This window comes from Arthrobacter globiformis (assembly GCF_030815865.1).
Classification (GTDB): Bacteria; Actinomycetota; Actinomycetes; order Actinomycetales; family Micrococcaceae; genus Arthrobacter; species Arthrobacter globiformis_B.
On sequence record NZ_JAUSXI010000001.1, the window covers coordinates 4442175 to 4553482 of the forward strand.

General features: G+C 66.2%; 118 protein-coding genes (2 of these 118 cut by a window edge). 75 read left to right on the top strand and 43 right to left on the bottom strand.

From position 1 onward, the window contains the following. Positions 1–198: the 5' portion of a hypothetical protein gene (locus QFZ33_RS20685; RefSeq protein ID WP_307030519.1), read on the bottom strand. Its footprint begins 495 nt before the window's first position; only the first 198 of its 693 coding nucleotides appear in the window; it begins with the start codon at positions 196–198; the stop codon falls past the left edge of the window. Between the two features lie 269 nt (positions 199–467). On the opposite strand from QFZ33_RS20685, the gene QFZ33_RS20690 reads away from it, so the two are divergent. Further along, the gene (locus QFZ33_RS20690; RefSeq protein WP_307030521.1) at positions 468–3074 is read left to right on the top strand and encodes a bifunctional lysylphosphatidylglycerol flippase/synthetase MprF; all 2607 of its coding nucleotides are present in this window, start codon (positions 468–470) and stop codon (positions 3072–3074) included. Between the two features lie 84 nt (positions 3075–3158). On the opposite strand, the gene QFZ33_RS20695 is transcribed toward QFZ33_RS20690, so the two are convergent. Next, positions 3159–3893, bottom strand: coding sequence for an SDR family NAD(P)-dependent oxidoreductase (locus QFZ33_RS20695; RefSeq protein ID WP_307030523.1), 735 nt, complete (start codon positions 3891–3893; stop codon positions 3159–3161). A gap of 257 nt (positions 3894–4150) precedes the next feature. Between QFZ33_RS20695 and QFZ33_RS20700 the strand changes: the two genes are divergently transcribed. The 5 genes from QFZ33_RS20700 to QFZ33_RS20720 all read left to right on the top strand — a co-directional run bounded on the left by QFZ33_RS20700 (position 4151) and on the right by QFZ33_RS20720 (position 8858). Next, entirely contained in the window at positions 4151–5191 is a 1041-nt protein-coding gene (locus tag QFZ33_RS20700) for an NAD(P)-dependent alcohol dehydrogenase (RefSeq protein ID WP_307030525.1), read from the top strand. 112 nt (positions 5192–5303) lie between these two features. Further along, on the top strand, positions 5304–6587 hold the full coding sequence (locus tag QFZ33_RS20705) for an MFS transporter (protein ID WP_373427306.1): 1284 nt from the start codon (positions 5304–5306) through the stop codon (positions 6585–6587). Positions 6588–6749: 162 nt separating this feature from the next. Then, a complete protein-coding gene (locus tag QFZ33_RS20710) occupies positions 6750–7775 on the top strand; it encodes a hypothetical protein (protein ID WP_307030527.1) in 1026 nt (341 codons plus the stop codon). A 493-nt stretch (positions 7776–8268) separates the two neighbouring features. Then, a complete protein-coding gene (locus QFZ33_RS20715; RefSeq protein WP_307030529.1) occupies positions 8269–8439 on the top strand; it encodes a hypothetical protein in 171 nt (56 codons plus the stop codon). Beyond that, the gene (locus QFZ33_RS20720; protein WP_307030531.1) at positions 8439–8858 is read left to right on the top strand and encodes a nuclear transport factor 2 family protein; all 420 of its coding nucleotides are present in this window, start codon (positions 8439–8441) and stop codon (positions 8856–8858) included. Before QFZ33_RS20715 ends, QFZ33_RS20720 begins: the two co-directional genes overlap by 1 nt. A 19-nt stretch (positions 8859–8877) precedes the next feature. On the opposite strand, the gene trxB is transcribed toward QFZ33_RS20720, so the two are convergent. From trxB to QFZ33_RS20740, 4 genes are all read right to left on the bottom strand, one after another. Continuing rightward, positions 8878–9855: a thioredoxin-disulfide reductase gene (gene trxB, locus QFZ33_RS20725; RefSeq protein WP_307031926.1), complete on the bottom strand. Its 978-nt coding sequence runs from the start codon at positions 9853–9855 to the stop codon at positions 8878–8880. An 81-nt stretch (positions 9856–9936) separates the two neighbouring features. After that, positions 9937–10371, bottom strand: coding sequence for an arsenate reductase ArsC (locus QFZ33_RS20730; RefSeq protein ID WP_307030533.1), 435 nt, complete (start codon positions 10369–10371; stop codon positions 9937–9939). A gap of 283 nt (positions 10372–10654) precedes the next feature. Further along, positions 10655–11365 (bottom strand): aquaporin, encoded by a 711-nt coding sequence (locus tag QFZ33_RS20735; protein WP_307030535.1) that lies wholly within the window; start codon positions 11363–11365, stop codon positions 10655–10657. After that, positions 11362–11712 carry an ArsR/SmtB family transcription factor gene (locus tag QFZ33_RS20740; protein WP_307031928.1) on the bottom strand — a complete coding sequence of 117 codons (351 nt, stop codon included), beginning with the start codon at positions 11710–11712 and terminating at the stop codon, positions 11362–11364. Before QFZ33_RS20740 ends, QFZ33_RS20735 begins: the two co-directional genes overlap by 4 nt. Positions 11713–11967: 255 nt before the next feature. Here QFZ33_RS20740 and QFZ33_RS20745 point away from each other — a divergent pair, with 255 nt between their 5' ends. From QFZ33_RS20745 to QFZ33_RS20755, 3 genes are read left to right on the top strand one after another with little or no spacing between them, the layout of a single operon-like run. Further along, positions 11968–13620, top strand: a complete 1653-nt coding sequence (locus QFZ33_RS20745; protein WP_307030537.1) for a serine hydrolase — start codon at positions 11968–11970, stop codon at positions 13618–13620. Positions 13621–13659: 39 nt separating this feature from the next. Further along, the gene (locus QFZ33_RS20750) at positions 13660–14682 is read left to right on the top strand and encodes an ATP-dependent DNA ligase (protein WP_307030538.1); all 1023 of its coding nucleotides are present in this window, start codon (positions 13660–13662) and stop codon (positions 14680–14682) included. A 50-nt stretch (positions 14683–14732) separates the two neighbouring features. After that, the gene (locus QFZ33_RS20755; protein ID WP_307030539.1) at positions 14733–15416 is read left to right on the top strand and encodes an SGNH/GDSL hydrolase family protein; all 684 of its coding nucleotides are present in this window, start codon (positions 14733–14735) and stop codon (positions 15414–15416) included. A gap of 118 nt (positions 15417–15534) precedes the next feature. Here QFZ33_RS20755 and QFZ33_RS20760 read toward each other — a convergent pair whose 3' ends face one another. After that, a complete protein-coding gene (locus tag QFZ33_RS20760) occupies positions 15535–16542 on the bottom strand; it encodes a LacI family DNA-binding transcriptional regulator (RefSeq protein WP_307030541.1) in 1008 nt (335 codons plus the stop codon). Between the two features lie 139 nt (positions 16543–16681). Between QFZ33_RS20760 and QFZ33_RS20765 the strand changes: the two genes are divergently transcribed. Further along, complete coding sequence (locus QFZ33_RS20765; RefSeq protein WP_307030543.1) at positions 16682–18148, top strand: sugar porter family MFS transporter; 1467 nt, start codon at positions 16682–16684, stop codon at positions 18146–18148. A gap of 78 nt (positions 18149–18226) precedes the next feature. On the opposite strand, the gene QFZ33_RS20770 is transcribed toward QFZ33_RS20765, so the two are convergent. The 3 genes from QFZ33_RS20770 to QFZ33_RS20780 all read right to left on the bottom strand — a co-directional run bounded on the left by QFZ33_RS20770 (position 18227) and on the right by QFZ33_RS20780 (position 19453). Beyond that, complete coding sequence (locus QFZ33_RS20770; RefSeq protein WP_307030545.1) at positions 18227–18637, bottom strand: VOC family protein; 411 nt, start codon at positions 18635–18637, stop codon at positions 18227–18229. A 30-nt stretch (positions 18638–18667) separates the two neighbouring features. Continuing rightward, entirely contained in the window at positions 18668–19036 is a 369-nt protein-coding gene (locus tag QFZ33_RS20775; RefSeq protein WP_307030548.1) for a VOC family protein, read from the bottom strand. A 147-nt stretch (positions 19037–19183) separates the two neighbouring features. Further along, positions 19184–19453, bottom strand: coding sequence for a hypothetical protein (locus QFZ33_RS20780; RefSeq protein WP_307030550.1), 270 nt, complete (start codon positions 19451–19453; stop codon positions 19184–19186). Positions 19454–19515: 62 nt separating this feature from the next. Here QFZ33_RS20780 and QFZ33_RS20785 point away from each other — a divergent pair, with 62 nt between their 5' ends. The 5 genes from QFZ33_RS20785 (at position 19516) to QFZ33_RS20805 (ending at position 23078) form a co-directional block, all read left to right on the top strand. After that, positions 19516–19737 carry a hypothetical protein gene (locus tag QFZ33_RS20785; protein ID WP_307030552.1) on the top strand — a complete coding sequence of 74 codons (222 nt, stop codon included), beginning with the start codon at positions 19516–19518 and terminating at the stop codon, positions 19735–19737. A gap of 782 nt (positions 19738–20519) precedes the next feature. Beyond that, positions 20520–20948, top strand: a complete 429-nt coding sequence (locus tag QFZ33_RS20790; RefSeq protein WP_307030554.1) for a hypothetical protein — start codon at positions 20520–20522, stop codon at positions 20946–20948. 171 nt (positions 20949–21119) lie between these two features. Beyond that, on the top strand, positions 21120–21551 hold the full coding sequence (locus QFZ33_RS20795; protein WP_307030556.1) for a response regulator transcription factor: 432 nt from the start codon (positions 21120–21122) through the stop codon (positions 21549–21551). An 81-nt stretch (positions 21552–21632) separates the two neighbouring features. Further along, complete coding sequence (locus QFZ33_RS20800) at positions 21633–22517, top strand: sulfurtransferase (protein ID WP_307030558.1); 885 nt, start codon at positions 21633–21635, stop codon at positions 22515–22517. Between the two features lie 183 nt (positions 22518–22700). Continuing rightward, entirely contained in the window at positions 22701–23078 is a 378-nt protein-coding gene (locus tag QFZ33_RS20805) for a VOC family protein (RefSeq protein ID WP_307030560.1), read from the top strand. Positions 23079–23643: 565 nt separating this feature from the next. On the opposite strand, the gene QFZ33_RS24060 is transcribed toward QFZ33_RS20805, so the two are convergent. After that, the gene (locus QFZ33_RS24060) at positions 23644–23934 is read right to left on the bottom strand and encodes an ArsR/SmtB family transcription factor (RefSeq protein ID WP_373427307.1); all 291 of its coding nucleotides are present in this window, start codon (positions 23932–23934) and stop codon (positions 23644–23646) included. Between the two features lie 332 nt (positions 23935–24266). Here QFZ33_RS24060 and QFZ33_RS20810 point away from each other — a divergent pair, with 332 nt between their 5' ends. Together QFZ33_RS20810 and QFZ33_RS20815 are read left to right on the top strand one after the other, a co-directional pair. After that, positions 24267–24980, top strand: coding sequence for a GAF and ANTAR domain-containing protein (locus QFZ33_RS20810; RefSeq protein WP_307030562.1), 714 nt, complete (start codon positions 24267–24269; stop codon positions 24978–24980). 223 nt (positions 24981–25203) lie between these two features. Then, a complete protein-coding gene (locus QFZ33_RS20815; protein WP_307030564.1) occupies positions 25204–25359 on the top strand; it encodes a hypothetical protein in 156 nt (51 codons plus the stop codon). Positions 25360–25389: 30 nt separating this feature from the next. Here the strand turns inward: QFZ33_RS20815 and QFZ33_RS20820 are convergent, their stop codons facing one another. The 3 genes from QFZ33_RS20820 to QFZ33_RS20830 form a co-directional block, all read right to left on the bottom strand. Continuing rightward, positions 25390–26853 carry a protein adenylyltransferase SelO gene (locus QFZ33_RS20820; protein WP_307030566.1) on the bottom strand — a complete coding sequence of 488 codons (1464 nt, stop codon included), beginning with the start codon at positions 26851–26853 and terminating at the stop codon, positions 25390–25392. A 66-nt stretch (positions 26854–26919) separates the two neighbouring features. Beyond that, complete coding sequence (locus QFZ33_RS20825) at positions 26920–27666, bottom strand: GAF and ANTAR domain-containing protein (protein ID WP_307030568.1); 747 nt, start codon at positions 27664–27666, stop codon at positions 26920–26922. Positions 27667–27843: 177 nt separating this feature from the next. Next, a complete protein-coding gene (locus QFZ33_RS20830) occupies positions 27844–28113 on the bottom strand; it encodes a GlsB/YeaQ/YmgE family stress response membrane protein (protein ID WP_307030569.1) in 270 nt (89 codons plus the stop codon). A gap of 140 nt (positions 28114–28253) precedes the next feature. On the opposite strand from QFZ33_RS20830, the gene QFZ33_RS20835 reads away from it, so the two are divergent. The 10 genes from QFZ33_RS20835 to QFZ33_RS20880 all read left to right on the top strand — a co-directional run bounded on the left by QFZ33_RS20835 (position 28254) and on the right by QFZ33_RS20880 (position 35111). Further along, positions 28254–29114, top strand: coding sequence for a hypothetical protein (locus QFZ33_RS20835; protein ID WP_307030571.1), 861 nt, complete (start codon positions 28254–28256; stop codon positions 29112–29114). Beyond that, positions 29111–29542, top strand: a complete 432-nt coding sequence (locus tag QFZ33_RS20840) for a phage holin family protein (RefSeq protein WP_307030574.1) — start codon at positions 29111–29113, stop codon at positions 29540–29542. Before QFZ33_RS20835 ends, QFZ33_RS20840 begins: the two co-directional genes overlap by 4 nt. Further along, positions 29539–30180 (top strand): DUF3618 domain-containing protein, encoded by a 642-nt coding sequence (locus QFZ33_RS20845; RefSeq protein ID WP_307030576.1) that lies wholly within the window; start codon positions 29539–29541, stop codon positions 30178–30180. The genes QFZ33_RS20840 and QFZ33_RS20845 overlap by 4 nt, the downstream gene beginning before the upstream one ends. Positions 30181–30186: 6 nt before the next feature. Further along, complete coding sequence (locus QFZ33_RS20850) at positions 30187–30612, top strand: MarR family winged helix-turn-helix transcriptional regulator (protein ID WP_307030578.1); 426 nt, start codon at positions 30187–30189, stop codon at positions 30610–30612. 106 nt (positions 30613–30718) lie between these two features. Beyond that, positions 30719–31783 carry an iron-containing redox enzyme family protein gene (locus tag QFZ33_RS20855; RefSeq protein ID WP_307030580.1) on the top strand — a complete coding sequence of 355 codons (1065 nt, stop codon included), beginning with the start codon at positions 30719–30721 and terminating at the stop codon, positions 31781–31783. After that, on the top strand, positions 31780–32835 hold the full coding sequence (locus QFZ33_RS20860; RefSeq protein WP_307030582.1) for a glycosyltransferase family 2 protein: 1056 nt from the start codon (positions 31780–31782) through the stop codon (positions 32833–32835). The genes QFZ33_RS20855 and QFZ33_RS20860 overlap by 4 nt, the downstream gene beginning before the upstream one ends. Beyond that, positions 32825–33067: a CDGSH iron-sulfur domain-containing protein gene (locus tag QFZ33_RS20865; protein WP_307030584.1), complete on the top strand. Its 243-nt coding sequence runs from the start codon at positions 32825–32827 to the stop codon at positions 33065–33067. Before QFZ33_RS20860 ends, QFZ33_RS20865 begins: the two co-directional genes overlap by 11 nt. Before the next feature lie 205 nt (positions 33068–33272). After that, positions 33273–34031 carry a GAF and ANTAR domain-containing protein gene (locus tag QFZ33_RS20870; RefSeq protein WP_307030586.1) on the top strand — a complete coding sequence of 253 codons (759 nt, stop codon included), beginning with the start codon at positions 33273–33275 and terminating at the stop codon, positions 34029–34031. Between the two features lie 103 nt (positions 34032–34134). Then, entirely contained in the window at positions 34135–34887 is a 753-nt protein-coding gene (locus QFZ33_RS20875; protein ID WP_307030588.1) for a GAF and ANTAR domain-containing protein, read from the top strand. Next, positions 34884–35111, top strand: a complete 228-nt coding sequence (locus QFZ33_RS20880; RefSeq protein WP_307030590.1) for a hypothetical protein — start codon at positions 34884–34886, stop codon at positions 35109–35111. Before QFZ33_RS20875 ends, QFZ33_RS20880 begins: the two co-directional genes overlap by 4 nt. Before the next feature lie 131 nt (positions 35112–35242). Here the strand turns inward: QFZ33_RS20880 and QFZ33_RS20885 are convergent, their stop codons facing one another. Together QFZ33_RS20885 and QFZ33_RS20890 are read right to left on the bottom strand one after the other, a co-directional pair. Next, entirely contained in the window at positions 35243–35584 is a 342-nt protein-coding gene (locus QFZ33_RS20885; RefSeq protein ID WP_307030593.1) for a hypothetical protein, read from the bottom strand. Positions 35585–35682: 98 nt separating this feature from the next. After that, the gene (locus QFZ33_RS20890; protein WP_307030595.1) at positions 35683–36195 is read right to left on the bottom strand and encodes a DUF2243 domain-containing protein; all 513 of its coding nucleotides are present in this window, start codon (positions 36193–36195) and stop codon (positions 35683–35685) included. A 261-nt stretch (positions 36196–36456) separates the two neighbouring features. Here QFZ33_RS20890 and QFZ33_RS20895 point away from each other — a divergent pair, with 261 nt between their 5' ends. The 7 genes from QFZ33_RS20895 to QFZ33_RS20925 all read left to right on the top strand — a co-directional run bounded on the left by QFZ33_RS20895 (position 36457) and on the right by QFZ33_RS20925 (position 42738). Continuing rightward, positions 36457–37632 carry a glutamate--cysteine ligase gene (locus QFZ33_RS20895; protein ID WP_307030597.1) on the top strand — a complete coding sequence of 392 codons (1176 nt, stop codon included), beginning with the start codon at positions 36457–36459 and terminating at the stop codon, positions 37630–37632. A 21-nt stretch (positions 37633–37653) separates the two neighbouring features. Next, positions 37654–39042, top strand: a complete 1389-nt coding sequence (locus QFZ33_RS20900; protein WP_307030599.1) for a M20/M25/M40 family metallo-hydrolase — start codon at positions 37654–37656, stop codon at positions 39040–39042. Between the two features lie 51 nt (positions 39043–39093). Then, complete coding sequence (locus QFZ33_RS20905) at positions 39094–40242, top strand: zinc-dependent alcohol dehydrogenase (protein ID WP_307030601.1); 1149 nt, start codon at positions 39094–39096, stop codon at positions 40240–40242. Between the two features lie 14 nt (positions 40243–40256). After that, positions 40257–40823: a hypothetical protein gene (locus QFZ33_RS20910; protein WP_307030603.1), complete on the top strand. Its 567-nt coding sequence runs from the start codon at positions 40257–40259 to the stop codon at positions 40821–40823. A gap of 124 nt (positions 40824–40947) precedes the next feature. Next, the gene (locus QFZ33_RS20915) at positions 40948–41559 is read left to right on the top strand and encodes a Rho termination factor N-terminal domain-containing protein (protein WP_307030605.1); all 612 of its coding nucleotides are present in this window, start codon (positions 40948–40950) and stop codon (positions 41557–41559) included. After that, positions 41546–41971 (top strand): hypothetical protein, encoded by a 426-nt coding sequence (locus QFZ33_RS20920; protein WP_307030607.1) that lies wholly within the window; start codon positions 41546–41548, stop codon positions 41969–41971. The genes QFZ33_RS20915 and QFZ33_RS20920 overlap by 14 nt, the downstream gene beginning before the upstream one ends. Positions 41972–42063: 92 nt before the next feature. After that, a complete protein-coding gene (locus tag QFZ33_RS20925; RefSeq protein WP_307030609.1) occupies positions 42064–42738 on the top strand; it encodes a DUF6766 family protein in 675 nt (224 codons plus the stop codon). 7 nt (positions 42739–42745) lie between these two features. On the opposite strand, the gene QFZ33_RS20930 is transcribed toward QFZ33_RS20925, so the two are convergent. The 3 genes from QFZ33_RS20930 to QFZ33_RS20940 all read right to left on the bottom strand — a co-directional run bounded on the left by QFZ33_RS20930 (position 42746) and on the right by QFZ33_RS20940 (position 45132). Further along, positions 42746–43033 carry a DUF6221 family protein gene (locus tag QFZ33_RS20930; RefSeq protein ID WP_307030611.1) on the bottom strand — a complete coding sequence of 96 codons (288 nt, stop codon included), beginning with the start codon at positions 43031–43033 and terminating at the stop codon, positions 42746–42748. A gap of 74 nt (positions 43034–43107) precedes the next feature. Continuing rightward, positions 43108–43659 carry a universal stress protein gene (locus QFZ33_RS20935; protein WP_307030613.1) on the bottom strand — a complete coding sequence of 184 codons (552 nt, stop codon included), beginning with the start codon at positions 43657–43659 and terminating at the stop codon, positions 43108–43110. A 318-nt stretch (positions 43660–43977) separates the two neighbouring features. Continuing rightward, entirely contained in the window at positions 43978–45132 is a 1155-nt protein-coding gene (locus QFZ33_RS20940) for an alkaline phosphatase family protein (protein WP_307030615.1), read from the bottom strand. Positions 45133–45346: 214 nt separating this feature from the next. On the opposite strand from QFZ33_RS20940, the gene QFZ33_RS20945 reads away from it, so the two are divergent. From QFZ33_RS20945 to QFZ33_RS20965, 5 genes are all read left to right on the top strand, one after another. Beyond that, positions 45347–45970: an arsenate reductase/protein-tyrosine-phosphatase family protein gene (locus QFZ33_RS20945; protein ID WP_307030617.1), complete on the top strand. Its 624-nt coding sequence runs from the start codon at positions 45347–45349 to the stop codon at positions 45968–45970. 54 nt (positions 45971–46024) lie between these two features. Continuing rightward, complete coding sequence (locus QFZ33_RS20950; protein WP_307030619.1) at positions 46025–47128, top strand: LCP family protein; 1104 nt, start codon at positions 46025–46027, stop codon at positions 47126–47128. A 25-nt stretch (positions 47129–47153) separates the two neighbouring features. Beyond that, positions 47154–47318 carry a hypothetical protein gene (locus tag QFZ33_RS20955; protein WP_307030621.1) on the top strand — a complete coding sequence of 55 codons (165 nt, stop codon included), beginning with the start codon at positions 47154–47156 and terminating at the stop codon, positions 47316–47318. 250 nt (positions 47319–47568) lie between these two features. Further along, a complete protein-coding gene (locus tag QFZ33_RS20960; RefSeq protein ID WP_373427308.1) occupies positions 47569–48375 on the top strand; it encodes a histidine phosphatase family protein in 807 nt (268 codons plus the stop codon). Beyond that, complete coding sequence (locus QFZ33_RS20965) at positions 48359–49342, top strand: ADP-dependent NAD(P)H-hydrate dehydratase (RefSeq protein ID WP_307030623.1); 984 nt, start codon at positions 48359–48361, stop codon at positions 49340–49342. The genes QFZ33_RS20960 and QFZ33_RS20965 overlap by 17 nt, the downstream gene beginning before the upstream one ends. Before the next feature lie 75 nt (positions 49343–49417). On the opposite strand, the gene QFZ33_RS20970 is transcribed toward QFZ33_RS20965, so the two are convergent. Further along, positions 49418–50836: an ABC transporter substrate-binding protein gene (locus QFZ33_RS20970; RefSeq protein ID WP_307030626.1), complete on the bottom strand. Its 1419-nt coding sequence runs from the start codon at positions 50834–50836 to the stop codon at positions 49418–49420. Between the two features lie 557 nt (positions 50837–51393). Here QFZ33_RS20970 and QFZ33_RS20975 point away from each other — a divergent pair. Then, the gene (locus QFZ33_RS20975) at positions 51394–51816 is read left to right on the top strand and encodes a hypothetical protein (protein WP_307030628.1); all 423 of its coding nucleotides are present in this window, start codon (positions 51394–51396) and stop codon (positions 51814–51816) included. Positions 51817–51976: 160 nt separating this feature from the next. Continuing rightward, the gene (locus tag QFZ33_RS20980; protein ID WP_307030630.1) at positions 51977–52393 is read left to right on the top strand and encodes a CBS domain-containing protein; all 417 of its coding nucleotides are present in this window, start codon (positions 51977–51979) and stop codon (positions 52391–52393) included. Here QFZ33_RS20980 and QFZ33_RS20985 read toward each other — a convergent pair. After that, a complete protein-coding gene (locus tag QFZ33_RS20985; protein ID WP_307030632.1) occupies positions 52387–53310 on the bottom strand; it encodes an FRG domain-containing protein in 924 nt (307 codons plus the stop codon). The two genes, QFZ33_RS20980 and QFZ33_RS20985, sit on opposite strands and share 7 nt — an antisense overlap. Before the next feature lie 110 nt (positions 53311–53420). Here QFZ33_RS20985 and QFZ33_RS20990 point away from each other — a divergent pair, with 110 nt between their 5' ends. The 3 genes from QFZ33_RS20990 to ctaD all read left to right on the top strand — a co-directional run bounded on the left by QFZ33_RS20990 (position 53421) and on the right by ctaD (position 56216). Next, a complete protein-coding gene (locus tag QFZ33_RS20990; protein WP_307030634.1) occupies positions 53421–53789 on the top strand; it encodes a LuxR family transcriptional regulator in 369 nt (122 codons plus the stop codon). Positions 53790–53869: 80 nt separating this feature from the next. Further along, positions 53870–54334, top strand: coding sequence for a DUF4383 domain-containing protein (locus QFZ33_RS20995; RefSeq protein ID WP_307030636.1), 465 nt, complete (start codon positions 53870–53872; stop codon positions 54332–54334). A 130-nt stretch (positions 54335–54464) separates the two neighbouring features. Continuing rightward, complete coding sequence (ctaD, locus tag QFZ33_RS21000) at positions 54465–56216, top strand: aa3-type cytochrome oxidase subunit I (RefSeq protein WP_307030638.1); 1752 nt, start codon at positions 54465–54467, stop codon at positions 56214–56216. Positions 56217–56376: 160 nt separating this feature from the next. Here the strand turns inward: ctaD and QFZ33_RS21005 are convergent, their stop codons facing one another. Further along, entirely contained in the window at positions 56377–56715 is a 339-nt protein-coding gene (locus QFZ33_RS21005; protein WP_307030640.1) for a hypothetical protein, read from the bottom strand. A 646-nt stretch (positions 56716–57361) separates the two neighbouring features. On the opposite strand from QFZ33_RS21005, the gene QFZ33_RS21010 reads away from it, so the two are divergent. From QFZ33_RS21010 to QFZ33_RS21025, 4 genes are all read left to right on the top strand, one after another. After that, positions 57362–59602: a S9 family peptidase gene (locus tag QFZ33_RS21010; protein WP_307030642.1), complete on the top strand. Its 2241-nt coding sequence runs from the start codon at positions 57362–57364 to the stop codon at positions 59600–59602. A gap of 197 nt (positions 59603–59799) precedes the next feature. Beyond that, positions 59800–60621, top strand: a complete 822-nt coding sequence (locus QFZ33_RS21015; protein WP_307030644.1) for a peptidoglycan-binding protein — start codon at positions 59800–59802, stop codon at positions 60619–60621. 7 nt (positions 60622–60628) lie between these two features. Next, the gene (locus QFZ33_RS21020; RefSeq protein ID WP_307030646.1) at positions 60629–63331 is read left to right on the top strand and encodes a hypothetical protein; all 2703 of its coding nucleotides are present in this window, start codon (positions 60629–60631) and stop codon (positions 63329–63331) included. A gap of 218 nt (positions 63332–63549) precedes the next feature. Then, positions 63550–64356 (top strand): class I SAM-dependent methyltransferase, encoded by an 807-nt coding sequence (locus QFZ33_RS21025; protein ID WP_307031932.1) that lies wholly within the window; start codon positions 63550–63552, stop codon positions 64354–64356. A 31-nt stretch (positions 64357–64387) separates the two neighbouring features. Here QFZ33_RS21025 and QFZ33_RS21030 read toward each other — a convergent pair whose 3' ends face one another. Further along, on the bottom strand, positions 64388–64762 hold the full coding sequence (locus tag QFZ33_RS21030; protein ID WP_307030648.1) for a DUF7793 family protein: 375 nt from the start codon (positions 64760–64762) through the stop codon (positions 64388–64390). A 135-nt stretch (positions 64763–64897) separates the two neighbouring features. Here QFZ33_RS21030 and QFZ33_RS21035 point away from each other — a divergent pair, with 135 nt between their 5' ends. Then, on the top strand, positions 64898–66619 hold the full coding sequence (locus tag QFZ33_RS21035) for an ATP-binding response regulator (RefSeq protein ID WP_307030649.1): 1722 nt from the start codon (positions 64898–64900) through the stop codon (positions 66617–66619). A 73-nt stretch (positions 66620–66692) separates the two neighbouring features. On the opposite strand, the gene QFZ33_RS21040 is transcribed toward QFZ33_RS21035, so the two are convergent. Then, the gene (locus QFZ33_RS21040; protein ID WP_307030651.1) at positions 66693–66851 is read right to left on the bottom strand and encodes a hypothetical protein; all 159 of its coding nucleotides are present in this window, start codon (positions 66849–66851) and stop codon (positions 66693–66695) included. Between the two features lie 212 nt (positions 66852–67063). On the opposite strand from QFZ33_RS21040, the gene QFZ33_RS21045 reads away from it, so the two are divergent. Genes QFZ33_RS21045 through QFZ33_RS21055 form a run of 3 tightly spaced genes read left to right on the top strand, consistent with a single transcriptional unit; the run spans position 67064 to position 70088 of the window. After that, entirely contained in the window at positions 67064–68131 is a 1068-nt protein-coding gene (locus QFZ33_RS21045; protein WP_307030654.1) for a hypothetical protein, read from the top strand. After that, the gene (locus tag QFZ33_RS21050; RefSeq protein WP_307030656.1) at positions 68132–68563 is read left to right on the top strand and encodes a DUF7793 family protein; all 432 of its coding nucleotides are present in this window, start codon (positions 68132–68134) and stop codon (positions 68561–68563) included. Continuing rightward, positions 68553–70088: a putative bifunctional diguanylate cyclase/phosphodiesterase gene (locus tag QFZ33_RS21055; RefSeq protein ID WP_307030657.1), complete on the top strand. Its 1536-nt coding sequence runs from the start codon at positions 68553–68555 to the stop codon at positions 70086–70088. The genes QFZ33_RS21050 and QFZ33_RS21055 overlap by 11 nt, the downstream gene beginning before the upstream one ends. A 245-nt stretch (positions 70089–70333) precedes the next feature. On the opposite strand, the gene QFZ33_RS21060 is transcribed toward QFZ33_RS21055, so the two are convergent. Further along, on the bottom strand, positions 70334–71491 hold the full coding sequence (locus QFZ33_RS21060; RefSeq protein ID WP_307030659.1) for an acetate kinase: 1158 nt from the start codon (positions 71489–71491) through the stop codon (positions 70334–70336). 8 nt (positions 71492–71499) lie between these two features. Further along, positions 71500–73620: a phosphate acetyltransferase gene (gene pta, locus QFZ33_RS21065; protein ID WP_307030661.1), complete on the bottom strand. Its 2121-nt coding sequence runs from the start codon at positions 73618–73620 to the stop codon at positions 71500–71502. Positions 73621–73873: 253 nt separating this feature from the next. On the opposite strand from pta, the gene QFZ33_RS21070 reads away from it, so the two are divergent. The 6 genes from QFZ33_RS21070 to QFZ33_RS21095 all read left to right on the top strand — a co-directional run bounded on the left by QFZ33_RS21070 (position 73874) and on the right by QFZ33_RS21095 (position 78640). Continuing rightward, a complete protein-coding gene (locus QFZ33_RS21070; RefSeq protein ID WP_307030663.1) occupies positions 73874–74263 on the top strand; it encodes a hypothetical protein in 390 nt (129 codons plus the stop codon). A 178-nt stretch (positions 74264–74441) separates the two neighbouring features. Next, on the top strand, positions 74442–75194 hold the full coding sequence (locus QFZ33_RS21075) for a CPBP family intramembrane glutamic endopeptidase (protein ID WP_307030665.1): 753 nt from the start codon (positions 74442–74444) through the stop codon (positions 75192–75194). A gap of 36 nt (positions 75195–75230) precedes the next feature. Further along, the gene (paaI, locus tag QFZ33_RS21080; RefSeq protein WP_307030667.1) at positions 75231–75674 is read left to right on the top strand and encodes a hydroxyphenylacetyl-CoA thioesterase PaaI; all 444 of its coding nucleotides are present in this window, start codon (positions 75231–75233) and stop codon (positions 75672–75674) included. Between the two features lie 10 nt (positions 75675–75684). Further along, the gene (gene paaK, locus QFZ33_RS21085; protein ID WP_307030669.1) at positions 75685–77037 is read left to right on the top strand and encodes a phenylacetate--CoA ligase PaaK; all 1353 of its coding nucleotides are present in this window, start codon (positions 75685–75687) and stop codon (positions 77035–77037) included. A gap of 83 nt (positions 77038–77120) precedes the next feature. Further along, positions 77121–77753: a TetR/AcrR family transcriptional regulator gene (locus tag QFZ33_RS21090; RefSeq protein WP_307030671.1), complete on the top strand. Its 633-nt coding sequence runs from the start codon at positions 77121–77123 to the stop codon at positions 77751–77753. Between the two features lie 53 nt (positions 77754–77806). Further along, positions 77807–78640, top strand: coding sequence for a DUF427 domain-containing protein (locus QFZ33_RS21095; protein WP_307030674.1), 834 nt, complete (start codon positions 77807–77809; stop codon positions 78638–78640). A gap of 150 nt (positions 78641–78790) precedes the next feature. Here QFZ33_RS21095 and QFZ33_RS21100 read toward each other — a convergent pair whose 3' ends face one another. Next, a complete protein-coding gene (locus QFZ33_RS21100) occupies positions 78791–79198 on the bottom strand; it encodes a VOC family protein (RefSeq protein WP_307030676.1) in 408 nt (135 codons plus the stop codon). Positions 79199–79358: 160 nt separating this feature from the next. Then, a complete protein-coding gene (paaZ, locus tag QFZ33_RS21105) occupies positions 79359–81470 on the bottom strand; it encodes a phenylacetic acid degradation bifunctional protein PaaZ (protein ID WP_307030678.1) in 2112 nt (703 codons plus the stop codon). Positions 81471–81607: 137 nt separating this feature from the next. Here paaZ and QFZ33_RS21110 point away from each other — a divergent pair, with 137 nt between their 5' ends. From QFZ33_RS21110 to QFZ33_RS21125, 4 genes are all read left to right on the top strand, one after another. Then, positions 81608–82066: a PaaI family thioesterase gene (locus tag QFZ33_RS21110; protein WP_373427309.1), complete on the top strand. Its 459-nt coding sequence runs from the start codon at positions 81608–81610 to the stop codon at positions 82064–82066. Positions 82067–82125: 59 nt separating this feature from the next. Then, complete coding sequence (locus tag QFZ33_RS21115) at positions 82126–82875, top strand: ABC transporter permease (RefSeq protein ID WP_307030680.1); 750 nt, start codon at positions 82126–82128, stop codon at positions 82873–82875. 118 nt (positions 82876–82993) lie between these two features. Further along, positions 82994–84322, top strand: a complete 1329-nt coding sequence (locus tag QFZ33_RS21120; protein WP_307030682.1) for a hypothetical protein — start codon at positions 82994–82996, stop codon at positions 84320–84322. 163 nt (positions 84323–84485) lie between these two features. Further along, complete coding sequence (locus tag QFZ33_RS21125; RefSeq protein ID WP_307030684.1) at positions 84486–84782, top strand: antibiotic biosynthesis monooxygenase family protein; 297 nt, start codon at positions 84486–84488, stop codon at positions 84780–84782. A gap of 99 nt (positions 84783–84881) precedes the next feature. Here QFZ33_RS21125 and QFZ33_RS21130 read toward each other — a convergent pair whose 3' ends face one another. Together QFZ33_RS21130 and QFZ33_RS21135 are read right to left on the bottom strand one after the other, a co-directional pair. Beyond that, positions 84882–87080, bottom strand: a complete 2199-nt coding sequence (locus tag QFZ33_RS21130) for a S1 family peptidase (RefSeq protein WP_307030686.1) — start codon at positions 87078–87080, stop codon at positions 84882–84884. Next, positions 87077–87784: a tyrosine-protein phosphatase gene (locus QFZ33_RS21135; protein WP_307030688.1), complete on the bottom strand. Its 708-nt coding sequence runs from the start codon at positions 87782–87784 to the stop codon at positions 87077–87079. Before QFZ33_RS21135 ends, QFZ33_RS21130 begins: the two co-directional genes overlap by 4 nt. 154 nt (positions 87785–87938) lie before the next feature. Here QFZ33_RS21135 and QFZ33_RS21140 point away from each other — a divergent pair, with 154 nt between their 5' ends. The 3 genes from QFZ33_RS21140 to QFZ33_RS21150 all read left to right on the top strand — a co-directional run bounded on the left by QFZ33_RS21140 (position 87939) and on the right by QFZ33_RS21150 (position 89563). Next, entirely contained in the window at positions 87939–88787 is an 849-nt protein-coding gene (locus tag QFZ33_RS21140) for an SGNH/GDSL hydrolase family protein (RefSeq protein WP_307030690.1), read from the top strand. Between the two features lie 79 nt (positions 88788–88866). After that, complete coding sequence (locus tag QFZ33_RS21145) at positions 88867–89298, top strand: SRPBCC family protein (RefSeq protein ID WP_307030692.1); 432 nt, start codon at positions 88867–88869, stop codon at positions 89296–89298. A gap of 34 nt (positions 89299–89332) precedes the next feature. After that, positions 89333–89563 (top strand): DUF6480 family protein, encoded by a 231-nt coding sequence (locus QFZ33_RS21150; protein ID WP_307030694.1) that lies wholly within the window; start codon positions 89333–89335, stop codon positions 89561–89563. 39 nt (positions 89564–89602) lie between these two features. On the opposite strand, the gene QFZ33_RS21155 is transcribed toward QFZ33_RS21150, so the two are convergent. From QFZ33_RS21155 to QFZ33_RS21175, 5 genes are all read right to left on the bottom strand, one after another. Then, positions 89603–90457, bottom strand: coding sequence for a 3-hydroxyacyl-CoA dehydrogenase family protein (locus QFZ33_RS21155; RefSeq protein WP_307030696.1), 855 nt, complete (start codon positions 90455–90457; stop codon positions 89603–89605). Beyond that, positions 90457–91233 (bottom strand): enoyl-CoA hydratase/isomerase family protein, encoded by a 777-nt coding sequence (locus QFZ33_RS21160; protein ID WP_307030698.1) that lies wholly within the window; start codon positions 91231–91233, stop codon positions 90457–90459. Before QFZ33_RS21160 ends, QFZ33_RS21155 begins: the two co-directional genes overlap by 1 nt. 44 nt (positions 91234–91277) lie before the next feature. Further along, entirely contained in the window at positions 91278–92489 is a 1212-nt protein-coding gene (locus QFZ33_RS21165) for a thiolase family protein (protein ID WP_307030700.1), read from the bottom strand. Between the two features lie 187 nt (positions 92490–92676). Beyond that, positions 92677–93366: a pentapeptide repeat-containing protein gene (locus tag QFZ33_RS21170; protein ID WP_307030701.1), complete on the bottom strand. Its 690-nt coding sequence runs from the start codon at positions 93364–93366 to the stop codon at positions 92677–92679. Then, positions 93366–93824 (bottom strand): SRPBCC family protein, encoded by a 459-nt coding sequence (locus tag QFZ33_RS21175; protein ID WP_307030702.1) that lies wholly within the window; start codon positions 93822–93824, stop codon positions 93366–93368. Before QFZ33_RS21175 ends, QFZ33_RS21170 begins: the two co-directional genes overlap by 1 nt. A 200-nt stretch (positions 93825–94024) precedes the next feature. On the opposite strand from QFZ33_RS21175, the gene QFZ33_RS21180 reads away from it, so the two are divergent. Beyond that, positions 94025–94201 (top strand): CsbD family protein, encoded by a 177-nt coding sequence (locus QFZ33_RS21180; RefSeq protein ID WP_307030703.1) that lies wholly within the window; start codon positions 94025–94027, stop codon positions 94199–94201. 180 nt (positions 94202–94381) lie between these two features. Continuing rightward, positions 94382–94657 (top strand): dienelactone hydrolase family protein, encoded by a 276-nt coding sequence (locus QFZ33_RS21185; RefSeq protein ID WP_307030705.1) that lies wholly within the window; start codon positions 94382–94384, stop codon positions 94655–94657. A gap of 119 nt (positions 94658–94776) precedes the next feature. Here QFZ33_RS21185 and QFZ33_RS21190 read toward each other — a convergent pair whose 3' ends face one another. Together QFZ33_RS21190 and QFZ33_RS21195 are read right to left on the bottom strand one after the other, a co-directional pair. Next, a complete protein-coding gene (locus tag QFZ33_RS21190) occupies positions 94777–96237 on the bottom strand; it encodes an amino acid permease (protein ID WP_307030707.1) in 1461 nt (486 codons plus the stop codon). A gap of 259 nt (positions 96238–96496) precedes the next feature. Then, positions 96497–96874 carry a VOC family protein gene (locus QFZ33_RS21195; RefSeq protein ID WP_307030709.1) on the bottom strand — a complete coding sequence of 126 codons (378 nt, stop codon included), beginning with the start codon at positions 96872–96874 and terminating at the stop codon, positions 96497–96499. Between the two features lie 386 nt (positions 96875–97260). Between QFZ33_RS21195 and QFZ33_RS21200 the strand changes: the two genes are divergently transcribed. Beyond that, positions 97261–97548 (top strand): hypothetical protein, encoded by a 288-nt coding sequence (locus QFZ33_RS21200; RefSeq protein ID WP_307030710.1) that lies wholly within the window; start codon positions 97261–97263, stop codon positions 97546–97548. Next, positions 97545–99323, top strand: coding sequence for a hypothetical protein (locus tag QFZ33_RS21205; RefSeq protein ID WP_307030712.1), 1779 nt, complete (start codon positions 97545–97547; stop codon positions 99321–99323). The genes QFZ33_RS21200 and QFZ33_RS21205 overlap by 4 nt, the downstream gene beginning before the upstream one ends. Positions 99324–99419: 96 nt before the next feature. Here the strand turns inward: QFZ33_RS21205 and QFZ33_RS21210 are convergent, their stop codons facing one another. After that, positions 99420–101135 (bottom strand): ABC-F family ATP-binding cassette domain-containing protein, encoded by a 1716-nt coding sequence (locus QFZ33_RS21210; protein ID WP_307030714.1) that lies wholly within the window; start codon positions 101133–101135, stop codon positions 99420–99422. Positions 101136–101402: 267 nt separating this feature from the next. Between QFZ33_RS21210 and QFZ33_RS21215 the strand changes: the two genes are divergently transcribed. The 5 genes from QFZ33_RS21215 to QFZ33_RS21235 all read left to right on the top strand — a co-directional run bounded on the left by QFZ33_RS21215 (position 101403) and on the right by QFZ33_RS21235 (position 105811). Then, positions 101403–102164: a CPBP family intramembrane glutamic endopeptidase gene (locus QFZ33_RS21215; protein ID WP_307030716.1), complete on the top strand. Its 762-nt coding sequence runs from the start codon at positions 101403–101405 to the stop codon at positions 102162–102164. A 51-nt stretch (positions 102165–102215) separates the two neighbouring features. After that, positions 102216–102656, top strand: a complete 441-nt coding sequence (locus QFZ33_RS21220) for a VOC family protein (protein ID WP_307030718.1) — start codon at positions 102216–102218, stop codon at positions 102654–102656. Positions 102657–102677: 21 nt separating this feature from the next. Then, a complete protein-coding gene (locus QFZ33_RS21225; RefSeq protein ID WP_307030720.1) occupies positions 102678–103631 on the top strand; it encodes a 1,4-dihydroxy-2-naphthoyl-CoA synthase in 954 nt (317 codons plus the stop codon). A 60-nt stretch (positions 103632–103691) separates the two neighbouring features. After that, entirely contained in the window at positions 103692–104843 is a 1152-nt protein-coding gene (locus QFZ33_RS21230) for an AMP-binding protein (RefSeq protein WP_307030722.1), read from the top strand. Between the two features lie 86 nt (positions 104844–104929). Further along, complete coding sequence (locus QFZ33_RS21235; protein ID WP_307030724.1) at positions 104930–105811, top strand: 1,4-dihydroxy-2-naphthoate polyprenyltransferase; 882 nt, start codon at positions 104930–104932, stop codon at positions 105809–105811. 22 nt (positions 105812–105833) lie between these two features. Here the strand turns inward: QFZ33_RS21235 and QFZ33_RS21240 are convergent, their stop codons facing one another. Beyond that, positions 105834–106157 carry a DUF4229 domain-containing protein gene (locus tag QFZ33_RS21240; RefSeq protein WP_307030726.1) on the bottom strand — a complete coding sequence of 108 codons (324 nt, stop codon included), beginning with the start codon at positions 106155–106157 and terminating at the stop codon, positions 105834–105836. 199 nt (positions 106158–106356) lie between these two features. Between QFZ33_RS21240 and QFZ33_RS21245 the strand changes: the two genes are divergently transcribed. After that, positions 106357–106860, top strand: coding sequence for a PLD nuclease N-terminal domain-containing protein (locus QFZ33_RS21245; RefSeq protein WP_307030728.1), 504 nt, complete (start codon positions 106357–106359; stop codon positions 106858–106860). Between the two features lie 519 nt (positions 106861–107379). On the opposite strand, the gene ccsB is transcribed toward QFZ33_RS21245, so the two are convergent. The 4 genes in view from ccsB to QFZ33_RS21265 are tightly spaced (at most 6 nt apart) and all read right to left on the bottom strand, a layout consistent with a single transcriptional unit that may run on beyond the window. Continuing rightward, the gene (gene ccsB / locus QFZ33_RS21250) at positions 107380–108489 is read right to left on the bottom strand and encodes a c-type cytochrome biogenesis protein CcsB (RefSeq protein WP_307030730.1); all 1110 of its coding nucleotides are present in this window, start codon (positions 108487–108489) and stop codon (positions 107380–107382) included. After that, the gene (gene resB / locus QFZ33_RS21255) at positions 108489–110234 is read right to left on the bottom strand and encodes a cytochrome c biogenesis protein ResB (RefSeq protein WP_307030732.1); all 1746 of its coding nucleotides are present in this window, start codon (positions 110232–110234) and stop codon (positions 108489–108491) included. Before resB ends, ccsB begins: the two co-directional genes overlap by 1 nt. Beyond that, the gene (locus tag QFZ33_RS21260) at positions 110234–110989 is read right to left on the bottom strand and encodes a cytochrome c biogenesis CcdA family protein (protein WP_307030734.1); all 756 of its coding nucleotides are present in this window, start codon (positions 110987–110989) and stop codon (positions 110234–110236) included. Before QFZ33_RS21260 ends, resB begins: the two co-directional genes overlap by 1 nt. Before the next feature lie 6 nt (positions 110990–110995). Next, positions 110996–111308 carry the 3' portion of a TlpA family protein disulfide reductase gene (locus QFZ33_RS21265; RefSeq protein WP_307030736.1) on the bottom strand. Its footprint extends 299 nt past the window's final position, so only the last 313 of its 612 coding nucleotides appear in the window; the start codon falls outside the window, past its right edge — the gene reads right to left on this strand; the stop codon is at positions 110996–110998.

Below are 111308 nucleotides of genomic sequence, written 5' to 3' on the forward strand. Positions count from 1 at the left end.
CCCTGCCGTGCACAAGGCTCCAAGCAGAACCAGCCTGCCTTTTTGCTTCTTCTGTTTCACCGGGGAACGTACTGCGTGCGTTGCGCTGTCGGGCGGTGCCGGGGCAGGTGCGGCTGGGGACATGATGATGCCTTTCAAGGGGATGCCGGCGTTGCAGCCGGCGGATGGCCCACCGTGCAGCGATGCGACGTCGGCCATGCGAGGGGAGAGTATGGTGCGCTGGTTAGGTAAACCTAAATTGGGAGATTACAGGCCGCGGACTGAATTAGGCAAACAAAATGTTCGCTAATTTCTCCATCGGTTTTGCTAAGTGCTTCCGGCTGGTTTTGCCACACCCCTGACGACCTTTGGCCCAACTGGCTAGCAGTTGTTGTCGTTTTGAACGCTCATAACGACAACAACTGCTGGTCAGTTGGGCTGCGGCATGTGGAACAATCGAATAGCCCTTCGAAAGGAGCCCTCCACCCATGCGGCAGCCGGACCAGGGACGACGGGTACTCTCCGGCTACCGGACGCCTGCGGGGTGGGCCCGGATACTGCACGGCTCCCCCGCCACCCTCATCTTCGTTGTTCTCTTCTGGGCCACGGGAGCGTTGTCCGCCAGCATCCGGTTCGGCCCGCCGTCGCTCCTTCTGCCCCACGTTGCTGCCACTTCGCACTCAATCCCCGATCACTGGTGGGCCCTGATGCTCTCCGCGTTCTGGGAGCGGGATCTGGCCGGGTACGTGGTGGGCACGCTCGTGGTGCTTCTTGCCGGGCTGCCGCTGGAGCGCCGCCTCGGGTCCCTGAAGTTCACGATATCCGCGCTCGGCGGGCACGTGCTGGGGATCGTGGCGACGCTCGCGTTCCTCGCCGCCGCCCGCGGCCTGATGGGTAGCTGGATCCGCGACCTAAGCGGGCACTTCTTTGTGGGGCCGAGCGCACTGGCCTGCGCGGCCGCGATGGCTGCGACGGCAGCCCTTTCCACCCTGTGGCGGCGCCGGATCCGCGTGGTCCTCCTCGCCGTGCTGCTGCTGTTTGCGATGTACGCCGGCGGCTTCGAGGACCTCGTCCGGCTCGGGGCGGCCGCGGCAGGAGGGCTGCTTGGCCCGGTGCTGCTGGGCCGCCGGCCACGCTTCGGCAGGCCCGCCGTCTCCCGGCACGAGGCCCGGATCCTTGTGGCACTGCTCCTGACGGTAGCGGCTGTGGGACCGGTGGTGGCAGGGCTGGCACCGCACGCCGTCGGACCTCTTTCTGTGCTGAAGTTCCTATTCACCAACATCCAGCCGGTGGACCCCGTGGCGCTGCAGGCGTCCTGCTCCCGCCCGGCCGGCCTCAGGGACTGTGCCGCCGCCCAGCTGCAGCTGCGGGCGGGGGCAGGTGGAATTTTCATGGCCATCCTGCCGTCGTTCCTGCTGCTCCTGTTCGCTGACGGCCTGCGGCGGGGGCGGCGGTTCGCGTGGGCGGGCGCACTCCTGATCCAGGCAACGCTGTCCCTGCTGGCAGCCGTCACCATCGCCGGCGTGCTGCTGCCGCCGCCCGGCCCGGGCTTGCCCGCCCGTGAGGGTGTGGGCGGGATCGAGCTGTCGGGCTACTCGCATCCGCTCAGCCTGGTGCTGCCGATGCTCCTGCCCGTCTTCCTGGCGGTGCTCCTGCTGGCCGGCCGGAACCTGTTCCCGGTGCAGGCTCCGCGCGGAACGTACCTGCGGCTGGCGCGCCGCGCGCTGGTTGCCCTTGTTCTGCTGAGCCTCGCCTACGTGGGCCTGGGCCTGGTTTTGGCCTCCGGATTTACTCCGGTGCCGGGCCTGCCCCAGCTTCTGGCCGACGTCCCGGACAGGTTCCTTCCCCTCGGCTTCCTGGTGGACCGCTCACCGGCGTTCTTCCCCGAAAGCACCGCCGCCGTCGTCCTTTACGAAAGCATCGGCGTCGTATTCTGGGCGTGGACCGGAGCCCTGCTGCTCCGCACGTTCCTGCGGCCGGCGCACGGCCGGCACAGCGCGGACGAGGAGCGTGCCCGGCACATCCTGAAGACCCACGGCGGCGGCTCGCTGTCCTGGATGACCACGTGGAACGGGAACAGCTACTGGTTCACCGGTTCGAGCTTCATCGCATACCGCGTGCTCAGCGGGGTGGCCGTAGCGCTCGGGCCACCGGTGGGACCGCCGGCCGGCCGGGAAGCCGCGTTCACGGAGTTCGCCCGTCACTGCCGGTTCAACGGATGGACGCCTTGCTTCTACTTCGTGCCCGACGAGCTCCGCGGCATGGCCGGATCGCTGGGCTGGGGCTCGGTGCAGGTGGCGCAGGAAACCGTGCTGCGGCTGGACGAGGTGTCCTTCCGCGGCAAGAAGTTCCAGGACATCCGCACGGCGCTGAACCGGGCGGCGAATGCAGGAATCCGCGCGGAGTGGACGTCGTTTGCCCAGGCACCGATCGCCGTGCAGGCCCAGATCGAAGCCATTTCGGAGGAGTGGGTGGCGGACAAGAAGGTTCCGGAGATGGGTTTTACGCTGGGGAGCCTGGACGAGCTGGACGACCCCGAAGTCCGCTGCCTGCTCGCGATCGATTCAGACCACACCGTGCACGCGGTGGCGTCGTGGCTGCCGGTGTACCGCAACGGATACGTGGTTGGCTGGACGCTCGACTTCATGCGGCGGCGCGGTGACGGTTTCCGCGCGAGCATCGACTTCCTCATCGCGTCGGCCGCGCTGAGCCTGCAGGACGAGGGCTGCGAATTCATGAGCCTGTCCGGGGCGCCGCTAGCGCGGGTGCCTGCTTCGTCCGTTGGGGGCGGGGCCTCCGGCGTCAGGTCCGCTGCTTCTGCGTCCGCCGGTGGTTCCTCCGCCGGGCCTGATGCGAACGGCGCCCTAGACCGGATGCTCGACTGGCTCGGCGCAGCGCTGGAACCGGTGTACGGGTTCAGGTCACTGCTGGCGTTCAAGGCGAAGTTCAAACCGGACTACGAGCCCATGTACCTGCTGTATCCGGACGCGGCTGCCCTTCCCGCGATCGCCAACGCCATCACCCGCGCCTACCTGCCGTCGATCAACCTGGGCCAGGGCCTCACCCTGGTGCGCGGCCTCCTCAGCCGCCGCTGACCCAGCTCACCCAACTAGGTAGCAGCTGAGGGCGTTCCCAGCGCTGAGAACGCCCTCAGCTGCGACCTGGTTGGGCTGGCGGGCCTACTTGAGTGCGAAGCCCGTGTGCTTCTCCAGCGCGTCGAGCAGCTCAGCCTGGAACGCCGCGTCATTCACGGCCGGATCGGGCTGCCGGCGCTGCTGGTGGAACCAGTAGCCTCCGGAGGCGCGGCCGTCACCCGCGTCCCGGGTGGCCAGCCACACCTGCGTGACGTGCCCCAGCTCCAGGTCATCGGGCGCACTGCGTCCGCCCATCCGGGTTGGTACCCAGCCTGGATCGACGGCGTTGCTTTCGACGTCCGGCCAACGCTCGGCCACTGCCGCCGAGAGCGCAGTGACGTACAGCTTGCTGTCCGAGTAGGCCGCCGGCCGCGTGGCCGCGTTCGTCCAGTCGATTCCCTGGAGGTCAGGCGTGCCGGACCGGTGCATGCCGCTGCTGATATACACAATGCGGCTCGGCTTCCCCATGAGCGCGGTCAGGAGGTACGGCGCGACGGTGTTCACCGCAAAGATCTGATTGCCGCTGTACACGCCCGCGTTATGGATGACGGCATCGAACGGGCCAAACTGGTCGGCCTGTTCCGCCACACGTGCCGTCTCGGTGAGGTCGGCCAGGTCTCCGACGACGGTCCCCAAAGCCTCGTCCCTGACCGCGCCGGCGTTCGCGAAGCGCGATTCATCCCTGGCGTGCAGCACCACTTCGTGGCCCTGCTGAAGCAGCGCCCGGGCAGCATTCAGCCCCAGTCCGCCGGCAGAGCCCGTGATGAATATTCTTGCCACTGTTTCACCGTAGTCGTAGGTCCAGGCGTCTGGCAGGTACTGACAGGGCCTCCCTCTGCAGCCACAGTCTCAGTAGGGTGGATATGAACAAAATCCCGTGCTGTCCGCCACAGTCGGGAAGAGACTTGGGGGTCCCTGTGGTTACCCCTTACAGCAGGGTCTGCCTCACGCCACGGCGATGGGGTTTAGTAGATGAAAGAAACGGCCGATCCCTTTCATCTGTGGCCCGTTCCACCACACCGACAAACAGGAGAACTATGCCTACCGTCAACGCTTACGCCGCGCCCTCCGCTTCCGAGGACCTCATCCCCACCACCATCGAACGCCGCGTAGTGGGCCCGCGCGACGTCCTCATCGAAATCAAGTACGCCGGCATCTGCCACTCCGACATCCACACAGTCCGCGGCGACTGGGGCCCGCAGCAGTACCCGCTTGCACCCGGCCACGAAATCGCCGGCATCGTCACCGAGGTCGGCTCCGAGGTGACCCGCCACAAGGTTGGCGACCGGGTGGGCGTCGGCTGCATGGTCAACTCCTGCAAGGAGTGCGCCAACTGCCTGGCCGGCGAGGAGCAGTACTGCCTCAAGGGAATGACCGGCACCTACGGCGCCGTTGACCGCGACGGCACCATCACCCAGGGCGGTTACTCCACGCACGTGGTGGTTACCGAGGAGTTCGTCGTCACCATTCCTGAGGGCATTGAGCTCGACGTCGCCGCTCCCCTCCTGTGCGCGGGCATCACCACCTACTCCCCGCTGCGCCGTTGGGGCGCCGGCCCCGGCAAGAAGGTCGCCATCGTCGGCCTTGGCGGGCTTGGCCACATGGCCGTGAAGCTCGCGCACGCCATGGGCGCCGAGGTCACCGTGCTGTCCCAGTCCCTCAAGAAGCAGGAAGACGGGCTGCGACTGGGCGCGGACCACTACTACGCCACGAGCGACGCCGGCACCTTCGAGACCCTCGCCGGCAGCTTCGACCTGATCATCAACACGGTCAGCGCCTCGATTGACATCAGCTCCTACCTGCAGCTGCTGTCCCTCGACGGCACGCTGGTCAACGTCGGTGCCCCGGCCGAGCCGCTCCCGGTCAACGCGTTTGCGCTGATCGGCGGACGCCGGGCCTTCGCCGGTTCCATGATCGGCGGCATCCGCGAAACCCAGGAGATGCTTGACTTCTGCGCCGAACACGGCATCGGCGCCGAGATCGAGGTCATCCCGGCCGACAAGATCAACGAAGCCTACGAGCGCGTCCTCGCCTCGGACGTGCGCTACCGCTTCGTGATTGACACCGCCACCCTCTAAGGCGATAAACGCTCGACGGCGGGCCGGTCCCTTAAGGGGGCCGGCCCGCCGTCGGCCGTTCAACCGGGGCAGCGGACAAGCGACACCAAATACGAAACTTTCAGGAACATACGTGACCCACGAACTCTCCGGCTCCGAAACACCGACGCAGACCCCACGCAGTAAATCAGCCACCCGCTCCGACGCATCCAATCCACCGGCCCGCACCGCACGGATCCCGCGAGCGGGCCTGCTCATCCTGGCCATGGCCGGGTTCACCGCCGTCACCACCGAACTCCTGCCGTCCGGGCTCCTCCCCCAGATCAGCCGCGACCTGGGCGTGGACGAATCGGCCGTCGGCTCGCTGACCGCTGCCTACGCCGCCGTCATCGTTATCACGGCACTGCCCCTGTCGAGGTTCCTCGGTGCGCGGATGCCACGCAAGACCCTGCTGATCGTGACCGTGCTTGCCTTCGCACTGAGCAACGTGCTGCTGGCCGCCAGCCCCAACCTGAGCCTGGCCATTGCCGCCAGGCTCCTCGGCGGCGTGGCCCACGGCCTGCTGTGGTCCAGCATGGCCCCTTATGTTGCACGGATCGTGCCTGCGCATTCTGTTGGCAAGGCCATGGCGATCGTGTTCAGCGGCAACAGCGTCGCCCTCGCCGTCGGTGCTCCGCTCGGCACGATGATGGGGTCGGTGCTGTCCTGGCGTGCCTCTTTCCTTGTGCTGGCGGGTGTCGCAGCGCTTCTCGCTTTGCTGGCCATTAAGCTGCTGCCCCCGGCTTCCGACGCCGACCGGGACTCGGCGCCCTCAATGCGCGCAGCCATGGCGCTGCCGGGGGTCATCGCGGTCGCGACCGCCTGGCCGCTGCTGCTCCTGGGCCACTTCGCCCTGTTCACCTACATCGCCCCGTTCCTCCTGGCCGCAGGCCTGCCCGACACCGCCACCGGCATCTCGCTGTCCGTCATCGGCGTCGCCAGCCTGGTGGGGATCTGGATTGCCGGCCTCACGGCGGACGCCCGTCCCCGGGGATCGGTCCTGACCGGGGTGGCACTGCTCCTGACCAGCTTCGCCCTCCTGCCCGCGCTCGGCGGCACGTGGACTGGGGCACTAGCGCTCCTGACCCTGTGGGGCATCACCTTCGGTGCGACCGGAATCTACAACCAGGCGGCAATCCTCCGTGCGGGCGGAGAGCACAAGGACGCCGCCAACGGGCTCGCCGTGGTGACCATCCAGCTGGGAATCGCCGTCGGCGCGGCGTACGGTGCCCTGGCCCTGAACACCGTCGGCGCGCTGCTGGTGCCACTCGCGGCGGCAGTTCCGCTGGCTGTGGCGCTGGTGATCATCTTCGTGAGTCGCCACTGCGGGTACCCGTCGGGCCCCCGCGAAGGGCGTCTGGCCCGCTCACCCAAGTAACTGGCAGTTGTTGTCGCTTTGAGCGCTGAAAACGACAACAACTGCGAGCCAGTTGGGCTGCCTCAAACTCTTGCGCAGATCTTGTGGCTACAGTGCCCGCTTCTTGAGTCTGGTGCTGAACGATCCTTTTACAGCATCGTGTGGCGTCAACGAGGAGGTCCGATGGAGTCGGTGCGGCGGAGCAGCCGGACGGAGACGGAAGCCGTAGGCGCCTTCTGGCGGTGGTGGTCCGTAGCGGGAGCCGGCCTTATCACTGCAGCCGTCATGAGCGGCGTTTACGGCGACCTCCCGGAAATCATCGGTGCCATGGTGATGGCCATTCACCCCGAGCTGCGTTGGGAGACCGGCCCGGGCGCCCGATCGCAGCATCGGCTCTGCATCACGGGCGGTGGCGACCCCCGGCTGCGGGTTCTGGCCGAGCGATGGCGGAGGGCGGCTCCTCCGCCCACTGAGTCCTGGGAATTCGCCGCGGCCAGGGAGCCTCAACCCGGCATGGTCACTGGCCCCCTCGAAGGTCTGGCGCAACCGGTGGACCTGGGGCTGGCCCGGATTGCCGTGGACTGGGACGACCGAAGCGCCCTGGCCGAACTGACGGTTTACCACCCCGCTTTCACGCGGATGAGCACCAACGACTGTCGCCTGGCGGGCCGCCTGCTGGCCGACTGGCTCCTCGGAGAAGACGATGTCCAGCGATGGGTAGGCGCCCTCAACGTGGCCCGGACCGATCCCCGGGATAGCCAGCCCGCCGCCGTCGTACCCGAATTCATCCAGGCCGTGGCAACCCGGAACGCGAACCCCCGCTGGACGATGCGGGAAGCCCAAACTTCCTCGGGGCAGAGGGTGATTGTCTGCACCCTGCGGCCATTGCGGTGGGTTGATCATCCGCTGCTGGACCTGCACACCGCGGTCCGCATCGGCTATCGGCGGACCGGGCCGGACGGGCTGCCGGACGGCGACGCACTGAGGGGGCTCCGACATCTCGAAGCGGACCTCGGCGCGTTGCTGGGCTCACGCGGCGAGCTAGTGGCCTCAGAGACGTGCAACGGGCTTCGGATCCTGCACTACTACAGCGACTCCGAGGACCAGAACGGACGCGAAAGCTTCGACCGCTTTGCCCGGGCCCGAAAGGAAGTCCAGGTGACCCACACCGGCGATCCGGGGTGGGCCCGGGTACAGAAGTTTATCTAGGGCACATGAACGGCAGCCGGATCCCGGGTTCTGGGGGGAATGCTCACGGGTCCGGCTGCCATGCCCCGCGGCCGTCTAATTCGCGCGTACCGCCGTCGGGACACCCCAATTCTGGCCGCGCGGACTTGGAAAAGGGATGGACAATGTGCCAGCCGTCGCGCCACGGGCCACCAGATCTAGGGGTATGCAAGCGCTAACTCCCACTTCTCTTTTGGTCGAGGCCGGACGATAATTAGATCAATCACCGGAGCTGGGCCGGCGGCGGTGTCGCCTGTCTGAGACCAAGGCGGCCCCCCCAGCCGCCGCCGTCCCTTAAATTCAGCCGCCTAAATTCAGCCGCCGCCCTTCAAAGGCCGCCGTCCTCACCCATGTAGGTCGCAGCACACGGCATTCCCAGGGGTGGGAACCCCCTGTGCTGCGACCTAGATGGGGGTTTCGGCAGGGAGCTGCCACTGACCTCGACAGGACTGAGCCCGCGTCCTATGGTGAGGAAATGAGCGATGTTCCAGCCGACGATGCTCCGGCGCCAGACAAGGACAAAAGCACCAGGGACGGCCTGGCCGACGCACTTTCCCCCGTCGTAGCACCCGAAAATACGGACGAGGAACGCTTCAAACAGCCCGAGGAAACTCGACCCGCGGACGAGCGCGAAGCAGCGGACTGATGAGCGAGGTTGTAAACCGTCTGGCAGCGGCGATGAATGCCCACGACCTCGAGGCGGCCGCCGCGCTGTTCCATCATGACTACCGCAGTAGTCAACCTGCCCACCCAGGCAGGGCCTTCGTTGGCCGAGCGCAAATGCATGCGAACTGGCAGGCGATGTTCGCCGGTATCCCCGACTTCCGCGCGGAGCTGGTTGGTTCAGTCGATGACGGGAACACCACGTGGAGCGAATGGTCCTGGACCGGAAACCGAGCAGACGGGCAGCGGTTCCGGGCCCGTGGAGTAGTCCTCTTCGAAATCACCGGAGGCCTGATAACGGCGGGCCGGCTCTACATGGAGGAACTCGAAAACATAGAGGAAGGCATCGAATCAGCCGTGCACTCCATGTCGGGGCGGACGCCGGACAAGCCACAGGACTGACCCGCCCCACTCAGCGATTTCAGGCGTGGGTGGGCTCCTCCACCAGCGCCGTGGCAATGCTGTCCGCATCCTCCAGCGCGGCCAGGTAGCGCTCGGCATCGAGGGCCGCCGCGCAGCCGGTGCCCGCAGCGGTGATGGCCTGGCGGTAGCGGTGGTCCACGGCGTCCCCACAGGCGAACACGCCACTCAGGTTGGTGCACGTGGTGGGCGAATCCACCTTGATGTACCCCTCGCCGTCGAGCTCCACCTGCCCGGCCAGCAGCTCGGTGCGCGGCACGTGCCCGATCGCCACGAAGAGCCCCGTGGCGGGCTGCGTCCGGGTTTCGCCGCTGCGCGTGTCTTTCAGCGTGACGCCGCTGACCTTGCCGTCGCCGTGGATCGCCGTGACGGCCGAGTTCCAGGCGAACGTGATCTTCGGGTTGTCCTTGGCGCGCTGCGCCATGATCCGGGAGGCGCGCAGCTCGCCCTTGCGGACGACGACGGTCACGGACTTCCCGAAGCGCGTCAGGAAGGTGGCCTCCTCCATGGCGGAATCCCCGCCGCCCACCACGATGATGTCCTGGTCACGGAAGAAGAAACCGTCGCAGGTGGCGCACCAGGAGACGCCGTGGCCGCTGAATTTCTTCTCCTCGGCCAGCCCGAGTTCCTTGTATGCAGAGCCGGTGGCCAGGATGACCGCCGGGGCCTCATAGGTTTCGCCGCCGCCGGTGACCACGCGCTTGAGGTGGCCCTTGAGCTGAACCTGGGTGGCGTCGTCGAACACCACCTGCGCGCCGAACTTTTCGGCCTGCTGCTGCAGGCCGTCCATGAGCTCCGGGCCCTGGACGCCCTCCAGGAAGCCAGGGAAGTTCTCCACCTCGGTGGTGTTCATCAGTGCGCCGCCGGCCGTGACCGAGCCCGCCAGGACCAGCGGCTTCAGGCCCGCCCGTGCCGCGTAGATGGCCGCGGTGTAGCCGGCGGGGCCGGACCCGATGATGATCAGCTGCTCGGTGCTGATCTTTTCAGCGACGGCGTCCTCCGGCTTGGCGTTCTTGCTCACCATTGGCTCCTTCTCTTCGGGCTCATTCACGGGAAGCTGCTACTGGGCGTCGACGTGGCGGGCGGGCAACAGCTCGGTGACCAGGGCTTCGATCCGGGTGTGGATCTCGTCGCGGATGGGCCGCACGGAGTCGATGCCCCTGCCCGCGGGATCCGCCAGCACCCAGTCCTCGTAGCGCTTGCCCGGGAAGTACGGGCATTCGTCACCGCAGCCCATGGTGATCACGACGTCGGACTCCTTGACTGCCTCGGTGGTGAGGACCTTGGGGACCTCGGCGGACATGTCGATGCCGACCTCGGCCATGGCCTTCACCGCGGCCGGGTTCACTGCTTCCGCGGGCTGCGAGCCGGCGGAGCGCACCTCGATCGCGCCCCTGGCCAGGCTGGTGAGGAACGCGGCCGCCATCTGGGACCGCCCGGCGTTGTGCACGCAGACGAACAGGACGGAGGGCTTCTTGGCGGGGTCGGCGGTCATGGTGTTCTCCTAGGTTGGTGGTCTGCAGGGCGGGATTGCGGAAAGAAGCGCCTGCCTGCCCACAGCGCCGCTTACACAAGTGCAACAAGAGCAGGCAGCTCAATCAAGAGCTCGGTCAGGGGCAGTACGGCCGTGGCGGGCAGCACAGGGCCTGCCCGTCGTCCAGGGCGGGCAGGCGCGTGGATGTTCTGGTGTGCGTGAGCGGTCAGCAGCAGTCCTGGCCGTCCTCGCAGCACTCGTCGTCGCAGCAGCCGGTGCTCATCCCTTCACCCCCTCCCCTTTGCTAGCGGGATTGGTCTTTGGCCAGCCGGTACTCGCTGGCCGGCGCAAGCGCTGCCGGGGCCGGGTACAGGGCACGCACCAGCACGAACCCCACGGCACCGCCGAGCAGCTGGGCCAGAATGAAGCCGGGCGCAGAGGCCGGGGCGATGCCCGCGAAGGTGTCCGTGATGGTCCGGGCAGCGGTTACGGCAGGGTTGGCGAAGCTGGTGGAACTGGTGAACCAGTAGGCCGCGGTGATGTAGCCGCCCACGGCGAAGGCCACCCGGTCCGTCCGGCCCGAGCGGAGAGTGCCGAACACGATGACCAGCAGCCCCGCCGTGGCGACGACTTCGCCCAGCCAGAGCCCGGTGCCGGTCCGTTCATGGTTTGAGAATGTCACGGCGTCCAGCCCGAACATGAGGTTGGCCAGGACGGATCCGGCCAGACCGCCCGCGAACTGTGCCGCGATCAGTCCCGCCGCGGTCCGGTTGTCCAGCACGCCCAGCACCCGCTCGGCCAGCGTCACCACCGGATTGAACGACGCCGATACCGGCTGGAGCGCCACGATCAGCGCGACCAGTGCCGCGCCCGTAGCGAGGCTGTTCTGCAAAAGCTGCAGCCCGACGTCGTCCGGTGACAGCCGTGACGCCATCACGCCGGAGCCGACGACGGCCATGACCAGAAAGGCTGTCCCCGTGAACTCGGCGGCCGCGCGCCGCGCCAGCGTGCTCATTTGCTGTGGCCCCCGATCAGGGCAGCCAGGTTCGCCAGGGCATCGGTCCGCGCCCGGTAGTACACCCACACCCCGCGTTTTTCCCTCTCGAGAAGGCCGGCCCCGTGCAGGATCTTCAGGTGGTGGCTGATCGTGGGCTGCGAGAGATCGAAGGCGCCGTTCAGGTCGCACACGCATGCCTCGCCTCCCTCATGCGAGGCCACCAGCGACATCAGCCGCAGCCGCACCGGGTCCGCCAGCGCCTTGAGCAGCGGCGCAATGCCCTCCGCCTCGGACGCGGACAAGGGTTCCCTGGACAACGGCGAACAGCAGGCGACCGTCTGGACCGGGGTGAGTTCCAAATTCATAGACACACGTAAATATTTACACTCATCTATGTCTTAAGCAAGAGAGTGGAGTTTTTGGACAGTTGTTGCGAGTTCGAGGGCATTTAGCGCGCAATACCTGTACAAAAACCTGCAGGTCCGCGAACCGGGCAGACCAGCATTACCGGCTGCCTGGTATCCATTGCTGGCCTCGGGTGCGGGGTCCACTATAGAGAAGAGCGGCAAGGCTCGCACCGACCGGCAGCGCCCATGGCCTGACGGATCTAGGGGGCACTCATGGACAAGACCGGTTCTGTTTTCTCAAACCGACGTGCTCTGCTGAAGGCAGCCGGGATTGGGGCGGCCGGTATTGCCGGTGCACCACTTCTGTCCGCATGCACCGGCGTACCCACACTGGCGACGCCATCGGGTTCGGCCTCCCTGCTCCCGGCCCCGCCGGGACAGATCGCACCATTGCTGGACGGGCCGAAAGTCACAAATGCCTTGGCCCAGCTCGACGGATTGATCCGAAATGCCATGGAACAGACCGGGCTGCCGGGAATGGCCGTGGCCGTGGTGTATCAGGACGAGGTGGTGTACTCCAAAGGCTTTGGCGTGCGGGAGGTCGGCAAACCGGAGGAGATAAGTCCTGACACGGTGTTCCAGTTGGCATCCGTGTCCAAGCCCATGGCGTCCACAGTGGTGGCAGGGGTGGTGGGGCGGCGGGTGATCAACTGGACCGACCGCGTCATTGAACATAACAAGAACTTCGCGCTCAAGGATGACTACGTCAGGAAGAATGCGAGCTTTGCCGATCTCCTGTCACACCGCAGCGGACTGAAAACAGGGTCGGGCGATCTGCTGGAAGACCTCGGATTCGATCGTGCGTACATCCTCGGCCACCTCAACCAGGAACCCCTTGATACATTCCGGTCCAGCTACAACTACAGCAATTTCGGCTACACGGAAGGCGGCCAGGCAGCAGCCGATGCGATGAAAATGTCGTGGGAGGATCTGGCCGACGAGATTCTTTTCCGGCCACTGGGCATGTCCGCCAGCAGTTACCGCCACTCGGCCTATGAGAAAGCGTCAGACAGGGCAACCATTCATGTCCCGCTCGGGAACAAGGTGTGGGCAGCGAAACACCGTCGCGATGCCGATCCCGAGGCCCCGGCCGGGGGCGCGAGTTCATCGGTGCGGGACTTGGCCAAATGGCTCCGGCTGCAGCTCGGCAAAGGCAGTTACGAGGGCAAGCCAGTTATTGATTCAGATGCCCTCCAGACAACCCACGTCCCCCATACAGTTTCCGGGCCGGCGTCGGCACCGGCCGCCCGCTCCCGTTTCTATGGGTTGGGCTGGAACGTCTCCTACGATGATCAGGCCCGTGCCCAAGTTGGACACTCCGGGGCATTCAATCTCGGCGCAGCCACCGCTGTCTCCATGCTTCCCGGTGAACAACTGGCAATCGTGGCCCTGACCAACGGAAGACCACAGGGAATCCCTGAAGCAATCACGGCCGGCTTTCTGGATACTGCGCAGCACGGATCTCCCACGGTCGATTGGCTGGCGTTCACCGCGGCCGTCTTCAAACAAATTGATGAGTCCGAGAAACCTAAGGTCGACTACACCAAGGTTCCGTCTAACGCTGCCCCTGCCAAGGCAAACAGTGCCTACACAGGGACTTATGCGAATTCCTACTACGGCCCGCTTGCGGTCCTCGAGCAGGACGGCAAACTGGCCATGAGGATGGGACCGTCTGGCAGTCCCACGACATTCCCGCTCACCCACTTCGACGGCGACACTTTCAGCTTTGAATCCATCGGAGAGAACGCCAACGGCCTGGCTGGTGCACTGTTTGCAGAAACAGTCCGCGGGTCCTCGCCCCGCGTCACTCTGGACTTCTACGACAGAACCGGGCTGGGAACCTTCACGCGGACCTCCACGCGTTGAAATGGCTTGTCGCCTCCGGAATGGGCCTATTCTGAGGGCATGTCGCAGTCCGGTGAGGTGATTCCCCCGGTGCTCTTGCCACCGCTCGAGGTCGCGCTGGCGAAGGGCGTGAAAGGCATTCCGCCGGCAGCCGCCTTGCCTGGTCAGATGCTATTCGAGCCCAAGTTTGATGGGTATCGTGTCTTGATTTTCCGGGACAGGGACCGGACCAGCCTGTGGTCACGCCAGGGTAAGGACCTGACCCGCTACTTCCCAGAGCTCGTTAAGGCGTCAGTATCGATGATCCCGGCCGGCTGCATTGTCGATGGTGAGGCGCTGGTGTGGTCGGAGGGCAGGTTGCACTTCGAGGCCCTGCAGCGGAGGTTGTCAGCCGGCAAAGAAGGACTGCGGCGGTTGGTCCTGGAGCTGCCTGCGAATTTCGTGGGCTTCGATGTCCTGGGTGTTGCCGGGCAGGACGCGAGGGGCTTGCCCCTCACGGATCGGCGCGCGCTGCTCGAAGAGTTGGCAACGCACTGGGCTCCCCCGCTTTCGGTGTCTCCTCAAACAGCTGACAGGGAGCTGGCACGGCAATGGTTTGAGGGCGTGGCCGGGGCCCGGTTGGAAGGACTGGTAGTCAAGAGCAGCATCCAGCCCTACGCGGGCGGAAAAAGGATCTGGTTGAAGTACAAGCACACCGAAACCGTGGACGTGGTCTGCGCCGCCGTCACCGGACCCATCACCCAGCCCTCGGCCATCATCGCAGGCCTGCCCGTTGACGGGGAGCTGCGCATTGTGGGGCGGTCCACGGTCCTGTCCACCAGGACGGCCCTCTCCCTGGCCCCGCACCTGTCTGCGCCGTCGGGGGCGCATCCTTGGCCCGAGGAAATCAGCGAATCGGCACTCAACAGATTCAGCAAGGACAAGGGCCCGGTGCGGCTGACGCTCGTGGAACCGGTCGTGGTCGAAGTGTCGGCCGACGTCGCCTGGTCCGGACAGTCGTTCCGCCACCCCCTGCGATACCTACGCATCCGTCCCGAACTGGACCCGGCCGCCGTCGAACTCCCCGCGCACCTGCCGGTGTAGCCGGCCCTGCCGCCCCTCGCCACCGGCCGAGTTTCGTGCAACGATGCGGCATGACCAGCAGCACCGGCGCCAACCAATGGCCCTCCCGCGCGGGATCACCACCGGGCCATGTTGTACTGCTCGGCGACTCGATCTTCGACAACAAGGCGTACGTCAATGACGGGCCCGACGTCGTGGAGCAGTTGCGCGGCGAGCTCCCGTCGGGCTGGAACGCCACGCTGCTGGCGGTGGACGGCGACGTAATCGCCGGAGTCCGCCGCCAACTCATTGCCCTTCCCGACGACGCCACCCACCTTGTGGTCAGCGCCGGCGGCAATGACGCGCTCGGCTTCGCCCACCTGCTCGAAGCCCCCGCCCGCTCAGTGGCGGAAGCCCTGGACATGTTCGCCGACGCGCAGGCGCGGTTCGCCGCCGACTATGAGTCGATGGCCGAGGCGGTTTCAGCGACTGGGCTGCCCGTAGCGGTGTGCACCATTTACGACACGCCCTCCTCCGGGCCCTTCTATCGGATGATCAGGACCGCCCTCACGGTCTTCAACGACTCCGTCACCAGGGCCGCGTTCTCCCGGGGCATCAGCCTGCTGGACCTCCGGCTCATATGCAACGACGACGGCGACTATGCGAACGCGATTGAACCCTCCGTCCAAGGAGGCGCCAAAATCGCGTGGGCCATCACCGCACTGCTGGATGGAACACGCCAGGTGCCGCGGTCAGCGGTCGTCGGCGGCACCTGACTTCATGCAGCTGTGCGGCACCTCAACCTTTCGAGGCGTGGAAACCTCCCTGCGGGGAGCGACGTTGTGGGTAAGGCGAGGCTATTGGGGTCGCAGCTGGCCCTTCACACCGTCCAGGCTAGCGGAGCGGACCCGTCGAGTTCCGGACCACCAGCCGGGGCGTGCTGGTGATGTCCGCGATGGGGGCGCCGGGATCGTTGAGCCGCTCGAGGGCCACACGTCCGGCAGTTGTTCCCAGCTCCACGGCATGGAGGTCCACCGAGGTCAGGTCAATGCCGCAGAGCCGGGCCGTCCGCGAATCGTCGTAGCCCACGAGCGACAGGTCCCCGGGGATTGTTAGCCCCATCGCGTACGCGGCTTCGCGGACACCCAGCGCGAACTGGTCGTTGTGCGTGAACACGGCCGTCGGACGGTCCGGCCCGGCCAGCAGCTCCGTCGCCGCACGCTCCGCGGCCTCCTGCGTGAAGTCGTCGGCCGCCACGGTCTGCGGGGTCAGGCCGGCATCCCGCATCATCTGCTCGTAGGTTTCCCGGCGGACGGTATGGCCATCAAAGGGCGGCCCGGCCATGTGCGCGATCCGCGTGTGCCCCAGTCCGAGGAGGTGTTCGACGGCGGCCCTGGCGCCGGCGCGGTCGTCAGGGTACACGCTGTCCACGCCCTCCACGCGGCGGGTGACACTCACCACCGGGATGATCTGCGCGAGTTCCCGGACCCGTTCGTCAGGATCGAGCAGCGCCGCGGCGATGATGATCCCCACCCGCGCCTCGATGAGTGAGTCCATCGCGCCCTGGTCCACGCCGCCGATGGAGCGGGAGACGCTGAGGATGAGCCGGTTGCCCGCGTGCGGCAGCGCCAGCCGCACGCCGTTGAGGACGTCGGAGTACACCTCGTTCCGGAGATCCAGGAGGTAAAGCCCGACGGCGGTCCGAGACTTGCTGGCCAGGTCGGCGGCTGCCGCATTGTGCCGGTATCCCAGACGCTTGGCGGCGTCGAAGATTGCCTGCCTGGTCTCCGGGCTGACGCCGGCAGCGTCACGGAAGGCGAAGGAGACCAGTGTGCGGGAGACTCCGACTTCCCGCGCGACATCAGCCTGGGTGGCTGGCCGGTGCTGCCGCTGGATGCTCATACGGCCATCCTCCCACGACGGGAAATGGCGGAAATTTCGGCATTTGTAAGTTTGACCTTACATTTAAGCCTTTCGCGCGTTAGCCTTGGATGTGACAGCGGGCACATGTCCCGCGCAAACTTGAGACAAGGGAGTCCTTATGTCTGCAACCCAGGCCCAGCGCGACGGCGCGCATACGCCCTCGCTGCCGCCGCTCACGAACGGCCCGCACCGCAAGCGCCTCGGCATGGTCGCCACGGTGGCGACCTTCGGCGGCCTGCTGTTCGGCTACGACACGGGTGTCATCAACGGCGCACTCCGGCCCATGACCGCCGATCTCGGCCTCACCCCGATCACCGAGGGAATCGTGACCAGCTCGCTGCTGTTCGGCGCTGCCGCCGGCGCAGTCGCCGGCGGCCGGCTCTCCGACACCTGGGGCCGCCGGAAGACCATCATCCTGCTGGCCGTCCTGTTCCTCGTCGGTGCCCTGTCCTGCGTGTTCGCGCCCAACTTTGAGGTCATGGTCATCGGCCGTGTCATCCTCGGCCTCGCCGTCGGCGGCGCCTCCTCCGTGGTTCCCGTGTACCTGGCGGAACTGGCCCCCTACGAGATCCGCGGCTCGCTTGCCGGCCGCAACGAACTCATGATCGTCATCGGCCAGCTCGCGGCGTTCGTCGTCAACGCCATCATCGGCAACCTCTGGGGCGAATTCGGTGGCGTTTGGCGCATCATGCTCGCTGTCGCCGCGGTACCGGCAGTCGCCCTGTTCCTCGGCATGCTCCGGATGCCGGAATCCCCGCGCTGGCTCATCTCCCGGGGTCGCAACCAGGACGCCCTGGCCGTGCTCAAGACCATCCGCTCGTCCGACCGCGCCGAGGCGGAAATGGCCGACGTCAAGCACCTGGCAGACGAGGAAAAGGAGATGAACCTGTCCGGCTGGGGCGCACTGAAGAACAAGTGGATCCTGCGCATCCTGCTCGTCGGCATCGGCCTGGGCGTCGCCCAGCAGCTCACCGGCATCAACTCGATCATGTACTACGGCCAGTCCGTGCTGGTGGAGGCCGGCTTCGACTCCCGTGCCGCCCTGATTGCCAACATCGCTCCCGGCGTCATCGCCGTCGTCGGCGGCGTCATCGCTCTGACCATGATGCAGCGGGTCAACCGCCGCACCACCCTGCTCCTCGGCTTCACGCTGACCACCATCTGCCACTTCCTGATCGGCATTGCCTCCATCGCGCTGCCCGTCGGCAACGCGGCCCGGCCCTTCGTGATCCTCTTCCTGGTGGTTGCCTTCGTCGGCTCCATGCAGACGTTCCTCAACATCGCCGTCTGGGTGATGCTCTCGGAGATCTTCCCCCTGCACATCCGCGGCTTCGCCATCGGCGTCTCCATCTTCTGCCTGTGGATCGCCAACGCCTTCCTGGGCCTCTTCTTCCCGACCCTGGTGGCATCCGTCGGCATCACTGGAACGTTCTTCATGTTCGGAGTGGTGGGCATCCTGGCCCTGATCTTCATCTACACCCAGGTGCCGGAAACCCGCGGCCGCACCCTCGAAGCACTCGAGGAGGACGTCACCACCGGCGCCATCTACCTGGTGCACAAGACCCCGGCGACGGCGGCGCACTAACAGTCCTTATAGCCGCACAGGACCCGTCCGCTGGATTCACCCGAACCCGGCGGGCGGGGCCTCTGCGTTTCCCGGCGTTTACTTGTCCGCGGGCTGGAACAGCTCGACGACATTGCCGGCCGGATCCTCCAGCAGGATCTGCTGGCCGCCCGGTCCCCTGACAATGTCGTTCCGGAAGGGAACACCCGCGGTCCGCAGCCTGTCCACCTCGGCGGCGATATCGCTCACGATGAGATGGATCCGGTTCCATCCGCCCGGTGCCGGGACCGCGCCGTCGGGCATTGGCCGGCCCGCCGAACTGGTGGGCCCGCTCAGCAGCAAACGCAACGGTCCGCGGACGACGTCGGCGAACGCCGGTGCCGCGTTCATCCTTACAGAGAAGCCGAGGTGCTTCGTGTAAAAGTCGACGGCGGCATCAACGTCGTCCACCATGTACCGGACGCTGACAAAGTCCTTAGTGCTGTTAAAGTCCTCAGGGTTGCTGGACATTTACCTTCTCCTCCTTGAATGGAAGCGGGATCAAACGTGCTGATCGACGATGACCGGGTTGCCATCGGGGTCCACCACAATGAAGCTGGCCGGCCCTGTTCCGTCGCCGGCCTCGGCAACGAAGGGAATGCCGTGGTCCTTCAGCTGGCGCTGAAGATCCCGCACATCGGTGAATGAGTCGAGCTGCTGCGCGTCCTGGCTCCAGCCCGGATTGAAGGTCAGGGAGTTCTTTTCAAACATGCCCTGGAAAAGGCCGAGCACCGTCTGCCCGTTCCGCAGGATCAGCCAATTCTGGTCAATGTCGCCCCCGGACCTGGTGAATCCCAGTTTCTCGTAGAACGCCGCCGAGGCCGTGATGTCCTTGACGGCCAAGCTGAGTGAGAAAGCGCCGAGTAGCATGTGCCGCTCCAGTCTCCGGAACTCTCCGGGCTATCAATCTCCACCGATACTAACTGCGGGCTGGCGTACCTACCCCCCAACAGCACTATCCCAGAGCCCTCTGACAAACACCCGCTCCCGGCAAGTCAGCAGCAATGTCATGACCTGCTAAAACGCGTCGGTGTGCTCCAGTTCGGGCAGGACAACCAGCGGATCGCCCGCAAAGTGCAGCCTGCGCGAAGACTGCCCGTCAATCCAGGCAAACACGACCGAGCCGTCAACGGGCACATGACCGACAACGCCCGCTTGGCCTGAGCGGACCTGTTTCCAGATCTCCGTCTCCGCCCCGGGGGTCAGCGTCCCCCACACAGCCGGGAGGTCGGCGTCGTGATCATTGCCAGCGTTCGCGTCCATGAACCAATAGAACCAGCTGCTCATGAACACTCCGTGAACGTGGCCTGCGAGACACGCCTGTGATCCCGCTTCAGCCAGGATGTGGCGTGAGACCAACCCGCGTGGGACCATGCCTCATGGCCAACGGCAACGCTGTCCGCGAGGCAATTGAGAAGGCGCGCGAGGAGATGCTTTTCATCGGTCCGGACCACCCGTACTATCCGCTCCTGGCAGAAATGGTCACCGCCGTCGAGGCGGCTTGGCGGCAGGGGTACGATGCGCACCGCGCCGGCAGGCCCAACAGCAATCCGTACAGCTGGCGCCCGTAGAGTTTGGGGTTTTGCCGGGCCCGGTTCGCGAGGGGGAGTGCGTCCGGACCCGGCAGTTCTGACGGTTCGGGGCTGGGATTCCGTTCCTTCAGGACACCGCCAGTATTGCCCGCTGACATGGGGAAATAGTTGGGGCACCTTGGGGCAATACCCGGGCAGACCCCACGCTCCCCCGTGCGGTCCAAGGACCTCCAAAGTTCTTCCAAGGACGAAGGCAGATCCTTTAAGCAGTGCCGGCGGCGGTGGCCCTTGGTCCACCCTCCGGGACCTGGCTGCCTAACCCAGCCCGCCGCCGGCCCCACAACAGCCGCGATGGATGGCGCCCGGACGGCCAGCCCGATCCCCGGGAACACGCCCGGGGCCTGACGCCTCCTATATACAACAGGGCTACTGCAAGGTAGATTCCATACAGGAATCCTGTGAACTCTCTCCAGGAACCCCTTCCGGCGTTGTGCACCGCCTGGAGGTAACGCCGCTATAGCCTCGTGGCGGCCATACCGCACCCTGGGGAAAGAGCCTGTCATGGCCACCTCGCATTTCCAGCAATTCCTTCACGACGCCACCTACCCCGCTCCCGAAACTGACAGCCCGCTGGGGCCGGACTGCCTTTACGGGCTATACACAAGCTGGTGCCTGATTCAAGGACTGACACCTAAACCAGACTCGTCGTTCCGGGCGGGCATGCGGCGGTGCCGTGTCAACCTCCGAGGCACTAGGCGGAAGATGAAGGGGCGGGCTGCAGCCGACTACATCCTCGCCAGCTACCCCTACGCGGGTTGACGATGTCGCTCAGATCGCCCGGCTTCCGTTCCGACGGCGCCGGACGGGCACGGGTCCTGCCTGTAATGTGCGCGTTCTGCGGCACCGACAGCCATCTCATCATCAGGTCGGTGACGGATATCCCGGACTGCCCCGCCGACGTCGTCCTGGTGGCCTACACCTGCGGCCGGTGCCGGCGCTTCAGTGAACATCCTGCCCACGTTGCCGACCTGTCCGCGGTCCTTGGCCGCCGGGAACAAAAAGGGGACGTGCTGATCTTCGGCGGGCATTACATGCACTGTGGACAACCGATGGCCAAGGCAGGATCCGAGCTCCGCAGGCTGTCCGCGCCGCTGTCCACCGAAGGTGCCGCCGAAGACACCCTGGACGTCTACCTCTCCACCCGCGTGCTCAGATGCAGCTGCGGTTTTCAGATGGAACTGCCGGAGTAAGCGGGATCGTACATTTGAAGGACAAACCTACCCCCGGGTAACTTTGGGTGGGGCCCCATCCTATTCCCCCATGCGGATGGTAGTCCCCGGAAAGCCCCGCACCGCCTTCACAATGGTGCGGGGCTTTGTCGTGCCGTGGCAGTGCACTTCTTGAGGTTTCCGCCCTAGACTGTGCACACCTACTACAGGCCGGGGGGCACGTTGGGTTCACGGGGGCTTTGCCTGGTCATCGAGGATGACCAGGATATTCGCGATCTGGTCGCGCTGTTACTGACGCGGCTCGGTTTTGACGTTCATGGAGTCAGCAACGGCATTGACGGCGTGGCCGCGGCGTGGGAACACCATCCCGTCCTGGTCACGGTCGACCTGAATCTGCCGGACATGGACGGCCTGGAGGTGGCGCAGCACATCCGGGCGCGCTCCGAGGCGCCGATGCTGTTCATCACGGCACGGGCGGAGTTCGACGACGAAATGGCCGGCATGGCATCGGGAGCCGCGGCCTACCTGGTCAAACCGTTCCGCCCACGGCAACTCACCGAGACGGTCAACAGGCTTTGTCCCGTGGGCCCGCTGACGGCGCAGGGCCCGAAGCCCCGCGTCTGACCGACTCGGTTCCTGCCCAATCGGTGGTCCACTGAATGAGATCCTTTAGCTCGTATCGTGAGACTGCCTTAGGCTCGAAAGGTGACCAGCAGCCTGCCTCCCTTTGTCGATATTGAGTGGTGCGAGGATCGGCCCAGAGAGATCGTCATGGCCGACGTCCGGTGGTACCTAGACGGAGCTTCCGGGCGGAGCGCCTACGAGGCGGGCCACATTCCCGGAGCTGTCTTCATGGATCTTGACCGCTGGCTCTCTGCTGAACCGTCACGGGAGGCCGGCCGCAATCCGCTGCCCGACCCGGAGGTCTTTGCCGAGGGGATGAGGAATGCGGGTATCAGCGACGCCGACACAGTGGTGGCCTACGACGATGCCGGCGGTGTCATAGCAGCGAGGCTGGTGTGGATGCTGCGCAGCACAGGACACCAGGCAGCCCTCCTGAACGGCGGCCTTGCCGCCTACACAGGCGAGCTCGAGACTCACCAACGTGCCCGGCAACCCGGCCGCTTCACCGCCACGCCCTGGCCCTTCCAACTGCTCGCCTCCATTCAAGACACCGCCCCCGGACAGGGCAAAATCGTTGTGGACGCCAGGAACCGGGACCGTTACGAGGGGCGCCAGGACCCAATCGACCCGCGTCTGGGCCACATTCCGCAGGCAATAAATCTGCCCTGCCGGGAAAATCTGGACCCTTCCGGCAAACTGCTGGCCAAGGAATTGCTGCACAGCAAAGTGGCTGGCGTCGGCATCCTCTCCGCCAATGACGTCATCAGCTACTGCGGCTCCCGGCGTCACCGCTTGCCACAACGTGCTGGTCCTGGAACATCTCGGCCTGGGCAAGGCGCGCCTCTTCGTCGGCGGGTGGTCCCAGTATGGGCACGCCATCCAACTGCCGGTGGAAACCGCCTGAAGAAGACGGCCGGGCCGACGTCGTTCTTTCCTATATCCCCAAGCGGCACTTCGGTTCCATAATGTCCCCATAAACTTCGGGGACCCGCGCGCCGGTCAACGCTGCGAGGCGCGGCAGGGTCCCAGGTGGCCGCCCCGGCTATCGGCGATACGGGCGGCGACGCGGCACGGGCACGGACGGCAAGTCTTTTCCCAGCACCGAATCAGGGGGAGCATCGCCATCAGTGCAACGAGGAGAGAACTGTCATGCTCAAGGACATAGACGTCACCGCTGTCCTTCCCGCGAAGGACGTGGGCAGGGCGAAGGATTTTTACCGGGACAAGCTCGGGCTGGAGCCCGCGGAGCCCGCGGACGACAACGTGATGTTCCAGTGCGGCAACGGGACCAAATTCATGCTGTACCAGACTGACAACGCGGGCACCGCAAAAAACACCCAGATGGGGTGGGTGACGGACGACGTCGAGCGGGACGTGCAGGAATTGCGGGGCCGCGGGGTCGTATTCGAAGAGTACGATTTCCCCGGTTTGAAGACCGAGAACGGCATTGCCACATCGGACGCAGGCAAGGCCGCCTGGTTCCTGGACAGTGAAGGCAATATTCTGAGCCTCTTCGAGCGCCCGTAGTTCCGGAGCAGGGTTAGCCGGAAAACCGGAAAGGGGCCGGAACCACGGTGTTCCGCCCCTTTCCGCCTATTCCGCGCACCCCCGGGCAGTGGAAGGTGTTTCAGCTGCCCCGCGACGCTCCCGCCCTCTGCGCTTGGCAGAGCAGAAGGCCCCCAATGGAGAGGATTGAAGAAACGATGAATTGATCAATTCCTCAATCACGAGTTTTGTCCACCGCCGCCAGCCCGTCAAGGACCCGAACCGTTAGTGCCCAAAACGAGACTTTTCGATGCTTCCGGGCCCGGTCGCCTGCGATCAGCCGGTTCCGCGCCCCGCCACCGTCTCGCTGGAAACTTCAGCCAGGGTCAGGCTCCGCTCCCTAGCCTGGACCAGGAGCCCGGCCAGGGCGTCCTCCGAGTGCTGCCGGTCCGGGCGCTGACCGAACGCACTGCGTTGGTTGTCACGGCACGCCTCTCCAGGGACTCCTCGAGCACTGCCATCGTCCATCAGGATGCCCTCACCGGCAAGGCCTGGCCCCGACGCGCCATGCCGGCCAGGGGGCCCGCGTCAGCCGAGGCCCGGGCATTCAAGACCGACTCGGCAGCGGAGAGGAGGTCTGCACTCTCGGGAAAGGACAGCCAGTACTGCAGCCGCCCCCGGAGCGGCGGCCGGTCACCAGGTGCTGGGCACGCAACTGCGCGAGCTGACCGGCCAGGTGCGACGGCTTCAGCCCCGTGGCCGAACAGAGGTCCGCCACCGACGCCGGGCCCGTCGCGAGCACGGCAAGAATCCGGACCCTGGCAGGATGCGCCAGCGCCTTGAACAACTCCCCTTCAGCAGCCGCGACCCATTCCGCGGGTCCTGACGGTCCCACCACCGCTGCTCCTATCTGCTTTTAACCGTATTATCGTCCAGAACACCTCGAGGAGCTTTGGTTATTGTGTTCCCAGGACTCCGGTTTCAGCATCAAATCGTTGCTATTCAGAAGCCTCCACCCCTCGCGGCGCGCGCCCTTCGCTGAAACAATTAGTGTTACTACTTTCGACGCCGCAGTCTGCGAGCCCGGACGGCGCTCCGCGGACCCGCGGACCCAGGAAAGGAACGAACGCGCATGCCAGTCTCAAGAATCACTCTTGCCCGGCCCGGCGTCTTTCCCCTGAGCCGGTCTGGCCCCCGCGGGCCATCCGGCCACGTCTTGGCCAGGCCCTGATGCCAGCCAACCTGCCCCTCGCGGACGAACTGGCTGCCCTTACCGTCCGGATCGCCGACCTGTTGCTGACCCATGAGACCGTCGACGAAGCAGTTTCGGCGCTGGCCCAGGCCCTCAAGGAAAGCGTTCCCGGCGCCTTGGGGGCAGGCGCCAGCCTGATGGATACGCGCGGCCGGCGCACCAGCACCGCCGCCACCGATCCCACCATCCTGCAGGCAGACCAGCTCCAATACGACCTCAGGCAGGGACCGTGCCTGACTGCGTGGGCCCAGCAGGCGACCGTGAAGATGACGGACAGCCGCACCGACCACCGCTGGCCCGCCTGGACGCGGGCCATCACCGACCTGCCGCTACGCTCGGTGATCAGCACGCCGCTGTCCACTCCCCACGGCGCCATCGGTGCGCTGAAGGTTTACTCCTCCATTCCCGACGGCTTCGATTCCAAGGCCATCCGCTTGATCGAACTGCTGGCACGCCCTGCCGCCCTGATGCTTGCGAACGCCCAGGCGCGCGATGCTGCAGAGCGCCTCAGCGACGGGCTCATCGGAGCGCTTGGCGCCCGCGACGCCATCGGAACGGCAACCGGGATCATCATGGAGCGCCTCCACGTCAGCCACGACCAGGCGCTCGCCACCCTTATCAGTGCCTGCCGCCGGCGCGAGGTACCGCTGCACGAGCTCTCCCGGGACATCATCGACGGCGGCGAGCTGTAACTGGCCGTCATAAAACCGCCACCACAGACGCCGCAACCGCCTGCACATAAGGGACGGCCGACGTCGGCCATTCCCTTATCCCGCACCTCCGGGGCTGACTCAATCCGGCAGGCCTACAGCAATCGCCTCCCCCGCGCAACTTTGGCGCGCGGGGCAGTTCCAAGGAAAATAGCGAGTCAGCACACAATGCACCGCCACGTTAACTTCAGGAGACACAGAACCCATGACTAACACCATTGCCCCGAGTGCCGGCCTGATCGCCGCCCCGAACGCAGCCATGGCCGCTTTGGACGAGATGGACCTTACGCCGCAGGGGCTGTCTGACGCGCCGGCAAATGAGCTGGATGCAGACACCCTCGTACACCCCGGCGCCAGCTAGGCTGCCCCAGCTTCAGTCGAGCAGCGGACGTCAGGTTCCGCAGAAGGTCCGGTAGGGACCAAAGGTTTCCGGCGCGGCCTCCGCATAACGTTCGACGCCGGGACGCTCGTGGTAGGGGTCTGTCACCGCTTCGAGCAGCCGCCGGAGCGGCCCGACGTCACCGTCGGTCGCAGCGTCGAGTGCTTCCTCTACGAGGTGGTTGCGGGGCACATACACCGGATTGACCCGGTCCATCTTGTCGGCGTCCGGCTGCAGGGCCCGCCAGCGTTCGGCCCAGGCAGGGAAAGCGTCCGGCTCAGGGAACAGGGTGCGGATCGGCTCGCCCTGGCCGCGGGCTGCGGTTCCAAGACGCCGGAAGAACGATGTGTAGTCGACGCGCCCCTCCTGCAGCAGCCCGAGCAGTTCGTCAATCAGGGGCGAAGCCACGTCGTCAGCGATGTTGCTGTCCAGTCCGAGCTTCGCCTTCATGCCGGCCAGCCAGGCTGCGCTGTACTGCCCGCGGAAGGCCCCCAGCGACTCCTGTGCCAGCGCGACCGCCCGCTCCTCGTCGTCGTCGAACAGCGGAAGGAGCGCCTCCGCCAGGCGGGTCAGATTCCACTCCGCCACCACCGGCTGATTCGCGTAGGCGTAGCGTCCGTTCTCGTCGATCGAACTGTAGACGGTGGCGGGGTCGAACGCGTCCATGAAGGCGCACGGACCGTAGTCAATGGTCTCCCCCGAGATAGCCATGTTGTCCGTGTTCATCACGCCGTGAATGAAGCCCACCAGCATCCACTTAGCCACCAGCGAAGCCTGCGCAGAGATCACTGCCGCGAACAGGGCAAGATACGGATTGTCCGCCTCCGCGGCATCGGGATAGTGCCGGACGATCGCATGGTCGGCAAGGCGGCGCAGGAGTCCGATGTCACCGGCGACCCGGGCATACTGGAAACTGCCTACGCGCAGATGACTGCTCGCGATGCGCGTAAGTACCGCTCCGGGCAGCGCTGTTTCCCGCTGGACGGAACGCGCAGTGGCCACCACGGCGAGGGACCGGGTAGTGGGAATGCCCAGGGCGTGCATCGCCTCACTGACGACATATTCACGCAGCATCGGCCCCACGACCGCGAAGCCGTCGCCACCCCGTGCGAAGGGTGTGCGGCCGGAGCCTTTCAGGTGAATGTCGCGGAGGCGGCCGCCGACGTCGGCTATCTCACCGAGCAGCAGCGCACGACCGTCACCCAGCCTCGGGGCAAACCAGCCAAACTGGTGGCCGGAGTATGCCTGCGCAACTGGAGTGGCGCCGTCGGGCACCTCATTGCCGATCAGCAGAGGAAGACCCTCCGGGCCCCGCAGGAAGTCCGGGTCAATGCCCAACTCGGCGGCCAGCGGCTCGTTCAGCACGAGCAGCCGGGGGTCGGGGACCTCCTCCGCCTTCCAGGGAATGGCCATTTCGGCAAGTTCGGTGGCGAAGCGACTTTCAAGGGTGACTGTTGATGCGGCTGCGGCGCTCATCTTTCAAGGATAAAGCTATGCCGAAAAGACGTCACCGTTGTGCATGCCGGACTCCTTGCGGACAGCTTATTCATCAAAATACGTGGACAGAGCAGAATCGCCACCCACCGAGGCAGCAACTGACGCCGCGACGTCACGGAGTTTCAGGTTCCTCAAGCTGGAGGCAGTCTTCAGGACCCGCAGGGCAGCCTCCTGGCTGCACCTGTTCTGCGCCATGATGATTCCGGTGGCGATGTCGATTGAAGTGCGCGACTGCATTGCGGCGGCCAGGTCGTTCCGCGCCTCGGTCAGCCGAGCCATCCGCAGGGCAAGCCGGAGGCTTTTGGATGCCTGTGCCGCGAATTCCTCCGCGCCACTGATGTCTTCGCCGGTGAACCCATGGGGCCGCGGCGAAAAGAGATTGAGCGCCGCGCGGGTTTCGGCCTCCAGTCCCAGCGGCACCGCGAGGATCGAGCCCACGCCGCGCCCAGCGACGGCCGACATATATGCCGGCCAACGGGGCTCAGACGCCACGTCCGGGACATGAACGATGCACATCTCGGCCATGGCGGCCAGGCAGGGACCTTCGCCAAACTCCAGCTGGACTTCATCCAGCATTCTGGCCTGGGCATCGCTACTGGCTACCGTGGCCGCTTTCTTCCTCCGCAGCACCGTGAAGGCGCACCGCACCTTTATGTGGGGAGCGGAGAAGAATGCCCCGGAATATTCAGCCAGCTCCTGGAGGAACTCGCCAACGTCAACGCTCTCCAGCACCAGTTCCTGGAGCCGTCCTGCGACGTCCTCACGGTCCCACGCCCGGGCTTCAACGCCCATAACAGCCTCGTTTCAACAGGCGGCGCCGCCCGGCATAGAAACCGAAACCGCCGCTTCCAAGAAGGACGGCACTTCCCAACATTTACTGCCAGATTACCTCTCCTAGAGACGTCCAAAGCGCTGCGGGGAGGACAAATCGTCAGGCCGCAATTCGCGCCATTACTTGCCCGCCAGCCATCAGAAACGCCGGGTCGGTGCCCTCCTGCGGCCTGCCAGCGTCTCTGCGACACCGATCAGGGCGACAGCGGCGATGACGGCAACGATGAACCCGAGGAAGTTCAGTTCGAAGATGTCGCCGGTGCCGAGGAGGCTGGCCACAACTCCACCAATGACGGACCCGGCTAGGCCCAGGAGCAGCGTGGCGACGATTCCCAAGTTCTGCCGCCCGGGCTTGATGAGGCGGGCAAGGGCTCCGATAACGAGCCCGGCGATGATGAATCCAATCATGATCAACAGCCTTTCTGCTGGCATCCAACAATTTTCAATTGATGTAGGAAGTGTACTTACTATTAGATGGTAACCATGCTTACTATTGCTGAGTGCTGGTTCATCAGCAGCAGCTAACCCTCAAAGGAAAGAGAGCAATGATGACCGAGAACCCATACGGCACCGGACCGGGCACGACAGGATTGGGCACCACCGGCGCCGACATCACCGGAGCAGGCAGCACTGACGCAGACATCACCGGCGTCGGCACCCCGGGCTACACGGGCACCACCGGTTACCAGGACGAGCCCTCCTCGAAGAAGGACGTGGCGAAGGACGAGGCCGCGAATGTTGCGGGCCAGGCTGCCGGCGCTGCCCAGAACGTGGCCGGGACGGCCGCGTCCGAGGCCAAGAACGTCGCCTACGAGGCGAAGAACAGCGCCAAGGATCTGCTGCATCAGGCAAAATCGGATCTCACCAGCCAGGCCGGCACGCAGCAGACCAAGGCCGCCGAAGGCATCCGCACCATCTCCTCGCAGCTGCGCACCATGGCCGACGCGCCGGACCAGCAGGGTGTGGCCTCGGACCTGATCCGGCAGGCCGCCGACCGTTCCGAGTCGGTCGCGTCCTGGCTGGACAACCGGGACCCGGGCTCGCTGCTGGACGAGGTCAAGTCCTTTGCCCGCCAGCGCCCCGGCACCTTCCTGCTCCTCGCGGCAGGCGCGGGCATGCTTGCCGGTCGCCTGGGCCGCAGCCTGCAGGCCGGCGCCCCCGAAACCGGACCCGCGGCCGGCGCCGGATACGCAGGCACCGTGCCGCAGTACCCCGCCCAGCCACCGGTCACTGAAAGCAGCCTCACCGCGGCACCGCTTTATGACGCACCGCAGGCAACCCCCACCACCTATGCAGAAACCGTGTATGGCGAGCCAGCCCGGCCGGGCTTTGACGCGCCGGGCTCTGCAGGGGTTCCGCTGCGCGATCCCGAGGACCCGTACGTTGAGGGTGGGGGTCGTCCCCTGTGAGCAGCCAGATACCCGATACACCTCCCACCCAAGCCCACGCCAAGGCCGACACCACCTCCCTCGGTGACCTCCTCGGTGAGGTCACCCGGGACCTGTCCACCCTGATCCGGCAGGAAATCGAACTCGCCAAGGCCGAACTCAAACAGTCCGGCACCCGTGCGGGCAAGGGCGGCGGCATGCTCGCCGGCGCCGGCGTCGCCGGGCACTTCGTGCTCCTGTTCCTCTCCATCGCCCTCTGGTACGCCCTCGGCGAGCTGGTGGGCCTGGGCTGGTCCGCCGTCGTCGTCGCCGTCATCTGGGGCATCATCGCCGCGATCCTCGCCTCCATCGGACGCAAGGAACTCAAAGCCATCAAAGGCATGCCCCAGACCATGGAGACAGCCAAGGAAATCCCGCCCACCCTCAAACCGAACGGAGACCACCGATGAGTGAGAACCCGGACGCCATCCGCGCCGACATCGAAGCAACCCGCACCCGCCTCGGCACCAACGTGGACGCCGTCGCCGACAAGGTCACCCCCTCCAACATCGTCCACCGCCAAACGGACAAGGTGAAGGACGCCGTCTTCGGAGTAAAGGAGAAAGTCATGGGCACCGCCGAACACGCCACCCACAGCACCTCCGGCAGCCTCCACCACGCCGCACACAGCACCAGCGGCGGGGTCCATCAGGCCACCGACGCCGCCGGGAACGCCATCAGCACCGCCGGCGAAGCAATCGCCGACGCACCCCACCAGGTCGCCGCGAAAACCCAGGGCAACCCCCTCGCCGCCGGGCTGATCGCCTTCGGCGCCGGGCTGCTGGCCTCCTCGCTGATCCCGCCCAGCCAGAAGGAACGCGAAGCCGCCGACGCCCTCAAGACCGCGGCCGAACCGATGACCAGCCAGCTGACCGAAGCGGCCAAGGACATGGCCGAAGGCTGGAAGGAACCCGCCCAGGACGCCATGGAAAACGTCAAGGCCACCGCCACCGACGCCGCCCAGCACGTCAAGGAAGAAGGCCAGACCGCCGCCTCCGACGTCAAAGCAACCGCCACCGACGCCAGGGACCACGTCCAGAACACGTGAGCCGGCATGAGCCTGGCTCATCCCACAGGACCGGAACGCTGGCCAACGCACCGGCTCCTCAGCATCGCTGCCCGTCTGGATGAGCTGCGGATCAACCGCAACCTCACGCACCTGGGCCTGACCAAAGGATCCCTGGACGTGTTGGAATCGGTGGCGGACCTCGAACCTGTCACCGTCTCCGACCTGGCCACCCTGCTCTGTGTAAGCAAACAAAGCCTGGGCAGGGTGGTCCGCCGTCTTCAGGGACTTGGGTTCCTGAGCAGGGAACGCAGCGGGGACCGGCGCTACACGGACATCCGGCTCACGCACGACGGCCGGGAGGTACTGGCCACTGCGGAGGCCCTGGTCCAAGGGCTAACGCAGAGCAGGCCGGATACAGAGTCCGCCCTGCGTCTGGACCTGGAACGCTACATTCGCGACCTGCGGATGTAGCGTTCCAGGTCTGGCCAGCCGTGGCGGAACCGCGATCTTCACTACTTGCTGTCAACCCCACCGAAACCACCCGCTGGCTGCGCCGTTGCCGCCTGCAAGGAGAACCATGAAAAGACCAAAACCGCGCGGTCCCGTCAGCGCTGAGCTCATCGACCTTCTGACCGGGGGGCCAGGAATCGATATGCCAGCACAATCAGAACTGCTGGGGCTCGTCTCCGAAACTGCGAGACTCGCGGACGACATCCTCACTGACGACGATCTCCAGCTCGCACTGTTTTGCCTCTACGAACTGCACTATGGAGGCCTGGAGGGAGTGGATGACGCATGGGAATGGGAGCCTGCGCTAATCGCCGTCCGCCGGCTTCTGGAAGAACCGTTCGAACAGGCCTTGCGCTCCGCCGCGCTCGTGGCCGCAGGGCCCCCGGCAGACGGTAAGAACGCGGCCGCGGAGGGCAAACCGGACAGCGACGCGGTGGCGGACATGCTCTTTGCCCTGGCTGCCCAGGACAGCGGACCCAGCCTCTCGCGTTACGTGGCCAAGAAGGCGACGGCTGAACAGCTGGCGGAGTTCCTCATTCACAAATCCGTCTACCAGCTCAAGGAAGCCGACCCCCACACCTGGGCGATCCCGAGGCTGGCGGGGCGGCCCAAGGCCGCCCTGGTGGAGATCCAGGCGGATGAGTATGGAGGCGGCCGCCCGCACCGGATGCACAGTGCACTGTTCGCCCGGACCATGGATGGACTGGGACTTAACAGTAGCTACGGCAGCTATGTTGACGCTGTTCCTGCCGTGGCCCTCGCCTCGGTGAACATGATGTCCCTGTTCGGCCTCAACCGCCGGCTGCGCGGCGCGATCACGGGCCACCTCGCGATCTACGAGATGACATCGTCCCGCCCCAACCAGCTGTACGGCAGGGGCTTCCGCCGCCACGGCTTCGGCGCCGAGGTCACTGAATACTTCGACGAACACGTGGAAGCCGACGCCGTCCACGAGCAGATCGCCGGCCGGGACCTCGCAGGAGGCCTCGCCGAGGCAGAACCTGAGCTCCTTGAGGACATCCTGTTCGGTGCCACGGCCGCCCTCGCAATCGATGCCAGGCTCACGGCGCACATCGTGGAAGCCTGGCAGGATGGCAGATCCTCGCTGCGCACTTCCTTGACCACGGCATGACAAAAGCGGCACAACCGGGTCCACGTCCGGACACGGAGTACATTCTGCCCCTGCGTTGGACCGAGGATTCCGGGATTGAGGAGCTGGCGGAATACATCTCGAAGCTGGCCACCTGGACCCGGGTAACTGTGGTGGACGGCTCCCCCGCGGAGTTGTTCGCCCGGCACCGGGTGCTGCTCCCGACGTCGGTCCGTCACATCCCACCGAAGGCCAACGACGGCGGCTCCGGGGGCGGCAACGGCAAAGTAGCCGCAGTCCTCACAGCAGTACGCCTCAGCACGGCCGAGCGGCTGGTGATTGCCGACGACGACGTCCGCTACACACGTGAGGGTCTGGCCGCGGCATTCGCCGCCCTTGACGACGCCGAACTGGTCCGCCCGCAGAATTACTTCACTCCGCTGCCCTGGCACGCACGCTGGGACACGTCCAGGACCCTCATCAACCGGGCATTCGGCGGGGACTACCCCGGCACGCTGGCAGTTCGCCGGTCCGCACTGGCAGCCACGGACGGCTATGCGGGCGTGCTCTTCGAGAACCTGGAGCTCATCCGGACCGTCACTGCTGCCGGCGGCCGTGAAAAGCAGCTGCCGGCATTGCTGGTGGCCCGGAGGCCGCCCACTGCCCGCCACTTCTTCAGGCAACGTATCCGGCAGGCCTATGACGACTTTGCGCAGCCCGCACGGCTGCTCGCCGAGCTTGCCGTGCTGCCCCTCCTGGCAGTGGTGCTGGCGCAACGGCGAGTACCGCGTGCCCTTGCGGTCCTCGCACTGACCGGTACCGTCGTCGGCATCGCGGAACGCGGAAGAAGACGCGACGGAGGCAGGGCTGTGTTTCCGCCAAGCACCGCCTGGTTTGCCCCGCTGTGGCTTTTTGAACGGGCAGCGTGCATCTGGATGGCCCTTGCTCTCCGGGCCAGCGGCGGGGTTCCCTATGCGGGCGTCAGGATCAAAACGGCAGCCCATTCCCCGGCCGCGCTCAGGCTCAGGCACCAAGGCAAAATCCGGCCGGTCCAAGGGGCCCACAACCAGAATGGAACACAACATGGATCATGAGACCAAGCAGCCAGGCGACCCCAGCTCGGTGGTGCTCTGCCCGGACGGGCCAATCCTGATCCGGGGCGACTTCGAAATAGTCACCCCGTCCGGCGACCCGGTCCCCCGGCATCGGAACACGGTTGCCCTGTGCCGCTGCGGGGCCTCCGCCATCAAGCCCTACTGCGACGGTTCCCACAAGCTGATCAAGTTCCGCACCGGCATTGCCGGCACAGTGGATGAGGACAGCTGATGTAGTTCCGGCGGATAGGGAGTAGGCTCAAAAATGAAGGCGAATCGATCATCAGCATCCTGCTGGCAGGACTCGGAAGGTCGGTCGACCTGTTCGTCACGTCACTGGCCGTGGAGGCAACCCAAAGTCCACGATCGTTCCCGGACCCTAAATCCGGCCGTAGAAATGGACCGGGCAACCGGCTCCACGTGGATCGGGGCATTTCATGGCCGCTGGCCAGCCGCCGACATCCGGGCGAAATCCCGCACCAACGCTCGAGAAGTTGCAGGACCTACTGCTCGAAAGCCCGGGGTTTGACGCGTTCCTCCTTGAGCTGACCGTTTTCTCGGCGTCGAAGCTCGCAGCACCCGAACCGATGCTGTGTGCGATTTCGGTCGAGCGCGACGGGCGGCCGGCCACCGTGGCCAGCAGCAGCGACACGGCCAAGCAAATGGACGAGAAACAGTACGGGTTCAACGACGGCCCCTGCCTGACGGCCTTAAGGGAAGACCACACCGTTCTGGTCGAAGACCTCAGAACATCCAAGAGATGGCATCGTTACTCACAAGCGGTGACGGGGGAAGGCGTTGTATCAGTCCTTGCCGTTCCAATCGATGCAGGGGCCAACGCAGCGGCGGCCCTGAACTGTTATGCCCTGAGCACGTCCACCTTTGGCACAGCGACCATTGCGGCAGTGGAATCGTACGGCGTGTCTCTGTCCCGCATTCTCCGCCTGGCGCTTCGAGTACACCGCTCCGGGGTGCATCCGGAAGGCTTGCACGGCGCCCTGCAATCAAGGGCAGCAGTAGACGCCGCCCTAAGCCTCGTCATGGCCCAGACCCGCGTCAGCCGTGAGGAAGCAGCCAAACTTCTCCATGAAATGGCGCGGTCCAGCAAACAACAGCTAAGGCAGATCGCGACGGACATCCTCAATGGTGCGGAGCTCCCGGATCGGCAATACCGTGATGGCGAGGCGGACCAGTAGGTCCAAGGCCTGGGTCATAGGACCGGGACTAGTATGGAGAGCACCTGCCGAATAATTCCCCAAAAGGGATGTTCACAACACTGATGACATGTGAGGCCAGCCCGTGACGCGGAAGCACCCAATCGCAGGCGAACTGCCCGAGATCTTCGCCCGGGTTGCGGGGCTGCTGCTCACGGAGCCAGTGGTTGACCGGGCCGTGGCCAACCTGGCTCAAGCGGCCCACGAAAGCCTGCCCGGCAGCGTCGGCGCGGGGGGCACGCTCATCGATGCCCAAGGCCGGCCGACGAGCACGGCCTCCACAAACAGCCTCGTGAAGCAGGCGGACCGCTTACAGTACGACCTCGGAGAGGGACCTTGCCTCACGGCCTGGGCAAGCGCCCAAACCGTGCGGGTAGACGATCTTCGCTGCGACCAGCGCTGGCCGGAATGGGCCGGGGCCAGCGCCCCTCTCGGTTTGTTGTCCTGCATTAGTGTCCCACTCCTGGTGCCCGACGTGACCGGAAGCGGCGCGCTTGAACCCATCGGAGCCCTGAAAGTCTACGCGGACAGGGCACACGCCTTCGATGCACGCAGCGAACAGGTCCTGTCACTCCTTGCTGGACCCGCGGCACTCATCCTGTCCAATCTCCAGACCAGGGAACGCGCCGCACAACTCAGCGAATCACTCAAGGGCGCACTGCATAGCCGGAGCCTCATCGACATGGCCAAGGGCGCCCTCATGGAACGGCTGCAGGTGAATGAAAGGGACGCCTTACAGGTCATGATCAACCGCGCACGCACGGAAAAACTCCTGCTCAGCGTAGTGGCCCTGGGGATTATCGAACCTGCAGCGGACCTCGACCCCGAAGCACCATGACCGCGGAGCGTGATGGAGAGGCGCAAAGAGACCGGACGGCCCACACATTCCGGCGGTCCGACCTTGATGTCGACGAACTGTGGATGCACTACTTCAGCATCGGCGGCGATGCAGGGGCAATGGAGATCGAGGCCTACCTCCACGGCTCATACATGCTGCGCCCGATCCAGCGGGACCTGCTTGACCACGCCATCCATGAACTGGGCGATTCCTTCAGGAACTGAGCCCGGGACTTGGGAGAGCCGGCCCGCGGCTCCCAGGTTAGTCCCGCCGTCGTAAGTCAACGGTGCCGTCGCCCCGGCACCGGCGCCAGCCGCCGTCGGCCCTCAACTCCAGTGCGTCAGCTCCAGGGGCGTCAACGGGGCTGCTGCGACGGATTGTTGGGGACGCCGTGCGACGGCGGATTGATCGCCGGTCCCGATGTTGCCGGGCTGACCTTGGAGCCGGTCTGGCTCTGGCCCACTTCCGGGGTGTCCGGAGCGGAGGAGCCGCTGGGCTGCGCGCCCCCCATTAGGGCCTCCAAACGGTGCTCCAGTATCTGCACCACCGGAAGCCTGTTGCCGTGCGCCCGCTCGTACTCCAGCAGCTGACCCACGCCGCCCTCGTCGAGCCCCGAGATCCGGGACGGCAGGGTTCCGCTGGGGATGTGGTCGTAGTCGGCAAGCGGCAGTTCATCGTGTCCAGGAATATCGTTCATCGAAGCAACCTCCTAAAACAACAGCCTGCACCGCCAACAAGGGACGGCAGGCAATGGTCGGTCCTGTCAAAATAGCAGTGATCGGGCGAGAGCATAAGTCAGCCGCTTCTGATCGCAAGCGCAGCCAGGCCCTGCCTATGGAGCAGCCAGCCGCCAGCGATTAGGAGCAGGCTGACGGCCAGGAACCCCATGTCCCAGACCAGGGGGCCTCCCAGATCGTCCCGGACGTGATGGACCTGGAGCAGCTGGTGATCCACGAGGCCTTCCACCACGTTGAAGATCCCCCAACCGGCGAGCACCAGGCCGAAATGAAAGCTCCAGTTAGGTGCCAGCCTCCCCTGGCGCCAGGCGCTGATAGTGACGACGGACGCTACAAGGACCAGCAGCCACATCACGAGGTGGAAAAACCCGTCCACGAGTGTGTTCACTTCCAGTCCGGCAACCGTGTTTACCGGGTGATCGCGGGTGTTGCTCACCATGTGGTGCCACTGCAGGATCTGGTGCAGGACGATGCCGTCCAGGAAGCCGCCAAGCCCCAGCCCGAAGAGAATGCCCCCAGCCTTCGACGGGGGAATTTCGGCTACTCCGTGAAGGTGTCCCTGTCTGGCCATAGGCGTACGCTACCCCTATGCCAAGGGGGAGCAAAGGCCTAGAACCGGACAAGGGGCCGGCGCCATCCTCGGAGCCGCCAACCGAACGCGCTCTTCCGGCAGCCTGCCTTGATGGGTAATCTGAAGACATCAGCAGCCTGTTTCTTCGAGCGGGCCGATGATGGTGGCTCGTGCAGGAGGGCTGTCAGCCCCACCGGCGGCTGGCCCAAGCGACACTGGGCCGGAGGCCTCTTTCCCCTAGGAACTGCATTGAATCTTTCAATGAAAAGGCCAGGCATCCCTCCAGCCGGCAGGCTTCTGAGAACCTTCGGCGTCGAAGAGGAATTCCTGCTCGTGGACCCCACCACAGGGCTGCCCGTACCTGCGGCGGAACTGTCACTGCAACATCATGCGCGACGCTCATCGTCCGGCAAGGCGCCAGCTTTGGCCCTAGAGGTAAAGCAGGAGCAACTGGAGATTGTTGGCCCTGTCTGTTCCACCCTGCAAGAGATGGCGGAGGCCATCCGGGCGGGCCGGACTCTGGCTGATGAGGCCGCCCGGTCGGTGGGCGCACGAGCGGTGGCGCTAGCCACCAGCCCCGTACCCGTCCTTCCGACCCTCGTACCCGATCCCCGCTACCTGAACATGGCAACCCGATTCGGGTTGACCCTGAGGGAGCAACTCACCTGTGGCTTGCATGTCCACGTCCGTGTCACGTCAGGAGAGGAAGGGGTGGCTGTCCTGGATCGGATCCGTGTCTGGCTGCCCGTGCTGCTGGCGCTGAGCACGAATTCCCCGTTCTGGCAGGGAACCGACAGCGGCTACGCTAGCTTCCGCCACCAAGCATGGAACCGGTGGCCGACGGCGGGACCTTGCGAACGGTTCGGATCCGAACGGGCATATCGCCGTCACGTTCAGTCGCTGATCGCCACCGGTGTCCTCCTCGACGAGGGAATGGTGTACTTCGATGCGCGGCTCTCCCGCAACCACCCGACGGTTGAGGTGCGCATTGCCGACGTCTGCATGGACGCCGGGCACGCCACGGCAATCGCGGCCATTGTTCGGGCACTCGTGGAACGGGCGTCCCAGGACTGGCGGGCGGGTATTTCGGCGCCGCGCCTGTCCGCCGCTCAACTGCGCCTGGCGGCGTGGAAGGCCAGCGAGGCGGGAGTGGAAGGCACGCTTCTGCATCCGCTGCTGAACACGCCATGCCCGGCCACCGAAGCTGTGCAGGCCCTCCTGACGTATGTCCGCCCCGCTCTGGCGGCCAGCGGGGACGAGGAGCAGGTCACCCTGGGACTGGCCCGGATCCTCACTTCCGGGACAGGCGCACAACGACAACGGGAAACGATGATGAACAGCCAGAGCCTAGCCGCGGTGGTGATGGACGCCATCAACTGCACGCACGGGACGGCCGGCACCCCGCGTCGCCGGTCCCGGCGCCTCCAAGCCAGCTGATTAACTTCGACAGGAGCACCGATGGACATTGACGACGGCATCCGCAACTATGTCGACATCCATACTCCACTGCTCCTGGAGCGGCTCACCGAGTGGGTCCGCATACCGTCGGTGGCAGGCGTTCCCGAGCGCAAACACAATCTGACCCGGTCAGCCAACTGGCTGGCCGGAGAACTGCGCGACGTCGGGTTCCCCACAACGGAGATCTGGGAGGGGGCAGAGGGTCCTGCGGTCTTTGCCGAATGGTCCAGCGCTTCGGGCGCCCCCACCGTTCTTATTTACAGCCACCATGACGTCCGTGCCGTCAAGGAAGAGAACTGGGACCAGACCTCCCCGTTCGACCCCGTGCCGCGGGACGGCCGCCTCTACGGCCGGGGAAGTTCGGATGCCAAGGGCCAGGTGCTGGCACACATCTGGGGCCTCCGCGGCTACCTTCACGCTACGGGGCGCACGGCACCGGCCGTGAACCTGAAGGTGATCGTCGAAGGGGAGGAAGAGGCGGGTTCCCCGGGACTGGCAGACATTCTTCGGGAGAACCGGTCCCGGCTGGATGCGGACGTGGTGATCTTCTCCGACACCCTGCTGTGGCGGGCCGACCATCCTGCCCTCTGTACCAGCATCCGCGGCATGCTCGGTGCGCGGCTCGAGATCTACGGTCCACTCACTGACATTCACAGCGGCGCGGTCTCCGGCACCGCACCCAACCCCGCATTCGAGCTCAGCAACGTGCTTGCGCAGCTGCATGACCAAAAAGGTAGGATCACGCTCCCGGGCTTCTACGACGACGTCGAGGAGATTTCCCCGCGCCGCCGCGCCGAACTGGCGGCGCTCCCGTTCGACCCAGAGGACTGGCTGGAGCGTTCCCATACCCGCACCATTGGCGGCGAGGAGGGCTACACCGTCCCGGAGCGGCTGTGGGAGCGGCCCGCCGTCGAAGTCATTGCGATGGCGGCCGGTGACCCCATCGGCGTCGCCCGCGCCGCGGTTCCGTCGATGGCATCGGCTGACCTCAGCATCCGCACCGTCTCCGGCCAGAAAGTGAATGAAGTCGCTGACCAGCTTCGGCGCTGGGTTGCCGCGACCATCAGTGACCGCTATGCCTACGAGCTATCGGTGGAAACGGAGACCGCCCAGGAAGCCTACCGAACCCCGGACTGCGTATTTATTGAGGCCCTTTCAGCGGCAATGGCAAAGGGGTTCGGGGCAAGCGACGTGGGACGAATGGGAAACGCAGGTGGCGGACCCGCTGACCTTCTCGCGTCGGCCCTGAATGTTCCGGTGGTCTTTTTCGGGACGGGGCTGGTGGAGGACAACTGGCACGACAGCGACGAAAGCGTGAACATCGACGTTTTGAAGGCGGGCGTAGCGACGCTGGCCTTCCTGTGGGATGAACTCGGGCGGCAGGACTAAGGGCACGTGCTCCGGATCGAAAGAAGCCGGTTTCTTCTAAGGAGGCAATAAATGAAGGCAATGGTGTATCGCGGACCATACAGGGTCCGGGTGGAGGAAAAAGACATTCCAAAGCTTGAACATCCCAACGACGCCATTGTGCGTGTCTCCTTGGCGGCGATCTGCGGCTCGGACCTGCATCTTTATCACGGCATGATGCCCGACACCCGGGTCGGGATGACGTTTGGCCACGAATTCGTCGGCACGGTCCACGAGGTCGGATCCTCTGTGCAGAACCTAAAGCCCGGGGACCGTGTGATGGTGCCGTTCAACATCTTCTGCGGGTCATGCTACTTCTGCTCCCGGGGGCTTTATTCAAACTGCCACAACGTGAACGCGAACGCCACGGCGGTGGGCGGCATTTACGGGTACTCCCACACCTGCGGGGGTTACGACGGCGGGCAGTCCGAGTACGTACGCGTGCCCTTCGCGGACGTGGGACCTTCCCTGATTCCGGAGTGGATGGAGGAAGAGGATGCGGTACTGCTTACGGACGCCGTTGCCACGGGCTACTTCGGTGCCCAGCTCGGTGACATCAGCGAAGGCGACACTGTGGTGGTCTTCGGCGCCGGACCAGTGGGGCTGTTCGCTGCCAAGTCCTCGTGGCTGATGGGCGCAGGGCGGGTGATCGTGATAGACCATCTCGAGTACCGCCTCGAGAAGGCCCGGTCCTTCGCCCACGCCGAGACGTACAATTTCGTGGAATACGACGACATCGTCGTGCACATGAAGAAAATCACGGATTACCTGGGCGCAGATGTGGCGATCGACGCTGTGGGGGCAGAAGCGGATGGCAACTTTACCCAGCATGTGACGTCCTCCCAGCTGAAGCTGCAGGGCGGGTCGCCGGTGGCGCTGAACTGGGCCATTGATTCTGTCCGCAAGGGCGGGACGGTGTCCGTGATGGGGGCCTACGGTCCCATGTTCAGTGCCGTCAAATTCGGCGACGCCGTGAACAAGGGCCTGACGCTGAGGATGAACCAGTGCCCGGTCAAGCGGCAGTGGCCGCGGCTATTCGAGCACGTCAGGAACGGCTACCTTAAACCCAACGACATTGTCACCCACCGCATACCGCTGGAACACATCGCTGAGGGCTATCACATGTTTTCCGCCAAGCTCGATGGCATTATCAAGCCGCTTATCGTACCGAGTCCCAGCTGAAAGGAGCGGACACCATGCCCTACACAGCGGACAAGCCGAAGCCCAAGGAGAGCAGTGAGCAACTACGAGCCCGCATCCCCGGGTGGGGCGTAGACCTGGATCCGAAGGACCGGCCCTCCGTGCCGCGCGAACGCACTGACCTCGCGACCGGCGCACATTGGGAGTTCCCCGAGCGGCAGGAAGAGAAGGTGCCGCGAGAGCGGTCCGTCGAGCACAAGTTTTTGACCCCCGTCTTCGGCACGTCCGCTCCGCCCGCCGGCCTCTCCGGAGCACTGCGCAAAGTCGCCTATAGGTACAGCGAGGGCCGCGCGGCCCACTGGCTGATCCTGCTCGCAGCCGACCGCATTAACGCGTGGGAGAGCCGTTTGGCGTCCTTCATCTCGCTGCACCCGGACAACCCCGTCACTGAAAGCGGCGTCCTAAGCGAGTTCTCCGGGCACGGTTTCAGGTCAAGATTTGGAAGGAAGCGCGCAGACCTCGCCCACCAGTGGATCGATCCGGCCGTCGCCGCAGGCCCCTGGATCCTCGCCTGCGCGGCCGTAGTGGCCATTGCCAGAAAGCTGCGGCGGCACAAGGCCTGACCGCCCCGACTAAAACGCGATTGTCCTGCTCAGACGGATGGGACAGCTTGACGGCACGCGCAGCACGGACTAAACAATAAGTAGCCTTAGTAATTGTTCACGTCCTGCACGAGGAGGAATTGCCATGAGTGAGAAGCCAGGTAACCAGACGCCGAACACCCCCGATGTCAGCGAGACCGAGCTGCGGGAGATGAAGGTGGATGAGCTCCGGCAGGAGGCGAAGGACGAAAACATCAGCGGAACTTCGGGCATGCGCAAGGAGGAGCTCGTGAAGGAAGTTGCAGGCGCCCGTTCCGAAGCCGGCGCCAGCCGTGGAAGCGAAGATACGGACACCGACGCCGACGATCTGGGCGCCGGCCCCGAAGGCGGGAAGATCCGGCACGGCGACGCCTCATCCAGCTCGTTGAAGTATTCGCAGGAGGTCACCTCCACCGAGGATGAGCCCGAACGTGAAGGCCGCAGCCTGGCCACGACCCACCACGAGGTCATCCGGCAGTGGGCCGAAGAACGCGGCGGAGTCCCGGCCACTGTTGAAGGCACTGAACACGGCGATCACCTGGGCGTGCTGCGGATAGATTTTGGCGGCAACGACAGCAATTTACGCCGCGTCAGCTGGGAGGAATGGTTCAAAACGTTTGACGGCCGCCGCCTTAATTTCATCTACCAGGAACAGCGCACTGACGGAACGCAGTCCAACTTCTTCCGGCTAGAAAACCCGGAACGTGAAGACGCCTAGGGGCGCCAGGGGCCTGCGATTTTGGCTCCTCGCCCTTCTCGCGCTTTCGGGAGGCGTACTTTCGGGGTGCGCCGCTGAGGGAACGGAGGCCGCAGAAGCGGCCGAGGCATTCCACCGGGATGTGGCCAGTTCCGATATGACGGCGGCCTGCTCGCGGCTCCAGTCCAAGACGCGGGAGGAGACGGCACGGTCGAGTGATGCCGGCACCTGCGAGAGCCAGCTGGAAAAGGCCAACATCCCGGACCCGGGAAAGCTGCTGAGCACCGAACAGTTCGGCCGTGACGCGTTCATTGAGTTCGAGAACGACACAGTTTTCCTGGCCGCCTCCGACGCGGGTTGGAGAATCACGGGCGCAGGCTGCACCGCGAACGGGGAAGAAGCCCCGTACACCTGCGAAGTAGGAGGCAAATAGAATGCGCTGGAGCTTTGCCCTGTACCTCATCCTGATCTTCGGCGGACTCGCCTACATGGCCGCCGTCGGTCTTGTTCGGGGATAGGCGGACCGTGAAAAAAGCACTCAGAAACAACGGCCTCAGCCTCTTCTTCGGCCTTATCTTCCTCTTGGCCCTGCTGGGTCAGGCGCTCACCGGCCATGCCCTCTTCAACGAGGAGCAGGTGGCTTCCGGACTGGAAGAAATCAGCTTCGCCCAGTACCTGGTGTCGTCTAACTTCGCCGTGGACGTCTCCGAAAACTGGCAGTCCGAATACCTGCAGTTCCTGCTCTACATCTTCGCGACCATCTGGCTGGTCCAGAAGGGATCGCCGGAGTCGAAGGAACTGAACGAGCCCGGCCCGGAGTCGGACCAGGAACAGCTCGTGGGCGAGTACAGCAACGCCAAGTCCCCGAAGTGGGCCCGCGTCTCCGGCTGGCGGCGCACCCTGTACTCCAACTCCCTGGGACTGACGATGGGTTTGATCTTCGTCCTGTCATGGCTGGTCCAGTCGATTGCCGGCAACAGCAACTACAACCAGGAGCAGATCCAGAACTTCCAGCAGCCCGTCAGCTGGGCGGAGTACATTGCGTCGCCCGAGTTCTGGAACCGCACCCTGCAGAACTGGCAGTCCGAATTCCTCGCCGTCGGTTCCATGGTTGTCCTGTCGATCTACCTCCGCCAGCGCGGCTCGCCGGAGTCCAAGCCCGTGGGCTCGGCGCACGACGACACAGGCACCACGGGCTAGCGCCGCCTCACAGCCCGTCGACTGCCCAGCCCTCCTGGTAGTCCGGGTGGTCCTTGTAAACGGCGGCGAGGGACATCAGGACATACTCGCTCGTGGAGCCAATCGCCGTGGGGACATCGGTGACCAGCGGGACGTTGCCCAGAATCACCCGTTTGGCCGCGCATTCTGAAAGTACGCGCCCGGGATTGAACCAGCCGACGACGGGTCCCGCCGACCCCTCCATCTCCAGCCCCCGCCGGGCATCCGCCTCGTCCTCGGAGATCCGCGCTTCCAGAAAATCGATCAGGTCGGCCATGTGAAGCCCCTCGCATTCTTCTTGTGTGGGTGGATGGAGTCAGTGATTGGACCGTCGGTCGCGCCGGAGTAACGTCAGTCGTCCTCCTTCGGGCGGTGCCGTCTTTGCGGAGCGAGCGGAACAACAACCACCGGCCGGGTCTGCCAGTGCGTGAGGTGGCCGGCCACCGAGCCGAGCAGCAACTGCTCTAGCCGGGCGCCCACCCCGCCTTCGCGCGTGCCCACCACAATGACCGAGGCATCCGCCGAATCCGCCAGCCCGGCCAGCGCCCGCGCGGGTTCCCCGACAAGGGTCAGGAGCGACCAGCGGATCCCGGCCTTGCCCAGGACAGCCTGCAGGTGCTCCCTCAGGTGGGCGCTCGTTTGCTCGGCATCGTCGACGGTTCCGTCCTGCCCCGCCGACTGGAGCAGGTCCTGGTCGTCCCGCTCGTTGCTGAGGTAGGAGGTGATGTCCACATAGGCACAGATGAGCTTGACGTTCAGGGAGTACGCCAACCGGGCGGCGCTTTGCACGACGGCGGGCGGCTGCCCGGGCACGACGCCAGCCACCACCGGGCCGGCAATCCGCTGGGGGACGAATTCGCCCTCCCCTCCAGGGGACCCGGCTTTCCTAGCTGGCTCATTCATGAGTGCTGCCATTCCCACTGTCCTCACGGCAGATCGACACGACTCTCAATGCCAGCCTACTAGGACCCACTGGCACAGGCGGGCAACCTGGTGGAGGATGGGCGCATGGCGGGACGGCGAGGTCGCACGCAGTTTGCCGTTGCCGGCTGGCTCTTCGGGTCCGTAACTGTCGTCCTGGGCTTGGTCATCCACGCTGTTTCCGGCCTTCCCGTGCCTGCGGCGCCGATCGTCGTCGCCGCCGCCGCGCTGTTGAGCCTGGCCGGCGCAGCCGCTGCTGTACGCGCCCGTTGCGGCGGCGCTGCTGACATTTCTGCTGGTTCAGCGGCTGAAAACATCGGACCCGAAGCGGTTCAGCCCGGGTGCCGCAGCGTACCCCAGATAGGGCAGGCCGAAGGTGTCCTCGATGCTGGCCAGCAGGCTGTAGTGGTTGTACAAACGGTTCGAGGCGGTGCCTGCCCTGGCCATCGGTGACAGCACCAGCGCCCCGATCAGTCCGCCCGCCGCTCCCCCGGGCAGCGCAGCATCCGCGCGTTCCTTCCCCTCCGCCTCATCGAAGGTGATGACCAGCATCCCGTCCTGTTTGTACGCCGGGGAGGCCAGGATCTCCGGAACATGCTTGCGGAGCCATGCGTCCGCCGACACCAGACCACCCTCCCGCCCGTCAACGCACGGGCTGTCATGCCCGTCATTGCACAGGTTGGGGCTGATGTAGGACAGGTTTGGTGTGGTCGTCACGGTTTTGAGGTCGGCGGCGAGGTTTGAGAAGTCGACGTCGTTGGCCTGGCACTCAGGCGTCGACGTGATTCCGGCAAAGTACACGAACGGGTTGTGCCGGGTGGCGTACTGGTCGCCCTCTTGCGCAGCATGGTTCGCATCACGAGCGCCCGGCTCCGGATGGAGGCACGGGGTGCCCATATCCTCCATGTACCCCTTCCAGGTCTTCCCTGCCGTGCTCAACTGGCCGGCAACCGTCTGCACGGACTCGGGGTACACGCAGCCGTGGCCCCGAGCCTGGCCCAGCGATGCTGTGCCGCTCGAGTCAAACGGCTCATAGTCCGGGCAGTCGCCCTTGGTGGCGGGGTTTGGGCCCTGTCCCGAAATCTGGGCGATGTAATTGGGCAGGGAGGCATGCCCGATTGCGTAGTACCGGCTCAGCAGCACGCCCTGCGGGCGCAGGGTCTGGGACAGGTACTCTGCGTCTGACCGATCGTTCCAGACATCCCGGTAGGACTTGTTCTCCAGGTTGATCACGAACACGTGCCCGGGCCTTGCCGCTGCCGGCGAGGGCGACGGCGACGGCGACGGCGACGGACCAGTTCCGCAGGCAGCAAGCCCCGTGAGGGCGCCCACCGCCAGCAGGGCACCCGGGAGGAGCTTCAGGCCACCCGGACTGCGCCGGCGCCACCCCGGGAGGCGCCACCCGTAGCGGCCCCACCCCGGAAGGTCCCACCTGTGAATCAGAGCAGCTCTCATTGGATCCTGCCTTCTGCAGCAACGTTGGTTCGTGGTCCAGGCTCCATAGGTCCCAGCTCCATGGTGGCACCGCTGTCCCGGCAGAAGCATGAACAAAAGCTGGGAGCTGTTTGGGAGGGCGCACCATGATCCTCCGGAACGCGGGGCGGCTCACATGTTAAGTTGAATTGGTGGGACTGACCTGTCCTGCGCGCCAGCCTGAGAGAGCCAACACGTGGAATCGCCTTCGCCAGTCCGAATCCTGACCGTCTGCACGGGCAACATCTGCCGTTCCCCCGTGGCGGAACGCCTGCTCCAGGCCGGCCTGGACCAGGTGCTTCCCGGCGGCTTCGAGGTGCGCAGCGCCGGAACCCGTGCCCTGGTGGGCGACCCCGTCCAGCCGCTCTCCGCGGACATCATCCACACCTTCGGCGGCACGGCGGAGGGCTTCGCGGCACGCCAACTGACGGGCAGGATTCTTCGGAATGTGGACCTGGTCCTCACCATGACCTCCGGACACCGGGGCGAGGTGCTCCAGCTGGATGCCTCGCTGCTTAAGCGCACCTTCACCATCCGCGAGTTTGCCAGGATGCTCGATGTCCTGGAGGAGCGTGAGGACCAGGCACCCCAGAGTGGCGGCCTCAACGGTGAACGGCTAGCGGCCAACACCAAGCTGTGGCGCAAGCTTCCTGCCCGGGCAGCATCCGTGAGGCACCTCGCGCTGGCCCCGGACGCCGCGGACAACGACGTCGTCGACCCCTACCGCCGCAGCGACGAGTACTACCGGCAGATGGAAGACGAACTGGCCCCGGCGATCATCTCCATCCTGCGTTTCGCCCGGCTGAACGCGCCCTCCTAAAACCGGCCCGCCGCCGTCGTTCTCACGGGCGACTTTTGGTGGTACCGTCCGATCATGAAAGCCCGGAACACTCCGGGGGCAGGGGACGACGGCGACCCCGCTCCAGGCGCCAATGGCGGCGCCAAACCCAAGCGGACCACACGCAACATAGTTTTGGCCGTGCTGCTCGGGATTGCCCTGGTGGCCGGCGGCTTCCTGTTCAATCTGGCCCAGATCTGGAATACCCAGACAGCCAAGACGGAGATCAGCGCGGCCCCGGAAAGCCCCCCGCAGACAGCCACCTCCAAGCCCTCGCCCAGCAAACCGGTGAAGCCGGCGCCAAAACCGGTGAAGCCACCGCCCCCGCCCACGCTGCCGATGAACATCCTGCTCATCGGCAGCGATCACCGTAAAGGCGACGCCCCCACTCCCAACGGCCTGCCGAACCAGCGCTCGGACGTCCTTATTCTCGTGCACCTCGCGGCCGACGGCAGACACGCCTACGGCATCTCGCTCATGCGCGACCTGTGGGTTCCGATCCCGGGGTACGGCGAGGCCAAGATCAACGCCTCGCTGGAGCAGGGCGGTATGCCGCTCGCTGTGAAAACAGTGGAATCGCTGTTCGGGCAGAAGATCCAGCACTCCGTCATGATTGATTTTGAAGGCTTCAGGGGAATCACCGAGGCGCTCGGCGGCGTGGACGTGAACGTCCGGGAGGCCTTCACCTCCACGCACGACACGCACCAGCATTTTCCCGCCGGAGTGAACCGGCTCAAGGGCCAGCGCGCCCTCGAATTCGTCCGCGAACGCTACGCGTTTGCCGACGGTGACTTCCAGCGCGTCGAGAACCAGCAGCTTTTCCTGCGCTCGACGCTGGGCAAGCTGCTCTCCGCCCGCACCCTGGCGAACCCGGTAACGCTCTACAAGCTGGTCAGCACGGCGTCCAAGTACATTACGGTGGACAAGGGCCTCAATGCTGCAACGATGGCCAGCCTCGCCTACAGCCTGCGGAATGTCCAGGTGCAGGACGCGGTGTCCTTCACGCTTCCAACGGCGGGATTTGGGACCAGCACCGACGGGCAGTCGATCATCCTGCCGGACTATGGCGCCATGGCCCAGGTTGGCGCGGCGCTGGGCAAGGACAGGATGGGGCAGTACGCTGCGACATTGGGGAAGTGAGACGTTCGGAAAATAAGGGGCATTTGTGAAAAAACTTCTTTGGATCATCGTTGCCGTCGCAGTGGCGTTTTTCATCATGGGCGCCGTCATCAAGGCGGTGGCCTTCCTGCTGTGGGTGGCGCCGGTCCTCCTGCTGGCAGCCGTGCTGGTGTTCTTCCTCAACCGGTCGGGCGGCAAACGCATCCCCTGACGCCCCCTCAGGTCCTGCTGCCTGTTCCCCAACGCTTCCTCACGTCCTGCAGCGAATGCTCAAACGCTTCCTCACGTCCTGCATGTTTCGGGCCAACGCTTCCTCATCCGGTGATGGAGTGTGCGAAAAGGCCGACGAAAAGTGATCGTGCGTCCGGGGTTGAGCGGAGGGTGGTTACTTTGCTGACATTCCGGGTACGGCACGAGTAACGTGAAAAATTCGCAGGCCTAGGCTGAACGGGAGTGCAATCGTGGGACAGAACGGAACCTCCGCTGACGGAACGCACAAGGATGCCCCGGTACCCGCAGCCTGGACCGCCGGCGCCGTGGAACTCATCCTGATCCGGCACGGTGAGAGCCAGGGCAACGTGGCCGCCACCGACGCAACGGTTTCCGGCGCCGAGGTGATCGCGGTCCCGGCCCGTGACGCCGACGTCGAGCTTTCCTCCACAGGGCGGGAGCAGGTGACGGCCCTGGGCCGCGCGCTGGCGGCGGTCCCCGAGGGCCGGCGGCCCGACGTCGTCATCTCCTCCCCGTACATGCGCGCCTACCAGACGGCAGAGATCGCCGTGGAGACGGCGGGCTGGCCCGTCCCCGTCCGCTCGGACGAACGCCTCCGCGACCGCGAACTGGGCATCCTTGACATGCTCACCGCCTTTGGCGTGGAAACCCGGCTTCCTCAGGAAGCAGAACGACGGCGGTGGCTGGGCAAGTTCTATTACCGCCCGCCCGGCGGGGAATCCTGGGCGGACGTGGCACTGAGGCTTCGCTCCGTGATCGGGGAGCTCAACGCGCTGGGCAGCGGCCACCGGGTGATGCTGGTCTGCCACGACGCCGTCGTCATGCTGTTCCGCTACATCCTCGAAGGCATGTCCGAACGGGAGCTCCTGGACGTGGCGGCCAGCACTCCGGTCCTGAACGCGTCGCTGACCCGCTATGTGCGACCGGACGGTGTGGGCCCGTGGACGCTGGACAGTTTCAACGTGGCCGACCACCTTATGGAGCAGGGCGTCGAAGTGACCGAACACTCCGGGGACGCCAATGTCCACCCGCGCTGAGCCTGCCAGGGCGTCTGCCGCCGACAGTGCTGCCACCCTGATCACTCCGACGCTGCTGCGGAGCTGGCCGCTGCCCTCGGCGGGATCCGACAAATACTCCCGTGGCGCAGTGCTGGTCATCGGCGGCGGGAGGCGCACTCCGGGTGCCGCATTGCTCGCTGGCACCGCCGCACTGCGCGCCGGCGCCGGCCGGGTGACCCTGGCCGTAGCGGAGTCAGTGGCCGTTCAGCTGGCGGTGACGCTGCCGGAGGCAGGGGTGATCGGATTGCCCCAATCCGCTGGCGGTTCCGTGGGTGATGCCGGGCTGGAAAACCTGCTCGCGGACTTCGATGCTGCAGATGCCGTCCTGATCGGCCCGGGACTGGACGACATCGATCAGACCGAGGCGCTCCTCCGCGCTCTGCTGCGGCATGAATCCTCCCGGGATCCGGGTGATGCTCCGACAGTTGTGCTCGATGCCTACGCCTTGGGCGCACTCCCCCGGCTGCTTGACCAACTGAGCCCTTGGGCGGGGCGGCTGATCCTCACGCCGAACCCCGCCGAGGCCGGGATCCTGCTGGGCCGGGATACTGGGGATTTGGCGGCCGACGTCGTCGAGCTCGCCCGGAAGTACCGCGCGGTGGTGAGCTGCCAGGGCGTCATTGCCGGGCCTCCCGGCGTGGGAAACCCCGACGGCGACTCACCGGTAAACGGCTCCCCCGGCGTTGACTTCCCGGACACCGGAGACCACTGGGAAATCACCACCGGATACGGCGGGCTGGGGACTTCCGGCAGCGGCGACATCCTGGCGGGTGCCATTGCCGGGCTCCGCGCACGGGGCACCAGCGACGCCCAAGCCGCCTGCTGGGGCACGCACCTGCACGCCGCGGCAGGCGACAGGCTCGCCAGCCGGGTGGGCAGCCTGGGCTATCTGGCTCGGGAATTGGCTGACGAACTACCCCCGCTCATGATGGAACTGGCCACGTAGCGGAGGCAGGCGCAGCCGGCGGGCCTCACCGGGTTTCGACAGGCTCAACCGGCGGAGACAGGCTCAACCGGCGGCTCATTTCAGTGACTTCAGGATAGACCGGAGGGACGTGGCGGCCTTGGTGGCAGCGGCCTGCGGCTCGGCCCGGCCCGCTGCAACGTCGCTGACGGCATTGGCTATTGGCAGTTCGTTCATAGCGGCACCGGCAAGGTCGCCGTGGCCCTGCACAATCCCCCAGTGCTCCAGGTCTCCGGAGCCCTGCAGCACGGTGGCGAGAACGTCCTTTCCGTAGATGCTGCCGAACCGCTCGGTCCTTCCCGTTGCCACGGGAATGGACATCCAGGCCTCCGCGTACTCGGCCGGATTTGCAGCACTGCCCAAGCGCACCGGAACCCGCTCCTCCGGGGCAATTGCAAGCCACTCGGCATAGCCATCGGTCAGGAAGTACTCCACGAACCGGCGGGCAGGTTCGGTGTCCGAATCAGCTGTCACGGTCCACGAGATCACTTCGCCGAAGTGCGCCGGCCGCTGCCCGTCTGGCCCCTGGAGGCCGGCAGCTACCCCGGTGTTCCGCGCCAGGAACAGCGGGTCTTTGCTGCATTCGGGGCAACCGGGTCGGGCGTCAACACGCGCGCCGGCCAACTCGTCCAGCATGTGCGTCGGCCAGATGGCCATGGCGGCCTTACCGGCGAAGTATGCGGCCCGCACCGAATCAATGTCCTGGATGCCAGGCCTGGAGTAGTCCTTGAGCAGGTCGCGGTAGAAGGCGAGCGCCGCCACGCACTGCGGGCTGTCGAACGTGATGCGGCCCTTGGCATCGACCATCTCGCAGCCGTTGCCCTGTGCAATGTGTTCAAAGGACTGCTGCGTGAAAGCCTGACCGGTCTTGTTGGCCGCGACAATGCCTGCCAGTTCCGGGGAATTGAGCTGCTTGGCTGCGGCAATGATGTCCCCGTACGTCCGGGGGGCCTTCAATCCAGCCTTGGCGAAGAGGTCCTTGCGGTAATAGAGCAGCTGCTGCCAGGCGGAGCCGGGAACGGCCAACTGGTGGCCGTTTTCGCGTGTCAGTTCGAGTGCCCGGGCGGTCCACGTTTCTTCCCCGAGGCTTTGCACTATGGCTGCATTTGTCTTGTAGTCGATATGTTTCGCGGCCGCTATGGTCTGGACCTGCCCCAGCGACAGGGAAGTCATCACGTCGGGAAGGTCACCCGAAGCGGCCGAGGACGTCAAGACCTGGTTGAAGCGGTGCGGGGGCACACCCACAAGGTCAGCCTTGATGCCTGTCGCCGCGGTGAAATCCTCGATGACGACCCGAAGCTTGGCCATGCGGTCCGGAAGCGTCTCTGTGGTCCAGACCGTGATGTTGTGGTGGTCGGCGTCCGGGCTGGGTGCGGGTGGTTGACCGTTGCCGGGAGTGCAGGACACCAAGAAGGCCGCCGCCAAGGACACCGCCGCTAGAACGCCCGCCCTGACATGGCCTCTGGTCCTATTCACCTGGCGCTCCTGCCAAACGGTGCCGCAGTATGAATGCACGCCGGGCGACGAACCCCGCGCACAACTAGGAGACCTGTGTCATAAGCGTATCCAATTGCTCCGCGGCTGTCAGTAGGGCGGGGCTTCCGCGGCGCACAGGGCGCACATGAAGGGACGGCCCCCGCTCGTTGAGCCGGAGGCCGTCCGCGAGAGGATCCGGATGCTGCTGCCGTGCGCTATTTGGCGCGGTGGCGTGCTCCCGGGCTAACCGCCCCTTCTGGCAGCCAATTTAAAGCCCCGGGTCCTCCCGTTCTCCGCCAGCTGCATCGGCTGGCCGTAGATGTTTTATAGCACCCCGCCCATTCCGCCACAAGGGTTCGGCCGCGGATTTTTTCCTTGCGGATATCCGGCCGTTTGGGGCAGGGATTCGGGACGTACGACGGCGGCCGGCCGGCTGTTCCGGCGGCGTCTCCGCCGGGTGGGGTGCTATTGCTCGGCCCGGCAGGGCGGGAGTATTTTAAGCGTGGGATTGAGCTCAAGCAGCAGGGCACCGATGCCCCCTTACCAGGAGCACGTCAATGACGACCATCTCCAACGCCCAACTGCCCGGCGAAGCGCAGCGTCCCTCCGGCGACCCCTTGTGGTGTTCCGAGTGCCAGACGGATGTACACCTGATCGTCGAATCGATCGAGGCCCTTCATCCCCCTCAGGACGGCCTAGTGGACGTGTCCTACACTTGCATCGAATGCGACAACTTCTATGCCCACCCGGCCGGCGTCCACGACGTGGCAGGTGTGTTGAACCGTCACGGCCAGCTGATGGGTGTGCTGCAATTCGGCGGCGAATACTTCCACTGCGGCGCGCCGATGACGTCGCTCAGCTCGGGAACCAGCAGCATCGCCGGCTCAGAGCTGGGCCGCCACCGCACCATACACGACGTGCATCTGCCCACCCGGCTGCTGCACTGCGCCTGCGGGTTCCAGATGGAAGTGCCGGACTGAACAAAAGACCCGCACTGAAGGGACACCCGAGTTTTTGTACAGATAATGGGCGCTAGGTGCCACTTTGGAGCCATTATCTGTACACAAAAACTCGGGGCAGGTTGGCAGAAAGCGGCGGCAGCCCGCCGTCGTCCGAGCAACTAAGGTGAGGAGAACGGCAATGTCCATCTTGGCACGCGACATCATGACCGGCGGGGCAGAGTGCATCGGCGCCAACGAAAGCCTGGAGCAGGCGGCCAGGAAGATGAAGGACCTCGACGTTGGTTCCCTCCCGATCTGCGGCGAAGACAACCGGCTCAAGGGCATGCTCACCGACCGGGATATCGTGGTCCGCTGTCTGGCTGAAGGCGGCGACCCCAAGAGCACCAAGGCGGGCGATCTCGCGGAGGGCAAACCGGTGACCATCGGCGCCGACGACACGGTCGACGAAGCCATCAGGACCATGCAGCAGCACCAGGTGCGCAGGTTGCCGGTCATTGACGGCCACGACCTGATCGGAATGCTCAGCCAGGCAGACATTGCCAGGAACTACCCGGAGGACCGGGTGGGCGAACTGGTGGAGTTCATCTCCTACTGAGCGCCGGAGTCCGTGTCGGGCTGCCCGTCGCCGGCATCAGCAGGCTCGGGTTCGGCAGGCTGGGGTTCGGCAGGCTCGGTGGGCGAAATCTGGGCATCCGGGTACACCTGCTCGGGGCGGTCGCCGTAATACCGGGCGAGCCAGCGGCACAGCCCGTCGAGGCCGGGAAACAGCACACGTTCGGTGACGTTGGCCTGGTCCAGGTGATTCCGGATGGCCCATTTCAACTCAGCCGGAAACACCACCTTGCGGTACAGCTCCGGATGCTCCGCGAGCCAGTCCGCCAGCGAAGCCTCCGGATCCGTCATGATCGAGAACACGGCGGACTGGTTGACGATCCGGTCATCCAGCGACGGCGGTTCGAAGAACAGCGGGACGCCGCCGCCGTCGTCGGACCTGTATTCATCGAAGTCTTCCAGCGACTCAGCGGCAGCGGTGAGGATCTCGGTGGTGAACAGGCCGTGGCCCAGCGGCTCCACATGGGTGCGCAGGCCAGACGGCAGCAGCTCGTGCGCCGCCACGTAGTCCACGCACCAAACCACGCCGGGCCGCCCGAAGCCCCGCAGGTTCGAGGTGGCGAAGTGGAGCGCGACATACGGGGAGAACGTCCAGTCGAGCAGGCGGGTGGGAAGTCCGTGGTGCTGCGCAACGCTGAGCCAGTTCCAGAGCGAATCCCCGGGCGTGGCATTCCGGTGGGCGTACTTCTTGAAATTGCGCAGCAGGTGCTGCTCCAGGCCGCCGGCGGCTTCTGCCTGCAGCCTGGCGAGGCCGGTCTCCAGCGGATAATCATCGGAGGAGAGGCCGCGGTAGGCGATGTTGATGCGGTACTTGGCCTCTGACGGCTGCCACTGGTCCTGGGTCAGGGCAAAGATCAGCTCCTGAAGATCTCCCACCTGGACTTCCTGTCCGTTTCCCACAGAACCGCCTTTTGGACTGGCGCCAACACAACTTGCGCTGGGTACTTATCTTCAGATACTAATCATGCTTACTATATGCATGCCAGCATCGGACAACCGCAGGAGAATCTATGCGCAGAGTGCTTGCCACTTTCACCGCCGTGCTTGCCCTTGCCGGTGCCGGGCTTTCGCTTGCTGCGCCGTCGTATGCAGGGCCATTTGCGACGGCCGCAACAGCGGCAGTCCACGCCGGGGCAGTTCAAGCTGTCACGGTCCAGACGGGCACGTCCGATGCAGCCGGAACGCCGGCGCCCACCGGAACGTCGTCCCCGTCCGCAACCCCGTCGGAACCTCCGGCCAACCCAGGCACAGGAGAACCGGCCGAATCGGAAGCCAACCGCCTCGACTACGCCCCGTACGTCATCGCGGCGGTGTTGATTATCACCCTGATCATCATCTTTGTCTGGCGACGCCGCCGCGGGAACAAAACCGTGGTCTAAGCGCCGCCGAGAACGGGCTTCCTTAACAGGGCACATCACAGTAGCCGTTTCACCAAAATTCCAACTAAGGAGTAGGCGCCATGACCACCATGAACAGCGCGGCCGGTGCAAGGTCCCGGCTGCAAAGGGCCGCCCAGGCCGTCGGAGCAGTATTCCTGCTCGTCGGCATCCTCGGCTTCATTCCCGGCATCACCACGAACTACGAGTCGCTGGGAATGGCCGGACCCGCCTCCGAGGCCCTGCTTCTGGGCGTCTTCCAGGTATCCATCCTGCACAACATCGTCCACCTGCTCTTCGGCGTGGCCGGCCTGCTCATGGCCCGGACGCCGGGACAGGCAAAGAGCTACCTGCTGTACGGCGGGGTCATCTATTTGGTCCTGTGGCTGTATGGCCTGCTGATCGGCCACGACACCGCGGCGAACTTCGTTCCGATCAACACGGCTGACAACTGGCTGCACTTCCTGCTGGGCGTCGGCATGATCGGACTGGCCCTCCTGCTGTCCCGCGACACCAGGAGGGTCCACGGTCCCGCCACGGGCCATTAACCAGTAAACCTTTTGCGGGGGTGCCGCAGGCGCTATCCTGATGCCGTCGGTTCTGTGAACCGCTCACGGTGTTGCCGGCACCCCCGCACCAAACGGGGCGTTGAAGCGCGATGCCGGGGAGTGGCAGAAGATGACCGCATATCAGCAACCAGTCAGCACCACCGCCGCTGAGGCTCCCAGCGTGGTGCCCCGCCGAAAAGGCAACATGGTGGTCAAGTGGATCACCTCCACCGACCACAAGACCATCGGGTACATGTACCTGATTGCTTCCTTCGTGTTCTTCTGCCTCGGCGGCGTGATGGCTTTGCTCATCCGCGCCGAGCTCTTCGAACCCGGCATGCAGGTCGTAGTGACGAAGGAACAGTACAACCAGCTGTTTACCATGCACGGCACGGTCATGTTGCTCATGTTCGCCACCCCGCTGTTCGCCGGCTTCACCAACGTGATCATGCCCTTGCAGATCGGTGCGCCGGACGTCGCATTCCCGCGGCTGAACGCGCTGGCTTTCTGGTTTTTCCTGTTCGGCTCCACCATTGCGGTGTCCGGCTTCATCACCCCGCAGGGATCCGCCTCCTTCGGATGGACGGCCTACGCGCCCCTTAACAACACCACATTTACGCCGGGCATCGGCGGTGACCTGTGGGTGTTCGGCCTGGCACTGTCCGGCTTCGGCACCATTCTGGGTGCGGTGAACTTCATCACGACGATCGTCTGTATGCGCGCCCCCGGCATGACCATGTGGCGCATGCCGATCTTCACCTGGAACACCTTCATCACCTCGGTTCTGGTGCTGATGGCGTTCCCGCCGCTGGCCGCCGCGCTGTTCGGCATCGGCGCGGACCGGCGCTTCGGCGCCCACATCTACGACCCTGAGAACGGCGGCGCGCTCCTGTGGCAGCACCTGTTCTGGTTCTTCGGCCACCCCGAGGTGTACATCATCGCGCTGCCGTTCTTCGGCATCGTGTCCGAGATCTTCCCGGTCTTCAGCCGCAAGCCGATCTTCGGCTACAAGGGCCTGGTCTACGCGACCATCGCGATCGCCGCCCTGTCAGCCACGGTCTGGGCCCACCACATGTACGTCACCGGCTCCGTGCTGCTGCCGTTCTTTGCCCTCATGACCATGTTTATCGCGGTGCCGACGGGAGTGAAGTTCTTCAACTGGATCGGCACCATGTGGGGCGGTTCGCTGACCTTTGAGACCCCAATGCTGTGGGCCATCGGCTTCCTCATCACGTTCCTCTTCGGCGGCCTGACCGGCATCATCCTCGCCTCCCCGCCGCTGGACTTCCACGTCTCCGACTCCTATTTCGTGGTGGCGCACTTCCACTACGTGGTGTTCGGCACCGTGGTGTTCGCGATGTTTGCCGGCTTCTACTTCTGGTGGCCGAAGTGGACCGGCAAGATGCTCAACGAGCGCCTCGGCAAGATCCATTTCTGGATGCTACTGGTGGGCTTCCACGCGACGTTCCTGATCCAGCACTGGCTCGGCGTTGAAGGCATGCCCCGCCGCTACGCCGACTACATGCCGCAGGACAATTTCACGGCCATGAACCAGTTCTCCACCATTGGCTCGTTCCTGCTGGGCGCCTCGCTGATTCCGTTCTTCTGGAACGTCTTCATCACCGCCCGGAGCCGGGAAAAGGTGGAAGTCGACGATCCGTGGGGCTTCGGGGCTTCGCTGGAATGGGCCACGTCGTGCCCGCCGCCGCGGCACAATTTCACGTCCCTGCCGCGCATCCGCTCCGAACGCCCGGCCCTGGACCTGCACCATCCCGAGCTGCGCATCCGCGAGCACGACGCCGTGCACACCCCGATAGCTGACGCTCTGGGCGCTGCAGACATCGGCGAGCGTGACGTGAAGAACCCGAACCCGGACGTCTGACTCCGCGGTTCCCGACACGGCGGCTCCTGACACTCAGGCCCGGCCGCTGCGGGAAGCACCTTCCGGCAAAGACCGAGGCCCCGGACTCCTTGGGGAATCCGGGGCCTCACTGTGTTCATTTCAGGTAGCTGTGTTCAGTTCGGGTAGCTTGCGGCCCGGCTCAAGCAGCCGCCGCGACCGGGAAGCGGCTTGCTCCGGCGCCCATACCGGCGTCGGCCGGGGCCAGGACGCGGACGTTGCATTCGGACTGCTGCGGATCAATAGAACGCGGCAGGTGGTGCGTTTTGGAGCATTCCCGCAACTGTTCAAGGGCGATGGGCTCCACCCGGGCGTGACTGACATCAACGACGAGCTGCAGGCCCTGACGGAGGTGGTTGGCGCGCTTCATAACGACGTAAAGAGCTTGGATGCTTTGGGCGGTTACATGTCCCTGGGCGGCGACCTGAGCCTCACCGCAGTCAAGGTCCACGCGGACCAGTACCTTGAGCTTCTGGTTCAAAACTTCTCCCCTCATGCGCGGCCGCGACGCTGCGACCGGATCTAACCCTAGCCTGCATGTGACTCAGGTAACAGGAAAATCCTGAATGTTGCGGAAATGGGACATTTCCCGACCGCTCGGCATACGGCCGTCCCACGCGCATTTTGGCCCAGGACGCGCAAATGGTCCGGCGACGCGGGGATTCCAGCGTCACCGGACCATTTGCGCGTCCTCAGGTGTTTCCGCGTCCCCAGGTGCGCCGCCGGGCGTCCTCAGGTGTTCGACGACGGCAGACGGTCGGGCGGGCGGCCTAACTGCGGGTCGGGTCGGGGCGCAGTGGCTCGGGCCCGGGGTCCGGCACCGGAAGCGGGCCGGGCGGCTCCGGCGTGGGAATGGGGTTCGGCGGTGCGGGACGGGACGGGTCCGGCCGCATCGGATCCGGTCCGGGCTCCGGCGGAAACGGCTCTGGTTCATGCACTGGCGGGATGGTCATGCTTCCCCCTCGAAGGCTCGTGTGGGTTCCTTATTGCTGACGCGAGTTCAGGATACGCCCGGCGCCTGAACGGGGACAGGGCCTTGGCTTGCGGCGGGGAACGCCAAAAAGACAATCTCTCCCCCGGTAGCGAACGGCGGCCCAAATGTCAGAGCCGCTCTATATATTGAGGAAATGACCCACACTCCCCTGCAGCAAACCGCAAGCTCCTCCGCCGCTGCCACGCCCCGGCCGCCCGTCGCCAGGAGGGTGCCGGCCGAGCGCACGCACCACGGGGACACCTTCGTGGACCAGTATGAGTGGCTGCGGGACAAGGAGTCCGAGGAGGTTGTGGCGCACCTGAAGGCAGAGAACGCCTACCAGGAGGCCCTCACGGCACATCAGGAACCGCTGCGCGAGGCCATCTTCCAGGAGATCAAGGGCCGCACCAAAGAGACAGACCTGTCCGTTCCGAACCGCAAGGACGGCTGGTGGTACTTCAGCCGCTCCGTGGAGGGCAAGGAGTACGGCATCCAGTGCCGGGTCCGCGCCCAAAACACGGGCAATCCGGTGGCGGACTGGACACCGCCGGCGGTGGAGGCCGGCGTCGAAATTCCCGGCGAGGAAGTCCTGCTGGACGGCAACGTGGAAGCCGAAGGCAAGCCTTTCTTCTCCGTGGGCGGGACCGCCGTCACCATAGACGGAAACCTTTACGCTTACGCCGTGGACAACTCCGGCGACGAGCGGTTCACCCTGCGGATCAAGGACCTGCGGACCGGCGAACTGCTGCCGGACACCATCGAGAACGTCTTCTACGGGGTTTCCTTCTCCCCGGACGGCACCCGCATCTTCTACACCGTGGTGGATGATTCCTGGCGGCCGTACCAGGTCAAGTCCCACGTCCTGGGCACCCCCGTCACCGACGATGAGGTGATTTACCAGGAGGACGACGCCGCCATGTGGCTGGGCTTTGAGCTCTCCTCGGACCGGCGTCACCTCGTGCTCGGCATCGGTTGCTCCGAGTACAGCGAAACGCGCCTGCTGCGCTTTGACGATCCCGACGCCGGCCTGTCCACCGTCATTTCCCGCAACGAACGCGTGCTTTACGAGGCTGAGCCGTTCCTGCTCGAGGGTCCGGACGGGCAGAAAACTGAACGCATCCTCATCACCCACAACCGCAACGCCGTGAACTCGATGGTCTCGCTGGTGGACCCGGCCGAGCTGTCCAAGCCGCTGGCCGAGCAGCACTGGACCACCGTCGTCGAGCATTCCGACGACGTCCGGGTCAACGGGGCGGGGGTCACCGCCACCCACCTCGTGGTCTCGATCCGGAAGGACACCATAGAGCGGGTCCAGGTGAGGTCTCTGTCCGGGCTGGGCACCGCCGCCCAGCAGGCTCCGGTGGAGCCGGCATTTGACGAGGAGCTGTACACCTCGGGGGTGGGCGGCTCCGACTACGAAGCTCCCGTCATCCGGCTGGGCTACACGTCCTACTTCACGCCGTCGCGCGTGTACGACTTCGTCCTGCCCACGCCCGAGCGGCCGGCCGGCGAACTGCTGCTGCGCAAGGAAAGCCCCGTACTGGGCGGCTATGATTCCGCGGACTACGTGGCCACCCGCGAGTGGGCTGAGGCCGCGGACGGCACCCGGGTCCCCCTTTCGGTGCTGCGGCACAAAGCCGTTGCCCGGGATTCGACGGCGGCCGGCCTGGTTTATGGCTACGGCTCATACGAGCTGAGCATGGACCCGGGCTTCGGCATCGCCCGGCTTTCACTGCTGGACCGCGGAGTTGTGTTCGTCATCGCCCACATTCGCGGCGGCGGCGAACTCGGCCGGCACTGGTACGAGGACGGCAAGAAGCTCAGCAAGAAAAACACGTTCACAGACTTCATTGCCGCCACAGACTGGCTGGCGCAGTCCGGCTGGGTGGCACCGGACCGGATTGCCGCGCTGGGCGGATCCGCGGGCGGCCTGCTCATGGGCGCGGTGGCCAACCTCGCTCCGGAGAAGTACACCGCCATCGTGGCACAGGTTCCGTTCGTGGATCCCCTCACCAGCATTCTGGACCCGGAGCTGCCGCTGTCGGCCCTTGAGTGGGAGGAATGGGGCAACCCGATCACAGATCCCGCGGTGTATGAGTACATGAAGTCATACACGCCGTACGAGAATGTCCGCGAGGTGCCCTATCCGAGGATCGCGGCGGTGACGTCCTTCAACGACACCCGGGTGCTCTATGTGGAGCCGGCCAAGTGGGTGCAGGAACTGCGGAACAAGACCACAGGCAGCGATCCGATTGTCATGAAGATTGAAATGGACGGTGGCCATGGCGGGGCCTCCGGCCGCTATGTGCAGTGGCGCGAGCGGGCCTGGGACTACGGCTTCATCGCGGATTCGTTGGGCGCCACGGAGCTGCTGCCCGGCGCAGGGCTGAAGTAGCCCATCCTTTGCTCCGGAAGTGCCCTTTTGAACGCGCAGAAGGGCATCGTCGGAGCAATGGATGGGTTTTCAGGGGGTCCTGCCTGCCGTGAGGTGTTTCCAGAAAATAGTAATCCTGCTTACTATTGACGGGCATACGGGCTCGGTGCACCTGTCCGCTGGGGGCGGGGAATCCGACGCCGGAACTGGAGCATAGCGTGAGCAATGAACAGGGATTGACCCCGCTTTCCGACGACGAACTCAATGCGCAGGCGGGCACTGCCCTGCCGGACAAGGAAGTAGCGTCCGTACTCGACCTTAATGCCGACCTCGACCTGGGCATCAGCGCCGCCGCGCCGATCGACCTCGCCGTGGCGGCCAACGCCAACGTCGCAGCCCCAATTGACGCGGCGGCCTCGGCCAACATCCTGTCCTTCGGGTCGGAGTCGCAGGCCCTCGCCGACCAGGGCGTCATCATCGACCAGGGCATCACGGCGGATGCCTCGGCAGACTCCGTGCAGGACAGCACCATCACCCAGGGGTCGGGTGTCGACGGCGGGAATGTCGACGGCGGGACGCTGGATGCCGCGGGCACGGGTACGGCCGCAACAGGCACGGCTGCAACAGGTATCGAGGCGGCCGGTGCAGGCGCTGGAGATGCCACTGCACTGCCGGACGGCACGCTGGCCGATGGCACTCTTCCCGACGGCGCCATTCCCGACGGCACGCTGCCGGACGGCACGCTTCCCGACGGCACAGGTGTCGGCGCCCTTCCTGCCGATCCGGCCGATGCCCTCGACGGAGACCTGCTCAATGTCAACGTGGACCTCGCGGCCGACGCCGACATCGCCGCCCCGATCAACGGCGCCGTGGCCGCGAACGCCAACGTTGCCGCGCCCATCGACGCGGCAGTTGCGGCCAACATCGGCTCGATCGACAGCGACGCCTTCGCCGTGGCCCAGCAGGACGCCATCATCACGCAGGACATCGACGGCGAGGCAACCGCATCGGCAGATCAGCAGTCCGATCTGCAGCAGTAGTTCCTGAATGAGCGCCAAACACAGCGGGCCGTCCGGCGTGGACGGCCCGCCGGTCTCCCCTACACCCTCAGCCGGCCCTGTTCCCCCCGGCCCATTTCCCTCACCAGGTCCGACGGCGGCTCCCGCCCCGGGTAGCCCGGCTGCGTCCCGCGCAACTCCGGCGGGAGTCTCGACGGCGGCAGGCGAGTTCCCGACCAGAGGCACCCGCGCCGCCGTCGTACTTAGCCCTGGCACAAATGGCGACGTGCCGGTGCGGGCGGCGGGAATCCAGCTCATCGGCGAGGCCAAGGGATCCGGCTACCGGGAGGCCCCCTCGCTGGTCCGCCGCGCCGACGGCCAGACCATCCAGCTCACCCGGCTGCTTTTTCACGTCCTCGAAGCCATCGACGGTGCCCGGGACATGGATGGGATCGCCGAGGTGGCCAGCACACGGTCCGGCCGGTTCATCACCAGAGACAACGTCAGGACGCTGATCGAGGGACAACTGCTGCCGCTCGGCCTCCTGCAGCTGGCGGACGGGTCGCAGCCGGAGGTCCGCCGATCGGATCCGCTGCTGGGCATGCGGTTCCGGTACACCGTCACGGATCCTGAGCGCACCCGGAAGCTGACGGCCCCGTTCGCTGTGCTGTTCAATCCCCTGATCGTGGCAGTTGTCGCCGCGGGATTCCTGGCATCGTGCTGGTGGGTTTTGATGGTCAAAGGCCTGGCGTCGGCCACGCACGACGCCTTCGCGAACCCGTGGCTGCTCCTGCTGATTTTCGCCGTCACGGTCCTGTCGGCCGGCTTCCACGAATTCGGCCACGCCGCTGCAGCACGCCGCGGCGGTGCTACTCCCGGCGCGATGGGTGCCGGGCTCTACCTCGTCTGGCCCGCCTTCTACACGGACGTCACCGACTCCTACCGGCTGGGGCGCGGCGGCAGGCTGCGCACGGATATGGGCGGCCTGTACTTCAACGCCATTGTTGCCGTCGCCACCATGGGCGTCTGGTGGGCCACAGGTTTCGATGCGCTGCTCCTGGTGGTGCTCACGCAGATCCTGCAGATGGTGCGCCAGCTCCTTCCCCTGGTCCGCTTCGACGGGTACCACATCCTTGCCGACGCCACCGGCGTGCCCGACCTCTTCCAGCGGATCCGCCCCACGCTGCTCGGAATCCTGCCGTGGCGCTGGGGCAAGCCTGAACCCGAGGCGCAGGCCCTCAAACCGTGGGCGCGCGCCGTCATCACGGTCTGGGTCCTGGTCACCGTCCCACTGTTGCTGCTCAGTCTGGTGTTGATGGTTGTCTCCTTCCCGCGGCTCTTGGGCACGGCGTGGGCAAGCCTGCAGCATCAGCAGGCCCTTCTGTCCGGAAGCCTTGCGAGTGGAAACTTCGCCGACGGTGCCGTGCGCGTGCTGGCGATTGCCGCCGTCGTCCTTCCGGTGGTGGGCGTGGTCTACATGCTGCTGCGGCTGGCGCGGCAACTCCTCACGGGACTTTGGACCAAAACCCGGGGCAAACCGCTGCAGCGCGCCACCGCCGTAGCGGCGGCCGGCGCCGTCGCCGCGGGGCTGGCGTGGGCGTGGTGGCCGCTGCCCGACAGCTACCGCCCGGTGCAGTCCTACGAACGCGGGACCCTCGCCGATGCCACGGCCGCCGTCTATCCCGTCTTGGCTGGTCGCGACGGCGCCCTTCACGAGGGCCGGACGGGGCAGACCGTGGCACTCTGGCCGGACGGTACGGCGCTGCCTACGCGGGAGCAGCCGCAACTCAGCCTAGTGCTGGTCCCGAGGCAAGGCGCAGCACCCGCTTCCGCGCCGGGCCAAACGGACCGCACCCAGCCGGGCCCCGAGCTGCGCCAGCCGGGCCAGCCGGGCCAGCCGGGCCCGGGTACGGCAGACGGCGACGCCGCGCCGCCGTCGTGGGTCTTCCCGTTCGACAAGCCCCCGGCCCCGGAGGAGGACGGCAACCAGGCCCTCGCCGTGAACACGACCGGCGGCTCCGTTAGTTACGACGTCGCGTTCGCGCTGGTGTGGGCCGAGGACGGGCCGGTGGACACCCGCAACGAGGCCTACGCCTTCGCCAGCTGTGCGGACTGCGCGGCGGTTGCTGTCGGGTTCCAGGTGGTGGTGATTGTGGGCCAGGCCGATGTGGTGGTGCCCGAGAACCTCTCCGCCGCCGCGAACTACAACTGCGTCCGGTGCCTGACGTACGCCCTGGCCAGCCAGCTGGTGCTCACCCTGGATGGGCCGCTCAGCACCGACGGCATGGCGAGGCTCAACGCGCTGTGGCAGGAGATCGCCGAGTTCGGACGCACGCTGCAGGGCGTTCCCCTGTCCGAGATCGAGGAACGGTTGAGCGCCTACAAGGAACAGCTCCTGGAGATCATCCGGACCGATCCCAGCGCCAAGCCCCAAACCGGCACCAGCACGACGTCGCCGGGATCATCGCCGTCGCCCGGAGCCAGTGGCGGTGCCGATGACGCGGCTGACCCGGGATCGGGATCCACGCCGGCTGCGCCGTCGCCGGGTGTTCAGTCGCCAGGTGCAGCATCGCAGGGCCTGCCGTCGCCAGGAACGACGGCGGACCCCGCGGTTCCCACACCGGGAACGGGAACGACGCCGGTCCCCGCCGTTCCCGCCCCAGCCCCCACAGGTGCGGCACCGGCCCCAACGGCTACGGCTCCTGCCAGCACGGCGCCCGCGTCACCCGCACAGGACCCGGCAGGCCCGTAGAGCCACTTGCGTCGTCGTATTACCGAAAATGGCCGCCTGCGTACTCGGTCAAGTCGTCGTATTACCGAAGTGGCCGCCTGAGACCCCGCCGGGCGGCCATTTTCGGTAACCGGTGGACCCGAAGACGCGAGACAGCAGCTTGAGCGGCGAAGCGACGATCGCAGGCCACGGGGCTCGCGCTGAACGGCGACGTGTCCCAGGCAACATATATTTGAATGATGCTCTCGGCGCTCAAGAAATACCTGCTGCTCCCGAAACTGGTGAAGCTGTCCTCCAACGCGCCAAAGGACCCCAGTGTGGCCTGGGACCAGTACTGGGGCAGAGTCGGGGCCACCGGCGCCCGCGGCGACGTACTGTGGGACTCCGGCAGTGACCACGAGCTACAGGCGTATCTGGAGCACCTGACGCGGCAGCTGGACCCCAACATTCCCATCGTCGACGTCGGGTGCGGCAACGGCGTCTTCAGCCGCGCGCTTGCCACCTACTTTCCGTATGTTCTGGGGGTGGACCTCTCAGCCAACGCCGTCGCCCGTGCGGCCGCTGAATCTGAAGGGCTGGAGCGGGTCTCTTACGTCGCGGCCGACATGACAGCTCCCGCGGGCACCCGTGCAGTGGCCGACGCCCTGGCCGCAGCCGGATTCTCCGGTGAAGCCAACATCTTCATCCGGGGCGTCCTCCACGTGCTGAAACGGCCTGCCCAGGCGGCGTTGGCAGGGCAACTGCACCCGCTCGTGGGCAAGCGCGGCCGCGTTTTCCTGGCCGAGACCGATTTCCGCGGCAATCCCATCCAGTACGTCAGCCACCTCGGAGCCACGCTGCGCTCCATCCCTGGGCCACTCGAGAAGGCCATCCGCGGGCTGCCCATGCCCGGCCACTTTGGCGCCGCCCAGCGCAGGCGGGCATTCCCCGAGGCCAGCTGGGATGTGGTGGAAGACGGCCCCGTCACCATTGAAACCCGGCCGCTAAAGTCCCTTGACCGCCCGGAACAGATCCCGGGCTACTTTGCAGTGCTCCAGGCCCGCTGAACCCGAAAGCCCCGCTGACCGGTCCGAAAGACTACTGAAGCTTCAGCCAGGAGACCGCTGCGGACTTGTCAGTGAAGAACCGCGTGGGGCATGGAAGCTTGTTGATGCCCAGGATGAAGTTGGCGAGCACCCGGTCCACCGGCGAGGAACCGAGCAGCGCGATGCGTGAAGCCTGACACGGGCGGCCGAACACGGCACGGGCTCCGCGGCTCACGTCGGCGGTGGTGGCCATGTCCACGAGCATGGGGTACCGGTTCTGGCCGCAGAGCGCGTTGACCTGCCCCATGGCCGCCTCGGCGTCCGCATCGGTGATGCTGGCGTCCCGGGCCCACGTCAGCCGCAGCAGTCCTTCGGCATCCAATTCCAGGTTGAACAGGGTATTCCGTCCGGTGCTGTTGGAATTCAATTCAAACCTCCGCGATGGCTAATGTGGACAAGTATCAAGGTACATCCCTCCAGGATGCGGCCGACGGCCCGCCTACTGATAATGTGAGTCCAAATTCACGGTAGCCTCAACAGGCACTCGCAACACAGGGGGCAAATGGTCCAGGCACCGGCGGAGTTCCCCTCCGCTCCTCGTGAGGCGGTGGTCGCGCTCGCCGATGCGGCCCGTCTGGCTTCCGTGGCGTCTGTCCTCGCCGACGCCGGTTTCACCGTCCGGAGGGCGCCCGACGCCGGATCCCTCGCCCGGGAGCTGGAAGGCGACGGGGCCGCCGTCGTACTTCTCGATGCGGGGCTGACGGACGGGTACAGGTGGGAAGGCACACCAGTGCTGCTCCTGGTGGATCTGGCCGGTGACTTCGACCTTGCCCGGATTGAGTCCTGGGGCATCGCAGATTACATCTCCAGGGACGCGACTGCCCGGGAACTCACCCGCCGGGTGGAGACCCTGATCGGCCGGGCCAGGGAACGCCGCCGCATCCGGGCCCAAGCCGAGTTTCTGCGCGAAAGCCTCCGCAACGTCTCGGCCGCCATCCGCGGTACCAACAGCCCCCAGCAGATGGCGGGGCACCTGGTCCGCGGCTTCGGGGAATCCCTTGGGGTGGACCACGTCTGGTTCACCACATTCCAGGACTCGCGCGTGCCAAGGATCAGCGCCCAGTGGCGCCTGCCCGGCCACTCCAAGTTGCCGGACACTCTCGGTTCCTTCGAGGAAGCTGCCCGGGAGCAGACGACGTCCCTGTGGTCGGCGGCCGAGGCCCTCGCGGTTCCGGACCACCAGAGGGACCAATCGGCAGCACTGGCCGAGAGTTTGCGGGAGTGGTCCGGCCTGGGCCCGGTCCGCGCGTCGGTTGCACTGCCGGTGGGAGAAGGCGAGACGGCCCTGGGCATCGTCTGGATAGCGCAGGTGGCGGGACCCCGCGACTGGACCAGGGCCGAGATCGCCCTTATCCAGCACGTCGCTGGCAACCTCGCCCACAGCCTTATCCAGGGCCACCTGATCAGCGCCCAGTTGCAGGTGCTGCAGCAGCTCCGGGAACTGGACAAGGCCAAGACAGACTTCCTTGCCACCGTCAACCACGAGCTCCGCACGCCACTCACGTCCATCACGGCCTACCTCGACATGATCCGCGACGGAGCCGGTGGCCCCGTTCCCCCCGGCATCGAATCCATGATGGACGTCATCTCGCGAAACTCCGACCGCCTCCGACGGCTAATCGAGGACATGCTCACGGTCTCCCAGCAGGACACCCCCGGCAACCTGAACCTCAAGCAGGTGGAGCTCGGCCAGGTCCTGCGGATCGTCGTGGCCGCACTGCGCCCGCTCGCCGAGTCACGGAACATCACCATCGCCGGCGCCGACTCGCACGAGGACGTCAAGGTCCAGGCCGACGAGGCGCAGCTGGAGCAGGTCTTCACCAACATCGTGGCGAACGCCATCAAGTTCACCCCCCATGGTGGCCGGATAAGCATCACCTTCATGTCCGCTGACTCCGCGGGCGGGAGCCCCTGCGCCGCCGTAAGCATAACGGACACGGGGGTAGGGATTCCCGAGCAGGAAATCGCCCAGGTGTTCACGCGTTTCTACCGGGCATCCAATGCTTCCTCTGCCGCCATCCCTGGCAGCGGCCTGGGACTCGCCATCGCACAGGACATCGTCCGGCGCCATGGCGGCTCACTGGACCTTTCGTCCGTTCTCGGCAAAGGAACCACCGTATCCGTGTCCCTTCCGGTCGACGGGCCCCAGGCCGAGGAGAACGCCGAGGACGACGGCGAGGAAGGGTCCGGCGGCCCCACTCCCGACGACGAAGCAACCGGCTGAGCCCAAATGAAAGCCGCCCCGGTCCTGAAGGTCCGGGGCGGCTTTCACAATTCCGCTTGGCCAGGGGCCAATCCTAGTGGGGCCACCAGCCAACGCTGGCGTAATTGACCTCGGAGCTCGAAGTGGAGGACGTGGAGGTGTCCTTCTCCTTCGACGCCGCATTGGCAGGAGCAGCGAAGCCTGCAACTGCAAGGATGCCGGTCATAACAAGTGTGGCGGCAAGTTTCTTCATCCGCTGTCCCTTTCGTCGTCTGTGGCTGTAATCCGAATTGCACATTACGGCCACAGTATACGGTCATCGGATCAAGGTTTGGTCAAGTCAAATCCTGTCAATTCCGCAGGATTCGCCATGTTTTTCCCGCCCGTTATTGCAATTGCCGTAACAACCGTGGTTCTGCCTCGTACCTCAGCCTCCCGTGGTCGGGATTGTGGATAATTGGGAGCATGCCTATGCAGCGTGACCTGTCCCCCTTCGTGATTGCAGAGCTGGCCGCACGCGAAAGCTGGAAGCGGCGGGACTACACCGCCGGACATGACCAGGCCGGGCACGCCGCGGAACTGGCCCGGGAGGCCGGCGACGAGCTGCGCTGGTGGAAGATGGTCCTGCTGCAGGCCGAATGCCTGCGGGACCAAGGCGCCATGCAGGAGTGCCAGAAGCTCGCCACGGAACTCGCTGCCCATCCGGTTGCGGGTTCGGCCCCCGATCTGGGTGCCCGGGCCGCCATGCTGCTGGCCCATTCGCTGCAGGGCCTTGGCCGGCTCCACGAGGCAGTGGATGCTGCTTCCACCGCGGCCGGTCTGGTGGCCGGCGACTTCGAGAACGTTTACCTGCACATCCACGCCCAGCAGGCCCTGATCGCCGCCCTCGCGGAGAGTGGCCGGCTCGAGGACGCCTGGCAGGAGTGCATGGACCTGGAGCCGCTGCTCACCGACCACGTGGACGAAGATACGGCCGGCAAGGCCTACTGGGTAATTGGCAACGTCGCGTTCCTCAGCAACCGGGTCAGTGAAGGCGGCCACTACCACGATTTGGCCGCGGGCAAACTCTCCCCCTCGCAGGACGTCGACCTGTGGGCCCGCTTCCACCGCGCATCCGCGGAAATGCGCCTGCAGGCCAAGCTGGCTGACGCCGCGACGCTGCGCTGCATCGAACGCGCGGAACTTGCCACCGAAGTGGTGGGCGGCAGCGAACGGGACATCCTTGAGATGTCCCTGGTCCGCGCCCACTGGTGCTACCTCACGGGGGACATGGAGACGGCTATCAGCCTCCTGACTCCGCTTCGCAGCAAGTTCCACATCCTTGCCACCCAGACCTCGGCGGAGGCCACCCTCATCCTGGGAAAGGCACTGATGGCGCAGGGACACGAACCGGAATCGCTGCAAATGCTTGACGAGGCCGCTACGCTGTTCGATACAGCTGCTGCACCGGAGCGTAGCGCCACCGTGCGTGGTTTCATCGCCTCCGCGGAGCCTTCGGACCGGCGCCAACAGCAATTTCTCCAGGGGGGGTAAATGCCAGAAGCGACAGTGTTTCCCGGTGCCGCAGCGCTGCAGCCGGAGTCCCCGGCGCGCCCGGCTCCCGGGCCCGTCGTTACCTTCACCGTGCTGCCTGGCCTCGCCGTCAAAGCGGTACTGCCCCGCGGCGCCGATCTGAACGAGACCGCGGCCAGCCAACTGTACAGCCGCCTTGGTGAGCTGGCCGGAGACCGGAGGGTCGCCGTCGTACTTGACGTGACCGGAGTGAAATCCATCAACCGCGCCGTGCGGGCCGCCTACGCAGCGATCCCGTCGGTGTCCGCCTGGGCGATCCTCGGCGAATCCCCAGTGGACAGGCTGCTTGGACACTTTCTGCTGGGCGGCGAATTCAGCTCGGTGCCGGCCCGGTACTTCAGCGCCGAAACCGACGCCCTCGACTGGTTGAGCCGCCTCGACGATGTTCTCTAACGACGATCCCCGGCTCGGGAAGCTGCTCGACGGAATCGTCCGCCTGGCAGCCGGGGAACTCCACACGCGCATTGAAATTTCCGAGGCCAGGGACGAACTGGACGCGGTGATCATGGGCACCAACCTGCTCGCCGAGGACCTGCAGATCATCTACCAGGAGCTCGAGGAGCGGGTGGAATCGCGCACGCGGATGCTCAACGCGGCGCACAAAGAGCTGCAGAAGATGGCGCTCACCGATTCCCTGACCGGGCTCTACAACCGGTCGGCGCTGGTCAGGGCCGTCAATGAGGCCCAGGCGGAGGCCGCCGGCGGCGGGCTGCCGCCGGCGCTGCTGCTGCTGGACCTGGACGCCTTCAAGAGCATCAACGATTCGTATGGCCACTCCATGGGCGATCAGGTGCTGGCCGAGGTGGGCGCACGGATCCGTTCGTGTGTGCGCGACGGCGACATGGTGGCCCGGCTGGGCGGCGACGAGTTCGCCGTCCTGCTCCCTGCCACCACGCCGGCCAAGGCGGCCGCGGTCGGAAACCGGATACTGGATTCGCTTAACGGAGCCCTGAAGGTGGACGGCAAGACCATCCGCTGCGGTGCGAGCCTGGGGCTGAGGATCGCCGAACCTGGCGAGACGTCCGAGGAGCTGCTCATGGAGGCGGACATCGCGATGTATGCCTCCAAGGCGGACGCCCGCAACAAGCTGCGGGTGTTCGAACCGGCCATGCTGCATGCCCGGCAGCTCCGCAACCAGCTCGTGGGGGAACTGCGCGAGGCCATCGCCACCGACCAGCTGGTGCTGCACTACCAGCCGGTCATTGAGCTTGCATCAGGAAAAATGGAGGGAGTTGAGGCCCTGGTCCGCTGGAAACATCCCAAGCGCGGCCTGATCATGCCGGACGAATTCATCCCCATTGCCGAGGAGACGGGCCTCATCTCAGAGCTCGGCAACTGGGTGCTCAAGAACTCTGTGGAACAGCTCCGGCTGTGGCGGAGTTCCCCAGAAACGAGCCGCCACAACTTCGACATGCGCATCAACGTCTCGGCCGCGGACCTGCAGCGGCTCGAGTTCATCGAGGACGTCCGGGATTCGCTCACCGCCGCAAACCTCGAACCTGCGCTCCTGGTTCTGGAGCTCACGGAGAGCGACATCATCAAGGGCAACGAGCTCGACCGGTACACGCTCGCCAGCCTGCGGAAGCTCGGCGTTGGCCTGGAGATCGACGACTTCGGCACCGGGTATTCGTCCATCAGCTACCTGCGGCGCCTGCCCGTGGACCGGGTCAAGGTGGACCGGACACTGCTCACGGCCCTCGGCAGCGACCCCGCGCAGCCGGCCCTGATCGCGGCCATCCTCCAGCTCATCCGGGCCTGCGGGCTGGAGGCCGTGTGGGAGGGCGTCGAGAACGCGGAGCAGGCCGAGCACCTCCGCAACACCGGCTGCATCAGCGGGCAGGGCTACTACTTCAGCCGCCCCCTCCCCGCTGCCGAGTTCACGGAACGCCTGGCCAGGCAGGACGTCTGGCCCGGCTGAGGACCGCTGATCGAGCTTGTCACCGCTGATCGAGCTTGTCACCGCTGATCGAGCTTGTCACCGCTGATCGAGCTTGTCACCGCTGATCGAGCTTGTCGAGATCCATGAGCCCGCCCCGCTACGCCACCGATTTACCAAAAATGGCCGCTTGAACCCGCCACCATGCGGCCACCTTTGGCGAAACGCGTTGGCGGCCAGGGCTCGCGGGCTTCGGCAAGCTCAACCAGCGGCCACGAGCCCAGCGCCTAGCGCCCGACGACGACGGCGGCTGTTGCCTCGGCGATGGCGCGCTCTTCGTCCGTTGGCACCACCAGCACGGGGATGGCTGAGGCTGCAGTGGAAATCACCCGGGGTTCCCTGGACCGTTCACTGTTCAGGCCGCCGTCGAGCTCGATGCCAAGCGCCCCCAGCTTCTCCCCCACCAAGGCACGGAACTGGTGCGAGTTCTCGCCGATCCCGGCCGTGAACACCAGCGTCTTCGCCCCGCCAACCGCCACGTGGTAGCCGCCGATGTACTTGGCCAGCCGGTAGGACGCGACGGCGAGCGCGGTGGCCGCCCGGGTGTCGCCGGAGTCGGCCGCCTCCACCACCGAGCGCATGTCGTTGTTGCCCGCCAGCCCCTTGAGCCCGGACTCGCGGTTGAGCATCGAGTCGAGGTCCTCCGCGTTCCAGCCGGTCCGGGCCAGGAACACCAGGATGGACGGGTCCAGGTCGCCGGAGCGGGTGCCCATGACCAGGCCCTCCAGCGGCGTGAAGCCCATCGACGTGTCCACGGACTTGCCGCCACGGATCGCCGTGACGGAGGCGCCGTTGCCCAGGTGGGCGATGACGCCGTCGAACTCCTCCACCGGGATATCCAGCAGCGCGGCGGCACGGTTCGTGACGTATTCGTGCGAAGTGCCGTGGAAGCCGTACCGGCGGATCCCGTGGTTGGTGTAGAGCTCGTCGGGAACGGCGTAGCGCCAGGCGTGCTCGGGCAGGCTGCGGTGGAAGGCGGTGTCGAACACGGCCACCTGCGGCATGTCCGGCCACTTCTTGGTGATGGCGCGGATGCCCAGCACGTTGGCGGGGTTGTGCAGCGGTGCCAGCGGGTTGAGCCGTTCGATGGCCCGGGTGATCTCGTTGTCGATGAGCACTGGCTCGCCGAACCGCTCGCCGCCGTGCACCACCCGGTGCCCCACCGCGTCCAGCTGCCTCTCGCCCAGCACCTCATGGATGGCCGCGTCCACCTGTTCGAGGGCTTCGGCATGGTCGGCCGGGCCCACCACCTCGCCGTCGCCCTGGCCGCCATTGGACACCCCGATCCGCTCGATCAGGCCTTCGGTGAGGACGCTGCCCTCGGCGACGTCGCGCACCTGGTACTTGAGCGAGGACGAGCCGGAGTTGATGACGAGCACGAGCATGGGGCCTCCTAAGCCTGAGCTACTGAAACGGCGGACGGTTCTGTGGTGCTGGGGACGGCCAGGCTCTGGGCCTGGATGGCGGTGATAGCCACCGTGTTCACGATGTCCTCCACGGTGCAGCCGCGGGAGAGGTCGTTGACGGGCTTGCGCAGCCCCTGCAGGACGGGCCCGACGGCGACCGCTCCGGAGCTTTGCTGCACCGCCTTGTACGTGTTGTTGCCGGTGTTCAGGTCCGGGAAGATGAACACCGTCGCCTGCCCGGCGACGGACGAGCCCGGCATCTTGGACTCCGCGATCGAGGCGTCCACGGCGGCGTCGTACTGGATGGGGCCCTCGACGGCGAGATCCGGGCGGCGCTCCCGGACCAGGTCAGTGGCCTGCCGGACTTCCTCCACGGCCTCGCCCGAGCCGGAGCCGCCGGTGGAGTAGGACAGCATGGCAACCCTCGGCTCCACGCCGAACTGGCCCGCGGTCTCCGCCGAAGCCAGGGCGATGTCGGCAAGCTGCTCCACGTTCGGGTCCGGGTTCACCGCGCAGTCGCCGTAGACCAGCACACGGTCCGGCATGAGCATGAGGAACACCGAGGAGACGATCTTCACGCCCTCCCGGGTCTTCACGAACTCCAGGGCAGGGCGGATGGTGTGGGCCGTGGTGTGCGCGGCGCCGGACACCATGCCGTCCACCACGCCCAGCTGGACCATCATGGTGCCGAAGTAGCTTTCGTCCTGCATGACCTCCAGCGCCCGGGCGAGGTCCACGCCCTTGTGCGCCCGCAGCTCGGCGTACCTGGCAGCGAAGTCCTGGCGCAGCTCGGAGGTTGCGGGGTCCACGATATTGATGCCGGCGAGGTCGATGCCCCGGCTGGCGGCAAGCTCCCGGACGTCAGCTTCCCGGCCCAGCAGCGTCAGGTCGCAGACGTCCCGGCGGTGCAGGATCTCGGCGGCCTTCAGGATCCGTATGTCCTTGCCCTCCGGCAGCACGATGTGGCGGCGCTGCGAGCGGGCGCGTTCGATGAGGTCGTGCAGGAACCGCAGCGGGGTCATCCGCTCGGCGCGGGGCAGGTGCAGGCGTTCAAGCATCTCGGCCTCGTCCACCTGCCGGGACCACAGGCCCAGCGCGGACGCCACCTTGCGCCGGTGGCCGCTCCAGATTTCGCTGCGGACCTCGGAGACGCGCCGGGCTGTGGTGTAGGTGTCATCCTCCGTGGCGAACACCGGGAACGGGGCGGAGGCCAGCAGCGGATAGATGTTGGCGTCCGGGGCCAGGCCGCCGGTGAGGATCAGCCCCGACGGCACCGGGAACTCGGGCGAGAACGACGACGCCAGGCAGGCCACCATTACGTCCGCCCTGTCACCGGGCACGATCACCAGCGCGCCGTCGTCGAGCACGTTCAAAAAGTTGCCCACATTCATGGCGGCGACCTTAACGTCACGGACGTCCCGCTCCATGTCCGCGCGGCCGGCGATCTGCCGCAGCGCCAGGGCCGCACCCACCTCGCCCGTAGTGGGCCGGGCGATGTCCTCCAGCTCCGGGAACACGTACACCGGCCGGCCGGACGCACCGGGCTTCACGGCAGCGATGATCGCGTCCACGTCCTCCGGGTCTGCGCGGTTCACCATCATGGCCAGCAGCGAGCATTTCTCGGCGGCGAGTTCCTTGCGGGCGACATCAACGGCGGCTGCGGCCTCCGCCACGCTGCGCCCCTTGGCGCCCACCACCGCCACAACGGGCGCGGCCAGGTTGTTGGCGAGGCGCGCATTGAGGTCGAATTCGACGGCGGCGTCGTGGCCGGTGAGTTCCGTGCCCTCCACGATGATCACGTCGCAGTGGCGGCCCATCTCGGCGAAGATCTCCACGCAGCGGGAGTCGATGTCCTCGCGCCTGCCCTCGGCGAGCAGGCCACGGACCTCGGTGAACGTCAGGCCGCCACGGCAGCGCTGGTCGTCCAGGTCAAAGCGGGATTTCATGAGCGCCACCATCGGATCCGCGCCGGCATCGTCGCCATGGACCACCGGTTTGAAGAATCCGATCCGGTCTGCGTGCCGGTGGAGCGTGTCCGCCAGGCCCAGCGCTATGAGCGACTTTCCCGATCCGGGAGTGGTCGCGCTGACGTATATCCCTTTGGCCATGATCTGTCCTCTGGTTGGAAGCTCCTGCGCGGAACGTGCTGCATTGGACGTGCCGGTTTGCTGACTGGACGCGCCGAGCCGCGCCCTCCCCCCATACTTTCACTTGTTGCCGCGCTTCCGGGAGCACACAATGGTGTTGATTGCCACGTCGGCGCACAATCGCCGTCCCGGATCCGGAGTGGGCCAGCGCCCCGGGACCGGCCCATCTGCAGCAGCCTCCTGAGCTGCAACGTCCTGAACGATGGTGGTCCTGATGAACCCCGCTGGCCGCGCTTCCGATCCATCCGCCCCTCCGCTGTGCCGACTCATCGCTGCCCGCCCGGTGGCAGCGTTCCTGGTCGTTGCAATCGCGCTGACGTGGCTGGTCCTCATCCTGTCCATTGCCGCCGTTCCCTTCGCCCTCCTCCATCTCCCGCTGGCCTTTGCGGACAAGGGCTCCGGCGCCACCGCGTGGCCCGACGTGATCGTGGCCCTCCTCCACGCCTCGTTCAACGCCTCGGATCAGACGAAACTAGCAGCAGTGTTCGACGGCGCATGGCAGCAGATTGCCGCGGCCACCCTTTTGCTGGTGGTCCTGGCGCTGCTCCGGAAATTCCGCACACTGAAGGCGGAGGCGGGCCATGGCGCAGCCGTCGCCGGCTGAGCAGCCCATGCCCGCCAGGCGGGCATTGCCCGTTGGCGGCGGCCGCCGTCGGGCCCGGAAGGAGGCGGCACGGCACCGGACCTTATCGCGGCGCGGAGCTAAACCACGGCGCCGGACCATAGGGCCGGGCGGGGCCCTGGCCTGGCCGACGGGCCACCGGCTCCCACTGTTCTTCGCCTTGGCCTTCGCCATTTCATGGCTGGCGTGGCCGCTGACCCTCCTCAACCCGAACAGCTCGCCCCTGGTCCCGTTCGGCCCGGCCCTGGCTGCAGGCATCACTGCATTCCTCGCGGGCGGCAAGGCCGAGCTGCTGCGGCTGCTCCGGCAGCTGGCCCGCTGGCGCGTAGCCGGCCGCTGGTACGCCGCCGCCGCTGGCCTGCCATGCCTGCTGGTGGCGGTCTCTGCCGGACTCACGGTCTCCGGCGGCGCGCCCGCCCCGGAGCTCGGCCCGAACCCGGGCTGGTTCATGCTGCTGGGCACGTTCGCGTTCACCCTGGTGGCGGTGGGCCTCTTCGAGGAGCTGGGCTGGCGCGGCTACGCCTTGCCGCTCCTGCAGCAGAACCGCCCGTCCCTTTCTGCGGCGATGCTCCTCGGGCTGGTGTGGTCGGCATGGCACCTGCCGGAGCTGCTGTCGGATCCCACCGGGCAGCGGCCGCCGCTTCCGTTCCTGCTGATGGTCCTGGCTCAGTCCGTGCTGCTGGCCTGGCTCTACAACAGCAGCGGCAGCGTTCCCATCTGCATGGTTTTCCACGCGGCATTCAACACTTCCGGGGCCTTGGTGTTTCCGGCCATGCTGGGGCCCGACTACCTCACGCTCTGGTGGACCGTGGCGCTCCTTCATGTCCTGGCAGCGCTAGTGGTCATTGCCGTCGCCGGACCCCTCCGGCTGGCCCGCACCCTTGACACGAACCCCTCCCATGGGATTACCTAATGAACATTCGGTAAATAAAGCTGGAGGCAACGACGCATGGCTGAAACGGCAATCCCCGGTGTGGCCCACCACATCCTCGAGAACGACTACGCCTCGGAATGGATGGGCATAGAAGTCCTCGCCCTCAGCGACGGCCACGCAACCATCCGGATGACCCTCCGGCAGGAAATGCTCAACGGCTTCGGCATGGCCCACGGCGGAATGATCTTCGCCTTCGCAGACTCCGCGTTCGCCCTCGCCTGCAATCCCGCGTCGCCTGCCGACCCCGACAGCATCACCGTTGCTGCCGGCGTCGACATCAACTTCCTCAAGCCGGCCTTCCAGGGCCAGGTGATCACCGCCGTCGCCGACCGCCGCTCCAGCGCGGGCCGCAGCGGCCTCTACGACATCCAGATCTTCGCTGCCGATCCCACGGCCCAACTGCCGGGGGAACTCATCGCAGAGTTCCGTGGACGCAGCCGTACCATCCCCAAGAAGTAGGAAGCAGACCATGACCCTCCACGCTCCTGAACCCACTCTCGCCGCGCACACCGACGCCGTGCTCGACCCCGAGGAGACCATGTCCCGGGACGAACTTGAGACGCTTCAGCTCAGCCGGCTCCGGCACACCGTCGCCTACGCCTACGACCGGGTTCCGCTGTACAAGCGCAAGTTCGACGACGCCGGGATCCACCCCTCGGACCTGCGCGAACTCGCGGACCTCGGCAATTTCCCCTTCACCACCAAGGAGGACCTCCGCCAGGAGTACCCCTTCGGCATGTTCGCCGTCCCGCAGAGCGACGTGGCGCGCGTGCACGCCAGCTCGGGCACCACGGGCCGGCCCACCGTCGTCGGGTACACCAAGCAGGACCTGGCCGACTGGGCCAAACTGGTGGCCCGCTGCCTCCGCGCGTCCGGCGTCCGCCCCGGCATGAAGGTCCACAACGCCTACGGCTACGGCCTGTTCACCGGCGGCCTTGGTGCCCACGCCGGTGCCGAAGCCCTCGGCTGCACCGTGATTCCGATGTCCGGCGGGCAAACCGAGCGCCAGATCCAGATGATCCAGGACTTCGAGCCGGACGCCATCCTGGCCACCCCCACCTACCTGCTTACCATCGCGGACGCCATGGCGCACATGGGCATCGACCCCACCTCCACGTCGCTGAAATACGCCGTGCTCGGCGCCGAACCGTGGACGCAGGAGATGCGGCACGAGCTCGAAGTCACCATGAACATCAAGGCCTGCGACATTTACGGGCTGTCCGAAGTCATGGGTCCCGGTGTTGCGGGTGAATGCGTGGAGACCCAAGATGGCAGCCACATCTGGGAGGACCACTTCCGCCCCGAGATCATCGACCCCTTCAACCCCGCTCCGGGCAAGGAAAACGTGCTCGCCGACGGGGAGCACGGAGAACTGGTGTTCACCTCGCTCACCAAGGAAGCCCTGCCGATCATCCGCTACCGCACCAAGGACCTTACCCGCCTGCTTCCCGGCACCGCTCGCCCGGCACACCGCCGGATGGGGCGCATCACCGGCCGCAGCGACGACATGATTATCCTCCGCGGCGTGAACCTCTTCCCGTCCCAAATCGAGGAAATCGCCCTGCGCATCCCCGAGCTCAGCCCGCACTTCCAGCTGGAGCTCACGCGGCCCGAGGGACAGCGCATGGACCAGCTGACCGTGAAGATCGAGCGCCGTGACAATGTCACCGCCGGGCAGAGCACGACGGCGGCCCACACCTTGCGTGAGCAGATCAAGATCCACGTGGGTTCTTCGTGCACCGTTGACGTGGTGGAGCCCGGATCGCTCGAGCGCTCCAACGGCAAGCTGCGTCGGATCTACGACCTGCGGCCGAAGGGATAGCGGCCTGCTTCCGTGGCCGGCGCCTGCAGGCCACGGAAGCCGCCTGCACGTATTGACCGAACGTTCATGAGAAAATATCCCATATGCCGAGTACAGCACCCAGCCCAGCAGCACCCACCAAGCGCGGCCGTCCCGGCTACGACCAGCAGTCCGTACTGCTGATCGCCGTCGACGTCTTCAACCGCCACGGCTACGATGCCACATCCATGGGCATCCTCGCCGAAAATCTGGGCATCTCCAAGTCGGCGATCTACCATCATGTGCCCTCAAAGGGGGACCTCCTAAAGCTCGCCCTGGACCACGCGCTCGGCGGGCTGGAAGCCATCCTGGAGCAGCCGGGGGCAACCTCCGGGGCGGCCGATGCGCGGCTGGAGTTCGTGCTGCGCGAAACCATCGCCGTGCTGGTGGACCGGCTGCCCTTCGTCACGCTGCTGCTGCGGCTGCGCGGGAACACGGACATCGAGCGCAACGCCATGGAACGCCGTCGTGCCTTCGACCACAAGGTGGCGGAGCTGATCTCTGCGGCCCGCGACGAGGGGTCACTGCGCCAGGACATCGATCCCCGCACCGTGACCCGCCTCCTGTTCGGAACCATCAACTCGATAGTCGAGTGGTACAAGCCGGGCGGTTCGCTCTCACCGGAAAAGCTGGCCGACGACGTCATCACCATGGCGTTCGACGGCCTGCACGCCAAGCCCGGACAGGCTGACAATTAGCCGTTGACGGATTGGGCGTTGACGCCGGGGGTCCTGATGCCCACCCTGAATGCATGGCCACGAAACTGTCGGATCTTCTGTTCGGCGCATTTCCTGATCTCCGGTACCAGCCCACCTCCAAAAGGGTCCGCGCGAGCATTGACGGAAGTCCCGTCGTCGACACGCTCGAAGCCCTGCTGGTCTGGGAACCGAAACGCGTCACTCCGGTTTACGCCGTGCCCGAAAAGGACCTGCTGGCGCGGCTCGAGCCACCCGCCGCTGAGGGGGACGGCGGCCCGGACGAGTATCCGGTCCGCCTCATGGCAGACGCCCCGCCGGCACTGGACCCGCGGACCGGGTTCAGGCGGCACACGGCGGTGGGCGAGGAGCTCGACGTCGTAGCATCCGCGTTCAGCAGGCCGCGGGCAGCGTTCCGGCCCTCGGATCCGGACCTGGCGGGGTACGTCGTGCTGGATTTCGGCGCGTTCCACTGGCTCGAGGACCACGAGGAGATTATCGGTCACCCGCGGGACCCGTTCCACCGCGTGGACATCCGCGCCACCCTGCGGCACATCGAAGTGAAACTCGACGGCGTGGTGCTGGCGGACACCGTCGGGGCCCATCTGCTCTACGAAACGCTGCTTCCCTTGCGCTACTACATCCCGCCCGAGGACGTGCGGCTGGACCTGCTAGAGGCCAGCCCGCACCGCACCGTCTGCCCCTACAAGGGCGAGGCCAGGTACTGGAGCTACCCGGAGTCGGCCCGCGGTAAGAACATCGCCTGGGCCTACGATTCGCGGTTCATCGACGCCCAGCAAATCCACGGCCTGGTCTGCTTTTTCAACGAGCGGGCGGAGGTATTCGTGGACGGCGAGCCGCAGGACCACCCGGTCACCCCTTGGTCCTGAACCCTCCCTCACCTTTCGCCGCCTAAAACCAAACCCTTCCTCACCTTTCGCCGCCTAAAACCAAACCCTTCCTCACCTTTCGCCGCCTAAAACCAAACCCTTCCTCACCAAGGTGAGAAAGGGTTTGGGGATCTGCGACAGTGTCCCGGATCAGAGCTGATATTCAGCCTGTGTTCCGAGCCTCTCGTGGACGCAGAGGATGTTGTTCTCGGTATCCATGAACCAGGCGCATTTTTCGGCGTCGGTTGAACAGATGTGATGATCGGTCTTCATATCGGGGAGGTCATAGTCTTGGAACCGAACGCCCTTGGACTCCATGTCCTGGACGGTCCGTTCTATGTCAGTGACCTCAAAACTCAAAGCGGTGTGCTCGGAGTGCTTTCCGTCCGTTACAGGCATCAGCTGCAGCATGGGGCCGTCAGCGTTGCCGAATAAATCGCTTCCATCTTCAGCCTTGCCACGGTGTGGGAGGCCCAACGTTTCCGCGTAAAATCCGCGGGCGCGGTCCGGATCATCGACAGGCAGGATGGTTGTGGCTGTTCTCAGTGCTAGGGTCATTTCGCCACCTCCTACGCGGGTCATTTTACGCCCGGAAGCCCCGAAAGATTATGGGAAATTCCAGACTGCCCGGCAGCAATTGCGGGAGGGTTCCAGGAAACCCGACAGGACCTGAGGAAGCGTCCGGAAAAACCCGACAGGACCTGAGGAAGCGTGCGGGCTACTTCTCCACGAGGGTGAGGACGTCGTAGGTGGCCACGATTTCGTCGTTCTGGTTGGTGAGGACGGCGTCCCAGGCCACCTCGCCGTACTCGTCGGTCTCGCGGGGCGTGATCTTTTTGGCCGTAAGCGTCACCCGGATGGAGTCGCCCGCAGCCACAGGAGTGATGAACCGCAGGCTCTCCAGTCCGTAGTTGGCTAGGACCGGACCCGGGGCGGGCTCAACGAACAGCCCGGCAGCCCAGGCCAGCAGCAGGTAACCGTGCGCCACGATGCCCGGGAAGAACGGGTTGGCTTCCGCGGCCGCCTGGTTGGTGTGCGCGTAGAAGGTGTCGCCGGTCGAGTTGGCGAACGCGGAGATGTCCTCGAGTGCCACCTGCCGCAGTTCCGAACGGACAGCGTCGCCGATGCGCAGGCTCTCCAGCGACTTGCGGAACGGGTGTGTGCCCTCGGTTTCCACCGTGAAGTTGCGGTCGGCGCCGGTGTGCCAGATCCCGGTCACGGCGGTGAGCATGTTGGGCGAGCCCTGGATGGCGGTGCGCTGCATGTGGTGCATCACTGAGCGGATACCGCCCAGTTCCTCGCCGCCGCCGGCGCGTCCGGGTCCGCCGTGGACCAGGTGCGGGACGGGCGAACCATGGCCTGTTGACGAACGAGCGTCCTCACGGTTCAGCATCAGTACGCGGCCGTGGTGGGCTGCGATGCCCGTGACCAGTTCCTGCGCAACAGAAGGATCGTTAGTGCAGACCGAGGCGACCAGCGAACCGCCGCCGCGGGCGGCGAGCCGGACGGCGTCGGGAATGTCCGTGTACCCGATCACCGACGACACCGGACCGAAGGCTTCCAGCGAGTGGACCGGCTCGGCCTCCGCGTCAGCCCAGCTGAGCACCACGGGAGACATGAAGGCGCCGCCCTCGACGACGCCGGTTGCGCCGTCCGCGCTGGTGACCGACGGCGAATCGAGGGTTCCGTACGCCAGCTCACCGCCGGCGTCGAGCATGGACTGCACGGCGGCGCGGACATCGGCGAGCTGCTCCACGGAGGCGAGCGCGCCCATGGTGACGCCCTCGGCGCGCGGATCGCCGAGCACCACGCGCTGCTCAACCCTGGTTCCGATGGCGGAAACGACGGCGGGCACCAGCTCCTGCGGCACGATGGCGCGGCGGATGGCGGTGCACTTCTGCCCGGCCTTGACGGTTATTTCGGTGACTACGGACTTGATGAAGGCGTCGAATTCCGGCGTGCCTTCGACGGCGTCCGGGCCCAGGATGGCGGCGTTGAGGGAGTCGGTCTCGGACGTGAACCGCACGCCGCCCAGCACCACGTTGGGGTGGGACTTCAGGGACTGCGCGGTGGATGCCGAACCGGTGAAGGCCACGAGGTCGCGGTAGTCCAGCACGTCCAGCAGCCCGCGGACAGAGCCCGAAATCAGCTGCAGTGAACCCTTGGGCAGAATGTTGGATTCGATGATGGCCTTCACCACGGCCGCGGCGACGTAGCCCGTGGGGGTGGCCGGCTTGACGATGGTGGGGACGCCGGCGATGAACGCCGGGGCGAGCTTCTCCAGCATGCCCCAGACCGGAAAGTTGAAGGCGTTGATCTGCACCGCGACGCCGGGAATGCGGGTGTAGATGTGCTCGCCTGCGAACGATCCGTCCTTGGACAGCACCTCCATGGGCCCGTCCACCACCACCTGGGCGTTGGGCAGTTCACGCCGGCCCTTGGACCCGAACGTGAACAGCACGCCGATGCCGCCGTCGATGTCGATCATCGAGTCGATCTTCGTGGCGCCGGTCTGGGCAGAGAAGGCGTAGAAGTGCTCACGGCGCGCGTTCAGGTACTGTGCCAACTCCTTGAGCTTGAGGGCACGCTGGTGGAAGGTCAGCTTGCCGAGTTCCGTTTGGCCGGTGGTGCGGCCGTAGTCCACGACGGCGGCCAGGTCCAGCCCGTCGGTGCTCACCTTGGCCAGGATCTCCCCTGTGCTGGCGTCCCGGACGGGGACAGCGGAAGCCGCCGAGCCGGCGTGGGGAGTCCACCAGGAATCCTGCACGAAACTGGGGACGGTTTGCACGGTGTCCAGGGTGGCCTCGGGGGCAGTGGCGGTGGTGGTCATCGTTGACGGGTCCTTCCAACGGGGACAAATCTGATCCGGCCAGAACATTACTGACCGTCCGTTCGGTAATATGTCTACAGTACATGAATGTGCCCCGCTGCACACTAGTGGCACCGCACACGACCCAAGGAGAGCACATGACGCCGGAAGCCCGCGACGCAGAACTGGCGGCCACCCAAGCACCCGAAGGCCCGACGCCCGGAGAGCTGTGGAAGATCACCCTCGGCGAGCTGGACGAGAAGATGGGCGTGAAAATCGTGGAGGAGTCCGTCGAGCGCGTCGTGGCGACCATGCCGGTGGAGGGAAACCGGCAGTCGTTCGGCCTGCTGCACGGCGGCGCCTCGCTGGCCGTGGGCGAGGCCGTGGGATCGTGGGCGGCGGTGATCCACGCCAGCACGCTGGGCAAGACCGCCGTTGGCGTGGACGTCTCCGCCACGCACCACCGCTCCGCCCGGACCGGCGTCATCACCATTACGGCCACCCCCATCCACCTTGGCGGCACCCTGACCACGCACGAAGTGCTGATCACCAACGACGCCGGGCAGCGGCTCTGCAGCATGCGCATCACCAACCTGCTGCTTGCGCCGAGGGCCTGACGTCGTCCCTGGCGCCGCCCTGACGTCCTCCGCAGCGCCGCCCCGGCTAGGCTGATCTGGTGACCGAGCTTGGCAGCCTGACCCCCACCCTGATCGCGGTGGGCCTCCTGATGGCGCTGACGGCCGCCGTCCTCAGCGCTTTCCGGGTTCCGCATGCCTTCGCGCCGGCCCTCGCCATCCTCCGCGGCGCGGCGCAGCTCGCCGCCGTCAGCCTGATCCTCGGCGCCGTGATCGCCAGCGCCGAGTGGGTGGCCGTGGCGCTTGCCGTCATGTTCACCGTCGCCACCCTTACCGCCGCACGCCGCCTCGCCTGGTCCTGGCGCCACCTTGCCGTCGTGGCCGGTTCGATGGCCGTCGGCATCCTCGCATCCCTGGTCATCGTGTTCGGTACCGGCGCCATCGAGTTCACCTCCCGCTACGCGCTGGCGATCGGAGGGATCGTGGTGGGCAATTCCATGGCGATCGCGGCGCTCGCGGGCCGCAGGTTCAACGAGGCCTTGATCGACCGCTGGGACCAGGTGGAGGGCTGGCTCGCTTTGGGCGCCTCTCCCCGGCAGGCCACCCGCGAGATAGCACGCAGCGCCGTGTACTCCGCACTCATTCCGTCGGTGGACCAAACCAAGACGACGGGCCTGGTCACGCTGCCGGGGGCCTTCGTCGGGGCGATCTTCGGCGGGCTTTCGCCGCTGGAGGCAGGCCGGTTCCAGATCGTGGTGCTGGCTTCGATCATGGCGGCCGGGTCGGTCACCGCCATCCTGCTCATCGGCATGCTGGCACCGGTCCGGGTACGGCCCGCACCACTCTGGTAGGAACCCAGCACCGTGCCGTTGACATTGCGCCGGGCGCTTTATACTCTGGCCGCTCCGGACCAGAGGCAGCGGCACTGCTGGGCCGGGTCATCATTGTCTGCCCCCAGCAGGTGCACTCATGAGCACACTTTCCACAAGGACCGCCGCCGCACTGGCTGCTGTCCTCTTGGTGGTCCTGCTGGTGGGCTGCGTCTCGAAGCCTGCCCCTTCGACGCCGACCACCCACTATTACGTGAGTGCCGTCGGAAGCGACACCAATTCCGGGACGTCCCCGGATTCGCCCTGGCAGTCGCTGATGAAAGTCAACGAGACGGCATTCAACCCTGGTGATTCCCTTAGTTTCCGCAGGGGTGACGAGTGGATCGGCGACGTCGTGCTGGACGAAAGCGGTACGCCGTCGTCGGCCATCAGACTGAACGGCTACGGCAACGGGAACCTGCCGACAATCACCGGCGGGGAGGGCGGAGACTGCTTTCGGCTGGACGGCAGCTACCTCGAGGTTGACGGGCTGCGCGCCACTGACTGCGGGTACGCGGGCTTTAACGTGGACGGCGACCACGTGGTGGTGAAGAATTCGGAGGCTTCCAACAACGCCGCCGGAATTAGGGTGGGCACGGGTTCCGACTTCGGAAACTACTCCAACAATGTCCTGACGGACAACAACATCATGAACGTCAACACCCCGGGAAGGCGGTGCGGCAGCGCGGATGAAGCCAACTGCAGCGACGACTCGGGTGCGTTCGGCGTGCTGGTCAACGGCAACGACAACGAATTCTCGGGCAATACGGTCACCGGTTCCACGGCATCCTCCCACGACTTCCGCCGTGACGGAAGCGCCTTCGAAATCTACAACGGCAACCGCAACAACATCCACCACAACAAGGCCATCAACAACAACGTGTTCTCCGAAATCGGACGGTCCGACGGAACGGCTGACGGCAACACTTTCCGCTACAACCTGGTCCGATCCTCGTGCGGCAAGAAATGCGCCGAGGCCGCAGGACTGATCATCCGCGGCCCGGACACACGCTACGGCCCCACCAACAGCACCACTTTCGAATTCAACACGGTATGGCTCAACGGCAGCCATTCGCGCGGCGTGGTCTGCCACGCTCTCTGCCCCTCTTCGACCGTCATCCGCGCCAACATCCTCGTAGCTGTGCGTGACGCCCTGTGGATGGACGGATCCGGATGGACGGAACAGTCCAACGTCGTCAACGGCCCCAGCAACGTCCCGCCGGACAAAAGCTCGACGACGGCTCCCGCAAAGTTCGTCAATCCCCCCAGGGACCTCCACCTCACCAGCGGCAGTTCGGCGATGGACCGCGCGGGCAGCAGCCCGTCAGGGGTGGACCTGGACCATGTGCCCGTTCCGCAAAAAGGGCGCTGTTCCGGAGCCGGACTGGCCGACGCCGGCGCGTACGAATATGACCCGGCCAACTGCTAGCTGTGGCGTAAGTCAGCCCCGGGTGGTAAGTCAGCCCCGACTGGCCGCCGCTCACGGCGGATGAACCGCCGTCGACGCTGGCACTCCCGGTAGCGTCTTCCGCGCGCTGCAGCGCGGGACGATAATCAGATATCCGCTCTGCACACCAATGGAGGTGGTGAATATGTCTGTATACACGTTGGGTATCTGGCTCGTGAAGCCAGGCCACGAGGACGACTTCGTGAGGGCCTGGAAGGACATGGCCGAGCGGACCCACAAGGATTATCCGGGTGGCCGGGGCCTGCTGATGCGTGACCGTGATGTGCCCAACCGCTTCATCAGCACCGGACCTTGGGCCTCACTCGAGCAGGTCGAACAGTGGCGGGCGTCGCCGGCGTTCACCGAGGGCCTCGCGTCGATCCGCGACATCATTGAGCACTTCGAGCCGCACACGTTGGAGGAAGCCGCCACGATCGGCTGAGCCGGTCCGGCTCCGTTCAGACCCGGTTCCGTTTACCTGGCATCAGCGCACCGTATCGCGCGGGCGCTTTCGGTTGCTGTGCCTTCTGTCGCTGTGCGGCTAGCGCCGGCTGCGGCGCCGCACGGCTACCAGCACCAAGCCGCCGAGCAGCAGAGCCGCTCCCGCCACAGCAGCGGCGAGCGTCAGGCCCGATACCCCTGTGTCGGCGAGCATCGGCGGCCCCGTATCCTCGTCCGGGCCTACAGCGCCGTCCGGGCCTGCAGCAGGGAGCATGGCCACCACCGTCGGCTGCGGGGCGGGCACCAGGCCCGCCGGCTTGGGGCCCTGTGCGGCCGCTGGCTGGGACGGCACGGGCGTCTGTGTTGGGCTCGGCGAGGCCGGGGAAGGACCCGCAGTGGGACCAGCGGGCTCTGGCGCTGCTGGATCGGCCGCAGCGCGGAAGGTGCTCAGCCCGGAGCGGCTGAAGCCGTTCATCGCCTGGGCGGTGAACTCCTCGGCCGCGACAGGCGCGCTAAAGGCCCAGTTTCCTTGGGCGTCCACGTTCACATCAAACGGTTCGCTGCCGGGGAAGGTGACCCGGACCTGCGTTCCCGCCGGAACGTCTATGGCCGGAGCCGAGGCGAGCCGGCCGGCGACGCGCTGGCCGGATTTGATGGGCCCCGGAGGCAGGACGCCGGCAAGGACAGGGCTGTTCAGAAACAGCCTCAGCTGCACGCCCGGAAGGACCGCCATGGATTCCTCGAGCGTTGCAGCCACCGCGAAATTCTCGGTGGAGAACCTACTGTTGCCCGCGGAGTGTGTGCCCACGGCGTAGTTTCCGCTGATCCAGGGGCCGCCGGAATCGCCGCCGCTGGATTCCACCGACCTGGACAACAATCCGCGGAAGGAACGCAGGTCAGCAGGGTCCCCCGAGCCCCCGGCCACAATGTAGATCCCCACCTCGTCGACAGTTCCGCACGACCACCCAATGGTCCGTCCGGAACGGCAGACGGGCTGCCCCTGGAACGGCGACGCCGTGCCCACAATTGGTACTGAGCCGGTTGCGAGATTGGTGGCATTCGCCCAGGTGGCGGCGGCCGGGCGCGCATCCAGGCCGGGGCGGATGGACTCGATGACGGCGATGTCGTTCCCAGGAGTGCCGGGATTCTTCGGATCGGTGACGCGCGAGTTCCCGGGGCCGCCAAACTGGCTGAACCCGAACGTTCCAAGTTTTCCGGTGACTGCGCTTTCGGCCACGGATCCGCCCGCGGGATCCCCGGCGGGCAGGGTCACCTCGGCGAGCCGCGCGGCGCCGTCGTCAGCGCAGTGGCCGGCCGTGAGGACCAGGGGCCGGCCGTCGGCGTCGAAGGCGCTGAACCCCGCGGAACAGGCCACCCAGCCGTCGATCCTGTACCCCTGTCCGCCGAAGAAGTCCTCCTCCCGGACCAGAGGCTCCCCGCTCTCCAGGACCACGTTGGCGTACTGCTGCACGAAATCCGACGGCGACAGGCCTGACCCGTCGGGCGAACCGGCAGACGGGGCAGCCGGACCGTCGGTCTCAGCGGAACGCCCGGACTGCGGTCCCGACTCGGGCTGGTTCACACCGCCCGTGCGGATGATGAACTTGCCGTCCGCCTCGGCCACGGCTTGGAGCCCGGCCGGTCCCACTTCCCGGAGGTAGGCCCGGTAAAGCTGCTCAATGCTCGTAGCACGGAGATCTGCCGCCGCTGTGTCCGGCTCGGCGGCAGGCAGGGTGGTGGGTGAAGAATCCTGGGACGCCGGGAGCGGGGAGGATTGGGAGGAAGGGGTCCCCGCGGCGGGCGCTTCGGAGGGTGCCAGCACGAACTCCTGCCGGGACACCGCGTCGGCCTCGTTGAGTGCGCGCACGGCGTTGGCGAGGTCCGCGCCGGCACCTCCGACCAGGATCCTGCCCCCGTCCAGCCTGATCGACTCGAATCCTGCGGCCTTCCGGAGCTCGGGCAGGGCGGCGGCCGCACGCTTGCCTTGCTCTCCTGCGGCGTTGAATTCCGTCATGGTCATGCCGAGGTCCCGCAGAACGGCGTCGGCAAGGCCTTCTCCGGACAGTTCGGGTGTTGCGGAGCCAACCGCCGGGTCAGCCGGGGACGGCACCGCCGCCGGGGCATCGGGCCCGTCCTGCCTCGTCGTGCTTTCCGCCGCCGTCGTGCTTTCCGCCGCCGTCGTGCTTTCCAGGGCAGCGTATGCGGGCACGGACGCGACCGGGGCACCGAGCGCCACCGCAGCCGCCGCCGCTAGGGCGAGTGCGCGCCGGAGGAAAGGGCCATATGTGGAAGAAGTCACAGGGAAACCCTAGCGCCGAGGACGGCCAGCACCGACTCCAGCTCAGGCTCGGTGACGCCGTTCCCCAGCAGGAATTCCCGGGTGTTGAGCTGCCGCACGAAGTCCAGAACCCGGGCGCCGCGGGTCTCCAGAAGCGGCGCGAGGGTTTGTTCGTCGAGGTAGCGTTCGTGCGGATGCGGCGGCCACATGGTCCGGTGGCGTTCGTTAATGCTGCGCATGGCGGCCTGGTAGCCGGCCACGATCTCGGCGTCACTGGCGCCTGCAAGGTCCTGGAGCATCGCTGCGATCATGCCGCTGCGGTCCCGGCCAGCGGAACAGTGGATCACGACGCCCCCTGGCGCAGCGGCCACCGCCCTGAAGACAGCGGCCAGCCGGTGCGGAAAGAGGCGGGCATTGGCGGCATAGTGCGCGGGATCGTTCAGGTAGGGGTCGCACAGTGCCTTGAACTCAGGGTTTTCCGGGTCCTCGGTGGGTGCATGAACGACGTCGAACGCGGCGAGCGCCTCACCCACGTCAGGATCGCTGGGCCTGGGCTGGCGTTCGGCGGCGTTGCGGAGGTCAATGATCGTGCGGATGCCATCGCGGTAGGCTTCCTGCCAGCCCGCCTCCGTGAGCCATTCCCGCCGCCCCATCCGGTAGACGGAGCCAGCCACAAGCCAGGCGTTCACCGCCCCGTCCCAGCCGATTTGTCCCCTCGCGTTCACGGAGCCAGCTAACCACACCTGCCCCGGCTGCCGCACGGGGTTCGGAGCAAGTTCCGGCTGATGGCGGCTGGCCGGCCAGCCCGGAGCCTTGACCGCCGGAGTACCCTAAGGGAACGGCGCCGCTCCTCAACCTGAGCAAATATGGGGGTTCTTCATGGCAACCAAACAGCCTTTGCGACGGCGGCTCGCCCGCCTCACCGGGGTCATCGCGGCGCTGGCCTTCGCCGGCCTGACTGCCGCGCCGGCCTCCGCGGACCGGTTTGATTCCTACGTCGCGCTGGGAGATTCCTATGCGGCAGGCCAGGGCGCCGGACCGTACGCGGACACCTGCCTGCGGAGTGACCACGGCTATCCGGCGCTGCTGGACGCGGTGCGCAAGATCAGCCTGGCCGGGAATGCGGCCTGCAGCGGCGCCACCACCAGCACGGTCCGGGCAGACCAAATCCCCTCGCTGGACAAGAGGGTGGATCTGGTGACCGTCACCGCAGGCGGCAACGACCTTGACTCTATTGGCGCGCTGGTCATCTGCTCGCAGGACTCCGGTCAGGCATGCACCGCCGCTCTGGCCCAACGGGCCGCCGTCCTGCAGACAGCCCTGAACACCCCGGCGGCAAGCCCGTTTTTCCAGGATCTTCTGGCCATGCTGAACGACGTCAAAGCGAAGGCACCGCGTGCTGACATCTATGTGACCGGCTACCCGTTGCTGTTCGAGCCATTCGCCGGCCCGGCTGCCGGTCCAATAAACGGGCTGACGCAGCAGCTGAACGCGGTCATTGCCACGGCGGCCCGCCAAGCGGACGGCGGGCGTTCGAAGGTTAATTATGTAGATGTGTCGCGAGCGTTCGCAGGCCACGGAATCGGCTCCGCGCAGCCGTGGATCGTGGTTCCGCCGCAGCTCTGCACTGCCTCCGCGGCCTGCGGCACACCGACCGACGCTTTCCACCCGACGGCTGACGGCTACGCCAACGGCTACGCGGCCTCCATCCGGGCGGCTTTCCGCTAGTTCCCGTGCTGCACCGGGACCGCCCGCTTTGCCGGCCTCAGTGGGTGTGCCAGGCGCTGCGCGTGGCTAGGCTGGTGTCATGATCACAGTCTCGGGCACTGTCAGTTCTTCCCTGCCGGCGCGGACTGCGTTCGCCTACCTGTCCGCCTTCGAACACACCAGTGAGTGGGACCCGGGCACCGCGGTGATGGACAGGCTGACTGAGGGGCCCGTCGCCGTCGGCCACCGCTACCATGCCGAGGCGCTGTTCCGGAACAAGCGCCAGCCCATCGAGTATGAGGTCATCGAACTGTTCGACAACCACATCAAGCTCCGGGGCGAACACCGGAACCTCGTGGCCTTTGACTCGCTCGACGTGCGGTCGCTCAGCTCCGGTTCCGACATCCTGTACACGGCCCAGTTCAGCATCAACTGGCCGTACAAGCTGCTGCAGCCGTTCCTCAAGCCGCAGTTCACGAAGCTGCGCGACCCTGCCCTGAACGGGCTCCGGCAGAAACTCGAATCGCTGTAACCGTCCCAGCCGCAATTCGTCACAGGAGGACTCCATGAGCAGCCAGAACCCCGACCCCCTTGAAGACCACATCACCGGGCTGGAACCGGGCGGCGGAGTGCCGCCGGGGGAAACACCGCCCGCTGAAGGCTCCACCGGCGGGCCGCAGGGCCACGACGAGGGCGGGCCGCCGCGGGGAACGCAGGTGGCAGTGCTGATAGTCATCGGACTTGTGGTGTTGCTGTGCCTGCTGTTCTTCGTCGGCTACATCGTCGGCCTGCTCTAGGCGGGCCTCGGTAGACGGCGGCGGGTCAGGTCCCGCGGGTCACTCATCCCAGTCGAAGAACCCTTTGCCGGTCTTGCGGCCCAGTTCGCCGCGGGCCACCTTGTCCCTGAGGATCTGCGGCGGAGCGAAGCGCTCCCCCAGCGTGGAGTGCAGGTACTCGGCGATGCCCAGACGGACGTCCAGGCCCACAATGTCGGTGGTTTTCAGCGGACCGGTGGGGTGCTTGTAGCCGAGCACCATGGCGGCGTCAATGTCCTCCGCGGAGGCCACCCCTTCTTCCACCATGCGCATCGCTTCCAGCGCAATCGCCACGCCGAGTCGCGAGGACGCGAACCCCGGGGCGTCATTGACGACGACGGCGGTCTTGCCCAGCGCTTCCGTCCAGCCTTTCGCTTCGGCCGCCAGCTCGGGTGACGTCTCCTTCGCCACCACCACCTCGACCAGGGTGGAGGCGGGCACGGGATTAAAGAAGTGCAGGCCCACGAAGTTGGCCGGCCGCTGCAGCTGGGCGGCGAGGTCGGTGACCGAGAGCGAGGAGGTGTTCGAAGCCAGGAACGCTTCGGGGGGAAGCTGTTCCTCGACGGCCTTCAGTGCGCTGACCTTCAGCTCGAAATCCTCCGGGACCGCTTCCACCACGAGGCCGCAGCCAGCGAAGGCCGAGTAGTCGGTGGACGTGCTGAACCGCGCCAGGACATCCTCCGGGGCTCCGTCCAGAACGCCGCGGGCAGCGGACTTGGCCACGGCGTCGGCGACCCGGGTGCGGGCGCCAGCGGCAGCATCGCCGTCGCGCTCCACCACCACCACAGTGGCGCCCTTGATGAGGAATGCGTGGGCGATTCCGGCGCCCATCCGGCCGCCGCCGAGGACTCCGACGTGTTGGGGAAAGGCGGTCATCACTTGGTCCCGTCTATGTTGCTCTTTTGGTTGTTCTTCCTGTCCAGGAAAGCCTGCATCCGGTCGAATTTGGCCTGCGATTCGAAGAGGATTCCCTGCGCCAGCTGGTCGATCAGCGGGTGCGCCTCCGCCGGTGCGTGGAACAACGACTTGGTGATCCGCACGGCCAGCGGGTCCTGGCGGGCAATGCGGTCGGCCAGCCGGTGGGCGGCGTCCATGAGCTCGGCAGCCTCGTGGAGTTCGGTGACCAGGTTGACGGCGAGGGCCTCCTCTGCCTTCAGCACCCGTCCGGCCAGCAGGATTTCCTTGGCCACCGGCTCCCCCACGAGTTCCTTCAGCCGCCAGCTGGCGCCGGCAGCGGCCAGGATGCCCAGGCCGGTTTCCGGGTTGCCGACCCGCACCGCCGGGGTGCCGATCCGGAAGTCGGCAGCGTACGCCAGTTCGGCGCCGCCGCCCAGGCAGTAGCCGTCCAGTGCCGCGATCACCGGCATGGGCAGCTTGGCGATCCGCGCAAAGATGGTGGAGTTGATACCCTGCAGCGCGTCGTCGCGGCGCCGTTCCCGCAGCTGGGCGATGTCCGCGCCCGAGGCAAAGACGCCCCCGGTGCCGGCGATGATGAGGACCTTGGGCTCCTTCTCCAGCGCGGCGCACACGGCATGGAGCTCGTCCACCATCTGCTGGTCGATGGCGTTCCGGACGTCCGGGCGGTTGAGGAGCACCACCACCCGGTCCCCGCGTTCTTCGACCAGGAGGGTGCTGAATTGCAGGGTGCTCAAGTGTCCGTTCGCGCTGTCCTGGTTCGTACTGTCCTGGCCCGGCACTACACGCGCTCCAGCAGCATGGCGGTGCCCTGGCCCACGCCGATGCACATGGTGGCCAGGCCGATCCGCGCGTCTTCGCGCTCCATCCGGCCCAGCAGGGTGATGGCGATCCGGGAGCCGCTGGAACCCAGCGGGTGCCCCAAAGCGATCGCACCGCCGTCGTTGTTCACTATGTCCGGGTCAAGCCCAAGGCGCCGCACGCTCGCAAGTGACTGGGTGGCAAACGCCTCGTTAAGTTCGACGGCGCCAAGGTCACCGACGCTGAGCCCGCTCCGCTTGAGCACCTTCTGGGTAGCCGGAACGGGGCCGATGCCCATGATTTCCGGCTCGCAGCCGGCGGACGCGCCGTCGATGATGCGGGCGCGGGGCGTGAGGCCCAGCCGCTGGATCGCGGCCTCGGAGGCCACGATGATAGCGGAGGCGCCGTCGTTGAGGGAGGAAGAGTTGCCGGCGGTGACCACCGAGCCGCCCGGAACCACAGGGCGGAGGCCGGACAGGACGTCCATGCTGGTGCCTGCGCGGGGCCCCTCATCGGTGTCCACCACCGTCTCGGCCTTGCGGGTCTTGACCGTCACCGGGACGATTTCGTCCTTGAAGCGGCCCGCCTCGATGGCCGCGAGTGCTTTTTCGTGGGACCGGACGGCGAAGGCGTCGGCGTCCTCGCGGGAAATGCCATCCACGCGGCCCACTTCCTCGGCGGTTTCCGGCATGGAGAACGTCATCTTGCCGTCGCGCGACAGCTCGCCCTTCTTGAACAGCGGGTTCACGAAGCGCCAGCCGATGGAGGTGTCGAAGATGTCGCCGGGCTTCGCGAACGCCGCCTGCGGCTTCTCCTGGACCCAGGGCGCGCGACTCATGGACTCCACGCCGCCGGCCACCACGATGTCCGCGGCCCCGGACTTGATCATCTGGCTGGCCATGATGATGGCGCTCAGGCCGGAGGCGCAGAGCCGGTTCACGGTGATGCCGGGGATGTGCAGCGGGAGGCCGGCGAGGATGGTGGCCATGCGCGCCACGTTGCGGTTCTCCTCGCCGGCGCCGTTGGCGTTGCCGAGGATGACCTCGTCGATCGCGTCCGGATCCATGCCTGCCCGGGCCACGGCCTCGCGGACCACCAGCGCGGCGAGATCATCGGGCCGGACCGCCGAAAGCGCTCCGCCGTATCGTCCCACCGGGGTGCGGGCACCGCCAACCAGAAAAGCCTCGACCATGAGAACATCCTTTTCGCAGAAGCTGGGCCGGAAACGAATAAATTACCGACCGTTCGTTCTATAAAGATTACACGGTGCGGGCAACCGGTCAACGGGACCGGAGTTTTTGTCCACTTGTCGCGACCTCACGTGCCTCGAAGTCGTGACAAGTGGACATAAACTCTTCCGCTTTCGTGGGCCGGGCTCGTCAGGCTACGACCACGCCCAGGTGGGCCGCCAGGAGTGGAGCCAGGAGTCCCAGCTGGTACTCGTCAATCACCACGCCGGCCAGGCTGCCCAGGCCGCTGATGCTCCGGAAGTCCGTGCCGCGCAGATCGAAGTCCTTCAGCTTGGCGCCAGCCAAGTCCAAACTTCCGATGGTGCAGTTTTTCAGCGCCACCCGGGCGGCACTTGCGGAGCCCAGGTCCAGCTCGCCGATGATGCAGTCACTGATCTGCACGTCCGCCAGCCGGGAGCCCCGCAGATTCAGGTAGTCCAGCTTGCCGCCGTCGATCCGCACCGACTGCCAGCCGCTCTCGTAGAGCTCCGCCGACCCCCATCTGGGGTTGCTGATGACGACGTCGTGCATGGTGGACCGGGCCAGCTTTAGTACGGGGGCGAAGGACTCCTCGATGACGCAGTCCCGGAAGGTGGCACCGCGCAACTGGGCTTCGTTGAAGGAGACGCCGGCGAATTCGCATTCGGCGAACGTGATGCCGCTGAGCTCCAGCCCGTCGGCGGCGGCGCGTGTGTACCGCCTGCCGTCGTACCGCTCGGCTCGCCTGAAGTCCGGCGCGCCGTCATCCCGCAGGCCCTCCAGCCGGACTGGCGCCAGCCTCGGCGGCGTGACCTTCGACGCGGCTCCCTGCTGGGGTTTCCCCGGGGACCTTCCCGCCACTACAGCCGCTCCGCTTTCGCAGCGATCTCGGCGAGGTCCTTCGCCAGGGCCTTTCGCGTCATGCTCATGCCCATCCGCCCGAACACGGCGAGCATCAGCCGGCTGAGCACGGTGGGCCTGAGAACCTCCGCGCCGAAAGTCAGGGTCAGGTCGGTCCCGCCGCCCCGCTCCTGCAGCGTGAACCGGGAGGTGTAGTCCGCTCCGCCCTGCAGCGCCTTGACTGTTGTGCTGCGGGGCGGATCCGCCTGGGACACCCACATTTCCACGGTTTCGCGCCGGCCCATCATGGACCTCGTCTCCTTCCAGCGGGTCCCTTCGCCGTACGGCCCCTCGCTGACCATCTGGATGGACTCGACCCCGGAAAGCGTGGCGGCCGACCCCGGAATGTCCGAGATCACCCGCCAGACTCTCTCCGGAGGGGCGTTCACGTGCTGACTCAGGCTGATGCTGTGATCCATCCTTCGAGCCTAGCCGCGGGGCCGACATTTTTGGTCTGCAGCGCACGCGCCTCCGTGCCCCACTTCCGGGAGCCCCGCAGCCGGCAGCCCCCTGGCCTCAACACGAAAATTCCCAACAGGGGCTTGAAATAGTAAGCATGCTTCGTGTTAGGCTGAAACGGCTTTGTCAGAGCAACCGGCAACGGAAGGTGGTTCCCACCATGGGTATCGGAGACAAGATCCAGAACGCGGCAGCGGACTTCGGCGGTAAGGCGAAGGAAGCAGCAGGCAACGCGACGGACAATGACCGCCTGAAGGCAGAGGGCCAGAAGGACCAGGTGGTGGCCGACGCCAAGAAGGTCGGCGAAGACGTTAAGGACGAATTCAAGCGGGATTAGTACATCCCGCACAACGGGTGCGCCGGACTCCCTTGGGGGGAGCCCGGCGTCGCCGTTTTTGCGTGACGGCCAGGCTGAAGCCCGGCAAAGACGGCCCATCCAAGGCACCTGAACTACGGCCGCCTCCCACCCCGCGACCTCGAGCCGCCCTCCGGGGCGCCTGCCAGCTGGTGGCGAACTATGGCGCGCAGGACCGCACCCTGCGGGCAGGGTGCGGTCCTGCGCATCCTGCGGGGCGCCGCGGCCAGGCTGGAATCCGTCCTGGCTGCGGTGGGCGTTGAACACGACGTCAAGGAGTTCGCGACGGCGGGGCACTCGTTCCTGAACGATCAGGAGGAAGGCCCGCGGGCACTGCGCCCGCTGGCGCGAGTGATGGGGGTTGGCCCGGATCCGGCCGCTGCCCCGGAGGCATGGCGCCGGATCGAGGACCACTCCGCCCGGCACCTCAAGAACTAGCCCCTCTGCGCGAACGGACACTTGAGGCCCCAGAATCGAGGGCCACAAGTGTCCGAAGAAACGACGACGGCGGGCGCCTCCGAAAAGGGGGGGCCCGCCGTCGTGATTAAGACAGGAAGCTAGCTGAAGAGTTCGCTTTTCGGCTCGTTGTTCTTGACCTTCTGCCAGCCGAGCCACAGAACCAGGGCGAAGAACGGAACGGTGGCAAGGGTCCACAGGCCGAGGTGGAAGACTTCGCCGGTCTTGCTGGTCATGGTGTCGAAGCCGATCAGCACCGTAATCGCGAGCAGGCCCACGAGCCCGGCCCAGCTGGTCCAGGGCGAACCCGGCATCGGCAGGCTGGAAACCTGGCCCTTGCGGTGCCGCAGCGCGATCTGGCTCGCAAAGATGGCGCCCCACGTGAAGATGACGCCGATGGACGCGGTGTTGAGCGCGAGGTCGAACGCGTGCGAGCCGCCCAGCCAGATGTTGAGCAGGATGCCCACCAGGTAGAACGCGGCGATGGCCAGGATCGCGGCGTACGGAACGTGGCGCTTGGACATTCGGGTGAGCCACTGCGGGGCATGCCCGTTGTTGGCCATGGTGCGGAACACGCGGCCAATCGAGTAGAGCCCCGAGTTGCAGGAGGACAGGGCGGCGGTGATGACGACCATGTTCATCACGTCGCCTACCCAGCCCAGGCCCATCTGTCCGAACACGGTGACGAACGGCGATGTGCCGGCCTTGTACTGGTCGGACGGGAGAAGCATGGCCAGCAGGGTGACGGAACCGACGTAGAACACCACAATGCGGAGAACGACGGCGCGGATCGCCTTAGGCACTTCGCGTTCCGGATTCTGCATCTCGCCGGCGGTGATGCCGACGAGCTCGATGCCGTTGTACGCGAAGATGACGGCGTTCAGGACCAGGACCATCACCAGGGCGCCCTTGGGGAACAGGCCGCCGTCGGCCGCGAAGAGGTTGGCGACCGAGGCGTGGCCGTCGCCGACCCTGGCGTTGGTGACCACCATGAAGGTGCCCACTGTCAGGAAGATCAGGATGGCGCCCACTTTCAGGCAGGACGCCCAAAACTCGAATTCGCCGAACGCCTTGACGCTGAGCAGGTTGACCGCCACCAGCAGGGCCAGCGCGGCGATGGCGGAGGCTTCCACCGGTACGTTCGGGAAGAAGAACTGGAAGTAGAGGCCGATCGCGATGAGTTCCGCGATCCCGGTCATGCCCCAGTTGATGAAGTACATCCAGCCGGACAGGTAGGCGCCCTTCTTGCCGAACATTTCGCCGGAGTAGCTGACGAAGGAGCCGGAGGTCTGGCGGTACATGATGAGTTCACCGAGGGCGCGCATCAGCAGGTAGGCGATGACGCCGGCGATGGCGTAGGAGAAAATCAGCGCAGGACCGGTGGAGGCCAGGCGGCCGCCCGCGCCCATGAAGAGGCCGACGCCGATGGCGCCGCCCATGGCGATCATGGTGACGTGGCGCCGGCCCAGGGTCTTCTTGTAGCCCTCGGCGCTGAGGGTCGAGTCGACGGCGGCGGATGGAGCCGTCGGGCTCATAAGTTCTGTTGGGGTACTTTGAGGCACAACTGTTCCTTGTAGGTCGGGGGTTGCCTTGGATAGGGCACTGCCGGTTCCGGAACCTGGAGATTTTGTACAGATAATTCGACTTCAAGTCCCGTCCCTCTTGAGGACCGTATGTGTACAAAAGCTCGTGAAGCATCGAAGGTTCGCACGGCCTATCCATCGTACAAGATTCCCGGAGCACTGCGTGACCGGGGCAACATTCCCCGCCCGGAACGGGCGCCGGGTACGTCGCGGGCGGCGCTACCGGCACGTCCTTAGATCAGGGCTCAAGCCGCCTGCGCAGGAGGCAGAACTCGTTGCCCTCTGGGTCGGCCAGGACGTGCCACTGCTCGTCGCCGGTTTGCCCGACGTCGGCGGGACGGGCGCCGAGGGCGAGCAACCGTTCCAGCTCGGCGTCCTGGTCCCGGTCGACCGGGTTGACATCGATGTGCAGCGGGAGCTTTCCGGTCCGCGGGTCGCTGCTGGGGCTCAGGATGATGGTGGGTTGCAGGCCGCCGAACCCGGCGTCGGGTGGGCCGATCTCGATCGCACCGTCCTCCCGGTCGAGTTCGACGTAGCCGAGGACTCCGCTCCAGAACCGCGCGAGCAGTTCGGGGTCGGCGCAGTTGAGGACCAGTTCGCTGATACGGCAAGCCATGAAGTTCAGTGTACGGAGACGTCCGGTGGGAAGGCAGCACATATTCGGACCCCGTGGCGCAATCTCTAATTCGAATGGAGAAAAGGCTCCCGGCCAGGCGCTGTTGGGGCTACTGTGAGCACCATGGCCGGGGATCCGTTCCCGGCCATGGCACCGCACCGTCTCATGCGGGCGCCGGCACTTGCGCCATTTGTTCAGGGGGAACTATGAGAAAGAGAGCTCTACTGCTGCCTGCAGCATTGCTGCTGGCAGCCTCGGGGTGTTCCGGCGGGGGCACTGGCCCCTCCGGACCAAGCCCCAGCGCATCACCAGCCAGTACGACGGCGGTGTCCCAGCCGCCGTCGGAATCCTCACCACCCACTACGGCCCCTTCCCTCCCCACCGATGTGTCCACATCTCTGAACGCTATCGACGCCCTGCAGGAGCACACCTGCGCGGCCGGTGCGGACGGTCAGTGGACGTTCAAGGGAACCCTGGTCAACTCCTCGGACAAAGCCAAGACCTACACCGTGGCCATCGCGGTCACCGTCGGCGCGGCAGTCCAGGGCCACACCCTGATCACGGAAACCGTCCAGGCAGGGAAATCGGCTGAGGTTTCTGCAGAGAACTTCGCCAAGACCACGGGCCAGGCCGGCACGTGCGAACCTGTTGTTTCGGTGGAGGATGCTTCGTGAAAAAACCAATACTTGCGGCTGCCTTGCTCCTGAGCCTGGTGGCCGGGTCCCTTGCGTCCTCGCCAGCCCTCGCGATCGATTCCACGCCTCCCCAGGCAACGGAAACTGCAGATGCTCCCACGGCAGCTGCGGAAACTCCTGGCACGGCCACGGCGACGCCAAGTCCCAGCGCGACCACCGCGGAATCGCCTCAGCCGGCAGAGTCCGTTGCTCCCGCGCCGTCAGAGCCGGCCCTGCCATTCGTGGCACCTTCGCCGTCCGTGACGCCCGCGCCCGCAGTCTCTCCCGCACCGTCCGTGACGCCCTCGCCCGCAGTTACTCCCGCGCCTGCTCCCGTCGTCGTCAAGGGCGCGATCGGCGTGAAATGGCGGGCCATGAAGGGAGCTGCCGGGGTCCTGGGTGCGCCAGTGGCGAACGAGGTGTGCGGCGCGGGCCTTTGTGGTCAGACGTTCAAGGGCGGAACGATGTATTGGGCCGCTGCCACCGGGGCCCACCCTGTGCTCCTGACAGCAGGACACACCGGCCCCTACTGGTACGCCAACGGCCGGGGCAAAGTGTTCGGCTACCCAGTCACGGACGAAGTGGCGGTTCCGGGAGGAACTGTTCAAAAGATGTCCACCGGCAGGCTCATCACTTGGTCGGGCAATGGCGCGTACCAAGTCTGGCTGCGGGGAGCCATCGGAGGTCACTGGAACACCCTCGGAGCAGTGAGTGCCCTCGGCCTGCCTCAGTCCAGGGAGACCTGTGGCCAGCGGAACGGCGGCTGCTACCAAAAGTTTGCCAAAGGCTACATCTACTGGAGTCCTGCCAGCGGGGCTCGGGCGGTGCGTCCGGGGAACTACGCCAAATGGGTAGGCGTAGGTGGATTGCCCGGTGCACTGGGGTACCCCGTGAGCAGCGAAACCTGCGGCCAGCCGGCCGGGGGTTGTATCCAGCGGTTTCAGGGTGGAGCCATCTATTGGTCTGCGGGAAGCGGCAACTGGGTCACCAAGGGCGGCATCGGCGCGCGCTACACCGCAGCAGGTTCAACCCGAAGTGGGCTGGGTTATCCCACGGCCAACGAAAAATGCATCCCGGGACAATGTATCCAGTCATTCCAGAGGGGCTACATCGGCTGGTCGACGACCGGAGGCACCCGCATCTATTCCATGACCGAGTGTGCCAAGCTGAACAACGGCCGGTCCAGGTACTCCACGAACGGCGCCAACCGGGTCCTGCTCACGTTCACCCAAGGCTACAAGCAGTCCTACGCGACAAATATTTACTGCGTCCGGGTGGCAGGGCTGTACGTTGCGGACTGGAAGACGGACGGCTACGTGGGAGCCTCCGGCTTCAAGGCGCCGGGAGTGCCCTCTGGCCCCACCCGCAACCTGTACTCACCCACCGGGTCCTACTCGGTAACCGAGGCATTCGGCCTGGGCAACCCGGGGACGCAACTCCCCTACCGCACGCTCAACCCCCGCTCCCGCTGGGGCGGCAACCCATGGACCGCGACGTACAACAAGTACTTCGAGTCCTCGTCCTGGGTGGGCTGGGACGAGAACATGTGGTACTTCGCCACACGCGCCTCGCATGACTACCGTCAAGGCGTGGTCATCAACTACAACCGTCCCAACATTGTGCAGGACGCCGGCTTCGCCATCTTCCTGCACATGAACAAGGTCCCGACGGCCGGCTGCATCTCGCTGGATGACTGGGCCGTGGTGGATTACATCAAGAAGTCGAGGCCGGGCGACCGGATCATCATGGGAACCTACGGCGCCCTGTTCCGGTAGCCACTCTTCGTAGAAGCAGGAAACCCAGGCGGTTCCAAAACCCAGGCCCGGCGGCATACCCGCCGGGCCTGGGTTTTTTTGGCGGCGGGCGGAGGTTCAGGCGAGCAGCGCCGCCTTTTCCAGCGTTCCCTCCGCCATCGTGTACCTGAGCCACGTGCCCGGCGTACCTTCGCCGGCCCGGCCACGGGACCTGTCCGCGCAGCGGTCGAACCATTCACCCAGGGCCCGATCATGGCTGACCATCACAACCGTTCCGCTGAAGTCCGCGAGCGCCGATTCCAGTTCCTCCACGAGCACGGGGGCCAGGTGGTTGGTGGGCTCGTCGAGGAGCATGACCTCGTTATGGCCCAGCAGAAGCCGGGCGAGCGACAGCCTGCGCTGCTGGCCGGCGGAAAGGGCACCCACCGGAACATGGAACTCGCTGGTGCGGAAGAGGCCCAGCCGCAGCAGCGCCTCGGCGTGGTGGTCGATGTTCCCGCCCAGCCCGGCAGCAAAAGCCGGCAGCAGCCGCAGGGATGGATGCTCGGGCAGCTCCAGCTCCTGCTGCAGATAGCCGATCCGGCCGTGGCGCACCACCTGGCCCGCGGCCGGCTCGAGGGTGCCGGCCAGAACGGAGAGCAGCGTGGACTTCCCGGCGCCGTTGGGACCGGTGATGAGGATTTTCTGCCCGCGCTCCACACGGAACTCGGGCACGTCCAGCCGGCCGGGCACCTGCGTATTGCGGGCGTGCAGGACCCGGTCGGCCGGGTCCCGGGGTTCACCGTCCAGGTCCGGCCCGGCGCCGTCCAGCCCGGCGTCGAGCTTCAGGCGTTCCGGTGGGCGCTCCACGGGGTTGTCCTCCAGGCGGCGCAGTCGCTCCTGGGCATTGCGGACCTTGCTGGCAGCGGCACGCTCCCACGTTCCCGTCTTGAAGTCGAAGCCCGCTTTGTCGTTGTCCCGTCGGCGCGCATAGCCCATCCGGCTAGTCACGGTGTCCGCCTGCCGCTGTTCCGAGGCCATGGCGTCGAGCCAGCCGTGGTACTGCTGTACCCAGCGCTGGCGTTCGGCCCGCTTCTCCTTCAGGTAGCCGTCGTAGCCGCTGCCGTAGCGGTTCACGGTGCGGCGCTCGGCGTCCACTTCGATCACGGCCGCGGCGACCTTCCGCAGGAGCACGCGGTCGTGGGAGACCACCACCACTGCGCCGCGGTGTGCCGCGAGGCGGCCCTCGAGCCAGGCAGTGCCGGCGGCGTCCAGGTGGTTTGTGGGCTCATCCAGGAGCAGGATGTCCGCAGGATCGGCCAGCAAGCAGGCCAGCGCGACGCGCTCCTGCTCCCCGCCCGACAGCGACCCCAGTGCCCGGCCACGGTCCACCCCGCCCAGGCCCAGCCGGTCCAATGCCGCCTCCACACGGGATTCCGCGGCGTAGCCCTCGCGCAGCTGGTACTGGGTCTGCAGGTTCCCGTACGCCTCGAGTTCGTTCGGCCCGGCCGCCGCGAGACCGTCCTCCAGCCGTTCCAGCTCGGCTTCCATCTCCCGGAGTGCCAGGAGCGCATTGTTGATCGCGTCGGCCACGGTCAGCCGGGCGGGTAGCCCTGACGTCTGCGCCAGGTATCCCACCCGGCCGTGCCGCTGGACCGTTCCGTCTCCCGGCGCCTCGATTCCCGCCAGGATCCGCAGCAGGGTGGACTTGCCCGCACCGTTCTCACCCACGACGGCGGCGTGCTCCCCGGCAGAGATCGCCAAGTCGACGCCGGAGAAGAGTTCGCGGTCCCCGTAGCCGTGGGAGACGCCGGACAGGTGAAGCTGTTCAGTTCGGGCATTTGATTCAGTCATAGGAAGTCCTCGCAGTCCAATGTGCGGCCCTGGAGCTTGTTCATGATCCTCAGGGCTTTATCTATAGCCTTGTCAGCGCAGGACGTCTGCCGGCAAATCGCGGATCGGCAAATGTGGCCGACAGATCCAGGTGACGGATACAGGCCGGGACATAGTCGACGCCGGGCGATGCCGGCGTCGGGGTCTAGGACTTCATGGGTCAAGCCTGCCCGCCGCCGGGCGGCCCCGTCAAGGTTCGCCCCGGCGCTGGCGCACTACGCTGGAAGCATGGTGAATACCAGACGCATGATCCCAACTCCGCGGCCGGAACTCTACCGGTTTTCGCCGCTGGACCTCACCGCCGTGGGGCTTTATGTCGCCGTCGCGGCCTTCTTCGCGCTGGCCGGGGAACTGATCCTGCCACTGCTGCGCCAGCTGGCCCCGACGCCGGCCGTCGCGTCCTATGGCGTGAACCTCCTCTTCTACGGCTGCGTCGGTGCCCTGGCGCTCTTTGCCGCCCACGGGGTGGTGTCCCGGGACCTCAAAGTGCTTGCCACCCGGCCCTGGTTCACCTTGGGGATGGTGCCGCTGGCCGTCGTCGCCATGATGATTGTCACCGCGATCCTGGTGGCCGTGGGCGGAACCACGGAGACGTCCGCCAACCAGGCCGGGCTGCAGGCGCTCATGCGGCAGGTTCCGGCCTGGCTCATGGTGCCGCTGATCGTCGTGGTGGGCCCGTTCGTCGAGGAGTACGTATTCCGGCACCTGCTGATCGGGAAACTGAGCCGGCGCGTCAACATCTGGATCTGCTGCGGGCTGTCCGTGGTCCTCTTCGCCGCCCTGCACATCGTGGGCCAGGAAGCGCTCACCCTCCCCGCGCTCATGCCGTACCTGGCCATGGGCGGCACCCTGGTGTTCGTCTACGTGTGGACGGGGCGGAACCTGATGTTTGCGTACTTCGTCCATGCCACCAAGAACCTGCTCGCGGTGGTCTTCCTCTACACCATCCCGCCGGAACTCCTGGACCAGCTGCAGCGGACCCAGAGCTAGAATCGCCCCGTCCCCTATCCCGGGGCAGCTCCGCCGTCGTAGCTTGGTGCCATGGGACTCAACATTCAGATCGCCATTGACTGCAAGCACCCGCACGACCTCGCCGACTGGTGGGCCGAAACGCTGGACTGGTCAGTGGAGCCGCAGGATGAGGGCTTCATCCGGTCCATGATCAGCCAGGGCTTTGCGACGGAAGACCAGACCATGACGCACAACGGCAAGCTCGTGTGGAAGGACGGCGCGGCGATCCGGCCCACCGAGGAACTCGACGCCAAGGCACCCGCCCGGCGCCTGCTGTTCCAGACCGTGCCCGAGCAGAAGACCATCAAGAACCGGGTGCACTGGGACGTCAGGCTCGACGGCCGGGACAAGGACGACGTCCGCGCCGAGCTTGAGGCCCGCGGCGCCACCTTCCTCTGGACTGCCAGCCAGGGGCCCCACGAATGGCACACCATGGCGGACCCCGAGGGCAACGAATTCTGCATCAGCTAAGCCGATTACTAGACTTGGACGGTGAGCAACGAATTCCCCGCCAAGGTATCGGACGTCTTTGACCCGTCCCGCTGGCGCACCGTGTCCGGCTTTGACGACTTCCAGGACCTGACCTACCACCGGCAGGTGGAGCGGTCCGACGACGGCACCGTGGCACGGGATCTGCCCACCGTCCGCATCGCGTTCAACCGGCCCGAGGTCCGCAACGCCTTCCGCCCGGGGACCGTGGACGAGCTGTACCGCGCCATGGACCACGCCCGGATGACGCCGGACGTGGCCACCGTGCTGCTCACCGGCAACGGCCCCTCTCCCAAGGACGGCGGGCACTCGTTCTGCTCCGGCGGGGACCAGCGGATCCGGGGACGGGACGGCTACCGCTATGCCGACGGCGAGACCCAGGAAACCATCGACCCGGCCCGTGCCGGGCGCCTACACATCCTGGAGGTCCAGCGGCTCATGCGGACCATGCCCAAGGTGGTCATCGCCGTCGTCAACGGCTGGGCCGCCGGCGGCGGGCACTCGCTGCACGTGGTCTCCGACCTGACCATCGCTTCGCGCCAGTTCGGAAAGTTCAAGCAGACGGACGCCACCGTGGGCAGCTTCGACGCCGGCTACGGCTCGGCGCTGCTGGCCCGGCAGATCGGCCAGAAGGCCGCCCGGGAGATCTTCTTCCTCGCCCGTGAATATTCTGCTGAGGACATGGTTCGGATGGCGGCCGTGAACGAGGCCGTTGACCACGAACGCCTGGAGGAGGTGGCGCTGGAATATGCCGCTGACATTGCCCGGCAGTCCCCGCAGGCCATCCGGATGCTCAAGTTCGCCTTCAATCTTGCCGACGACGGCCTGGCCGGCCAGCAGGTTTTCGCCGGCGAGGCCACCCGGCTGGCGTACATGACGGACGAGGCCGTGGAGGGCAAGGAAGCCTTCCTGCAAAAGCGCGACCCCGACTGGTCCCGGTTCCCGTACTACTTCTAAGCCCGCACTCGTCGGAAGGCACCCCATGTTCCGCAGGACCGCGCATCCAAGGCGCATGCAGTGAATATCGAGCCAGCCCTCAAGGCGCTGGCGGCCGCCCTCCACGGTGAGGGTCCCGCCGTCGAACTCTCCGCCGGCCCGCACGGCGAGCCGGTGGTGACGCCGGTCCCGACCCCCGGGTTCGAGGACGCCGTGGCCGTGGTGCGCACGTCAGGGTCCACCGGGACGCCCAAGGCGACGGTCCTGACCGTGGACGCGCTGGCGGCGTCGTCGATGGCCACCGCCTTCGCGCTCAAGGGCGAGGGGCAGTGGCTGCTGGCCCTGCCGCTGCAATACGTGGCGGGCGTGCAGGTGCTGGTCCGGTCGCTGTTCGCCAGCACCCGGCCCTGGGCCATGGACCTGTCCGAGGGCTTCACGGCCGAGGGCTTCACCGCGGCCGCGCTGGAGCTGACGGACAACATCCGCTTCACGTCGCTGGTGCCCACGCAGCTGCAGCGCCTGCTCGCCAGCCCGTCGGCGGACACGCTCGCCGTGCTGCGCCGCTTCAACGGCATCCTGCTCGGCGGCGCCCCGGCCTCTGCCGAGCTCCTGCAGTCGGCGCGCGACGCCGGCCTCCGGGTGGTCACCACCTACGGGGCGGCGGAAACCTGCGGCGGCTGCGTCTACGATGGCTATCCGCTCGAGGGCGTGGCCCTGCGGCTCGCCCAAGACGGCCGGATCCACCTGGGCGGAGCCACCCTCGCGGCCGGCTACCTGGGCGCGCCGCGACAGACCGCCGAGGTTTTCGTTGAGGAGGATGGCGGCCGCTGGTACCGGACCAACGACCTCGGCACCCTCGATGCCGATGGCCGGCTCACCGTACTGGGCCGCGCCGACGACGCCATCATCACCGGCGGTGTCAAGGTCTCCGCCGCGCACGTGCAGGCGGAGCTGGAAAAGTCCGACGGCGTGACCGCGGCTTTTGTGGCCGGCGTCGAGTCCGCAAAATGGGGCCAGGCCGTGGCGGCCTATGTGGCCGTGGCCGGGACCGCGTCCGGGGCCGATGGCGCTGGACGGGACGGGGCGGCGTGGGCTGAGGAATGGCACCGCACGCTGGGGCTGCTGGCCCCCAAGACCGTCCTTCCGGCCGGTGAGCTGATCATGCTGCCCAACGGCAAACCGGACCGGCTGGCCATGATTGAACGGCTCAACGCGCTCCATCAGGGAAAATAGAGTAGGCCTGCCGCGCTGCTGTCGCGTGTCCAGCGCACGCCCATGCTTTTTTGAACGTTTCACCGACCCAACGCGAGGTACTTACCGTGGCAACAGCCGCACAATGGATCCAAGGCGCCCGGCTCCGCACGCTGCCGGCCGCGATCGCCCCTATCCTGATCGGCTCGGCCGCGGCCTACGAGATGACTTCCTTCCGACCGCTCAATGCGGTTCTGGCGGCCCTCGTGGCGCTGCTGCTGCAGGTCGGCGTCAACTACGCCAACGATTACTCGGACGGGATCCGCGGGACGGACGAGAACCGGGTGGGGCCGCTGCGTCTGGTTGGTTCCGGTGCCGCCCGCCCCGACCACGTGAAGTATGCCGCGTTCGGTGCCTTCGGCCTTGCGATGCTCGTGGGGCTGGTACTGGTCATCATCACCCAGACCTGGTGGCTGCTGCTGGTGGGCGTGGGCTGCGTGATGGCGGCTTGGGGCTACACCGGCGGAAAGAACCCGTATGGCTATATGGGCCTGGGCGACGTCTTCGTGTTTGTCTTCTTCGGGCTCGTGGCCACCCTAGGCACCACGTACACCCAGGCCGGGCAGATCGGCCTGCCTGCCGTAATTGGCGCCATCGGCACGGGACTCATCGCCTGCGCCCTACTCATGGCCAACAATGTGCGTGACATCCCGTCGGACATCCAGGCCGGAAAGAAAACTCTTGCCGTGCGGCTGGGCGACAAGCACGCCCGCGAAAGCTACGTGCTGATGCTGGCCGTGGCCATTTTGCTAGTGGTGATCCTCGCACCCACGCGGCCGTGGATGCTGATTGTGCTGCTCCTGATCCCGGCCTGCCTGATGCCGGCCTGGCTGATGATCAACGGGCGGAAGCGCAAGAGCCTCATCCCGGTCCTGAAGCAGACAGGCCTCATCAACCTCGGCTACGCCGTGCTGTTCTCGCTGGGACTCGTGCTGAGCAGCGGGCTGTAGGCCTGGGCGCCTTGCTGTAAAACTAGGCGTCCTCACCGCGGGGTTCGCGGTTCTTGGCGTCGTTGCGGATGGTGACGTCCGGGTGGGTGTCGACCAGACGGTCCTCGGCCTGGGCATCGTCCACCTCACCGGCGGTGCGGATGGGCTTGGCACGGCCGGAGAAGCGGGCATGCAGGGACGCCGTTGCAGCATCGCGCTGCTTCTGGAAGAAGAGGTAGCTGATGGCGAAGGAAATCAGCCCTGCAAAGATGACGGCCAGAAACCACCCCAGCTGCAGGAAGACGAACAGCACAAACAGTGGGAGGAAGATTGCGAACCGGATCAGGGAGTATTTCAGAAAAGCCACTATCCAAGTTTAGCCGTCCTGCCTGGACGTAGCGTGCCGGTGGCATAGGCGCTCGGTTCCCCGTTGCTCCGGCCGCCTCCGGGCATGTGGCCTGGCGAAGGTCGGATGTCACCTGGAACTGCCGTTCGGCGTTTTGCTGGCGCATTACTGTGGGCATACTGTAATCTCCGCCGGGGCACACGGCGGCTAGACTGATTGCATGCCTCGTGTCGCCATCGCAGTCGCCATTCTCGCCATCTACGTCTACGGACTTGTGGACGTTATCCGGACCGATGGACGGCTCACGCGCGGGTTCTCAAAAACAACCTGGATCATCATGGTTGCACTCCTGCCGCTCATCGGCGCGGCGCTGTGGTTCCTGATCGGCCGCCCCCGGACATCGGCTGTGGCCCAGCCCGTCTACCAGCACCACCCCACCGCCCCCGACGACGACCCCGACTTCCTGCGGAACCTCGAGCAGCGCCGCCGCCAGGCCGAGGCGGAACGACTCCGCAAGCTGAGGGATGACGCTGCGCGGAAGAAGCAGGCCGACGGCGGCCCGCACCGCGCGGGCAGCACAGGCACGGGAACTACGGGCGCTGCCGCTCCGGGCACCACCAGCGGCACTTCGGATGCGGGCGGCCCTCCTGCGGGTGAGCCGGGTCCACGCAAGCCGGGCGCCGCGGGCGAGGCCAACGCCGAAGGCAATCCCGAGGCTAAATAGCACACACGCCTCTCGCCGAGTCAGGCCACGGCTGCCGGCCTGACCCGCAGGCGTTCGCGGGCCCTCGACCTGGCCCTGCCACGGTGTCCGTACCTCGGCCGCCGTGGAGATTACCCTCCTTGTCCGGGCGCGCGGGCTTGCACTCGCCACCGGACGGCCGTTAGCCACCTTTCAGCCGCTGCACTCTGGGTTTCCCGCTGCCCCTGCGTTTCGCGACGGCGTACACCACGCCACCCGGCCCAGCGGAGAAGCGACACCTACCGCGACGAAAACGCACGCAGTCTCGGCTTGCTGGTGGTGGTCCTGACGCAGTTTGACCTGGACCCGTTTGCACCGGGCATTGAGCCAAGCGCCGTCACCAGGGTGCGGGCGGCGCTAACAAGCCGTGGCTGGAAGCCTTCTCGCTGACCTTCGCCGTTTCGCCAATATGGGCCGCCCAGCTGCAAGCTGAGCGGCCCTTATTGGTAAATCGACGCGGCCCCGAAAGCCCCCCGCAGCGAGAAAAAGCCGCAGAACCCCCTACAGCCCCGAGTAGGAGTGCAGGCCGTTGAAGAACTGGTTCACGATGGTGAAGTTGAAGACCACGCACAGGTAGCCCACGATCGACAGCCATGCCGCGCGGGTCCCCGTCCAGCCGCGGGTGGCGCGGGCGTGCAGGTAGCCGGCGTAGACCACCCAGATCACGAAGGTCCACACTTCCTTGGTGTCCCAGCCCCAGAAGCGTCCCCAGGCCTTCTCCGCCCAGATCGCACCGAACATGAGGGTGAATGTCCAGCCGATGAAGGCGATCGCGTTGATGCGGTAGGACAAGTTCTCGAGGCTCAGCGCGGACGGCACCAGGCGCATGAACCCCAGCTTGTCCGCACCACCGGCCGCAATGGTCCTCTGCCGGTGCGACTGGACCAGCTGCAGCGCGGACATGGCAAACGTCAGGGTGAACAGCGCCGAGGAGAGCACAGCAATGGAGACGTGGATGATCAGCCAGTAGCTCTGCAGCGCCGGCACCAGGTGGCCCACAGGCGTCCAGAACGCCACGGACGCGGCTACCAGCATGATGATCACCAGACCCACCACGAACGTTCCGAGGAAGCGCAGGTCGCGGCGGACCAGCACCACGAGGAACACGGCCGCGGCCACGAACGCGCCAGTGGTGAGGAACTCGTACATGTTGCCCCACGGCACACGGCCGGCACCGACAGCGCGGGTCAGCACGGCGGCGGCGTGGATCGCGGCGCCCAGGACGGTCAGCGCCACGGCAACGCGCGCGGGTGCCCGGCGTTCGCCGTAGTGCATGCTGTCATCGGCGGTCTGCCCGGCCGCGCCGTTCGCAGAGGAGGCGTACGACGACGGCCGCTCGGCACGGTCTGCCGGTCCGGACAGGCGGCCCTCACCGCGGCCCGCGGTCCGCGACGTGGCCGCCCCTACGGACGCGCCCGCCGCCACCGGCATCTTGGCGGACGCATCCGCCGACGTACCGGCAGCAGCGGCCTTGACGTCAATCGCCTTCAGGGACTTGCTGCTCCTGGCCAGGTCCCACGCGAACGCGATGAAGGCGACGGTGTAGGTGCCGGCCGCCAGCAGCATGAAGAGCTCGCTGTATTGGCCCATGGTCTCGTTGATGGGAAACATTACTGGTCCTTCTTCGGCTCAGGCGAGCCTGCTGGTGAGGAGTTGGAAGGTGCTGTTTCGGGGTTGTCGGCGTCCAGGTTCCACTTGCGAGACAGGAGGCTGCGCAGCGTTGCGGCCTCGCCGGCAAGCCGGTGGTCCTCGCCGCGGGCCAGGAGGCCGTACTCCACCATGGTCCGGCCGTCGGCATGGGTGCCGGTGCGGACCCAGACGCGGCGCCGGTTCACGTAGAGCGAGACGATGAGGCCGGCCACGGCAAGCAGCGCGAAGATCAGCGCGGAAAGCTGCCCGGGGTTGTGGTGGATGTCCACGCCCACGTACTTCTTGACGCCGTCGAACGTGATGGACCCCTTGCCTTGGGGCAGCGTGTAGGTGTTGCCCGGCGCGAGTGTGATGCCACCCGCCTCAGCCTTGCGGCTGTTGAGCTCCTTGAGGCCCTTGACGTCAAGCTCAAACACGTTCTGCGGTGCGCCCTTGTCCAGGCCGAGGTCGCCGTAGTACGAGTTCAGGCTCAGCTGCGGGTTGATGAGGTCCGGGTCGCCGCTGAAGGAGATGCCCTGCTCGGTCACGAACGCAGTCGGCAGGAAGAAGCCGGCGAAGCCCAGCTGCTCGGGCTTCGCGTCGGGGACCTTGATCACCACGGAGGAGTAGTAGTTCTCGCCCTGCAGCTTGGCCACCACGGGACCCTGCATGGCGACGTTGCCGTTGCCATCGCGGACCGTGACCACCGGGGCGTAGCCATTGCCCGTCAGGTAGATGCTGGTGCCGCCAAGGGTCACGGGGTCGTTGACCTTGAGGACTTCCTTCTTGGCCGGCGCCCCGGGGTTTTCCTTGGTGGTGACGTCCGCCGTGAAGTCGATGGGTTGGCCGAACTTTCCCTGCGATTCGCGGTCGAACGTGGCCTGGAACTTGTCCAGCTGAATGGAGTAGGGCTGGAGCTGGCTGCTCTGGAAGTTGGTGCCCGGCGTGAACTGGTCATAGCCCACCAGGGTGTTCACGAAGGTGTCGCCCTCCACCAGGATGCGCTGGCCGCTGTAGCCGAACAGCCCGCCGACGGCCACGGACACCAGCACGCCGATCAGCGAGGTGTGGAAGACCAGGTTTCCCACTTCCCTCAGGAAGCCGCGTTCGGCCCCCAAAGACGGCCGCGCGCCGTCGTCGTGCCTTACCTCAACGCGGTATCCGCGTTTCTTCAGCAGCGCCGCTGCGTCCTCAATGGCGTCCGACGCCGGGATGCCGGCGTCCGCGGGCAGCACCAGGGTGCCGTACTCGGGCAGGCGGGACAGGCGCTTCGGGGTGCGCGGCGGCTGCGAGCGCATGGCCCGGTAGTGGGCGATGGCGCGGGGTACCACGCAGCCGATCAGCGAGATGAAAAGCAGGATGTAAATGGCCGAGAACCAGGCCGAGGAGTAGACGTCGTACAGCTGAAGCGAATCGAGCAGCTTGCCGTAGTCGGGGTGGTCCTTGATGTACTGCGTGACCACGGAAGGGTTGGCCGGCCGCTGTGGGAACAGCGATCCGGGCACCGCGGCCACCGCCAGCAGCAGCAGGAGGAACAGCGCGGTGCGCATGCTGGTCAGCTGGGTCCAGGCCCAGCGGAGCATGCCCACGACGCCCAGGGACGGAAGGGCGGCCCCGGCTTTGGCAGCCTTGACGGCGTCCTTGGGCGCGCCGTCCTTATGGGCAGGCCCGGGTTGCGGGGCGTCCTCGGCCGGGGATTTCTCGGTTGACTTCACACGCTCGCTCATCAGATCGGCAACTTCACATCGGTTTGGAACCAGTACTGCAACTCGGTGACCCAGGCTCCCCACAGACCCGTGGCCATCAGGATGCCCAGGACAATCAGGACTCCGCCGCCGGTGCGCTGGATGCCCAGCCGGTGCTTGCGGAAGAAGGACATCACTCCCGCGCCGCGGCGCACGGCCAGGGCGATCAGCAGGAACGGGATGCCCAGCCCAAGGCTATAGACGAAGGCCAGGAACGCGCCCTTCGCGGCGGAGGAGCCGCCGGAGAGGCTCAGGAGCTGGACGGCGGAATAGGTGGGTCCGATGCAGGGCGCCCAGCCGAGGCCGAACGTGATTCCCAGCAGCGGCGCACCCCAGAGGCCCGCCGGCGGTTTGGCATGGATCTTGGCGTCGCGCTGGAACCAGGAGAAGCCGCCCATGAACACCACGCCCATGAGGATCACCAGGACGCCCAGGACTTGCGTAACCCAGGCGTTCTGCCCGCCGGAGATCAGCGAGCCCAGCTGTCCGAACGCGCCGCCGAGCAGCACGAAGATCACCGAGAAGCCGAGCACGAACAGGCCGATGCCGGCGAGCATGCGGCCGCGCTTCTGCTTCTGCAGGTCCACGCCGGTGAGGCCGGTGACGTAGCCCAGGTATCCGGGCACCAGTGGGAGCACGCACGGTGAGAGGAAGGATACGAGTCCTGCCAGCAGCGCCACGGGGATGGCGAGCAGCAGCGAACCGTTCAGGATGGCTTCGGCGAAGGGGCTGTTCACGGGAGGTTACTCTGCCACGGTGGACTGGATGAGAGCTTTGAGTGTGCCCTTCTCGATCTCCCCCAGAACACGCGACGCCACCCGGCCCTGCTTGTCCACCACGAGCGTCGTGGGGACGGCGCCAGGGGGCACCAGACCGGACACGGCCAGCAGCACGCTGCCGTCCTTGTCATCGAAGCTCGGGTAGGTAAGGCCGAAGGTCTTGTCAAAGGCGTCGGCTGTGGCCTTCTCATCGCGCAGGTTCACGCCGAAGAACTGGACGCCCTTGGGCTTGAACTCCTGGTGGAGGGCTTCCAGCAGCGGCGCCTCAACCCGGCAC

Coding starts and splice junctions, on each gene's coding strand:
- QFZ33_RS20950 (WP_307030619.1), top strand. CDS start 46,025: ATGAAAGCCCGGAACACTCCGGGGGCAGGGGACGACGGCGACCCCGCT.
- paaK (WP_307030669.1), top strand. CDS start 75,685: ATGACCCTCCACGCTCCTGAACCCACTCTCGCCGCGCACACCGACGCC.
- QFZ33_RS21025 (WP_307031932.1), top strand. CDS start 63,550: ATGCTCTCGGCGCTCAAGAAATACCTGCTGCTCCCGAAACTGGTGAAG.
- QFZ33_RS20755 (WP_307030539.1), top strand. CDS start 14,733: ATGACCAGCAGCACCGGCGCCAACCAATGGCCCTCCCGCGCGGGATCA.
- QFZ33_RS21155 (WP_307030696.1), bottom strand. CDS start 90,457: ATGACCGCCTTTCCCCAACACGTCGGAGTCCTCGGCGGCGGCCGGATG.
- QFZ33_RS20815 (WP_307030564.1), top strand. CDS start 25,204: ATGACTAACACCATTGCCCCGAGTGCCGGCCTGATCGCCGCCCCGAAC.
- QFZ33_RS21145 (WP_307030692.1), top strand. CDS start 88,867: ATGATCACAGTCTCGGGCACTGTCAGTTCTTCCCTGCCGGCGCGGACT.
- QFZ33_RS21180 (WP_307030703.1), top strand. CDS start 94,025: ATGGGTATCGGAGACAAGATCCAGAACGCGGCAGCGGACTTCGGCGGT.
- QFZ33_RS20850 (WP_307030578.1), top strand. CDS start 30,187: ATGAGCCTGGCTCATCCCACAGGACCGGAACGCTGGCCAACGCACCGG.
- QFZ33_RS20910 (WP_307030603.1), top strand. CDS start 40,257: ATGCCCTACACAGCGGACAAGCCGAAGCCCAAGGAGAGCAGTGAGCAA.
- QFZ33_RS21140 (WP_307030690.1), top strand. CDS start 87,939: ATGGCAACCAAACAGCCTTTGCGACGGCGGCTCGCCCGCCTCACCGGG.
- ctaD (WP_307030638.1), top strand. CDS start 54,465: ATGACCGCATATCAGCAACCAGTCAGCACCACCGCCGCTGAGGCTCCC.
- QFZ33_RS20820 (WP_307030566.1), bottom strand. CDS start 26,853: ATGAGCGCCGCAGCCGCATCAACAGTCACCCTTGAAAGTCGCTTCGCC.
- QFZ33_RS20760 (WP_307030541.1), bottom strand. CDS start 16,542: ATGAGCATCCAGCGGCAGCACCGGCCAGCCACCCAGGCTGATGTCGCG.
- QFZ33_RS20895 (WP_307030597.1), top strand. CDS start 36,457: ATGAAAAGGCCAGGCATCCCTCCAGCCGGCAGGCTTCTGAGAACCTTC.
- QFZ33_RS21110 (WP_373427309.1), top strand. CDS start 81,608: ATGACGCCGGAAGCCCGCGACGCAGAACTGGCGGCCACCCAAGCACCC.
- QFZ33_RS20990 (WP_307030634.1), top strand. CDS start 53,421: ATGCGCAGAGTGCTTGCCACTTTCACCGCCGTGCTTGCCCTTGCCGGT.
- QFZ33_RS20930 (WP_307030611.1), bottom strand. CDS start 43,033: ATGGCCGACCTGATCGATTTTCTGGAAGCGCGGATCTCCGAGGACGAG.
- QFZ33_RS21100 (WP_307030676.1), bottom strand. CDS start 79,198: ATGACCCTAGCACTGAGAACAGCCACAACCATCCTGCCTGTCGATGAT.
- QFZ33_RS21210 (WP_307030714.1), bottom strand. CDS start 101,135: ATGACTGAATCAAATGCCCGAACTGAACAGCTTCACCTGTCCGGCGTC.
- QFZ33_RS20855 (WP_307030580.1), top strand. CDS start 30,719: ATGAAAAGACCAAAACCGCGCGGTCCCGTCAGCGCTGAGCTCATCGAC.
- QFZ33_RS20790 (WP_307030554.1), top strand. CDS start 20,520: ATGTCGCTCAGATCGCCCGGCTTCCGTTCCGACGGCGCCGGACGGGCA.
- QFZ33_RS21185 (WP_307030705.1), top strand. CDS start 94,382: ATGGCGCGCAGGACCGCACCCTGCGGGCAGGGTGCGGTCCTGCGCATC.
- QFZ33_RS20690 (WP_307030521.1), top strand. CDS start 468: ATGCGGCAGCCGGACCAGGGACGACGGGTACTCTCCGGCTACCGGACG.
- QFZ33_RS21195 (WP_307030709.1), bottom strand. CDS start 96,874: ATGGCTTGCCGTATCAGCGAACTGGTCCTCAACTGCGCCGACCCCGAA.
- QFZ33_RS21090 (WP_307030671.1), top strand. CDS start 77,121: ATGCCGAGTACAGCACCCAGCCCAGCAGCACCCACCAAGCGCGGCCGT.
- QFZ33_RS20935 (WP_307030613.1), bottom strand. CDS start 43,659: ATGAATGAGCCAGCTAGGAAAGCCGGGTCCCCTGGAGGGGAGGGCGAA.
- QFZ33_RS21150 (WP_307030694.1), top strand. CDS start 89,333: ATGAGCAGCCAGAACCCCGACCCCCTTGAAGACCACATCACCGGGCTG.
- QFZ33_RS20765 (WP_307030543.1), top strand. CDS start 16,682: ATGTCTGCAACCCAGGCCCAGCGCGACGGCGCGCATACGCCCTCGCTG.
- QFZ33_RS21055 (WP_307030657.1), top strand. CDS start 68,553: ATGTTCTCTAACGACGATCCCCGGCTCGGGAAGCTGCTCGACGGAATC.
- QFZ33_RS20740 (WP_307031928.1), bottom strand. CDS start 11,712: ATGAATTTGGAACTCACCCCGGTCCAGACGGTCGCCTGCTGTTCGCCG.
- QFZ33_RS20825 (WP_307030568.1), bottom strand. CDS start 27,666: ATGGGCGTTGAAGCCCGGGCGTGGGACCGTGAGGACGTCGCAGGACGG.
- QFZ33_RS20810 (WP_307030562.1), top strand. CDS start 24,267: ATGCCAGCCAACCTGCCCCTCGCGGACGAACTGGCTGCCCTTACCGTC.
- QFZ33_RS21175 (WP_307030702.1), bottom strand. CDS start 93,824: ATGGATCACAGCATCAGCCTGAGTCAGCACGTGAACGCCCCTCCGGAG.
- paaZ (WP_307030678.1), bottom strand. CDS start 81,470: ATGACCACCACCGCCACTGCCCCCGAGGCCACCCTGGACACCGTGCAA.
- QFZ33_RS21045 (WP_307030654.1), top strand. CDS start 67,064: ATGCCTATGCAGCGTGACCTGTCCCCCTTCGTGATTGCAGAGCTGGCC.
- QFZ33_RS21120 (WP_307030682.1), top strand. CDS start 82,994: ATGAGCACACTTTCCACAAGGACCGCCGCCGCACTGGCTGCTGTCCTC.
- QFZ33_RS21070 (WP_307030663.1), top strand. CDS start 73,874: ATGAACCCCGCTGGCCGCGCTTCCGATCCATCCGCCCCTCCGCTGTGC.
- QFZ33_RS20830 (WP_307030569.1), bottom strand. CDS start 28,113: ATGATTGGATTCATCATCGCCGGGCTCGTTATCGGAGCCCTTGCCCGC.
- QFZ33_RS21060 (WP_307030659.1), bottom strand. CDS start 71,491: ATGCTCGTGCTCGTCATCAACTCCGGCTCGTCCTCGCTCAAGTACCAG.
- QFZ33_RS20715 (WP_307030529.1), top strand. CDS start 8,269: ATGAGCGATGTTCCAGCCGACGATGCTCCGGCGCCAGACAAGGACAAA.
- resB (WP_307030732.1), bottom strand. CDS start 110,234: ATGAGCGAGCGTGTGAAGTCAACCGAGAAATCCCCGGCCGAGGACGCC.
- QFZ33_RS21040 (WP_307030651.1), bottom strand. CDS start 66,851: ATGAAGAAACTTGCCGCCACACTTGTTATGACCGGCATCCTTGCAGTT.
- QFZ33_RS20905 (WP_307030601.1), top strand. CDS start 39,094: ATGAAGGCAATGGTGTATCGCGGACCATACAGGGTCCGGGTGGAGGAA.
- QFZ33_RS20995 (WP_307030636.1), top strand. CDS start 53,870: ATGACCACCATGAACAGCGCGGCCGGTGCAAGGTCCCGGCTGCAAAGG.
- QFZ33_RS20835 (WP_307030571.1), top strand. CDS start 28,254: ATGACCGAGAACCCATACGGCACCGGACCGGGCACGACAGGATTGGGC.
- QFZ33_RS20770 (WP_307030545.1), bottom strand. CDS start 18,637: ATGTCCAGCAACCCTGAGGACTTTAACAGCACTAAGGACTTTGTCAGC.
- pta (WP_307030661.1), bottom strand. CDS start 73,620: ATGGCCAAAGGGATATACGTCAGCGCGACCACTCCCGGATCGGGAAAG.
- QFZ33_RS20880 (WP_307030590.1), top strand. CDS start 34,884: ATGACCGCGGAGCGTGATGGAGAGGCGCAAAGAGACCGGACGGCCCAC.
- QFZ33_RS21215 (WP_307030716.1), top strand. CDS start 101,403: ATGGTGAATACCAGACGCATGATCCCAACTCCGCGGCCGGAACTCTAC.
- QFZ33_RS21220 (WP_307030718.1), top strand. CDS start 102,216: ATGGGACTCAACATTCAGATCGCCATTGACTGCAAGCACCCGCACGAC.
- QFZ33_RS20700 (WP_307030525.1), top strand. CDS start 4,151: ATGCCTACCGTCAACGCTTACGCCGCGCCCTCCGCTTCCGAGGACCTC.
- QFZ33_RS21050 (WP_307030656.1), top strand. CDS start 68,132: ATGCCAGAAGCGACAGTGTTTCCCGGTGCCGCAGCGCTGCAGCCGGAG.
- QFZ33_RS20915 (WP_307030605.1), top strand. CDS start 40,948: ATGAGTGAGAAGCCAGGTAACCAGACGCCGAACACCCCCGATGTCAGC.
- QFZ33_RS20900 (WP_307030599.1), top strand. CDS start 37,654: ATGGACATTGACGACGGCATCCGCAACTATGTCGACATCCATACTCCA.
- ccsB (WP_307030730.1), bottom strand. CDS start 108,489: ATGTTTCCCATCAACGAGACCATGGGCCAATACAGCGAGCTCTTCATG.
- QFZ33_RS21020 (WP_307030646.1), top strand. CDS start 60,629: ATGAGCGCCAAACACAGCGGGCCGTCCGGCGTGGACGGCCCGCCGGTC.
- QFZ33_RS20780 (WP_307030550.1), bottom strand. CDS start 19,453: ATGAGCAGCTGGTTCTATTGGTTCATGGACGCGAACGCTGGCAATGAT.
- QFZ33_RS20745 (WP_307030537.1), top strand. CDS start 11,968: ATGGACAAGACCGGTTCTGTTTTCTCAAACCGACGTGCTCTGCTGAAG.
- QFZ33_RS21245 (WP_307030728.1), top strand. CDS start 106,357: ATGCCTCGTGTCGCCATCGCAGTCGCCATTCTCGCCATCTACGTCTAC.
- QFZ33_RS20775 (WP_307030548.1), bottom strand. CDS start 19,036: ATGCTACTCGGCGCTTTCTCACTCAGCTTGGCCGTCAAGGACATCACG.
- QFZ33_RS20735 (WP_307030535.1), bottom strand. CDS start 11,365: ATGAGCACGCTGGCGCGGCGCGCGGCCGCCGAGTTCACGGGGACAGCC.
- QFZ33_RS21010 (WP_307030642.1), top strand. CDS start 57,362: ATGACCCACACTCCCCTGCAGCAAACCGCAAGCTCCTCCGCCGCTGCC.
- QFZ33_RS20885 (WP_307030593.1), bottom strand. CDS start 35,584: ATGAACGATATTCCTGGACACGATGAACTGCCGCTTGCCGACTACGAC.
- QFZ33_RS21095 (WP_307030674.1), top strand. CDS start 77,807: ATGGCCACGAAACTGTCGGATCTTCTGTTCGGCGCATTTCCTGATCTC.
- QFZ33_RS20965 (WP_307030623.1), top strand. CDS start 48,359: ATGTCCACCCGCGCTGAGCCTGCCAGGGCGTCTGCCGCCGACAGTGCT.
- QFZ33_RS20845 (WP_307030576.1), top strand. CDS start 29,539: ATGAGTGAGAACCCGGACGCCATCCGCGCCGACATCGAAGCAACCCGC.
- paaI (WP_307030667.1), top strand. CDS start 75,231: ATGGCTGAAACGGCAATCCCCGGTGTGGCCCACCACATCCTCGAGAAC.
- QFZ33_RS21165 (WP_307030700.1), bottom strand. CDS start 92,489: ATGGTCGAGGCTTTTCTGGTTGGCGGTGCCCGCACCCCGGTGGGACGA.
- QFZ33_RS20975 (WP_307030628.1), top strand. CDS start 51,394: ATGACGACCATCTCCAACGCCCAACTGCCCGGCGAAGCGCAGCGTCCC.
- QFZ33_RS21035 (WP_307030649.1), top strand. CDS start 64,898: ATGGTCCAGGCACCGGCGGAGTTCCCCTCCGCTCCTCGTGAGGCGGTG.
- QFZ33_RS20805 (WP_307030560.1), top strand. CDS start 22,701: ATGCTCAAGGACATAGACGTCACCGCTGTCCTTCCCGCGAAGGACGTG.
- QFZ33_RS20940 (WP_307030615.1), bottom strand. CDS start 45,132: ATGAGAGCTGCTCTGATTCACAGGTGGGACCTTCCGGGGTGGGGCCGC.
- QFZ33_RS20870 (WP_307030586.1), top strand. CDS start 33,273: ATGGCCGCTGGCCAGCCGCCGACATCCGGGCGAAATCCCGCACCAACG.
- QFZ33_RS20750 (WP_307030538.1), top strand. CDS start 13,660: ATGTCGCAGTCCGGTGAGGTGATTCCCCCGGTGCTCTTGCCACCGCTC.
- QFZ33_RS21125 (WP_307030684.1), top strand. CDS start 84,486: ATGTCTGTATACACGTTGGGTATCTGGCTCGTGAAGCCAGGCCACGAG.
- QFZ33_RS20980 (WP_307030630.1), top strand. CDS start 51,977: ATGTCCATCTTGGCACGCGACATCATGACCGGCGGGGCAGAGTGCATC.
- QFZ33_RS20720 (WP_307030531.1), top strand. CDS start 8,439: ATGAGCGAGGTTGTAAACCGTCTGGCAGCGGCGATGAATGCCCACGAC.
- QFZ33_RS20865 (WP_307030584.1), top strand. CDS start 32,825: ATGGATCATGAGACCAAGCAGCCAGGCGACCCCAGCTCGGTGGTGCTC.
- QFZ33_RS20730 (WP_307030533.1), bottom strand. CDS start 10,371: ATGACCGCCGACCCCGCCAAGAAGCCCTCCGTCCTGTTCGTCTGCGTG.
- QFZ33_RS20710 (WP_307030527.1), top strand. CDS start 6,750: ATGGAGTCGGTGCGGCGGAGCAGCCGGACGGAGACGGAAGCCGTAGGC.
- QFZ33_RS20860 (WP_307030582.1), top strand. CDS start 31,780: ATGACAAAAGCGGCACAACCGGGTCCACGTCCGGACACGGAGTACATT.
- QFZ33_RS20890 (WP_307030595.1), bottom strand. CDS start 36,195: ATGGCCAGACAGGGACACCTTCACGGAGTAGCCGAAATTCCCCCGTCG.